Raw genomic sequence first — 115,343 nt, 5'->3', positions numbered from 1 at the left:
CGCTCTGTAGAACAGTTCTACGACCCAGTCAAAGAAATGTTTTTGCCCGACCGCTTCATCAAGGGCGAATGCCCAAAATGCGGCGCGAAAGACCAATACGGCGACTCCTGTGAAGTGTGCGGCGCCACCTACCAGCCCACGGAACTGAAAAACGCTTACTCCACAGTGTCGGGAGCGGCGCCCATTCGCAAAAGCTCCGACCACTATTTCTTCAAGCTGTCTGACCCGCGCTGTGAGAATTTTCTGCGTCAGTGGACTCAAACCCCGGGGCGATTGCAAGTAGAAGCCAGCCGCAAAATGCAGGAATGGCTGGGTGAAGAAGGCAGTGGCAAACTTGCAGACTGGGATATTTCACGCGATGCGCCCTACTTCGGCTTTGAGATTCCCGATGCACCGGGCAAATATTTCTATGTGTGGCTAGATGCGCCTGTCGGTTACTTTGCAAGCTTCCAGAATCTGTGCGAACGAATCGGCGTGGACTATCAGGAATTCCTGAAAGCCGACACCAAAACCGAGATGATTCACTTCATCGGCAAAGACATTCTTTACTTCCACGCCCTGTTCTGGCCAGCCATGCTTGAATTTGCAGGCCTGCGCACCCCAACCAAAGTGAATGCGCACGGTTTCCTGACTGTCGATGGCGCAAAAATGAGCAAAAGCCGAGGTACCTTTATTACCGCGGAAAGCTTTATCAAGCAGGGTTTGAACCCGGAATGGCTGCGCTATTACTTTGCTGCCAAGCTGAATTCAACCATGGAAGACCTGGACCTGAGTTTTGCGGACTTCACCGCCCGCGTAAACAGCGACCTGGTGGGCAAGTACATCAACATTGCCAGTCGCAGCGCAGGCTTTCTGGTGAAAAACTTTGAAGGTCGTGTTCTGGATTCAGCCATGCAGCACCCACTGCTTGTGGACATTCGTGCGCAAGCGGCCGCAATCGCCACCCATTACGACGAGCGGGAATACGGCAAAGCCATTCGCGAGGTGATGGCATGCGCCGACAAGGTGAATGCCTATGTGGATCAGGAAAAGCCTTGGGAATTGGCCAAGAACGCTGACAAACAAACAGAACTGCAAACCGCCTGCTCCATCTGCCTTGAAGCATTTCGCCTGCTGACCCTGTATTTAAAACCTGTGTTACCCGTGTTGGCCGGCAATGCCGAGAACATATTGGGCGTGGCCCCGATGACTTGGGCCAGCGTGAACACACCGTTGAACAGCACAATACCTGTACAGGCCTTCAAACACTTGATGCAACGTGTGGATCAAAAGCAAATTGACGCCTTGATTGAGGCCAACAAACAATCGTTGGCACCCGCCGCACCTGCTGCACCCGCCCAAGCGAAAACTGAGACAAAGACCATCTCAGGCGAATTCATCAGTATTGATGATTTCACCAAAATCGATCTGCGAATTGGATTGGTCAAAGAATGCAAGGCTGTTGAAGGCTCTACCAAGCTATTGCAACTCACTGTCGATTTGGGCGAGGAAAAGCCACGCAATATCTTTTCCGGTATTGCCGCGCACTACCAGCCCGAGCAACTCAACGGACAATACGTGGTCGTGGTCGCCAACCTGGCACCACGCAAAATGAAGTTTGGTGTGTCTGAAGGCATGGTTTTGTGTGCCGCATCAGATGACGACAGTGCATTAAGCACCCTGACGGCCCTGGGCAAGCTCACCCCGGGAATGAAAATCAGCTAAAAGGAAAACATGGCCGCACCCCAGTTTCTGAAAACGCTCAAACCATTCAAGCCACGAATCGGGGACAGCTTGAGGGGATACAACTCCCAACGTTTTCTGAAAGACCTGGGTGCCGGCATCACTGTGGGTGTGGTTGCCCTGCCCTTGGCCATGGCCTTTGCAATCGCCAGCGGGCTTGAACCACAAACAGGCCTGTTCACCGCGATCGTGGCAGGTTTCATCGTCTCGGCGTTTGGTGGTTCCAGCGTTCAAATCGGCGGCCCGGCGGGCGCCTTCATTGTGGTGGTGCTTGGCATCGTCAATCAATATGGCGTGGCCAATTTGATTGCCTGCACACTCATGGCTGGCGCGCTGCTGTTTCTCATGGGCTTAACCGGACTCGGAAGCCTTGTTCGACTAATTCCAGTCAGCATTGTGATTGGCTTCACCAACGGCATTGCCGTGCTTATCGCGCTGTCACAAATCAAAGACTTTTTTGGTTTGAACATTGATGTGACACAAGGCAATTTTTTTGAAAAAAACTGGGCGCTGTTACAAGCCATACCTGGCCTGAACTGGTCGGCATTCATCCTGGCCAGCTCAAGCCTCGTGTTTCTGTTTATGTGGCCCAAATTGTTTGCAATGCTTGGCAAAGGTCGCACACAGGGCACATTTCCCAAAATTCTTCAAAGTGTTCCTGGCTCAGTCATACTCTTGGTAGCGGGCACACTGATTTCATTCAGTCTTGGACTCGATATAGAAACCATCGGCAGCAAGTTTGGAGAAATCCCCCGGAGTCTTCCCACATTGGCCCTGCCCTCCATTGAACTGGCCAGCATTCAAACGTTAATTGGTCCCACATTGACTATTGCATTTTTGTGCGCCATCGAATCCCTGCTGTGCGCCCGCGTGGCCGATGGCATTACTCACGAAAAGCACGACCCCAACCAGGAATTAATGGCCCAGGGCTTGGCCAACATTGCCTCACCCTTGTTTGGCGGCATGCCCGCCACCGGCACCATTGCACGTACAGTCACCAATATCCGCTCGGGCGGTAACTCACCGGTCGCAGGCATTGTTCACGCATTCACCTTGCTGCTGATCATGTTGATTGCCGCCCCGCTTGCATTTCACATTCCGCTGGCCGTGCTGTCGGCCGTACTCATGTTCGTGGCTTACAACATGGGCGAATGGCGAGAATTCCCAAAGCTGAAGCAATACACCACCGTATACAAAGTGATCATGCTGGCCACCTTCTTGCTCACGGTGATTGTCGATCTGACCGTTGCGGTTCAGGTTGGACTTGTTTTGGCTGGCGTGTTCTTTATTTATCGAGTGTCTACACTGACCGAGTTCATCCCGGTTTACCTGAAAGACGAAGACCGGGCCAAAGGAATCACCGCTTATAAAATCTATGGTTCCCTGTTCTTCGCTGTGGTTGGGAAAATTGAAAACCTGATACTGCACACGGGCAAATCCACCAAGACCCTGATTCTGGACCTTCACCAGACCATTTCAATTGACACCACCGCCCTTGAATGCCTGGAAGAACTGAATGCCGAGTTGCAGCGTGCCGGGCATACCCTGATATTTTGTGGCCTGAACAGCCAGGCTTTGTCCCTATTCAAACGCAGCGGTTTTATGGCCCAATTGCAGGCCGGGCAAGTTCAAGACGACTTTTCTGCTGCCATGGCACATGCGCATGCAATTTCTTTCGAGGATCAGGCTGGCGCCTGATAAAATAAGAAAATCCTTTTAAACCATTTATTTGGCACACCAGCATGCAATACGAATCTGAAGCGACCCAATTTTTAAGCCAGCTTAAAAATGAACGCCCCCACCTGGAAAACGAACAGCAAAAAGGCCGGGCCCTGCTTTGGGACAAACAACTGGATCGCAAGCTTCAAGAAGGCTTCAAAGAAGCCAAAGTGGCTCAGAAACCCTACGTGTATCAAAGCAAATAAAGTGCAGCCACTTTGAGCAGCGAACTCGCCGACATCAGCGTACTGAACCCCAACGACAGCACACCGGACACGGTAGATGGTGTTGGACTTGCTCGCTTGTATGGTGCTCCGCTGTTCAACATGCCGAAGGACTTGTACATTCCGCCCGATGCGCTGGAGGTATTCCTCGAGGCATTTGAAGGCCCACTGGACTTGTTGCTGTACCTGATTCGCAAACAGAACTTCAATATTCTCGACATTCCCATGGCGGAACTGACCCGCCAGTACCTTACATACGTTGAAGAAATTCGCACGCGTAACCTGGAACTGGCTGCAGAGTATTTACTGATGGCTGCCATGCTGATTGAAATCAAATCGCGCATGCTATTGCCAGTCATACCCAAGGATGGTGAAGAAGAAGCCGAAGATCCGCGTGCCGAACTGGCCCGCCGCCTGATTGAATATGAACAAATGAAACTGGCGGCCCAAGACCTCGACAAAGTGCCGCTGGTTGGCCGAGATTTCTGGATTGCGCACGCCTTTCATGACCCCAACACGGTTGAGCGCTTTCCCGATGTAAACCCTGACGAATTGCGCGACGCCTGGCAAGCCATATTGCGCAGGGCCTCGCTGGTGAAAGCCCACACCATTTCACGTGAAGAATTGTCGGTGCGTGAGCACATGACCATGATTCTGCGTCGCCTTCAAACTCAAAAATTCGTTGAGTTCTTTGACATGTTTGATATCGAACGCGGCGTGCCCGTGGTGGTGGTCAACTTCATTGCGATGCTTGAATTGACCCGCGAGGGCTTGGTGAAGGTAACCCAAGCTGAGCCGTTTGCGCCCATCTATGTGCGGCTTGGCTATGAAGCCACGGGTGGCAGTGGGGCAGACAGCATCATTCCAGCCTAAAGCGCACACTTATTCGCAGCGCTTACTCAGTAGCATGCACAGCCAGATTACTGCGCGCGATGTTAGATTTGAGTGCTACACCGCCTTGCCGGCTTTGCAAGGCTTCCCGGCGGATTCACAGCGAGGGGCGGTTCCGCCAGGAATCGATGCGAAGACGCCAAAGCGTTTCGCATGCCCCGAGCAAGAAGCATCAAGCCGGATAAAGAAGCATTGCTTAGGCAAGGTGATGTGGCACTCGAAACTAGCGAGCAGCCACGCACTAACTGCAATGCTGCCAGTTAGCCGAAGAAGTCCTTCACCTTGTCCATCCAGCCCTTCGCCCGTGGTGAATGCTTATCACCATCAGCCGTACAGGATTGCTCAAACTCCTTGAGCAATTCTTTCTGACGTTCAGACAAACGCACCGGGGTTTCCACCACAATGTGGCAGAACAAATCGCCTGGATATGAAGAACGCACGCCCTTGATGCCCTTGCCACGCAAACGGAATGTTTTTCCGGTCTGTGTTCCTTCAGGAATATCAAATGACGCCTTGCCACCCAGGGTGGGCACTTCAATGGTGCCGCCCAGCGCAGCAGCGGCAAATGAAACCGGCATTTCGCAATGCAAGTCGTCACCATCACGCTGAAAAACAGCATGTTCTTTCAGGTGTACTTCCACATACAAATCACCCGCTGGGCCACCGTTCACACCAGGCTCACCCTTGCCGCTCAAACGGATTCGCATGCCATCGTCGATACCGGCAGGTACTTTCACTTCCAGTGTTTTGTTGGTTTTCTTGCGACCCAAACCTTCACAATCGTGACAGGGGTGAGGAATCATTTTGCCCGTGCCGTGGCACTTCGGGCAGGTTTGCTGAACACTGAAAAAGCCTTGCGTCATGCGCACCGCACCCGACCCACCGCAGGTGGAACAGGTTTCAGGCTTGGTACCGGGCTTTGCACCACTGCCGGAACAGGTACCGCAGTTGTCCCACACCGGCACACGAATTTGCGTATCGAAACCCTTGGCTGCCTGCTCCAGCGTAATTTCCATGTTGTACTTCAGGTCTGAACCGCGGTACATCTGCGACTGGCGAGATCCTCCTCCACCAGCACGGCCACCAAAAATATCACCAAAAATGTCGCCAAAAGCGTCTGAGAAATCCGAGAAACCTCCAGCACCAGCGCCACCCATGTTGGGGTCAACACCCGCATGGCCGTGGCGATCATAAGCCGCACGCTTCTTGGAATCAGTCAACATTTCATAGGCTTCTTTGGCTTCTTTGAATTTGGCCTCAGCATCCTTGCTATCGGGGTTGCGGTCAGGGTGATACTTCATGGCCATTTTCCGATAGGCTTTTTTCAGCTCATCGTCTGTGGCATTTTTTTGTACACCCAAAATCTCGTAGAAGTCCCGTTTTGCCATGTCAGTCTCAATTCATGCAGCGGTTTGTTAAACACTGCTTTTATTCGTACAAAAAGGGCTTCACTGAAAAACCGCAAAATTTGCAGCCAGCCAGTGTGCCCTTGGTTTCAAGCGAGGCCCCGCAAGGCGCCCCGCAACCCACATTACTTGTCTTTCACTTCCTTGAAGTCAGCATCCACTACATCGTCTGCATCATCTTTCTTGGAAGAAGACTGCTGCTCAGCATCACCTGGGTTGGCACCGGCAGCGGCACCTTCTGCAGCTTGCTGGGCTTGCATGTCGGCGTACATTTTCTCACCCAGTTTCTGGGCTGATTCGGCCAACTCTTTGGTACGGGCATCAATGGCGTCTTTGTCTTCGCCCTTGGCTGCCTCTTCCAAAGCCTTGCATGCAGCTTCAATTTTTTCCTTCTCGCCCGCTTCCAGCTTGTCGCCATACTCACCCAAGCTCTTGCGGGTGCTGTGCACCAGCGCATCGGCCTGGTTCTTGGCTTCAGCCAGTTCACGGCGCTTGGCATCGTCGGCCGCGTTGGCTTCGGCATCTTTCACCATTTTCTGGATTTCGTCCTCAGACAAACCCGAGTTGGCCTTGATCACAATCTTGTTTTCTTTGCCAGTGCCTTTGTCTTTTGCAGACACGTGCAAAATGCCGTTTGCATCAATGTCAAAGGTCACTTCAATTTGTGGCACGCCACGCGGTGCGGGTGGAATGCCTTCCAGGTTGAATTCACCCAGGCTCTTGTTGTCGTTCGCCATTTGGCGCTCACCCTGAAACACCTTGATGGTGACTGCAGGCTGATTGTCATCGGCAGTTGAAAACACTTGGCTGAACTTGGTCGGGATGGTCGTGTTTTTCTCGATCATCTTGGTCATCACACCGCCCATGGTTTCAATACCCAGAGACAACGGTGACACGTCAAGCAGCAATACATCTTTGCGATCGCCACTCAACACAGAACCTTGAATGGCGGCACCAGCAGCCACGGCTTCATCGGGGTTCACATCCTTGCGGGGGTCTTTACCGAAGAAGTTTTTCACGGCTTCTTGAACTTTGGGCATGCGGGTCATACCGCCAACCAAAATAATGTCATCGATTTGTGAAGTAGATAAACCGGCATCTTTCAAGGCCATTTTCATGGGCTCAACAGTGCGGGTAATCAGGTCTTCAACCAGCGCTTCCAGCTTGGAGCGGCTCAACTTGGTGGTCAGGTGCACAGGGGCGCCATTGGCCATCGCAATGTAGGGCTCGTTGATCTCGGTTTGCTGCGAAGAAGAAAGCTCGATCTTCGCACGCTCGGCCGCAGCCTTAATGCGCTGCAAAGCAATTGGATCTTTGGACAAATCAACGCCGTTGTTCTTTTTGAACTCGTCGATGATGTGGTCAATAATGCGTTGGTCGAAGTCTTCACCGCCCAGGAATGTGTCACCGTTGGTCGACAACACTTCAAATTGCTTTTCACCATCGATGTCAGCAATTTCGATAATGGACACGTCGAATGTACCGCCGCCCAAGTCATACACGGCAATCTTGCGATCGCCCTTCTCTGCCTTGTCCATACCGAAAGCCAAGGCTGCAGCAGTGGGCTCGTTGATAATGCGCTTCACATCCAGGCCAGCAATACGGCCCGCGTCTTTGGTGGCTTGGCGCTGGCTGTCGTTGAAGTAAGCAGGCACGGTAATTACCGCCTCGGTGACTTCTTCACCCAGGTAGTCTTCCGCAGTTTTCTTCATTTTGCGTAGCACTTCGGCAGACACTTGTGGGGGTGCCAGTTTTTGGTCGCGTACACCAACCCATGCATCGCCATTGTCGGCTTTCATGATGGTGAAAGGCATCATGTCAATGTCTTTCTGTACTTCAGCATCTTGAAACTTGCGGCCAATCAAACGCTTGACTGCATACAGGGTGTTCTTGGGGTTGGTCACAGCTTGACGCTTGGCAGGCGCACCCACCAAAATTTCGCCGTCTTCCATGTAAGCAATAATGGAAGGGGTTGTACGCGCACCTTCCGAGTTTTCGATGACTTTGTAGCCACCGCCTTCAAATACTGCTACGCAAGAATTGGTGGTACCCAAGTCAATGCCAATAATCTTTCCCATGAATTTCTCCGTGATTTCTAAATTCAGTAATGTTCTGTTAAGCCTGATATGGGGCTAAAGCCCTTCAGTTCAAGGGGTTTTTCAACCCACTTTGTAAAATTTATTGCGCAACTTATTGTGCAACCGAGACCAAGGCCGGGCGCAGCACGCGGTCATTAATCAAATAGCCCTTTTGCAACACCGCAACCACATGGTTAGGCTCCACTGCCGGCTCAACTGAACTGCCCGGAACCATGGCCACTGCCTGGTGCTGATTGGGGTTGAATTTTTCGCCGATTGGGTTCAACGCCACGATTTTGCCGCGCTCAAAAGCAGCCTCGAGTTGGCGCAAAGTTGCGGCCACGCCATCTTTCAGAGCTTCGGGGGTTTGATTTTCAACAGCCAAGGCCATTTCGAGACTGTCGCGAACTGGCACCAATGATTCTGCAAACGACTCGATAGCGTACTTGTGCGCTTTGGCGACGTCTTCTTGCGTGCGGCGACGAAGGTTTTCCATGTCAGCGGCCAAGCGAAGGTAAACCTCTTTGGACTTCTCAACTTCAAGGTGCGCATTCTCCAAAGCAGCCTTCAAAACTGATATTTCGTCTTGGGGCGCTTCTTGTTGTACCACCTGCTCGGTTTCATTTTGGGTCTGCGCGCCGTGCTGCTGACCTTCTGGGGCCTGGGCAGACGCTTGCTCGTCTGTGGTCGGCTTTCCAGTGGGCTCTGACATGTCTTTTCCTCCATTAAAATTCAAAAGAGGCGACAAGTCTTTACCTGTCACCCCTACTCTGTTCGATAAATGGGGACTTGAACGCGAATTTCAAGCCCCCAAGCAGCAATATTTACCATTTTCCCAATAGGGATTATTGAGCACCCATCTCCAAAGCCAGTTTGCGGCTCTCGGCAAGCTCTTGCGCCATGGATTCTTCGTAACCCATGTCCACGGGCCAGCCTTGCATGTGTTGCGCAGTGATTTCCGACAACATGGCTGCAGACAGATCACTGTCGTTCAGGCAGGCGATGTAATGAAACTCGCCACCACCAGCATGCTGAAAGTCTTCGCGGCCTTCCTGGTTAATTTCCTCAAGTGTTTCAAGGCAATCGGCCATGAAGCCGGGGCACATTACATCGATTCGCTTGGTACCGGCCTGCCCCAAGGCTTGCAAAGTTTTGTCGGTGTAGGGCTCAAGCCACTTGGCTTTGCCAAACCGGCTTTGAAAGGTAACCCGGTAATTGCCTTTTTCCAGCCCCAATTCTTCACCGAGCAACCGTGCGGTTTTATAACATTCGCAGTGATAGGGGTCGCCTTTCAGCAAAGTCATTTCTGGCACACCATGAAAGCTGAACAGCAACACATCGCCCTGATCAAAATTGGGTTTGCCATTGGCTAGCCAGTGTTTGCGCACGCTTTCAGCAAGGGCATGAATATAAGCGGGGTGGTCATGGTAGTGCTTTACCAATCGCAATTCGGGGATATTGCGCACGGGCTTGGCCCAATCGAATACGGCGTCGAATACCGAAGCTGTGGTGGCCGCCGCATACTGAGGATACAAAGGAAACACCAGCACCCGGTCGTAGCCGTCTTTGCGAAGCTGATCCATTCGGCTTGCCACAGAGGGATTGCCGTAACGCATGGCCAAATCAACCCGAACGTCCCAGCGTCGAGCCTTGAATGCCTCGCTCAGAACTTTCACTTGGCGCTTGCCGATCGCCAGCAGCGGCGAACCTTCATCGGTCCACACGGTGGCGTATTTGGCCGCTGATTTCTTGGGGCGAAGCTGCAAAATAATGCAGTTCAAAATAATCCACCAGATCAACCTGGGAATCTCAACCACGCGCGGGTCTGATAAAAACTCTTTCAAGTAGCGACGCAGGGACGGCGTGTCTGCGTTGTCCGGGGTGCCTAGGTTGACGAGTAAAACCGCGGTTTTCTGGGGCGTGCCGTGACGAAATGGGGCTTCGGTGCGCATGGGTACTACCTATTGAACATCAAGCCTGAAAGTATACCCAAAGCTGGCTGTCGGGGTGGCTCGCCCTACTCTGGATCCGACAAAGCCGATGACACCAGCTTCGATGTGATGTCCACAATCGGAATCAATCGTTCGTAGGCCATGCGTGTCGGGCCGATCACCCCCAAGGTGCCCACCACCTCACCATTGACATGGTAAGGCGCTGAAATCACACTCATTTCCTCCATCGGCACCAGGCTTGAATCGCCACCGATGAAAATTTGCACTCCCTCAGCGCGATTTGAACTTTCAAGTAGACGCAGCAAGGCTGTTCGCTGTTCAAACACACCGAACATCTTTTTCAGCCTTTCCATGTTGGTCGATAAATCCGACACGTCCAACAATTTGCGTTCGCCAGAAAGCAAGACCCCGTCAGACTGACTTTCCTCAGCTTCCGTGCCTGCATTCACCGCAGCCTGCATTAACTTGCTGATGTCCTGGCTAATTTGATGCAACTCTTCCGACAACCTTTGTTTGGCCTGCTGGAAACTCAAACCCGCGAAATGCTGGTTGAAAAAGTTCGCAGCCATGGTCAATTCGCTTTGGGTGTAAGGCTTTTCAACAATCAGGATACGGTTTTGCACATCCCCATCGGGCGTCACGATAATTAGCAACACCTTTCGATCAGACAAACTCAAAAATTCAACATGACGAAACAGTGCCGCTTTTCTCGGTGCGGTAATAACCCCGGCAAACGACGAAAGGCTGGACAGCAAATTCACCGCCTTGTTCAGAACGCGGTTGGGGTCCTCACGCTGGATACCACCACTCAAAGCGGTTTGAACATCGATCGCCAAGGGTTTTACCGTGAGTAAAGAATCCACAAACATACGGTAACCCTGCGGCGTGGGCATTCGGCCTGCCGAAGTGTGTGGCGAGACCACCAGGCGCAATTCCTCGAGATCCGCCATCACATTGCGAATGGTTGCAGGACTCAAATCCAGTGTGGAGTACTTGGACAATGCCCTTGAACCCACCGGGATGCCCTCTGTGATGTACCTTTCAACCAATGTTTTCAATATGGAACGGGCGCGTTCGTCTATCATCAATGTCACTTCAAATGCGTGTTGCGATACGATTGGGTCTCAGGCTTCACTTTACGACAAAAACAGGGAATCAAGAATGCCGAAACAGAAAGGGATGTGCATTGCTGTGTTTGCCAAACATGGCGCCTCCCCAAAACAGGCCATTTGGCGAAGCGTTGTTGACTTGCTGGCCGCCAATGCATTCCACGTACTGGTTTGCGATTCCATGTTAAGTGGAAGTTCGTCAAAAAACTCGAAGCCTGAATATGATCAAGCCAATTTCGAATTTGCGAATTTGTCCCTGATCAAGAAAAAAGCAAAAATTGCAGTCATTATTGGCGGTGACGGCACTTTTTTGGGCACGGCCCGAGAACTGGCCGATTCCAACATTCCCTTGATTGGAATTAATCAAGGACGCCTGGGTTTTCTCACTGACATTCGCCTGGACGATATCGACCCCACATTGATTGACACCATCAACGGGCAGTCTGTGTCAGAAAACCGCGCCTACCTTGAGGGTCAAATTTTAAGGCAAGGCAAAGTCGTTGAGAATCACATTGCCCTGAACGACATTGTGATCAGCCGTGGCATTGTGGGCGGCATGGTTGAGCTGCGTGTAGAGGTAGACGGCACGTTTATGTACGACTTGCGCGCAGACGGACTGATTATCTCGACGCCAACAGGCTCAACTGCGTATGCACTTTCAGCCGATGGCCCCATACTTCACCCTAGCCTCGCTGGCCTGCTGATTGTGCCGGTGGCTCCGCATGCGCTGACCAATCGCCCCATTGCCCTGCCCCAACACAGCACCATTAACATCATTGTGACGGGCGGCAAGCAAACCGGCGTGCACTTTGACATGCAGTTCAACGGTCGAGCAAAAGTAGGTGACCAAATTCGGATTAAGGTGTCACCACACCCCATCCGGCTTTTGCACCCGGCACGCTATGATTATTTTGCAATGTTGAGGCAAAAACTGCACTGGAGTGCAAGCCCCACAGAAGCCCCCCACAAAACTCGAGGACTTAGAGACAGCGGCCATGCTAAGTAGTTTGACCATTCAGGATTTCGTTATCGTCGACAAACTCGACTTGCACTTTGAACCAGGCATGTCTGTGCTGTCTGGTGAAACCGGCGCTGGCAAATCAATTTTGATTGATGCCCTGTCGCTTTGCCTGGGCGCGCGTGCTGATGCATCACAGGTTCGCGAAGGTTGTGAGCGCGCCAATATCACTGCGGTGTTCGAGATTAACCCCGCCGCCAAAGCCATTCTCGATGAGCAATCGATTGACTGCAGCGAGGGCGAAATGCACTTGCGACGTGCCATTGAATCGAATGGCCGATCCAAGGCTTATATCAATGGCACACCCGTGCCTGCCAGCACACTGAAAGAGTTGTCCGAAACCTTGATCGACATTCATGGTCAACATGCTTTTCAAACGCTGGCTAAGCCGGGTGAGCAACTTCGCCTGCTCGATGACTTCGGTCAGCACAGCGCCCTGGTTCAGGCCACCGCGCAAACTTATTCTGTGTTGAAAAATGCGGAAAAGGCGCTGAAGCAAGCTCAGAGTAGTCAGGAAGACAGGGCCGCACGCATCGAAAACCTGCAATGGAAACTAGACTCGTTAAGCAAAGTAGCCCCAAAAGCAGGCGAATGGGAAGTTCTAAGCAGCGATTTTGACCGTTTAAGCCATGGCGCAGAATTGATCGAGGGCACCCAACATGCAAGTGACGTGCTGTCACAAAATGAAAATGCCCTGCTCGACCAACTTACCCACATAATCGAAAAACTAAGCCACTTAAGTACCCGCGACCCGGCTCTTGAGGGCGTAGTGAAAACGCTATCCGAAGGCGAAATACTGGTTCGAGAGGCCAGCTACGATTTGGGCCACTACTTGAAACACAGCGATCTTGATCCAGACACCTTGGCCGAAGTCGAAGCACGCATGTCGCTTTGGCATGAAACGGCAAGGAAACTACGCATTCAACCGGAAACACTGCACACTGAAATGGAAAGTGTTCAAGCAGAGATCAAAGGACTCGAAGAAGGTTTCGATCTTGAAAAGCTTCAGAAAGAACTCAATGCAGCCCGCCAAGCCTATGAAAAACTGGCCAACGAATTAAATAAAGCACGCAAAAACGCAGCGCAAACCCTGTCCACACGGGTTACAGAATCGATGCAAACACTGAGTATGCAAGGGGGTGTTTTTGTGGTGGATGTCGCCAAGGGCGAACCCTCCCCCAAGGGCAGTGACCAAATCGAGTTCCGCGTGGCCGGGCACCCTGGCGTGACACCCCAAGCCATCCAAAAAGTCGCATCGGGTGGTGAACTGGCGCGAATCAGCCTGGCGATTACCGTCAACACTGTTGAAAGCACCCCCGTTCCTACTTTGATTTTTGATGAAGTGGACAGCGGCATTGGCGGTGCGGTGGCTGAAACCGTGGGGCGCTACCTGCGCCTTTTGGCCAAAAACAAACAGGTGCTGTGTGTTACCCATTTGCCCCAGGTGGCAGCACAAGGCCACAATCACTTCCAGGTCAGCAAAGACATTTCAGCGCAAACAACACGCTCGAAAATTGTGCAACTGGAAGCCAAGGCACGGGTAGAAGAAATTGCAAGAATGCTGGGTGGACAGATAATCACCGAGGCCACGCGCACTGCTGCGCATGAAATGATCGTCTCGGCCAACAATTGATTTGATTTGGGAAAACCTTACTTGCGTCGGTTCTCGCAGTCTTTTTTGGTGCAGGAGCCGTACAGGGAAAGTGCGTGGTCATGCAACTCGAACCCACGGTCCTTGGCAATCATATTTTGGCGACGCTCGATTTCTTCGTCAAAAAACTCAACCACCTTGCCGCATTGCACGCACACCAAATGGTCATGGTGAGCACCTTCATTGAGCTCAAACACCGACTTGCCAGTCTCAAAATGTTGGCGAGCCAGTAAACCGGCCTGTTCAAACTGCGTTAGAACACGGTAAACAGTGGCCAAGCCAATGTCCAGGTCTTCTTGTAGCAATAGCTTGTAAACGTCTTCAGCGCTCAGGTGGCGATGTTGCCCGCTCTGGAACAATTCCAGAATTTTCATCCGCGGCAGCGTTGCCTTTAAACCAATGCTTTTTAGATCCGTTGCTGTAGTCATGAGTTTGGTACCATTCTGAGGCTTAATCGAGTTCAAGTAGCTTATGATAACGCCTTTGCAGGACATGTTAGCGCACCGAATAAGGTACTCTGTTCCCACTTCACATGCGAATTCACAAAACAATGCGTATTTTACGACTGAATTTGATTCTTTGCTCGACCTTGGCCCTAGGGGTTTCCGCGTGTTCATTCATTCCGGACAACTACGTGCCCTCTTTTGTCAAACCCTACAAGTTTGATATTCAACAAGGCAACTTCGTTACCCAACAAGACGTTGCCAAGCTGCAAGTGGGAATGACCAAAGAGCAGGTACGCTTTATTCTCGGCACGCCTTTGTTGAATGACGCGTTTCATTCGAATCGATGGGACTATATTTACCGATTGTTGCGCGCCGACGGGCAGTCCACTCAATCCCGCTACACCGTGATTTTCGAGAACGAGCGCGTGGCACGCCACGGCGGTGAAAATCTGCCCGCAAGTCCAACTGACCTGTTGGGGCCCGACGCCAATACCAAAGTACCAACAGAACCCTTGCCCTCTGAAAAACCAGCCGAGGACATTAAAGATTCGGAATCCGCAGTGGGTGGCACAGACCGCGCACCCGTACTTAAATAAAAAGCCATGACCAAGCCAATTCAAATTGCAATTGCCGGCGCCAGCGGGCGCATGGGCAAAACACTGATCGAAGCCATTCTGAACCACCCCGGCTGCGAGCTCGCCGGCGCATTTGACCAGGCTGGCTCACCCGGCATTGGTCGTGATGCCGGTGACTTTATGGGTATTTCATCAGGCGTACTGGTGACCGACAATCCTGACACCGCTTTGTCGAATGCCGAGATCTTGATTGATTTCACACGCCCGGAAGGCACGCTTGAACACTTGGCACTGTGTGAAAAACACAATGTGAAAGCGGTCATCGGCACCACCGGGTTTGAACCCAAACAGCTGGAAGCACTTAAAAAGGCTGCAGAAAAAGTGGCCATGGTGTGGTCGCCCAACATGGCGGTTGGGGTAAACGCGACATTCAAACTTCTTGAAGTGGCTGCAAAAATATTGGCTCAAGGTTACGACATTGAGGTGATAGAAGCCCACCACAGCAAAAAAGTCGATGCGCCGTCCGGCACGGCACTGCGCATGGGTGAAGTTGTTGCCAAAGGCTTGGGCGTGGACCTGCAAGACGTGGGTGTGTTTGCCCGCGAAGGCATTACCGGTGAGCGCAAGACTGGCACCATAGGCTTTTCGACGATCCGTGGTGGTGACATTGTGGGCGATCACACTGTGCTGTTTGCCGGCATTGGTGAACGCATTGAAATTACCCACAAGTCATCAAGCCGCATGACCTATGCACAAGGCTCAATTCGTGCAGCCCAGTTTTTGATTGGGCATGAAAAAGGATTGTTTGACATGCAAGACGTGTTGGGCTTGAAAACTTTGTTTTAACCTAAAGCGAAACTGTAGTAGATTGCTGTAAGCAACTGTATAGTCAAGTTAAAATACCAATAACAGCAACCCTCGGGACTTATTACCCGAAGACGGAGCCAGCCAATGACGCAATCACTGCTTGCGAAACTCGACGAACTTCAAGTCAAAGTATCCAGCCTGGCCAAAGCTCTCGAGCAAAGCCGACATGAAGAAAAATCGGGCAAGGACCAAATTGAAGCCCTGCGCCGGGAAAATGAACAGCTCCAAAAGAAAGTGAATCACGCACAGGGTCAAATTAACCAAATGCTGAACCAATGGTTCCCTGAACTTGAATTGAATTCGGAGGAATAATTGGAAGCACTTGACGTCAAGATCATGGGCAGGGAATTTCGCATTGCCTGCAAACCCGAAGAGCGAGCTGCCTTGCAGCAAGCCGTAAATATTGTAGAAACCAAAATGTCGAGCATTCGCAACACCGGCAAGGTGGTGGGACTCGATAAAATCGCAGTCATGGCCGCTTTACAGATCGCGCATGAATCGCTCGTAGGAAGTAATCCTTCTAACCCGGTTTTAGGACTGGACATTGAGACGATTGAGCGTAAAATCGAGGCTATCGAGCAAGTGGTCGACGGCAGTTTGAACAGCACAAACCCAAACAAGCCGAAGAACGTTGATTTGTTCGAGTAGAGAATTTTGCTTTATCTCTGCCGTGTCTGTATTGGCCAGCATTCCGTGAACCAATATTTGTGATCCCGGTTGCGGATTTTTCAGGGTCGGTGTGATTCCCTCTTAGTCAGGGAAACCTAAAGACCCTAATACTGCGACCCACTTGAACCTTAGGTTCAGGGATCGGGCCAGTATGGCATCGGCAGAGACCCCACACCGGGGCGATTGAACCCACGTTCAATCGCCTCTTTTTTTATTCATTTCAGCTTAACAAAGTATTCCAATCACCATGTTCGATCCGGTTTTTATAGTTTCACTGCTTGTATTAGGGGTAGTCAGCGGCGTGCTGGCTGGCTTGCTGGGCATTGGTGGCGGCATGCTGCTGGTACCTTTTCTCACCTTCCTCATGGTTAGCCAAGGTGTACCCGTAGACCATGTGGTGCACTCCTCAATCGCCACATCGCTGGCCATTATCATGTTCACCAGCATTTCCAGCATGCGCGCGCACCACAAGGCAGGTGCGGTACGGTGGGACATCGTGAAATTCCTCACACCAGGCATTCTGGTTGGCGGATTCGTAGGTTCCAAGGTGGTGTCATATTTGCCCACCAAAGAACTGGCCCTGGTGTTTGGTGCGTTTGTCATTTTTTCCGCTTATCAAATGTACGCGGACAAGAAACCCAAACCCACACGCACTTTACCGGGCAAGCCCGGGCTGGCTGCTGTTGGTGGCGTTATTGGTGCGGCATCGGCCATCGTGGGTGCAGGTGGCGGTTTCTTGTCAGTGCCATTCATGGTGTGGAGCAACATCAACCTGCGCAATGCGGTTGCCACCTCTGCTGCATTGGGCTTTCCCATCGCAGTATTTTCAAGTATTGCCTATGTAATCAATGGTCAACATTTGCAAGACATGCCCGCCGGTTCGTTGGGGTATGTGTATTTGCCCGCGGTGGCCTGCGTAGCTGCCATGAGTGTGCTGTTTGCACCCTATGGTGCAAAACTGACACACACGCTGCCGGTTAAAAAGATCAAACGCATTTTCGCCTTGCTACTGGCCTTTATTGCCTTGTCCATGATTTACAAAGCCGTTACCGGCTTTTAAGCAGCCCCGCTCTTACTTGCTTCGCTTACTGCCCTTGCCCACCTTGGCTTGGGCAGCTTCAAGTGCAGTCATGGTCTCAAGCCCTGTCGGTTTGTTTCTTGACCAGGCCAACAAGGCAAAACCGCTCAAAATCATGGGTACACACAACCACTGCCCCATCGACAAGCCCAAGGACAAAATACCCAAAAAGCGGTCTGGCTCCCTGGCGTATTCAACAACAAAGCGGGCGGCGCCATAACCGATCAAGAACCAGGCTGATACAGCCGCACGCGGACGTGGCTTGCTTGCAAACCACCACAGCCCGATGAACAGGGCAATGCCCTCCAGGCTCATTTGGTACAACTGCGAAGGGTGGCGTGCAATGGCGTCGCCGGCTTGGGGAAACACCACACCCCACCAACCGTCTGTAGGGCGACCCCACAACTCACCATTAATAAAGTTGCCCAAGCGGCCAAGGGCCAAGCCAATGGGTACGGCTGGCGCAACGAAATCCATGACATCGAAAAACTTCCAGCCTTTGTAGGTGCCATACAAAAAACAAACCAGCAACACGCCTAGAAAGCCACCGTGAAACGACATGCCGCCTTCCCAAATTGCGAGAATTTCGCCTGGGTTGGCCATGTAATAGTCGGGCTTGTAGAAAAATACATAGCCCAACCGGCCACCCAAAATAACCCCCAACACTGCCCAGGTCAGCATATTGTCTACATCAGCCATTTTGATGGCTGGAAACAGGTGTAACCGTCGCTTGGCCAGCATGATGAAGGCCACAAAGGCCAATAAATACATCAAACCGTACCAGCGAATGGCCACAGGGCCGATCGAGAGCGCAATGGGATCGAATTCAGGATGTACAAACATGGAATGCCCGGAATGTAAAAAACCGTTCAATTGTACTGCCCTGGGGACTACCCTTTGATGAATGAGCACCTTCCTGTACCCAGCGGAGCATCATAAAATGGTAAATTCTCGTTTTGAATCCAAATCCACCTGCGAGCTTTTGCAATGAGCATCAATCGACGTTCCAAGAACATCACCCAGGGCGTGGCCCGTTCGCCCAACCGCGCCATGTACTTCGCCATGGGTTACAAAGACGAAGACTTCAACAACCCCATGATTGGCATTGCCAACGGCCACTCCACCATTACACCTTGTAATAGCGGATTGCAGCCCCTGGCCGATGCCGCGGTGAAAGCCGTCAAGGAAGCTGGTGGCAATCCACAAATTTTCGGTACCCCCACCATTTCCGATGGCATGAGCATGGGCACCGAGGGTATGAAGTATTCATTGGTCTCCCGCGAGGTGATTGCCGATTGCATTGAAACAGCCGTGCAGGGCCAGTGGATGGACGGTGTACTGGTCATTGGCGGCTGCGACAAAAACATGCCAGGCGGCATGATCGGCATGGCTCGCATGAACGTACCCGGCATTTACGTGTACGGCGGCACCATCAAGCCCGGGCGCTACAAGGGCAAAGATTTAACCATCGTGTCTGCATTTGAAGCAGTGGGCGAATTCACCGCTGGCCGAATGAGTGAAGAGGATTTCAAAGGCATCGAGAAAAACGCCTGCCCAAGCTCGGGTTCTTGTGGTGGCATGTACACCGCGAACACCATGAGCTCCGCCTTCGAGGCGCTGGGTATGAGCCTGCCCTACTCCTCAACCATGTCGAACATCGACGCTGAGAAGGTCACCTCAACCGAAGAATCGGCTCGCGTGCTGATTGAAGCGGTTCGCAACGACCTAAAGCCCCGCGACATCATCACAAAAAAATCCATTGAAAACGCTGTGGCGGTGTTGATGGCCACAGGTGGATCAACCAACGCCGTGTTGCACTTCTTGGCCATTGCGAAAGCCGCCGATGTCGCGTGGGATTACGAAGATTTCGAACGCGTTCGCCTTCGCACCCCAGTGATTTGTAACCTGAAGCCTTCTGGTCAATACGTGGCCACCGACCTGCACGATGCCGGCGGCATTCCGCAAGTCATGAAGGTGCTACTCGAGGCCGGTTTGTTGCACGGCGATTGCATCACAATCACTGGCAAAACCATCGCAGAAACATTGGCAGACATTCCTGCGGTGCCTCGCGCCGACCAAAATGTCATCATGCCAATCGAAAAAGCCTTGTACAAGCAAGGCCATTTGGCGATTTTGCGCGGTAACCTGGCACCCGAAGGTGCGGTATCCAAAATCACAGGCCTGAAAAACCCGGTAATTACTGGCCCAGCCAAAGTGTTCGACGACGAACAAAGCGCGATGGACGCAATTCTGGGTGACAAGATCAAAGACGGCGATGTGATTATTCTTCGCTACCTGGGCCCCAAAGGCGGTCCTGGCATGCCTGAAATGCTGGCACCCACATCGGCCATTATCGGCAAGGGTTTGGGCGAAACAGTGGGCTTGATCACCGACGGTCGTTTTTCAGGCGGCACATGGGGCATGGTGGTGGGTCACGTTGCACCCGAAGCCTATGTGGGCGGCCCAATTGCACTGATCCATGAAGGTGACTCCATTACCATGGATGCACACCAAAAGCTGCTACAAATCAATGTAAGCGATGAAGAATTGGCGAAGCGCCGCGAAAGCTGGGTGAAGCCGAAGCCACGCTACACAACCGGTGTACTGGCAAAGTTTGCAGCCTTGGCCAGCAGTGCCAGCAAGGGCGCCGTAACCGATGGCGACCTGGATTTGTAAAACTCTTCTGTGCTTTATCTAAACGGAAAACCCCGGCGCTGGCGTCGGGGTTTTTTGTTTTGAAAATGCCTTATTCTTGCCTCCAACTGGCGCATCCTGAATTGTTGTCGACGAACATCCAAACCAAGCCAGGGCTCAAAAAACTCAAACCAACAAATTGCCATGAGAAAAGGCACCGCAATGGAAAACCATTCCCAATTGCTAACAGGATGTACACCGCCAAGTTTCATTGTGAGCAAAAGGATGCCCAGAAGGATAAAAACCATGCTGTTTCACATGACAAACAACCGTGTTGTCTGCCAAAATGACGCCCGAGACGTTATTAATGTGATAACTGTAACAAAGTGAGGAGTTCAGTATGATCAAGCAAATGGGTGTCTTGGCAATTGCAGCCACCATGGTTGCTCTACCGTTGTCTGCCAGCGCCGATGAAGCATTGGCCAAGAGCAAAGCCTGCTTGGCCTGCCACCAAGTTCAGAAAAAAGTAGTTGGCCCAGCGTTTAAAGACGTGGCTGCCAAGTACAAAGGTCAAGCAGGTGCAGAAGCAATGCTGGCCGGTAAAATTAAAAATGGTACCAAGGGTGCCTGGGGTCCAGTTCCCATGCCCGCTCAAAACGTAACTGAAGAAGAAGCCAAGAAATTGGCGGCCTGGGTACTGACTCTGTAAGAAGTTCTCCGGTGTATCTTAAAAAAGCCAAGGTGTTGCGCCTTGGCTTTTTTTATTTGGCGTGCACGAATCAGTTCACCACTTTCACAGGAAACTTGCCTTGAGGACCATACGAATTCAAGGTGACCGCAGCGTTCAGCACATCGCCCACTTCGTCAAAGGCAATGGTACCAATTACACCGTCGTAACGTATGTCTTTCAGCTTCGGTAAATATTTTTTCGGATCTGCCGACTTTGCATTTTTCATGGCCATGCCCATGGTCATTACTGCATCGTAGACAAACGGCGCATACACCTGAATGTCAGTCTTGAATTGGGCCTTGAATCGCTTTTCAAATGCAGGGCCACCCGGCATTTTGCTCAAGGCCATACCGCCCTCGGCGCACAATACATTGGAGCCCACGTTGTCTCCGCCCAAACGCATCAATTCAGCCGTGCAAATACCGTCGCCACCAATTAACTTGGCCTTGATGGACAGTTGCTTCATTTGGCGCAGCATGGGCCCTGCCTGCGCATCCATACCACCATAAAAGATCACGTCAGGATTCACGCGTTTGACCGAAGTAAGAATGGCTGCAAAGTCAGTGGCCCTGTCATTGGTGTAATGCCGCTCAAGTACTTTGATGCCTTTGGCCTCCAGTTGCTTGGTGAAAATATCAGCCAAAGGTTGCCCGTAACCCGTGCGGTCATCGATCACCACCACGCGCTTTGCCTTCATCTCGTCGACCGCGTATTTCGCCAAGGCAACCCCCAATACGCCATCGTGCGCAATTACCCTGAATACAGACTCAAAACCCTGTTTTGTAATTTTTGGCGTGGTAGCCGAAGGAGTAATTTGCGGAATGCCGCAATCGTAGTAAATACGGGAAGCCGGAATTGTAGTGCCACTGTTTAAATGCCCGACAATTCCATTGACCTTCATGTCGCACAATTTTTGCGCCACAATTGCACTGGTTTTCGGGTCGGCGGCATCATCTTCTGCAATCAGCTGAAATTTGGCAGTACCGCCATCCAACTGAATTTTCATTTTGTTCAAATCGTCAATTGCCAACCTTGCGCCCGATTCGTTGTCTTTGCCATAGTGCGCCTGTGGACCGGAAAGCGGTGCAATGTGCCCAATTTTGACCAACACTTCCTTGGCGCTGGCCATACCACCTGTAAACGTCAGTAACAAGGGTGCAAGCAACACGGCATGTTTCAAATGCCGGGAACGGGAAAGGTTCATGACCACCTCCAACTTATTTTTATGATTGATTTATGCAATGTAGCATCTAAACCGGTAATTGGTTTGCCTGTCAATTAACTGACTTCTTTCTGAAAAATTTCGCAGTACTTTCGCGCGAATTGCTCTATTCTTTTTCCGACACACCTTATTTCAACTGCTTTGGCGTACATGGATATTTTTGCGCAACAACTGATCAACGGCTTGGTGCTGGGCAGTATTTATGCCTTGGTGGCACTCGGATACACCATGGTTTACGGCGTATTGGGCTTGATCAATTTTGCACATGGCGAAGTCGTCATGATCGGCGCCATGGTCGCTTTCAGCGCCATTACTGTGTTTGTCGGCATATTTCCAGAAACGCCTGGCTGGATACTTTTCCTGGTAGGCGTACTGTGCGCAGTGCCCGTGTGCATGTTGGTCAGCTTCTTAATTGAACGCTTTGCGTACCGTCCCTTAAGAAATGCACCACGCCTTGCCCCTTTAATTTCTGCAATCGGCGTATCAATTATTTTGCAAACTCTCGCCATGATTATTTGGGGGCGAAATTACCTGATATTTCCAGCCACCTTACCCACAGACCCCATCGTTTTACACACCTTTGCACCAATCGCAGAAAGCGATTATGAAAGGATTGTTTCCATCACCCCCGTGCAACTCCTTATCGTTGTGGTGTCGGCTGCGCTTATGTTTGGCCTTACCTACACAGTGAACAAAACCCGTCTGGGCAAGGCCATGCGTGCCACATCCGAGAATCCGCAACTGGCCGGGCTTATGGGAATCAACGCAAATTCAGTGATCGCCGCAACATTCGTCATTGGTGCAGCTTTGGCGGGTGTGGCCGGTGTCATGGTGGCAGCCAATTATTCAGTGGCCCATTTTTACATGGGCTTTTTACCTGGGCTAAAAGCCTTCACGGCTGCAGTACTTGGCGGCATTGGCAATATCTACGGCGCCATGTTGGGTGGTCTGCTTTTGGGAATTGTCGAAAGCCTTGGTGCTGGTTATTTGGGCCAATTAACGGGCGGCTTTCTGGGTTCTCACTATCAGGATATTTTTGCCTTTGCCGTGTTGATTTTGGTGCTTACCCTTCGACCATCCGGTCTGTTGGGCGAAAGGGTGTCGGATCGCGCATGAGCAAATTGTCCAACCGCCATCAACAAATCATCGGATTTTTGCTGGTTGCAATTGCACTGGCTGCTTTGCCCTGGGTGGCAGGTTTAATTGGTAACAGCTGGGTTCGCATCCTGAACATTGCATTGCTATATGTGATGCTGGCCTTGGGCCTGAATATCGTGGTTGGCTTTGCCGGGTTACTCGATCTGGGTTACATCGCTTTTTATGCAGTAGGCGCTTACGTTTACGGTTTGCTCGCCTCTCCCCATTTAACGGATAACTTCGAAACCGTTGCCGCGCTGTTTCCAGAAGGCCTGCATCTTTCGATCTGGCTGATGATTCCCTTGGGTGCATTGATCGCTGCAATTTTCGGTGTGCTGCTCGGTGCCCCCACGCTTCGACTGCGGGGCGACTACCTGGCAATTGTTACCTTGGGGTTTGGCGAAATCGTTCGACTCTTTTTGAACAACCTGAATGCACCTGTCAACATTACCAATGGTCCGCAGGGCATCAACATGATTGAGCCTGTTCAAATAGCAGGTGTTCGCTTTTCACGCACGGTCGATATTTTCGGCATCGATGTGCCAGCACTTCACCTTTACTACTACTTGTTTCTGGCACTCACGCTGATCATCATCGTGGTGTGCATGCGCCTGCAACACAGTCGAATTGGCCGCGCGTGGACAGCGATTCGAGACGACGAAACCGCAGCAAAATCCATGGGCATCAACACCCGCAACATGAAGCTGTTGGCCTTTGCGCTGGGGGCCTCGTTTGGTGGTGTTGCGGGTGCCATGTTCTCTGCCTTCCAGGGCTTTGTCAGCCCGGAATCTTTTGGCTTGATGGAATCGATCATTGTGCTTTGCATGGTGGTACTGGGTGGCATGGGCCACATTCCAGGCGTGGTTTTAGGCGCATTGTTGCTGGCTGGTTTCCCTGAAATTCTTCGGCAAGTGGTTACCCCTGTTCAAGAGTTTTTATTTGGCACCGTGCTGTTGGATGCAGAAATTCTGCGCTCTCTAATTTACGGCCTCACCATGGTCTTGGTAATGCTGTATCGCCCAGAGGGGCTTTGGCCACAACGCAAATGAGCACAACTTTGTTTAGCGCCACTCACCTTAAGAAAAGTTTCGGCGGCATTGCAGCTGTCGATGATGTCAGCTTGAGCATTCAGGCAGGGGAAGTTGTCGGACTGATCGGTCCGAACGGGGCTGGCAAAACCACCTGTTTTAACTTGATCACAGGGTTGTATATGCCCGATGGCGGCCAGCTGGCATTTAAGGGAAAAGTCTACAAACCAGCTTCACCCCATGTGATTGCGCGTATGGGGCTGGCACGGACCTTTCAAAACATCCGCTTGTTCAAAAGCATGACGGCGCTTGAAAATATAGCGGTAGGGATGCACGGCAAAACACGTCAAGGTGTATTGGGTGCGGTGCTTCGCACCCCGGCGCAGCGCCGTGAGGAACAACACATTCAACAACGGGCCGAGCATTGGTTAAATTACGTTGGCATTGGCGCTTACGGCAATCACCTTGCGGGGCAATTGTCCTACGGCGATCAGCGACGCCTGGAAATAGCACGGGCCTTGGCCAGCGAACCCGCACTGCTTGCTCTGGATGAACCAGCCGCGGGCATGAATGCAAGCGAGAAATTGAAACTGCGTGAGCTATTGCTTCAAATTCGAGAGGACGGGAAATCGATATTGCTGATCGAACACGATGTCAAACTGGTCATGGGCATTTGTGATCAGGTGACTGTGCTCGACTACGGCAAAGTCATCGCCCAAGGTACACCAGTACAAGTCCAGCAGAACCCTGCCGTGATTGAAGCCTATTTGGGAGGGCTTCACCATGGCTGAAGCCATGCTCCACATTCAAGGCCTTACAGTGGCCTATGGCGGTATTCAAGCGGTCAAAGGTTTAAGTTTTCAGGTACAGCAGGGGGAACTGGTGTGCCTGATCGGTTGCAATGGAGCAGGCAAAACCTCGACCATGAAAGCCATTGCAGGCCTTCTGCCATTTCAAGCCCTCACTGCCAGATTCAATGAAACGATAGACCTGACAACCCTGCCTGCGCACCAAAGGCTGCCCAACGGATTGGCCCTGGTACCCGAGGGTCGAGGAATTTTTACCCGAATGACAGTACTTGAGAATCTTGAACTGGGCGCCAACACACGCCTTCAGGCCGGTGTACCCAAGGCACAAATTCTTGCTGATCTCGAGAAAATGCTGACTCTGTTCCCACGCATCAAGGAACGACTGAAACAATCCGCGGGAACCTTGAGCGGCGGAGAGCAACAAATGCTGGCGGTGGCCCGCGCCTTAATTGGAAAACCCAAGTTACTGTTACTGGACGAGCCCAGCATGGGCCTGGCCCCCTTGATGGTCGAGAAAATTTTTGAAGTCATTGAACAGGTGCACCGTGAAGGCATGACAATTTTGCTGGTGGAGCAGAATGCGCACATTGCCTTGCAACTTGCCAACCGCGCTTACGTGATGGACTCAGGCTTGATCGAATACGAGGGCCTGGCCAGTGAGTTGATCAATGACCCCAGAATTCGTGAAACTTATCTGGGACAAGTGTCGCAATAAATCGAAGTGAATTTATTGTGCATCGGCCATGGACGTAAATGAGTCGGCGTAAAACTCATCGTCGGGCAAGCCACATTGCGCAGTGAAATCACGCTGGGCCGACTCGATCACAATGGGTGCGCCGCAGGCATACACCTGGTGCCCACTCAAATCAGGAAAGTCTTGAATCACTGCCTGGTGCACAAACCCGGTTCTTCCTGCCCAGTTGCAATCGGCAGTGGCATCGGAAAGCACAGGAACAAATTTGAAATTTGAATACTCGGCAGTCCATTGCATTGGCAAATCCAGCATGTACAAATCTGCCTTGGTTCGCGCCCCCCAATACAATACGAAGTCGCGCGTATTGTTTTTAAAGAAAGCCTGTTCAAGCAATGATTTAATGGGGGCAAAGCCAGTACCGCTGGCAAGCAGAACCACTGGTTTTGTAGAATCATCACGCAAGAAAAATGTACCGAATGGTCCTTCAAAACGCAAAATCTCTCGTTCTTTCATCGTGCTGAATACACGATCAGTGAACAAACCGCCTGGCATGTGTCGAATGTGCAGCTCGATACCACCTTCCTGATACGGCGCATTGGCCAAGGAATAGCTGCGGCGAGACCCGTCACGCAACATGAACTCAATGTACTGCCCCGCATTGAATTGCAGCACCTCATTGGCGGGCAATTGCAATTTGAGAACAGCCACATCGGTCGCGGGTTTCTCGATACTTTGCAAACGGCAAGGCATTTTTTTAATGGGTATATCACCCAAACCGGAAAGTTCTCGTACCTTCAACTTCACCGGGCTCAAGGGCTTTGCACAGCAGGTGAGTACTTTTCCGCGCACGCGCTCTTCTTCGCTTAACGCACGCGACTGGTAGGTGCCGTAATCCACCTGGCCTTCAATCAAATCAGCCTTGCACGATCCACATGCGCCGTCTTTGCAGCCATATGGCAAAATGACATTTGCGCGCAGTGCTGCCGACAACAAAGTGTCATCAGACTCGCATTCATACTGTTTTTGACTGGGAAGAATTTCTACGTTGTGAATCATCAAACTACTTTCCGTGACATCGACAAACCCGATGGGCTATTTTTCAAACGCAGTTTGCCCCGTCGCTTCAGGCAAAGCAATGTGAGCGTTGCAGGCTGCGGGCAAGTGGGCTTGGTCTTGTTGCAAACCTTTCCAGATCAACATTTTACAGCGACTTATCGCCCTGGGGCGGAGACTGAGGCAAAGCGTGCCGCCATCTTGGCACACAAGGCTCGCCCACTGGCCATTGACCTGAATTCAAAAAGCTCGCTGCTGCGTTTGATCGCGCTGGGGCACCGAATTATCTGGATGGCACCACCCAACTCGACTATACAAACAGACAACACACTGAAGAAACTGATTTTGTGGGCCGCCACGCGCGCAAAGGCGTACAACAAACCTGCACCGCGCATTAGCTATGTATCAACAACCGGCGTTTACGGTAATGCGCAAGGGCAATGGATCAACGAATACACACCGTTGAATGCACAATCGGACAGGGCCAAACGGCGAGTCCATGCCGAGCAACAACTGCGAATGGGTTTAAAACTTGGCGTACATGTTCACCTGCTTCGTGCCCCGGGTATTTATGGTGACAACCGCTTGCCAATCGATCGAATTAAAAATGGCACACCCGCCTTGCTGCCCGATGAAGACGCATGGTCCAACCACATTCACGAACTGGATTTGGGCCGTTTAAGCCGCTGGGTAAACTACAAGGGTGGTGTATTTGAGGTACTGAACGCTTGCGATTCCAAACCCAGCAAAATGGGAGACTACTTTGACTTGGTGGCCGACGCATTTCAACTGCCACGCCCACCCCGCTATTCAAGGGCAGAAGTGAAACAAATGGTCAGCCCCATGATGTGGAGCTTCATGTCGGAATCACGGCGTATTGAATCAATGAACCAGAGAAAACTGGGATTCCGCCTGCGCTATCCCAGCGTGGCCGACTTTCTCGCCGTGAAATCCTGAGTGAACGTCAACTGCTTTTTCAGGCAAACATTTTGTCGATATTTTTGTCGATTTCAGCCTGAATTTTCCCCTTGAATGCTTTCAACATAAAGCCCAGGGAAATATCAACGGTCACGTCTTTGTCAGTGACATCAAGCTTGCCCTTCACACCAGAGCGCGTGAAATTCAGGGTGTTGCCCTGCCATTGGCTATCCAGCTGGAATTCTTTTTGCAGTTGATCAGCCAATTTTTGGGCAGTTTGCCTGGCTTCTTCCAGGGTTAAATTGTGTGCTTTGCGGGCATGAATATCAGACATATCGGCTCACTCTTGAAGGTGTTATAGCCGCATATTAACCCAGCGCGAGTTCACACGGTAGAGAACCAAAAATCGAACGCCATTTTAGATGAAGGTGTCAGATCATTCTCAAAGCCCACAACTCGCTTGGCAAAGCGCATTTGAGAATCAATAATTCGTTTGAAAATTCGACTGTTGGCCGATTCCCTGGCGATAATTTTACGCCACGCGGTCAACTGCGCCTTCAAAATATCATCGGGTGTGACGTAATACCGAACACCCTGCTTGCGGCGCATTTCCTCGTAGTCAGTTGAAAACCGGTCGGAGGCCTTCCAGCTTAAATCGGCTGACGAGGCCTGCAAGGCGTACCGAATAATGGAACGCATGGCAAAGGGCAAACTGTCAAAACGCTGTTTATTGAAAATAACCTCAAACACTTCACTGCTTTGATGAAAGCTGCGAATCATGCACACCGAAGACACGCTGGGAAAACCCAGGGCGCGGTCTGAACTGGGGTTGTTGAACTCCGCAGCATCAATCAAACCTTTGTCCAGCCAGGGCACAATGTCTGCAGGTTGCAAGGCCGTGGTGATCAAGCCAAGTTCTTTGAATACCTCAGCTGCAAGCCCCACAGCCCGAAAACGCATTTTGTCGAGATCCTTGATGCTCTCGATGCGATTTTTAAACCACCCCAAAGGTTGTGGTGTCAAAGGCCCGTACATAAAGCCCTGAATGTTCAGGTTCATCTCTTTTTGAACCAACTCGTCGTAGAGCTGTTGACCGCCACCGTACTGAAACCAGGCCAGAATCTGGTTCGAACTCATACCGAAGCTCGGGCCACTTCCAAACAGGGAAAACGCCGCATGGCGATCGTGCCAATAGGTGGGGACTCCGTGACCGCCGTCGAGCTGCCCCTTGTGCACGGCATTTTGAATACCGAACGCTTTGACGATGCTGTTGGTGGGGTACACATCGATACGCAGCTCGCCGCCCGACATGTCGTTCACCTTTTTGGCAAAGTCTTGGGCAAACTCATTGAAAATGTCTTTGGTGGGCCAGGTGCTCTGAAACTTGAACACAATTGGCTTTGCTGTTTTGACCGAAGCAGCTGACTGGGCAAGCACAGGGGCCGCCATGGCTCCTGCAGCGCCTGCCACCAAAGCCTTTTGTACAAAACGTCGCCGGGAATCGTCGCGCATACTTATTTACCGACCAGAATAAGATGCACTCGATAGGGGCCATGGGCACCCAAAACAATTGTTTGCTCAATGTCTGCCGTGCGCGATGGGCCAGACACAAAATTCAGCGCACGTGGCATGACACGCCCTTCTTTTCGCAAAAGCTCAAATGCATCTTCCATGGTGTGCACCACTTGGTCATCACGAACAATTGCAATGTGTGTTTCAGGCAAAAGGTGTGTACTTGCGGGTTCATCTACTTTGCTGGCAAACACCAGTGTACCGGTTTCAGCCACCGCACAGGCCACTGCGCTGATGCCAATCAAGTCGTCACCGGTGGGTGCGCCAAGGCGCTTCTCATGCGGCAAAACCGACCAGTCAAGTTCATTCAATGCTGGCCAAATGGCAACGGTACCGGCTAATTCATTCTCGGCAAGGTAAGAAGCGCAAGCTTGAGTCACCTCGCCAAGAGACTTTACCCGTTGCACCGTACACAGCATCGCCCTGGATTTTTCCTCAAACAGGGCAACCACGTGTTCAACCGGGCTGGGTGCCGGGCCTCGGGTTTTTCGGGTCATATAACTCTTGGCCAGAGTCATTTCATTGTCGTGCATCGTTTCAGGCCGGGATTGAAGGCTGCGAATCCGATTCAGAATTTCTGACCGCGCCGCGGAGGTATCCAGATCATCGTCATTGAAAGATTGGCTCAAAGTACACCTTTAAGTGCGGCTCGAAGCCGCGAGTAGTTATTACCCAACACAGGTATTCGTGACAATCATTATAGAAAAAGCACGCCGCAATCGCCCCTAGGGTATGCCCCATGCCAATTGGTAAATTCGAGCGGAGGTTCAGGTGCAATGCAGCCCAATCGATTACAATGACTTGTTATCTTGCTTAACCAATCATTTTCACCATGACACACGTAGTTACCGAGTCTTGCATTAAATGCAAATACACCGATTGTGTGGATGTTTGCCCAGTCGACTGTTTCCGCGAAGGTCCCAATTTTTTGGTGATCGATCCCGACGAATGCATCGATTGTGCTGTTTGCATTCCTGAATGCCCTGTCAATGCAATTTATGCCGAAGAAGACGTACCCGCTGCTCAGGTCAAGTTCATTGACATGAACGTGGAGCTGGCCAAAGACTGGCCAAGTATCACGCGCATGAAAGCGCACCTGCCCGATGCCGATGACTGGAAAGACGTCCAAGACAAGTTGCAATACCTTGAGAAATAATCAACCTCGAGGCAGTTCCAATCGAGTAGTTCAATGAGTGAAGTTGAAGACAAATACACCCGGGAAACAATTACCAGCGTACGTGTCTGGGTGCCGGGCAAATTGTTTTCCTTCACTTGTAGCCGGCCAGCGGGCTTTCGCTTCACCGCGGGGCAATTCGCAAGGCTGGGCGTAGACAACACCCTGCAATTGCCGGGCGAACCTGAAATCATCTGGCGGGCCTACTCCATGGTGTCAGGCCCGTTTGATGAACATCTCGAGTTTTTCTCAATTGTCGTTCCCGACGGTGCTTTCACAAGCCACCTAAGCCAGCTTCAGGTGGGATCTCCCATCTACATCGACAAAACCAACTTTGGTTTCCTCACCACGGCACGATTCGAAACCGGCAACGACCTTTGGCTGTTGGGATCAGGTACTGGCCTGGCACCATTTCTTTCGATTCTTCACGACCCACACACTTGGGAACAGTTTGAAAACATTGTGCTGGTTCACAGCGCCCGCACAGCCGAAGAACTGGTCTATCAAGAGATGATCAATGGTTTTGTTGAACACCCAGTGCTCAGTGAACTGATTGACAACGTCAAAAAACGGTTTGTTTATGTGCCGGTGGTTACCCGTGAAAAAGTCCACAACTGTTTGGGCGAGCGAATTACCACGCTACTGGAACAAGGTGCCTTGACCGAATATACTGGTTTACCCATCAACATTGAACGCAGTCGTTTCATGATTTGTGGCAACCCCGAGATGGTCACCGATATTCGTAAAGTATTGAAATCAAAAGGCTATTCCCCTGCACGCCGAAACAGCCCTGGTGAAATTGCCGTTGAAAACTACTGGTAATCGAAGAATCACTCAAACATGTTGCAATGCAACAATGTTTGCACGATAATCTTTAGTACCCTGACACATCATTGTCAAACCATGACAATCGCCTAATAAAGCCGGAGGCACCCCATGCTGTATCAAATGCACGAATTCCAGCGCGCACTACTCAACCCAATGACCATCTGGGCCGAAGCTGGCTCCAAGCTGTACAGCAACCCGTTCAGCCCATTGGCCCATTTGCCGATGGCACGTCGAATTTCCGCTGGTTTCGAGCTGATGTACCGTTTGGGCAAAGAGTACGAAAAACCCGACTTCGGAATCACCACTGTCAAATGCGGCGACCGTGAAGTGTCGATTGCCCAGGAAATCGTTGAAACCAAACCTTTCTGCAAGCTGATCCATTTCCGGAAAATGATCCCTGCTGAATCCAGACCCCTCAAAGCCCAGCCCAAGGTTTTGGTGTTTGCGCCGTTGTCGGGCCACCACTCCACCTTGCTGCGCGACACAGTCAAAACCCTGTTGCAAGACCACGATGTATTCATCACCGATTGGGTAGATGCCCGCATGGTGCCCCTGTCCGAAGGTGAGTTCCACCTCGATGACTATGTACATTACTGCATCGAATTCATTCAGTTGCTGGGTCCCGATGTACATTTGATTTCAGTGTGCCAACCCACCGTGCCGGTTATGGCTGCGGTCTCGCTGATGGCGTCGAACAAAGACCCCAAACAAGCCAAAAGCATGACCATGATGGGCGGCCCGATTGACACCCGCGAAAGCCCCACGGAAGTGAACAACCTGGCCATGAAAAAACCCTACTCCTGGTTTGAAAACAATGTGATTTACAGCGTGCCACACACCTACCCTGGCTACCTGCGCCGCGTGTACCCCGGCTTTTTACAGCACTTGGGCTTTGTCAGCATGAACCCCGACAAACACACGCAAAGTCATTACGACTTTTACATGCACCTGGTTGAGGGTGATGGCGAAAGCGCTGAGAGCCACCGCCAGTTTTATGATGAATACAATGCCGTGCTGGATATGCCGGCTGAATACTACCTGGACACCATCAAAACCGTATTCCAAGACCATGCTTTGCCGCTGGGCACCTGGGAAGTTCGAGGTCACCACGTAAAACCGGAAGATGTGAAAACCGTTGCCCTGCTGACCATTGAAGGCGAGCTCGATGACATTTCAGGCCCAGGCCAAACCAAAGCCGCACTCAAGCTGTGTAAAAACCTGCCTGCGGACAAGAAAGAGCATTACGAAGCCATGGAGTGCGGACACTATGGTATCTTCAGCGGTCGCCGTTGGCGCGAAAAGGTTTACCCGAAAATCCGCGAATTCATAGCCAAGAATGCATGAGCAACTTGTACAACAGATAGACGATCTACTTCCTCAAACCCAATGCACACAATGCGGGTTTGAGGGCTGCTTGCCTTATGCAAATGCCTTGGCCCGACAAGAGGCTGACCTGAACCGTTGCCCCCCAGGCGGCGAGACCACCATTGCGGCATTGTCTGCACTTCTCAATCTTCCAGAAAAACCTGTAGACCCCAGCTGCGGCTCAACCATTGAGCGACACATTGCCAGCATCAACCCCCAGCATTGCATTGGCTGCACCTTGTGCATCAAGGCGTGCCCAGTTGATGCCATCGTTGGCAGCAGCAAACGCAGGCATGGGGTCTTGGCTGAACTCTGCACGGGCTGTGAGCTGTGCATTCCTCCCTGTCCGGTTGACTGCATCGACATGGTGTTCATACCGGAATTCAGCGCTTGGGATCAAACCCAGGCGCATGCGGCCCGTGCGCGAATGCAGACTAGGGAAATACGCTTGATGCGTCAAAAAGACGAGCAGTCGGAAAGACTCGAAGCCAAGGCAATTCACAAACTGGACGAACTCGATGACATCCCCAGCCCTGATGCTGCTGCGAAGAAAGCGGTAGTACAGGCCGCGCTGGCCAGGGCGCGGGCACGGCGACAGACACAATCATCATGAACAAAGAAAAACGCACCGAGATTTTTAAACGTTTTCAGCAGACCAACCCGGAACCAAAAACCGAGCTTGAATATTCAACCGCGTTTGAATTACTTGCTGCGGTTTTACTGAGTGCACAAGCCACGGACAAAGGTGTGAACATTGCTACGCGCAAGCTGTTTGCGGTCGCCAACACACCAGCGGCGATTGCAGCGTTGGGTGTTGCGGGCGTAGAGGATTACATTAAGACCATTGGTCTTTTTCGATCAAAAGCCAAGCACCTTGTGCAAACAGCCGAAATTTTGCGAGACGAGCACAATGGCGAGGTACCTGCGGACCGGGAAGCACTTGAAAGATTGCCTGGTGTGGGTCGAAAAACCGCCAACGTGGTGCTCAATACCGCATTTGGACAACCCACCATGGCGGTCGATACGCATATTTTCAGGATCAGCAACCGCACTGGAATTGCCCCCGGAAAAGACGTACTTGAAGTTGAAAAACGCCTGCTAAAGCTGGTGCCACAAGAATTCATGCTAAATGCACACCACTGGCTGATTTTGCATGGACGCTATGTGTGCAAAGCACGCAAACCGGAATGCACTCGTTGTAGTATCGTGGACTTGTGCGAATTCAAAAAGAAAACAACATGAGCCACGCAATTTGCGTTCAAGTGTTTACCGAGGTCAGGCTTGAGGACGCGGCTACGCTGATTGAAGACGCAGTGGAAAAGGCGGGCTTACGCCGGCACTCCGACTATATCAGCCGGGTTATTCTTTTGTGCACACCCCATTTCGCCCCTCTGTTACAAGATCTTGCACAACTGTGTGTCAGCAAAACCAACTGTATGAATGTTTGGGGTGGCTGTGCCTCCGGTTTGTTGGGTCAAGGCCGCGTATACAGCAACGAACCCACCGTTCTGGTTGCAGTGTTTGGGAAAGAATTTGAAACCCCGCAAGACAACATTCCGACCGGGCATGCGGCATTGAACCTGTGTATGGTTGAGCACGAGCAAGTGCTGACCGACCACTGGACACTGGCCGATTTCGAACCAGAATCAAGCGTAGTACAGGCCGACACCCTGGGTTTGTTGTCGTACGGCGCAAATTACGCGAAAATGCCGCGTGTTGAACATGGTCGCCTTAGCGGCGAAGCCATATGCGCAACGCAGTTATTGGTACAAAACCCCTTGGTTCTGAATTCAGAAGGACTCACCTTTCTGGGGCCCTATCAAACGGTGACGGAAAGCAATGGTCTTTTCCTGATTCGTGTGGGCAATGAAAAGGCTGCCACAGCGCTTCAATGCCCAAACGAACAACCCCGCCCCGTGGGTATGCGCTTGCAAGTAGTTCACGAAAAAGGCGAAAGCTGGATACCCGTGATGGAAATTCATGCTGACGGCACTTTGGGACTGGCTGCACCCGTACTAAAAGGGCAAAAAGTGCGCTTGGCCCACAGAACGCCCAAGGCGATTGACCGGGAAATTCACGAATGGATGCCCACGGTCAATGCGCATTTCGACAACCAGGCACCGCAGGTGGGTATTCTTTTCGCTGGTTTTGAGCGCAGCCAAATGTGCCACGCTGACGACAACGACATTGCCACAGTATTGACCCATTTCCCGATTACCGAATGGATTGGTGTTTTTGGTCAAGCAGCATGGCTAAACCAGGGTGGCACGGTAGTTACGCCCCCAAGAAACAATCGACTCAGTCTGTGCCTGTTTAATAGCCCACAGATGCAATAAAACGAGGTGCCCCTTTCATGTTCAACCCCACACGCGACCAAGCACGACTGTTTTTCTTGAACAGCTGGAAGAAATACCACAAGGAAGAACCATTGAGTGAGGCGGAAAGCCTGGCTTTGCAATGGATGACCAAACACCCCGAATACTTTGAAATTTTTGACACTGAGCCCGAGGCTATTCTTGCTGCGGACTTCTCGGTAGAGGCAGGCCAAAGCAATCCGTTTCTGCACCTGTCCATGCACCTGGCAGTGGCCGAGCAAGTCAGTATTGATCAACCGCCTGGTATTCGGGCAGCCTTCGTCAAATTGTGCGAGAAAATGGGCGATGACCACAAAGCGGCCCACCAGGTGTTTGAGTGTTTGGCTGAACAAATTTATCAGCAGCAAAAAAACGGCGTCGCATTCAGCAGCGAAAACTACATTCAGTGCATTCTTGAGCACAGCGGAGTTTAACCGCCCAATCGAACTACCCAATAAAAAACCCGCCTAAGCCGAGAAGCTTGAAGCGGGTTTCATGATGTTTCAGGTTTGGTGAAACCCGAAAGACCAATTTATTTTTTCAGGTACAAATCACCTTCAACTGAGGCAAAGAAAGCTGACAGATCATTGATGTCTTGCTGGCTCAGACCAGCAGCCATACCCACCATAATTGCATTATTGCGTCCGCCCTTCTGATACTGCTTCAAGGTGTTTGCAATGTAGTCCGCGTGCTGACCAGCAAGCTTGGGGTAAGAAGGATCCATGGTTTTGTTCCAATTGCCTTCAACAGCGTGACAAGCCGCGCACTGGGCTTCGGCCTTGGCTTTGCCAGCGGCAATGTCTGCCGCCTGAACTGAAAATGATGCTGCAAACAAGGCTGCAGCGATAGCGAATGTAGTTTTCATATTGAGTGGTCCTTGTTGCAAATCACTTGGCTTGTGCGTAGTACGCAGCCAGGTCAGCGATGTCTTGTTCGGTCAACGTTTCAGCAATTCCGCGCATGGTGGGGTGCTTGCGGTCGCCTTTTTTGTAGGCGATCAACGCGGCTTCAATGTACTTTGCGTTCTGGCCTGCAATATAGGGCACGCTGTACACCTCGGGGAAGCTGGCTTTGTAACCGGGAATACCATGGCAGCCAATGCACATGGACTTCTTCGATGCCGCTGCCTCGGCGTTGCCTTCGACAGCCATTGCGGGGGTAGCAAAAGCCACCGCAGCCAACAGGCCGGTTGCGCCGATTGCGCTCATTGCGCGCATTGCGCGAACAGTCAAACCGATACGTTTCATCTCGCTCTCTCGTCAACAAATGTAATTGGTGGTCAGCCGCGCCATATTGTGTAATGGGTGGCGCTGGGCAAAAACCTTGCCATTTTACGGTTGATCGGGCACTTAGTCTACGAACAGCGAGTCGAAAGCACCAAATTGGATGAAAAATTCAGCAAATAAGCCCCAAAAAGCACTTACACTGGCGATATTGAATTACAAGGAATTACAAAAATGCGTTTTGAAGGTAGCAAAACCTACGTCGCAACCGACGATTTGAAACTGGCAGTCAATGCGGCAATTACTTTGCAGCGCCCCTTGCTGATCAAGGGTGAGCCCGGCACTGGCAAAACCCTGTTGGCCGAGGAAGTGGCCGAATCACTGGGCCTGGAGTTGATGCAGTGGCACATTAAATCCACCACGAAAGCACAACAAGGCTTGTATGAATACGACGCAGTTAGTCGCCTGCGCGATTCGCAACTGGGCGAAGAACGCGTCAAAGACATCGCAAACTACATTGTGAAAGGCGTGTTGTGGCAAGCCTTCGAGAGTGACAAACCTGTGGTGCTGCTGATTGATGAAATCGACAAGGCCGACATTGAGTTTCCAAACGACTTGCTGCGTGAAATTGACCGCATGGAATTCTTTTGCTACGAAACCAAACAGTTGATCAAGGCCAAGCACCGCCCCATCGTGATCATCACATCGAACAACGAAAAAGAGTTGCCAGACGCTTTCCTGCGCCGCTGCTTTTTCCATTACATTCAGTTTCCGGACAAAGCCACCATGGAAAGCATTGTGGCGGTTCACTTCAAGAATTTGAAGAAAGAGTTGCTGGATGCGGCCATGGCCAGCTTCTTTGGCATTCGTGCCCTGCCCGGCTTGAAGAAAAAGCCCACCACATCCGAGTTGATTGATTGGCTGCGCCTTCTACTGGCCGAAGACATTCCTGCCAGTGCCTTGCAAGCCAAAGACGGCAAAGAAGCCATACCCCCCATGCACGGCGCATTGTTGAAAAACGAGCAAGACGTTGAACTGTTCAACCGCTTGGTATTCATGGCCCGCCAGGGTCGCTAATTAAGGCTTTTGCTGTGTTACTGGATTTTTTCTTTCAACTTCGCGACGCCAAGATTCCCGTCACCGTGCGGGAATACCTAACCCTGCTTGAAGGGATGAAGGCGCAGTTCATGACGCCCAGCCTGGACAACTTCTACCATTTGTCCCGCCTCACGCTAGTAAAAGATGAACGCTTTTTCGATCGGTTTGATCAAGTGTTTGGCAGCTATTTCAAAGGGCTTGAAAAGAACATGGATTTGTTCGCTCAATTGCCCAAGGACTGGCTTGAAAAGCGGTTCAATCGCGAGTTCACGCCCGAAGAAATGGCAGCCATTGAAGCCATGGGCGGGCTGGACAAGCTGATGGAGCGCTTGAAAGAGCTGCTGAAAGAGCAAAAGGAACGCCATGAAGGCGGTAGCAAGTGGATTGGTTCTGGCGGCACCTCGCCTTTCGGCAACAACGGCTTTAATCCTGAGGGTGTTCGAATTGGACAAGATGAGAGCCGCAACCGCCGTGCCGTGAAAGTTTGGGATCAGCGCCTGTACCAGGATTACGACGATGAACTGGAAATTGGCACCCGCAATATCAAAATAGCGCTTCGCCGACTGCGCAGATTTGCGCGTGAAGGTGCACAAGAAGAACTGGATCTGGACAACACCATTGAATCCACTGCGCGAAACGCGGGCTGGCTGGATTTAAAAATGCGCCCCGAGCGACACAATTCTGTGAAAGTACTGATGCTGCTCGACGTGGGCGGATCGATGGACGACCACATTCGACGCACAGAAGAATTATTCAGCGCAGCAAAAAGCGAATTCAAGCACCTGGAATTTTATTACTTCCACAACTGTGTCTATGACTTTTTGTGGAAAAAGAACCACCGCCGCCACAGCGAACGCTTTCAGACCCACGACATACTGCGCACCTACAACAGCGATTACCGCCTGATATTCGTGGGCGACGCCACAATGAGCCCATACGAAATCCTGCAACCGGGGGGCTCGGTGGAGTACAATAACAAGGAAGCTGGCGCAGTGTGGTTGCGTCGTTTTCTTGATCGATTTCCGAAAGCCGTCTGGCTTAATCCGGAACCCGAAGGGCTTTGGCAATATCGCCAAAGCGTTGAAATCATTCAAAATATCATGGAACACCGCATGCACCCCCTCACGGTCGGTGGGCTTGAAACTGCAATGCGATACCTTAGTAAGTAATCCTTGTATTCTTTTTTCTGACCCTCCCCGTTATTAGCAGCACATACACATTTCGTGTGGAGAAAGAAAATGGAAATCAAACGTACTCACCCCCTGATCATTACTGCCGCCGTTGCCATTATTTTGGCCGCCGGTATCGCAATTGCCTCCATGACCGGCCTGCTCCCCAGCAGCAACGCCAACATGAGCGATCAGGAAATAGCCCAGATGGAAGAAAAAGCACGTCTGGAAGAAGAAGCGAAAGCCAAGCAAGAGGCGGCTGCCAAGAAAGCAGCATCCAAACCAGCCCCAACAAAAGCAGCCGCCACTTGTAACACGTGTGGTCGGGTTGTTGAAATTCGCCAGCGTACCGTTCAAGGTGAAGGCTCCGGTATCGGTGCTGTAGCAGGCGGTGTGGTGGGCGGCCTGCTGGGCAATCAAATTGGCGGCGGTAGCGGCAAAAAAGTGGCGACAGCGGCTGGTGTAGTCGGCGGTGCTGTGCTGGGCAACAAAATTGAAAAAGACCGTAATTCGACTACGCAATACGATGTAGTGGTTCAGTACGACGCTGGCGGTTCAGACGTATTCAGCTTTAGCAGCGCTCCCAACTGGCAGTCTGGTGACCGTGTGAAAGTTGTGAACGGTCAGATCACCTCTAGCCTGTAAACCCGCTCATCTGTTTACAGGATTTGTTTGGTCACCCAGCGATGGGTGACCTTTTTCGTTTCAATAGTCTGTTGTGGAACCAGTTGAAACTCTGAGGCACTCAATTCAAATTCCCCCTTGAATGGAACCTCTACATGACAGCACTGCATGACCCCGATTTAATCAAGGCCCTGGCCGCCTGGGTGGGACAACTTAAAAGCCCCTATCATGAGGACAAGCAAGTGAACAACTACCCCGTGAAGCTCATGTCAAGTTCGCCCAATGCCTGGCTTGAAATCAAGCAGATCGAACAAGGCATGATGGAAATTACCTGTATTCACAGAGTGATGGAACAGGATGAACACTGCGATCTGGAGGGGATCCGAAAGGAATGCAGCCAGTTCAATGCGCTGATGGAACGTGTCCGCCTTCCCGCTTACATGTGGGAAGACCGGCACAAGGCTGAATTTCAGTTAAGGTGGCAAGAAACTTTGGTCACACAGGCTGATTTGAAGTATGTTCAGCAATTTTTTGAACAATCACTGTACCTGGCCAATGCCCTGCAAAGCAGGCTGGGCTGGGCACTGAATAGTCAGCCCCAGCCACTGAGCCATTAAAGCAGAATCAAGCAGCCAAACCTGTCAGGCTTTAACCGTCAACAACAGCATGTTCAAGCGGCGAACAAAACCTGCAGGGTCTTCCAACTGGCCACCCTCAGCCAGCACCGCTTGGTCAAACAACACATTCACCCATTCATCGAAATGATTATTCTCAATTTTCAAGCGCTGAATGAACGGATGCTCGGGGTTTAGCTCCAGAATTGGCTTGGTATCAGGCGCGTTTTGACCTGCCTGCTTCAACATGCGTTTTAAATGCTCGCTCATACCAGCCTCGTCTGCCACGATACAGGCAGGGCTGTCGGTGAGGCGCAAGGTAACACGGGCTTCCTTGATGCGATCTTTCAGCAGGTCTTCAACCTTCTTCAGCACATCCTTGAACTCATCTTCAACTTTCTTTTTGGTTTCCTTGTCTTTTTCATCTTCAAGGGCACCCAAGTCCAAGCCACCTTTGGCACAGCTTTGCAATTCCTTGCCTTCAAATTCCTGCAAATAGGAAAGCATCCATTCATCAACCCGGTCACTCAACAACAACACCTCAACACCCTTCTTCTTGAACACTTCCAGGTGCGGGCTGTACTTGGCGGCAGCATAGGTGTCAGCGGTCACGTAGTAGATTTTGTCCTGCCCTTCCTTCATGCGGCCCACATAGTCAGCCAGGGAAACTGTTTGCGCGTCGCCCTCACTTTGCGTAGTGGCAAAACGCAGCAGCTTGGCAATGCGCTCCTTGTTGGCTGGGTCGTCGCCCATGCCCTCTTTCAGAACCTGGCCGAATTCTTTCCAGAATGTGGTGTACTTTTCCGCTTCGTTAGCGGCCATGTCCTCAAGCAAGCCCAGCACCTTTTTCACTGAACCTTCGCGAATGGCTTTTACATCGCGGCTTTCCTGCAAAATTTCGCGTGATACGTTCAAGGGCAAGTCGGAAGAATCGATCACACCCTTTACAAAACGCATGTAGGGTGGCATCAGTTGCTCAGCATCGTCCATGATGAACACACGCTTCACGTACAACTTGATGCCCTTTTGCTGATTGCGATCCCACAAGTCATAAGGCGCCTTGGCGGGAATGTACAGCAGCGAGGTGTATTCCGAACGGCCACCTTCCACGCGGTTGTGCGTATGCGCCAAGGGGTCGGCAAAATCGAAGCTGATTGTTTTGTAAAACTCGTTGTACTGTTCAGCCGAAATATCTGATTTGGACCGCGCCCACAAGGCATTGGCCTTGTTTACATTTTCCCATTCAGCCGTGCCTTTCATGCCTCCGGCTTCTTCGTCCCATTCCTCTTTCAGCATTTGAATGGGCAAGGAAATGTGGTCTGAGTACTTGGTCAGAATGCTCTTCAATTTCCAGCCGGAAAGCAATTCATCTTCATCCGCTTTCAAGTGCAAAATGATTTGTGTGCCGCGGTCCGCTTTTTCGATGGCTTCCACGCTGAATTCGCCATCGCCTTTGGATTCCCATTCAACGCCTTCAGCGGCCGGCAAACCTGCCCTGCGGGAGCGCACGGTGACTTTGTCGGCCACGATAAACGCGGAATAAAAACCCACACCAAACTGGCCAATCAGGGCGGCGTCTTTTTGCTGGTCGCCACTTAATTTCCCGAAAAATTCTTTGGTTCCGCTTTTTGCAATGGTGCCCAAGTGTTCAATGGCGTCCTCGCGACTTAAGCCAATGCCGTTGTCGTCGATCGAGATGGTGCGGGCCTCTTTGTCAAAGGTCACCCGAATTTTCAACTCGCTGTCATTTTCAAACAGACCGGCATTGTTGATGGCTTCAAAGCGCAGTTTGTCGCAAGCGTCGGAGGCGTTGGAGACCAGCTCGCGAAGAAAAATTTCCTTGTTGGAATACAGGGAATGGATCATCAAATGCAGAAGTTGCTTGACCTCTGTTTGAAAACCCATTGTTTCCTTCATTGCACCCATGTTGTTTGCTCCCTTCATGTTCTGTTTTCGGATGACGATATATGGGGATTCCACAAGAGATTTCAAGGCGAAAAAAAAGCCCCGAAGGGCTTTTTTTAACCAGCTTTGCGCAGCGTATCGGCTTTGAACTTGATGTCGAGTTCTTTGCCCTTGCGCCCACGTTTACCCAGGCGTTCAGCCAGCAAAGCAGGCTTTAGCACTTCCTCTCGATCTTTGCCGCCACGGCCCACACCGGCAACCACCAGGCTATCCGCAGATCCAAAGGCAATTGCAGCCACCAAGGAGTCTTTGTCATCAAGCGGCAACAACTGCACACCGCGCCCGCCACCAGAAAGCTGCTTCAACTCCTCCAGCATGAACACATGAAAACGCCCGGCCTCAGAAAGCACCGCCACACGGTCGTCTGTAGGCATCAACAACACAGGTGGCAAAAGCTTTTCACCAGGGTTCAGGCTGATGAACTGCTTTCCCGCCTTCATGCGGCTTTCCATGTTGCCAGCAGTGGCCAAGAAGCCGTAGGCTGCACTGCAAGCAAGAAACACTGGCTGGGTAGCCTGTGCAGCCAACGCGTGGCTGAGAGTGCCTCCATTAAGCTCAACAAGGCTTTGCGCCGGTATGCCATCGCCCCTGCCACCCGGCCAGGCTGCAACCGGCACACTGAACACCTTGCCCAGCGCGTTGCCTGCGCCAAACAAGTAGGTGTTGTCGGTGGTTTTGCATTCAAAGGCTGCGTACAGGGCGTCGCCCACCTTGAAGGTGAATTGGGCGGCGTCGTGACCGTGACCCTGGCGGTTTCGAATCCAGAATTTCTGGGAAACAATCACCGTAGTGGGTTCTTCAACCACTTTCACCTCAATGCTGGCTTTGGTGGCCTCTTCAATCAAGGTTCGGCGGTCATCGCCATAGGTGTCCGTGTCTTTGCGAATTTCACCAATAATTCGGGTTTTCAGTTTGCCATCATCGGCCAGCAAGGCTTCCAGGTCGGCTTTTTCTTCGCCCAGCTTGGCCAGTTCCTGCTCAATCTTGATTTTTTCAAGACGAGCCAATTGGCGCAGTCGAATTTCAAGAATGTCTTCGGCCTGGCGATCGCTCAGCTTGAACGCCTCGATCAGCGCGGGCTTGGGTTCATCGCTTTCACGAATCACCTTGATCACTGCATCAATGTTCAGCCACGCGATCAGGCGACCTTCCAGCACGTGGATTCGGTCATTTACCTGTGCCAAGCGGTGCTGGCTGCGGCGGGTCACGCACACTTTTCGGAATTCAATCCAGTCCAGCAGCATGGCGATCAGGCCGCGCTGACCGGGGCGACCGGCATTGTCGATACTCACCAGGTTGATCGATGTATTGGTTTCCAGGCTGGTGTGGCTCAACAGCAGGTTTGAAAACTCTTCAACAGACACATTCCGGCTTTTCGGCTCGAACACCAAACGCACCGCATTTTCCTTGCCTGATTCATCCCGCACAGCATCCAGCATGGCCAATACCTGTGCTTTCAGGTTTTGCTGCTCGGTGCTCAGGCCTTTTTTTCCAGCCTTCACTTTGGGGTTGGTCAGTTCTTCAATTTCTTCAAGCACTTTGGCCGTGCTGGTGTTCGGTGGCAGTTCCTTGACCACCAACTGCCATTGGCCACGGGCCATTTCTTCAATGTCCCAACGGGCACGCACCTTGATTGAACCCCGGCCGCCCGCATAAATTTCTTTCATCGCACTGGCAGGCGAAATAATTTGCGCACCACCCGGAAAGTCGGGGGCAGGCAAATGGCCCATGATGGTATCCAGGTCGGCATTCGGGTGCTTGATCAAGTGGATCGTGGCTGCGGCCACTTCCCGAATGTTATGCGGTGCAATGTCAGTGGCCATACCCACTGCAATGCCAGACGCGCCATTCAACAACACAAACGGCAGGCGCGCAGGCAACAACTTGGGCTCTTGAAAGCTGCCATCGTAGTTGGAAATAAAATCGACAGTGCCCATGTCCACTTCGTCAAGCAGCAGCTTGGCGATGGGTGTCAAACGGGCTTCGGTGTATCGCATGGCGGCAGCACCGTCGCCATCGCGGCTACCAAAGTTGCCCTGGCCATCGATTAACGGGTAGCGCAAGGTGAAGTTTTGCGCCATGCGCACCAGTGCATCGTAGGCAGCCTGGTCGCCATGCGGGTGATATTTACCCAATACGTCACCGACCACGCGGGCCGACTTCACAGGCTTGGCATTGTTGGCCAAACCCATTTCATTCATGGCATACAAAATTCGCCGTTGCACGGGTTTTTGGCCATCAGCACACTCGGGCAACGCCCTACCCTTGACCACGGAAATGGCATAGTCCAGGTAGGCACGTTCGGCGTAAAGGCCCAGCGTAATCGTTTCAGAGTCGTCGCCAGAAGGTGGCGTTGCATCCAGGGTTAGTTGTTCCATGCGGTGCTTCGAGGTTTCTTATTTTGAAAATTGACGTTGACGAAGGGTTTCAAACAGGCAGACCGAGCTGGCCACCGACACATTCAGGCTTTCAACACTGCCGATCATCGGAATTTGCACCAGTTGGTCGCATTTTTCACGGGTCAGGCGGCGCATGCCATCGCCTTCTGCACCAAGCACCCAGGCAATGGGGCCGTTCAAATCAGCATCGTAAAGTGTATCTGTGGCCTCACCCGCCGTGCCGATACACCAAACGCCCGCATCCTGAATTTCTTCCAGCGTGCGAGCCAGGTTGGTCACGGTGATCACAGGGATTGTTTCTGCTGCGCCACAAGCCACCTTCGAGACCACCGGGGTAATACCCACCGATTTGTCTTTGGGCAACACCACAGCATGCACACCGGCGGCATCAGCACTGCGAAGGCAAGCACCCAGGTTGTGCGGATCGGTCACGCCATCTAGCACCAGCAGCAAGGTGTTCTTGCCGTGGGTATCAATGATTTCAAACAGGTCGTTGCTTTTCACCAATTCTTTGGCAAATGCCACCACACCTTGGTGCTGTTTGTGACCTGCTGCTTTTTCCAAACGATCAGAATCAGCTGCACTGACCTTCACGCCTGCGGCCTTCACCTTGTCGATGAACTGCTGCATGCGCTTGTCTTTGCGGTGTTGGTCAACCAACACCTCGTCTACGCTGGCCGGGGCTGTTTTAACCCGGGCCGACACGGCATGAAAACCATACAAAATGGCCAATTGATACGCTCCGCTTATCTAGGTTTTTTCGCTGCAGTGCGCATTTTAGACCCAGTGGCGGGCTTGGGACGAGCAACACGCTTGGCTTTTTGAATTTCTTCCTTGCGTTTTTTCTCGGCAGCCGCTTTGCTGCGCGATTCATCGGCCGCGCGTTTTTTATTAACACCCCGTGAACTAGTGCTTTCCTCGGGGGGCAACACAGGCGCTGTTTTGCCCGCATCTTGCACCGCATTCTGTAGCTGAGTCGGGTTGGTACGGCGACCCTGCTGCCGCTGGGGCCGGTTGCCAGACTTGCCATTCGGCTTGGCTGAACCGGGATCTCGCATCAGGCTCTCGAACTTCACGCCCTGAACCAGACGGAATTCAATTCGGCGGGCATCCAGATCAACCCGCGAAACCTGAACGTTGATTGGGTCGGTCAGGCGGTAACGAATTCCACTGCGCTCGCCGCGCAATTCATGCAGGCTGTCGCTGTACTGAAAGTACTCGGTACCCAGTTCAGACACGTGCACCAGGCCCTCAACATAAAGGGCATCAAGCGTAATAAACAAGCCAAAGCTTGTTACGCCCGATACATGGCCCTGGAAGGTATCGCCCACACGTTCTTTCATGAAGAAACACTTCAGCCAGGACATCACATCGCGAGAAGCTTCGTCTGCGCGTCGTTCTGTGGAGGAAAACCAGTTACCGGATTGATCCCAGCGAGCCAGTTCCTCGGCCTTGTCCACACGGCGCTTGGGGTCGAAATCTTCGAACTCGCGCTCGTCCAGTGGCAGCGGCACGTAACGCTTGCCAGCCAACAGGGCTTTAATGCTTCGATGAACCATTAAATCAGGATAGCGGCGAATGGGCGATGTAAAGTGCGCATAAGCCGGATAAGCCAAGCCAAAGTGACCACTGTTGTGCGGTGTGTAAATGGCCTGCTGCATGGAACGCAACATCATGGTTTGCAACAAAGCTTGATCGGGGCGACCCTGAATTTTCTTCATCAGGTTCGCATAGTCCATGCTGGTGGGGTCGTCGTCACCGTCCAGCGTCAAACCCACCGAGCGCAAAAAGGCGCGCAGGTTTTGCAATTTTTCAACGGTTGGCCCTTCGTGCACGCGGTACAAACTGGGGTGTTTGCTGCGTTCCAGGAAATCCGCCGCACACACGTTGGCCGCCAACATGCATTCTTCAATCAAGCGGTGCGCATCGTTGCGACGCTTGGGCACAATCTTGTCAATTTTGCCATCGGGATCGAGCATCACCTGCGTTTCAACCGTGTCAATTTCCATTGCACCACGGCGCTGACGCGATTCAAACAGCACCTTGAAAAGCGTGTACAGGTTTTCAATGTCGCCATACCCTGAGCCCATGGCCTTGGCAGCCATGCTTTGCGGATCGGTTAGTGCATCCCAAACCTGGTTGTAGGTTAAGCGGGCTGAGGAATGGATCACGGCGTTGTAAAACTGATAGGCCTTGATCGCACCCTTGGGGCCAATGATCATGTCGCACACCAGCACCAGGCGGTCCACGCCAGGGTTTAGCGAACACAGTCCGTTGGAGAGCTTTTCGGGCAGCATGGGAATAACCCGCCGCGGAAAATAAACGGAAGTACCGCGCTTGGTGGCCTCTTGGTCAATCGGTGTGCCAGGCAACACATAATGGCTTACATCGGCGATGGCCACCAGCAAACGCCAGCCGCCCTTGGTGTCGTTCGATGGGGTGCAATACACTGCATCGTCAAAATCTCGTGCGTCTTCGCCGTCGATGGTGACAAAAGGCACATCGCGCAAATCCACGCGGCCTTTCAGGTCTTTGTGCTCCACCTCATTCGGAATGCTTTCCGCCTGATTCATGGTGAGCAAATTGAATTCATGCGGCACGTCGAATTTGCGCACAGCAATCTCGATCTCCATGCCGGGGTCGTCTAACTCACCCAGTACTTCAGCCACCTTGCCAATGGGCTGTGAATGACGTGTGGGCTGCTCGATGATTTCAACCGTGACCACCTTGCCAGGCGTGGCATTGCCCACGTCTTTGGGCGACACCAGAATGTCGTGTTTAATGCGTTGGTCTTCGGGTATGACCAGCAAAATACCGCGCTCGGAAACAAGGCGCCCAACCAAGCGGTTGGTTTTGCGTTCGGTCACTTCAACAATGGTGCCCTCGGGCTTGCCGCGGTGATCAGTGCCGGTAATTCGCACCAGCACACGGTCGCCATGCAACACTTTTTGCATTTCACGCGGGGAAAGGAATGCGTCGGGCCCGCGATCGTCCCGAACCAGAAAACCGAAACCATCACGATGCCCCGCCACGCGGCCAGCCACAAAATCCAGTTTGGTAGAAAGCAACAACATGCCTTTTCTGTTGGGCATTAATTGGCCATCACGCTCCATGGCATTCAGGCGTTTTTCAATAATGGGGATTTGATCTTCGGTGAGTTTAAGGTGCTCGTAAACCTGTTCGCGGGTTAAGGGGGCTTGCGCTTGGCGCAATACAGCCAGGATGTCTTCACGACTTGGGATTTTTATTTCTGTTTTATGCATTGACAAATTTATTTATTTCATTAGAATTCACGGCTCGCACCTGTGCCCAGGTGGCGGAATTGGTAGACGCGCTAGGTTCAGGTCCTAGTGGTGGTAACACTGTGGAGGTTCGAGTCCTCTCCTGGGCACCAGCAATTTTCTTCCCTATGCGTTTCAACGCAGTGTACAGCACTTTCCCAGCTTTAATTCTGAATTTCCAAAGCGCTTTGCGAATTTGCATTGCCGCTGGTGCCTGCAACACAAATTCGCTAATAATTTCACTTAGAAACCATAGCCCACGCTGAAAATCAGGCTGCTGTCGGTTTTCTTAACCCCAGGCGGCGGCATGTTGTCGTAGTCCACATTCAGCTGCGTGGCCACGTTCACGTTTTCAACAATGGGAACCCGCAAACCGATTTTTGTTTTGAAAAGTGCATCAGCCGTGTCTTCCAGGCTGATCGACAAATCATTGTTGTTGAAAAACACCAAGCGCTTGTCCCAAAATTTGCGCTCGTAATTCAAACCGAGGCTTAGCGAGGGAAAAGACTCATCGGATGCAACAATGTAATCTTCATTGATGTAAGCCAAACCATATTCAGTGGACAACTTCGCACGTTCGGTTTCAAAAAACTGGTAACCATAACCTGCACCAAGTGAGGTTCTCAAATTCAAATCAGCCAGCTTGTCTTGCTCTCCCTTTGCATTCACAAACAAGTAATCTTTCTCGCTTAAAAACGCATCGTACTGGGTCAACAAATAACGGTTCGACGTCGTGGTCACGCCGGCAGACTCAGCCTCGTTGACTTCGGCAGCCAGGGTGTATCTGTTCTCAGGTGTGCGGGCGATAAATTCCGCATCAAAGTTCAAGGCCTCATCTTCGGAATTGCCTCGGTTAAACACACCCCCCAAATTGGCCCGTCCACTGTATTTCACAGAGTTATCAACTACAGGTGGGTTAAACATGGCAACGTCAGCCTTCTGTAGCGGCTTGGAGCGTCCCAAATCGCCTTGATCAATGATCAACTCGCCTTGCTGGCTTAAGGTCACCTTGCCCTTCGCAGCGCTACCATTTTTGAGCTTTACAGTTACACCTTCGTCGGACTGCAACTCCAGCACCTGCTTCCAGGGCAATTCAACGACGCCAATCATGGGCGACTTGAAGGTGAGAATGTTGTCGCTGAGCTTGATGACTTCGCCGGTCAGGCGATCACCATTCGTCAACACCACATTTGCGGCATTAACCGGACTACTGAATAGGGAAATTGCGAGTGCGCAAGCTGGCGCTAATTTGAAAAAACAGGGGGAATTTTTCACGGCTACTTCTTGTAAAACAGACATTGTCCCGAGGTCTCCTTGGCAGGTAATTGGACCCATAGGATAACACATCGGATTTTAGGCCTTTTTAGGCCATAAATAAGGCATTGTTGACGGGAGTTAATATCAGATATTCAGTGGAAATCGCGAGTTTCAAATGGCTGCACGATCCAGATATCGGAATCGAGATACTCGGCTGCAAAATCAGGCTTGAAAACCGACCCGGGCTTTACCCAAACCACCGCGGTTTTAAGCTCATCAATGCCGGGGCAATGTGTACGCAAATGCCCACACAAGGCCTGCAAAGTGTGCCCGGTGTCAGCAAGATCGTCGACCAAAAGCACCTTGCCACTTACTGGTGAAACAGACGCAATACTGGCTGAAAGACGCAACTCGCCCTGCGCGGTTCCATCTTCATCACGGTAAGAGGATGCAGCAATCACAGCCATGGGTTTACGCAGTGAACGGGACAAGCCGTCAGCCAGAAACAGACCCCCACGGGAAACACCCAAAATACAATCTGGGCGAAAGCCTGAATTTTGAACAGCGTTCACCACCTGATCAATCAGGTGGTGGTACTGCGCATAATCAATGTGCAGCTTGCCGCTCATTCTCGTGAGTGGCCGGCTTAAGCTTTGTAAGGGTGGCGCAACACGATGGTTTCGTCGCGGTCGGGGCCAGTAGAAATCATATCGACTGGTACACCACACACCGCTTCCATGCGCTTTAGGTAGACCTTTGCCTCTTCCGGCAAATCGTCAAACTTCTTCACGCCAAAGGTGGTGCCCTTCCAACCCGGGAAGGTTTCGAATATCGGCTTGCAACCTTCAACCTTGTCGCTGCCGAACGGCAGAATATCGGTTGTGGTGCCATCGGCCAATTCATAGCCCACACACATTTGAATGGTTTCCATGCCATCAAGCACATCAAGCTTGGTAATACACAGGCCAGAAACACCATTCAATTGAATGGTACGGCGCAAGGCTGCTGCATCGAACCAGCCGCAGCGACGCGGGCGACCTGTCACTGAACCAAATTCGTTGCCTTTTTTGGCCAGGTACATGCCTTTTTCGCAAAACAGCTCGGTGGGAAACGGACCTGAGCCCACACGCGTGGCGTAGGCCTTGGTAATACCCAACACATACTGCAAGCGCTGTGGACCCACCCCGGCGCCAGGAGAGGCTGCTCCGGCGATACAGTTGGAACTGGTTACGAACGGGAAAGTACCGTGATCGATGTCCAGCAATGCACCTTGCGCGCCCTCAAACAAGAGGTTTTGACCTTCGTCATTGGCCTTTTGCAGCAAGGTAGGTACATCAGCCACCATGTTCTTGATGCGGGGCGCCAGGGCCATCGCTTTGTCGAACACCACTTGGGCATCCACGGGCTCAGCGCCCAGGTACTGCGTCAGCACAAAGTTATGGTAGTGAAGCACTTCATCCAGCTTGGCCCGGAATTTTTCGGGATTGAACAAATCCTGAACGCGCAGGGCACGACGTGCAGCCTTGTCTTCATAAGCTGGGCCAATGCCGCGGCCGGTGGTGCCAATTTTCGCATCGCCACGCTTGGCTTCGCGGGCTTTGTCCAGCGCCACGTGGTGATCCAGAATCAAGGGACAGGTTTCGCTGATTTTCAGGCGACTTTCAACTGAAATGCCACCAGCTTGCAACTCATCAATCTCGCTTAACAAGGCCTCGGGTGACAGCACAACGCCGTTACCAATGTAAACCTGCACTTCTGGGCGCAAAATGCCGGAAGGAATCAGGCGCAAAATGGTTTTCTTGCCACCAATCACCAGCGTGTGGCCAGCATTGTGGCCACCCTGAAAACGGACAACGCCTTGGGCATGGTCTGTCAACCAGTCCACAACCTTACCCTTGCCTTCGTCACCCCACTGGGTACCAATCACAACCACGTTTCGAAAACTCATTTCCTATTTCTCCTGATTCATGCCAATCGGCACCACTTTCCACACGGCGTTGGCCTGTACAAGCTGCCGATCACATACAAACTCTTCTTCCTCTTGGGCGGTGTTGGGCAGCGACTGCAGCACCACCTCGCCCTGACTGCGCAATTCACGAATGACAGCCATCAAATCAGTGTCATACACCCAGGGCGCACGAATGGCGGTTTTGGGCTTGGAATGCACTGCCTGCAACGACACCAGTTCACGCAGATCCACTGAAAAACCAGTGGCTGGACGAGCACGGCCATACACCGCACCCACATCGTCATAACGACCACCACGCAAAATCGCGTTGGGACACCCTTCTACGTAAGCAGAAAAAATAAGGCCGCTGTGGTAATCAAAACTGGCCAAATCTGCCAGATCAAGAATTAACGCAGGCATGGCCGACACAGTTTCCTGCAAACGGGCAATCAGGGTGCGCAGTTCATTCAATACCGCACCCACTTTCGGGTTCCGTGGCAGCGTATCGGCAGCCCGATTCAATACACAATTGCCGCCACCCACCGAACCATACAGGTTAAGCAAAGCCAGCACATTGGCTTTACAAGTCGCGGACACGCCATTCAACAAAGCCTCTAGTGCCGGGCGATCTTTCTGAGCCAGGCAATCATGCAAACTGTGAATCAAGTTGTCGCTTAAACCTTCTCCATCCACCACTGCGGCCAATAAACCGGCGTGTGACAAGGCAAGGCGATAACCCTTCAACCCGGACAAATTCAGGGTATCAACAGCCAAATTCAATATTTCCAGGTCGGCCTCAATGCCGCCGCAACCATAGAGCTCAGCACCGCATTGAAGCGGCTCACGGGTGTTGTGCAAGCCCAAAGCCTGCGTGTGCAACACGGGCCCGCAGTAGCACAGGCGGGTAACGCCCTTGCGATTCAAAATATGAGCGTCGATACGGGCAACTTGCGGTGTTGTGTCGGCCCGCAAGCCCAACATGCGCCCACTGGCCTGGTCCAGCAACTTGAAAGTTTGCAGGTTCAGCGAGGCATCCGCATTGCCGAGCAAAGACTCGGTGTACTCCAGCATGGGAGGCATCACCAGCTCATAGCCGTATACGCGAAAACGGTCCAGCAAGGACCGACGCAATTCTTCAATACGCCGAGCCTCGGAAGGCAAAACATCGGCGACAGACTCTGGCAGAAGCCAAGCAGACATGACTATTCCAACTCTTAAACGAGTGTTTTAAAACAAAAAAAGCGTGATACCGATGAGAATCGCCACCAGCCCCACAAACCGTATTTGTCCTTCTGTGAGCGAGGCAATCTTGAGAAAGGTCTCTTTCCATTGTTTCGGAAAAAGAAAAGGCATGAAACCCTCGAGAATAAACACGAGGGCCAAAGCCAGCCAAAAGGTCTCGCTCATATCAGTTTTCCCTGAGCCAGACCTTTCAAGCGAAGGTGATTAACCCACGCAAGCGCACGAAAGCCCAAGTTACTGCGTTTTTTGCAAAAACTTGAAGAAATCGGACTGCGGATCAACCACCATTACATCAGACTTGGACGTCAAAGACTGCTTGTAGGCATCCAGGCTGCGGTAAAAGGAATAGAACTCGGGATTGCGACCAAAAGCGGCATTATAAATCGAACCGGCCTTTGCATCACCCTCCCCCTTGATTGTTTGTGCTTCTCTGTATGCTTCGGCCAAAATTACGACCACCTGGCGATCGGCATCGGCACGAATTTGCTCGGCTTCTGCAGCACCAGTCGCTCGCAGATCGTTGGCAACCCGCTTGCGTTCAGCTTCCATACGACGGAAAACAGATTCACTGACTTCCGGCAACAGATCGACCCGCTTTAAGCGCACGTCAACGATTTCCACACCAATCTCGGTGGCTTCGTCTTTCACTTTTTCCACCACGGTGTCCATCACGGTGGTGCGCTCACCAGAAACCATTTGAGGTACTGTGCGCTTGGTGATTTCCTCGTTCAAGGCCGACTTGACCACCTGCGACATGCGGCTTTGTGCCAAACGAGAATCTCCGCTCAAACGAACGAAGTACAAGCGGGGATCAACAATACGCCACTTGATGTAAGAGTCGATCAACAGATTTTTCTTTTCAGACGTAATAAAACGCTCTGGCTCTGGTGTATCAATGGTTTGAAGCCGTTTGTCGAGAAAAATCACGTTCTGGAAGGGGGCTGGCAGCTTGAAATACAAGCCAGGCTCCTGGCGCACTTCCTCGACCTGACCCAAAGCAAACACAATGGCGTACTGGCGCTGGTCTACAACATAAAGGCAGGTGTTGGCCACAAAAAAGCCAATCAGCGCAGCCGCTACAACAACAAATATTTTAGGCATGATTAGCGAGCTCCCCGGTCACGATTGCGCATGGCATCGCGAATACTAGTATCAAATCCATCGTTTGCACCGCGAGGTGCGGATGGACTGGTCTCAGCGGCCTTGGCTGCAGCTGCAGCAGATGCTGCGCTATTGCCTTCCGACCCTGATGCGCCAGTTTTTTCGATCAATTTATCCAAAGGCAGGTACAGCAACTGGCTGTTCCCCTTGGAGTCAACAATGACCTTCGTTACATTGGTGTAAATTTCTTGCATTGCATCAATGTACAGGCGGTCTTTTGTGACTTTGGGTGCTTTTTCGTACTCAGTCAGAATGGCTTTAAAGCGAGCTGAATCACCTTCGGATTGAGCAACCACGCGTGCACGGTAACCATCGGCCTCTTCCCGCAGACGGGCTGCATTGCCTCGCGCACGTGGAATGACATCGTTGGCATATGCTTCACCGTCGTTTTTCAAGCGCTCACGGTCTTGCCCGGCTTTCACTGCGTCGTCAAATGCCGCCTGAACCTGCTCTGGTGGTTGAACACCCTGAACGGTCACGCTAGAGACCAAAATACCCGTGCCGTACTTGTCGAGAATTTCCTGTATTACCTCGGCTGTATTCAGGGCAATTTGCTCTCGGCCCTCGTACAACACAAAGTCCATCTTGCTTCGGCCAACCACCTCGCGAATGGCTGTTTCAGCAGCCATTTTCACGGACTCATCCGGATCAATGGTGTTGAACAGATAATCGCCAGCATCCTTAAGGCGATACTGAACCGCGAACTGAATGTCGATAATGTTTTCGTCTTCAGTCAGCATCAGGGCTTCACGCAATACCTTGCTTTTCACGTCGTTGCGATACCCGACTTCAACAATGCGCACCTGAGAGGAGTTCACCACCTCATGCGACTGAATTGGATAGGGCAAACGCCATTGAAAACCGGGCATTGAGGTGTGGTGATATTTGCCGAACTGCAGCACCACGCCTTCGCGACCTTCTTGCACGATGTAAAAGCCGCTGGCTAGCCAAACGAGCACAGCAACCACAACAACGGCTGTGAACCCTTTGCCGGCATTTTCCATGCTGGGGCCACCGTTGCCGCCACCAACCGGGCCACGCGGGCCACCACCATTGCCACCCTTCTTGCCGAACAGGCGATTCAGCCTGCTGTTGAAGTCGCGCCACAGCTCATCCAGGTCAGGTGGGCCGTCTTGACGGCCTCCGGGACGGCGGTTGTCTTGATCTTGAGGCTTTGTGGGTTCATCGTTATTTTGATTACCCGATGAATTTCTGCCCCAATCCGGATCATTCATTGACATGCTTGTTCCTACTGCTGAAAAAATAATTGTTGACGTTCAGGCCCACTGCAATTGATCTGACTGCGTGTCTGCACCCCTGCTTTGAGCATAGAAGTTGGCTGCAAGTTCAGTCAAACATTCCCTCAATTCAGGAATGCCAAGCCCATAGCGTGCACTCACCGCCACGGACAAAATCTTACCATTGCCGTCGCGCTCGACTTCCACAGAACGCTCGCAGGCGTCTATTTTGTTCCAGATGATCACCTGCGGAACATCTCCTGCTTCGATCTCGTGCAACACTTTGTTGACTTCATCGATTTGACTGTGCCGAACCTGCGAACTCACATCGACAACATGCAGCAGCACATCGGCGTGTACTGCACTTTCAAGCGTCGCCTTGAACGCATCGACAAGAGAATGTGACAGATCGCGAATAAACCCGACGGTATCGGAAAGTGCCATGTCTATCTTGGGCGCCAGCCAAACGCGACGTGTGGTGGTGTCCAAAGTGGCAAAGAGCTGATCGGCGGCATAGGCTTTGTCGCTTGTAATTGAATTGAACAGCGTACTTTTTCCCGCATTGGTGTAGCCCACAATTGCGACCGTGAACTGCCCTCTGCGTTCACGCTGCCTGCGTTGGGTTTGGCGCTGCTTCTGCAGCTTTTCAAGACGGGTTTTCAACTGTTTGACCTTCACCCCGATCAGGCGACGGTCTGTTTCAAGTTGGGTTTCACCCGGCCCGCGCATGCCGATACCACCTTGCTGACCATACAAATTGGCGTTGCCGCGAACCAGTCGCGAAGCCATGTACTGCAGTTGGGCCAGTTCGACCTGCAACTTGCCTTCGAAACTGCGCGCGCGAATGGCAAAAATATCGAGAATCAGCCCGGTGCGGTCGATCACGCGACGCCCTAGGGCATTTTCAAGATTTCGTTGCTGGGCAGGACTCAAGCTGTGATTGAATATCACCAGCTCGACCTCTTCTGCATCGCAATGCGCAAGTATTTCCTGCACCTTGCCAGAGCCAATGAATGTTGCGGAGTCGGGGGAACGCCGTTTGGACACGAAAACGCCGATCACCTCTGCACCAGCAGAGGTGGCCAGTAGAGCCAGCTCATCGACACTTTCGCGGAACTCGTGTTGACCAAGGTCAAGTGCAACCAGGGAACTACGCGTCATTGCAAACCGCGGAAAAATTGGAAAGTGAAGATAAGTTTACTCCTTCACCTCGGGGGTGAATGTAACTGAACGGCCAGGCACAACCGTTGAAATTGCGTGCTTGTAGACCATTTGGGTTACCGTATTACGCAGCAAAACCACGTATTGATCAAAAGACTCGATTTGGCCCTGAAGCTTGATACCGTTGACCAGGTAAATGGACACGGGTACATGCTCTTTGCGCAGCAAATTGAGGAAGGGGTCTTGTAGTAATTGCCCTTTGTTACTCATAACAGCTCCAGACTGTGTTGATATTATTAAATGTCAGAGCTTTTGGCTCGTCACGCTTAGTTTACAGAAAGCACCTATGGGTGCCAAACGTAAGCTCTTCTTTTGTAGATATGGACACTCTTTTTTCACAATAAGTTCAAATCCAACGCCGAAGAGTGATTCCCGTTGACATCACCCACCTAGCAAGGCGCGAGTTCAAGCCATTGAGACAGGCGGGGCCGACGAATAAATTCTTCCTGAAACTCGGAAAGTCTCGCCGTAGATTGTGGCAATCGGGCTGCCCATTCCGCCGTCAAGGAAGGGTCGTACCACAATGCTTTTGCCACCACTTCTGCACTGATATTGGCCGGGTCGCAGATCAAGGCAAATCGATCATCACCCCTTACAATCGCCAAGAGTCCAATCACTCCATGGTCTATCAGCAAGCTCAGGATCTCGTCCAGTTGATCAGGTGGCACTTTGGCAAACACCCTCAACTCTTCCATGGTCATGCCGGGTTTTTCCTGTTGGCGCGATTTTTCCAGTTCAACCAACACGCTCAAACCTTGCAACCACCGTTCACCGGGGCGGTTGCTGGGGTTCCAGTAGCCGGTTCGGGCCACTGGCAACGCCGCCACGGTGCTAGCACCCAGCAGCACAATAATCCAGCTCACATAAATCCAAAGCAAAAAGATTGGAAACGCCGCCAAAGCGCCATATAAAGCGGTGTAACTTGGGAAATGCGTGATGTAGGCCGCGAAGGCCCGCTTTGAAATTTCAAACAGAATGGCTGCCAGCGCACCGCCCACCAAGGCATCTTTCCAATGTACGGCGCGATTGGGCACTGCGCGATAGATGAATGCAAACGCCAACACGGTCAGGGTAAGGGGTATCAGATTCAGCGCCGGGAACATACCACCAAGAACTGGATTGATGCCACTCATGGACTCGCCAATCAAGGCAGTCGATACGCTGATACTCAAAGCGATCAATACTGGCGCCAAAGACAGAACAGCCCAGTACAACAGCACTTTGTTGATAGTCGAGCGTTGACGCTTCACGTTCCAGATCTGATTGAACACCCGATCCACAGTGAACATGGTGGTCAATGCGGTAATAACCAAGAACACGATACCAATGGCAGTCAGCCCCTTCGCCTTGTCAGAAAACTGTGTGACATAGGTCAGAATGGTTTCTGACAAGGTTTCCGGAAAAAAACTCTCGATCAGATAACCCTGCAACGACGACTGCAAACGGTCAAACATTGGAAATGCAGTGAATATGGCCAATACCACAGTGGCCAGGGGTACCAGCGAAAGCACAGTGGTGAAGGTTAAGCTGGCCGCCACTTGGGGCAAACGTTGCTCGCTAATGCGCTGACTGACCAGGCGGGTAAATGCAATCCACCAGCGCAAATTCAGCGGGGACAATTCCACATCGGCCACACTGAATGCACGACGGGCACCCCGCATAAAACGGGCCCGGCGGGTTTGGCTTTCCTCAACGGGTTTGCCGACGGTTTTGAAACTCTTGGTCTCAGTTGTTTCGGAAGGTGCGGCTGAACTCATGCGCTTCGATACAATAGGGGTTCCAACAGCCCCCATGATAACCCTTAAGCATGATTGAAGTATTGGTCTTGTATTACACCCGCCACGGTACCACCGCACAATTGGCACGTGAAATTGCTTTGGGCGTCGATTCAGTCAAGGGCGTTTCAGCGCGGCTTCGCACAGTACCCGGGGTGTCTGCCAACAGCGAGTCCACAGAGCCAGACATCCCCGCGGATGGCCCACCTTACGCAGAACCGGCAGACTTGAAAGAATGCGCAGGCCTGGCACTTGGCTCCCCGACCCGGTTTGGCAATATGGCGGCCGCGATGAAGTATTTTATCGATGGCACAGTGGGAAACTGGCTTGCAGGTGACCTGATCAACAAACCGTTTTGCGTATTCACCAGCACCAGCAGTTTGCATGGCGGCCAGGAAACCACGTTAACCAGCATGGCCTTGCCCCTGATTCACCATGGCATGTTGTGGCTGGGTATTCCCTATTCCGAACAGGCCTTGCACGACACCACCACCGGCGGCACACCCTACGGCGTGACCCATTGGGCCGGGACAAAAGGACACAACCCACTTTCCGAACACGAAAAAGCACTGGCCAGGGCGCAAGGCGTGCGTTTGGCAAAAGCAGCACTGGCACTACAACACATGGATAAACCCTGATGAGCAGCACCCCCGACATGAATTCAACCCGCAGCAAAGCCTACTGGGCGACCGTAACCAGCCTGTTGGCCCTGATCGCCTTGTGCGTGGCCTGGGAACTGTTTATTGCGCCGATTCGCCCGGGTGGCAGCTGGCTGGTGCTGAAGGTATTGCCCTTGCTATTGGTGGTGCCCGGCATATTCAAACAACGCGTACGCACCTATCAGGCTACTTCTCTGTTGGTGTGGTTGTACTTTGCAGAAGGCGCAACACGGGCCAGTTCCGACCCCGCCCTTGCCTCTCAGTTAATGGCCGGGCTCGAGGTGTTTCTGACCATCGCACTTTTTGCCAGCGTCAGCGTGTTTGCGCGCACTTACAAAGTGCCAAAAACCAAGGTAGCCTGAAGGCATGAACGAATTTCTTGACCAGTTGCGCAAACAGGTGCCGGGCTTGACGGTCAAGACCGACACCACGGACATTGCCCACGCATGCACCGATTGGCGCAAACGCTACCAAACCACCGCACTGGCCCTGCTTGAACCCCTGAACGCTGCGCAGATTCAGGGCATTGTGAAGGTGTGCGACCAATTCGACGTCGCCATTTCCACCCAAGGCGGCAACACGGGGTTGGTGGGTGGCGCCGTACCCACAGCAGAGGGCGACGCATCAAAGCGCCCGCATGTGGTGCTTAAAACTGGTCGAATTCGCGAGGTGTTGAAGCTGGATGAAAGCAACCTGACACTGACCGCCAGCGCGGGCTACACCTTGTATGAAATTCAGGAATATGCAAGTGCCCACGGATTCCTGTTCCCCTTGAGTTTGGCCTCGGAAGGCACTTGCACCTTAGGTGGCAACTTGGCCAGCAACGCCGGTGGTGTGGCTGTGCTGCGCTATGGCAATACCCGAGAATTGTGCCTGGGTCTTGAATATGTGAATGCACAGGGCGAGTTGTGTGGTGACTTGCGAGGACTTCGCAAAAACAACACCGGCTACGACTTGCGCCATTTGTTGATTGGCTCAGAGGGCACACTGGGCATAGTGACCACGGCGTGCATGAAGGTGTACCCTGCCCCCAAAAGCCGTTGTGTGGCCTGGCTGAATGTGGACAACATTCAAGTTGCAGTCGATGCGCTGGGGTTTGTTCAAAGCCATCTGTTTGGCGAACTCAGCAGCTACGAGTGGATGAACGCCAATGCAATTGAGGTGGTTCAAACCCATTTTCCAGGCCGTGCACCCACTGGCCCGGGCGCGGAGGACCATGTACTGGCGGAATTTACCTCTTTGGGCCCCGAAACCGCATTGCGCGAGCAGGTCACCAAAACGCTGGAAGCCTTGCTCGAGGAACTCCCAGGCGTGCGCAACATTGCAATTGCGCAAAGCGGGCGGGAAATTGATACCTTTTGGGCCTTGAGAGAAAACATATCCGAAGCACAGGCCAAAGAGGGCTTGAACGTGAAACACGATGTGGCGTGTGCGGTGTCACAATTGCCTGTATTTCACGATATTGCATTAAATGAAATCGCAGAACATGGGGTTGATGTTCGGCCGGTGTTGTTTGGCCACCTTGGCGATGGCAACCTGCATTTCAACTTGTCTGCACCCAAAGGCAGTGACTCTGCGGAATTTCTGAAACAACACCAAAGTTTGTTAAACACCTTGGTGCATAACGCGATTTTGCAGTGCGGTGGCACCGTATCGGCCGAACACGGCATTGGTCAACTCAAGGCTGAACTGTTGCGGGACATTACCAGCAAAAGCAACTACGCGGCATTCAAAGCAATTAAACAGGCTTTGGATCCAAAGAATCTTCTGAACCCTGGCAAGTTGGTGTTGCTTTAGTGCCTACTCAAGCAGCATGCTTGAGCATTTTCGCCAAAGCGTCTTCAACCACCTGCCAATTGTTGGCTTTCAGCAAGGTTGAATCTGACAACACCTGGCGGTAAAGCCTGCCGCCCGGCTGCCCGTGAAACAAGCCCAGCCAGGATTTCGTAATATTCCGAATGCTCTCGCCTTTGCGCAATTCCTGGTCAGCGTAGGCGCGTAATTCATCAATCACGTTGAAACGAGTTCTTGTATCCGTGGGTTGGCCAATGACTTCATCAAACTGGGCCAGTAGCCAGGGATTGGAATACGCCTCTCGACCAATCATGCAGCCGTCTGCCCAATCCAAGTGGCTTTTGATAGCGTCCACGGTAGTGATTCCGCCATTCAAAATAATTTGAAGATGCGGAAAATGCTGCTTCAAGCGCTTTACAACCTCATAACGCAAGGGTGGAATGTCACGGTTTTCTTTTGGCGACAAACCCTTCAACACCGCATTGCGTGCATGCACAATGAAAGTGTTGCAACCGGCTTCACTCACCTTGCCGACAAATTCGTACAGCATGGTTTCGCTTTCATCGTAATCGAGCCCGATTCGATGCTTCACCGTTACGTCGATTGAGCAAGCATCCCGCATGGCTTTGACGCAGTCGGCTACCAAATCAGGCTCAGCCATCAGGCAGGCACCAAAAGACCCCTTTTGCACGCGCTCCGATGGACAGCCCACATTCAGGTTCAATTCGTCGTAACCCGCTTGTTCGATCCACTTTGCGCACGCTGCCAGATGTTCCGGGTCGCTACCTCCAATTTGAAAGGCGACAGGATGCTCTTCCTCGTTGAATGCCAAAAAACGATTGCGATCGCCGTACACCAAGGCACCTGTGGTGATCATCTCGGTATACAACCAGGTGTGCCGGCTAATGGCTCGATGGAACCTGCGGCAATGCCGGTCGGTCCAGTCGATCATTGGGGCAACAGAAAGTGTTCTGGGTTTGAAAGTCATGGTTTGAATTTTACAAATAAAAAGGGCGAGGCCAAAGCCACGCCCCCTTTAAGATTCAACCTTGCGGCTTACGCTGCGTCGCGGCTGGCGCGCTTGCGCTCGTGTTCCTTCAGGAAACGCTTGCGAATGCGAATATTCTTCGGCGTAATTTCCACCAATTCGTCTTCAGCAATAAATTCAACTGCGTATTCCAGATTCATTTGAATTGGAGGAACCAGGCGAACGGCTTCGTCAGTGCCCGATGAACGAACGTTGGTCAGCTGCTTGCCCTTGATGGGGTTTACAACCAGGTCGTTGTCACGGCTGTGAATACCAATCACCATGCCTTCGTACAAGGCTTCACCTGGTGACACAAACATGCGACCACGGTCTTGCAACTTCCACAAGGCGTAAGCAACTGCATCGCCATCGTCTTGAGAAATCAGCACGCCATTGTGACGCTCGGCAGAACCACCTTCGCGAATCGGTGCGTATTGATCAAATACGTGACTGATCAAGCCAGTACCGCGTGTCAGGGTCATGAAATCACCCTGGAAACCAATCAAACCACGTGCTGGAATTTTGTATTCCAGACGAACACGGCCTTTGCCATCGGGTGACATATCAAGCAAGTCACCTTTGCGGCGACCCAATTCTTCCATCACGCCACCCTGGTGTGAGTCTTCCACATCCACGGTCAACATTTCGTAGGGCTCGCACTTCACGCCGTCAACTTCCTTGAACACCACGCGTGGGCGTGACACGGCCAATTCATAGCCTTCACGACGCATGTTTTCCAGCAAGATGGTCAGGTGCAATTCACCACGGCCTGACACTTCAAATACGGTGTCGTCGTCGGTGTCTTTAACGCGCAGGGCCACGTTGGCTTTCAATTCACGCTGCAAACGGTCACGCAACTGGCGACTGGTTACAAACTTGCCTTCACGGCCAGCCAGTGGAGATGTGTTGACCATGAAGTTCATGGTCAATGTTGGCTCATCAATCGCTGGAATTTCCAGACCTTCTACTGCTTCAGGTGAGCAGATGGTGGTTCCAATGCCGATTTCCTCAATACCATTGATCAGGCAAATGTCGCCAGCTTGGGCTTCTTCTTCCTGAATACGCTCCAGACCACGGAACTTCAGCACCTGGTTGATTCGACCATTAAATGGAGTGCCGTCTGGACCGTTGATACAGGTTACCTGCTGGCCAACCCGCACCGTACCGCGCTTGATACGGCCAATACCGATCTTGCCCACGTAGCTGTTGTAATCGAGCGATGTGATCTGGAATTGCAGGGGACCATTGGGGTCATCATCACGCACAGGCACATACTTCAAAATGGCTTCAAACAAGGGGCGCATGGTGCCTTCGCGCACATCGGGTGTATCGCCAGCAAAACCGTTCAAACCAGAAGCATAAACAATCGGGAAGTCCAGCTGTTCATCGGTTGCACCCAACTTGTCGAACAAGTCAAAGGTTTGATCGATTACCCAGTCAATGCGGGCGCCAGGACGGTCTACTTTGTTCACTACCACGATGGGCTTCAAACCCAAGGCCAATGCCTTGCGGGTTACAAAACGTGTTTGTGGCATTGGGCCTTCTACGGCGTCTACCAACAACAAAACCGAATCAACCATCGACAACACGCGCTCCACTTCACCGCCAAAGTCGGCGTGTCCTGGGGTGTCAACGATGTTGATGTGGGTGCCTTCATATTCAACTGCGCAGTTCTTGGAAAGAATCGTGATACCACGTTCTTTTTCAATGTCGTTGCTGTCCATCACACGTTCTTCGAGCTTTTCGTTCTCGCGGAAGGTGCCAGACTGGCGAAGGAGTTGGTCAACCAGCGTGGTTTTGCCGTGGTCCACGTGGGCGATAATTGCAACGTTACGTAATGCGCGTGTCATAAATTTACCTGAATCAATCTGTCGGGTCGAAGCAAGGCGCCCTTCCCATCCGTTTCTAAAATGCCTGTTCCCATAAACAGGGAATTGCCTTTGAAGGCCGTATTGCTTACATCGGTGTTCACATCCTGCGCGGGGGCTTCTCCGTACACCCGCACTCGCCCTGGTTTGGCGTTGACCAAGTCCAGTGGCAACCGTTGCCCGTGCGAAAACCGCCGCGCAAACTCATTGTTCAATTCAACTTTCCCCAGGCTGCCCAAAAGCGAATCCACCGGGAAAAGCACAGCATCCAAAGCGTCAAAGGGGGTTTCCGATTCACCGAGCACTTTGAGTGCATCCAGGGTGTACGCGCGTTCCACTTTCAAGTCACCAATCGCGGTTCTCCGCAGTTCGGTGAGGTAGCCTGCCGTGCCCAATGCCTTGGCGATGTCTTCGCCCAGGGTGCGCACGTAGGTGCCTTTGCTGCAATTTACTTCCAGCTCAATGGTGCAACCAAGTTCACCATCTTGCTGATTGTGCTCGACTTTAATGACATCCAATTGATGGATCAAAAGGGTTCGAGCAGGTCTGTCCAATTCAATGCCTTCGCGAGCATACTCGTACAAAGGCTTGCCGTCTTTCTTTAATGCAGAAAACATCGGTGGCGTCTGTTGAATTTCCCCAACAAACTGCGCACACACCTGTTTTACCTCAATCTCGGTGATGCTTTCAAGCGCGCGGGTACTGACTTTCGTCAATTCACCCTCTGCATCGCCGGTGTTGCTTGAAAAACCCAGCCGCACTTTGGTTCGGTAGGATTTGCTTGCGTCGATCAAATCTGCCGCAAACTTGGTCGCCTCACCGAACATCAATGGTAACAAGCCGCTTGCCAATGGGTCCAGCGTACCTGTGTGGCCGGTTTTTTCAGCACGGTACAGGCGCTTGACGATTTGCAGGGCTTGATTGGACGAATAACCAGTCGATTTGTCGAACAACAACACACCAGACAAGGCACGTTTTTGCTTTTTAGTCACCGCCACCGTCGCCACCACCATCCGAATCCGTGGCACCACCACCCTCGCCTTTCAGCGCCCGGTCAATGATCTGGGACATTTCAGCCCCACGCTCTACCGATTGGTCGTGTTTGAAACGCAAGGTAGGCACAGTGTGAATGTGCAACTTTTTAAAAATCAAATTGCGCAAATAACCTGAGGAGTCATTCAATGCCTCTTCAGTGGTCTCCGCCGAACCAGTCAATACCGAGAAATACACGGTTGCATAGGCGTAGTCGGGTGTCAGTTCCACATCTGTGATTGTGACAAACCCAAGCCGTGGGTCTCTCAACTCACGGGGGATCAGCTCAGCCAGGTCTTTCTGGATTTGCTCGGCAACCCGAATTCCTCTGGCTGGTGCTTTTTTCTTGTGACGCATACTTTCCTTTTCAAACCCACGCAGCAATTACAGCTGCGTACGGGCCACTTCCTTCACTTCAAATGCTTCCAGAATGTCGCCAACCTGGATGTCGTCGTAGTTGTGCAGCTGCAAGCCACACTCAAAGTTCTGGCGCACTTCTTTGGCGTCGTCTTTGAAGCGCTTGAGCGAGGCCAGCTGGCCAGTCCACACCACCACGTTGTCACGCAGCAAGCGCACACCTGCACCACGACGAATCAAGCCGTCGGTCACCATACAACCTGCAACAGAACCCACTTTGGAGATCTTGTACACTTCGCGGATTTCAACGTTGCCGATGATTTCCTCTTTCTTGTCAGGCGTCAGCATGCCGGTCATCGCGGCTTTGATCTCGTCTACGGCATCGTAAATGATGTTGTAGTAGCGAATATCCACGCCGTTGTTCTCGGCTGTTTTACGGGCGCCTTGGTCAGCACGCACGTTAAAGCCGATGATCACCGCTTTGGAGGCCACCGCCAAGTTGACATCAGATTCACTGATACCACCCACAGCAGCGTGCACAACCTGCACTTTCACTTCGTCGGTAGACAACTTCTGCAAAGCATGTGACAAGGCTTCTTGTGAACCCTGTACATCGGCTTTCAGAATAACTGGCAGGTGTTTAACTTCGCCTTCAGCCATTTGTTCAAACATGTTCTCCAGCTTGGCGGCCTGTTGCTTGGCCAGCTTCACGTCGCGGAACTTGCCTTGACGGAACAAGGCAATTTCACGGGCTTTGCGCTCATCTGGCAACACAATTACTTCTTCACCAGCGGCCGGCACATCGCTCAAACCCTGAATTTCAACAGGAATTGAAGGACCAGCGGATTCAATTGAACGACCGTTTTCGTCCACCATGGCGCGTACGCGACCAAATGCAGAACCAGCCAACACCACATCGCCTTTCTTCAAGGTACCGCTTTGTACCAGCACGGTGGCCACTGGGCCACGGCCTTTGTCCAGGCGGGACTCAACAACCAGGCCTTTGGCTGGGGCTTCGATCTGAGCCTTCAGCTCGAGCACTTCCGCCTGCAGCAGCACTTGCTCCAGAAGGTCGTCAATGCCCAGGCCTGTTTTCGCAGACACAGGAACCATGGGCGAATCACCGCCGTATTCCTCTGGTACAACCGAGTGAGAAATCAATTCTTGCTTGACTCGCTCAGGATTTGCATCAGGCTTGTCAATCTTGTTGATCGCCACCACCAAAGGTACGTTGGCTGCCTTGGCATGGTGAATGGCTTCAATGGTTTGTGGCATCACGCCGTCATCGGCCGATACCACCAGAATAACGATGTCGGTTGCCTTGGCACCGCGTGCACGCATGGCAGTAAACGCCTCGTGACCCGGGGTATCCAGGAAGGTGATCATGCCGCGTTCGGTTTCTACGTGGTAAGCACCAATGTGCTGTGTAATGCCACCGGCTTCGCCAGACGCCACTTTTGCGCTACGAATGTAATCAAGCAGCGATGTTTTACCGTGGTCAACGTGACCCATCACGGTAACCACCGGTGCGCGAGCCACTGACGGCGCTTCAGAATGCGCCACACCAGCTTGTTCGATCATGGCTTCTGGATCATCGAGCTTGGCAGCAATTGCCTTGTGGCCCAATTCCTCGGTCACAATCATGGCCGTGTCTTGATCGAGCACCTGGTTAATGGTGACCATTTGGCCCATTTTCATCAGGCACTTGATCACCTCTGCGGCCTTCACGGACATTTTGTGCGCAAGTTCAGCCACCGTGATGGTTTCCGGCACATGAACGTCACGGATCACTGGTTCGGTGGGTTGATTGAAGTTGCTTTGTTCCTGGTTGTGGCGACTGTTTTTGCCCTTCGGGCCTTTCCAGCCACCCGCACCAGTGCGGCCAACTCCAGTTTCGCCTCGGGTTTTCAAACCACCACGACGGCGGCCCGGCTCTTCCTTGGCACCCGGTGCGCGAACACCTTTGCGAGCACGCCCTGCAGAGTCATCCTCTGCAGCAGTGGCCAACTTCTCAGGCTTTTTAATGGTTGCCGCAGCCTTGGGAGGCTCAACAGGCTCTTCAGCCTTCATGACCTTGGCGGGCTGGGACATCATGCGGTTAATTGCTGCAACTTCAGCTTCCGCGGCCTTGCGAGCGCGTTCTTGGTTCGCACTGGCCTTGGCCGCATCTTCGGCTGCTTTCTTGGCTTTTTGCTCTGCTTTCAGCGCATCGGCTGCGCGTTGTTCGCGGGCCTTGGCTTCCTCGGCACGCGCTGCCTGGGCTGCTTCGTCTTTGGTATCAGTTTCTTCTTCGGCTTTGGCAGGTTTGGCGTTTTCAGCCTTGGCCTGTTCAACCGCTTCATGGGCAAGGCGCTCTTCTTCGGCGCGCTGGCGTGCTTCTTCCTGAAGCTTCAGTTCGCGCTCACGCTCTTGCTCAAGCTTGGCTTGTTTTTCTTTCAGCTCCGCTTCCTGACGCGCTTTCAATTCAGCCTGGCGTTGTGTTTCAGCATCACGGCGGGCCTGTTCAGCCGGATCCAGTTGAGCTTCCATAACGGGCTCGCTTTCACCTGCTTTTTCAGCGCGCTGCACGAATACGCGCTTTTTACGCACTTCAACCTGAACTGTGCGTGCACGGCCACCAGGGCCTGCTTGCTTGATTTCACTGGTCTGCTTGCGGGTGAGGGTAATTTTCTTTTGACCGCTTTCAGATCCGTGCGCCTTTCTCAGGCTTTCCAAAAGCTTTCCCTTGTCCGCTTCAGTAACTGCATCTGCCTCAGAAGTTTTGCTTACGCCAGCAGACTTCAGCTGCTCCAAAAGAACATCGGCGGGCATTTTCAACTCTGCTGCAAACTGTGCGACTGTGGTACTGGTCATCTACTATTCCTTCAAATTCCCTTACTGACCGGACCGAGTGGCCCGATTCGACTCTACTCAATACGGTTTGGATTACTCAAACCAGTGTGCGCGCGCTTTCATAATGATGTCGCGAGCACGGTCTTCTTCAATTCCTGCAATTTCAACCAATTCATCGACGGCCAACTCGGCCAAACCTTCGCGGTCTGAAATATCAGCAGCAGCCAGCTTGCCAACCAAGTCGCCATCAACGCCTTCGATGGACATCAGGTCGCCTGCACCTTCTACTATTTCCTCGCGCGCAATGGCCTCGGTCAACAAAGCATTGCGGGCGCGGGTGCGAAGTGCTTCGACAGTATCGGCGTCAAATGCTTCAATTTCCTGCATTTCAGCGATTGGCACGTAGGCTACTTCTTCAAGGCCTGTGAAACCTTCCTCGATCAGAATGTTGGCCACTTCTTCGTCCACATCCAGCTTGCTGGTGAACAACTCACGCAACTTGCCGATTTCTTCTTCGGAACGCTTGGCCGATTCTTCGGGGGTCATGATATTGATTTGCCAACCGGTGAGATCAGAGGCCAAACGCACGTTTTGACCGCTGCGGCCGATGGCTTGCGCCAGCTCGGCTTCGTCAACCACCACTTCCATCACGTGCTGGTCTTCATCAACAACAATAGATTGAACGGTTGCTGGCGACAAAGCACCAATCACAAACTGGGCTGGGTCTTCGGACCACAATACGATGTCTACGCGTTCACCGCCCAACTCTTGGGTAACAGCCTGAACACGAGAGCCACGAACACCCACGCAAGTACCGATGGGGTCGATGCGACGGTCATGGGCCAATACTGCAATTTTGGCTCGCATGCCGGGGTCGCGTGCAGCACCTTTAATTTCCAGGTGACCTTGCTCGATTTCCGGGACTTCCATGGCGAACAATGCTTTGATGAACTCAGGTGATGTGCGCGACAAAATAACTTGTTGACCGCGCGCCAAGCGATCTACCTTCCAGAGGTAGGCACGTACACGGTCGCCTGGACGCAGGCTTTCACGGGGAATCATTTGATCGCGCGGCAAACGGGCTTCGATACGACCGCTTTCAACGATGGCATCGCCGCGTTCCATGCGCTTGACCTGACCAATGACAATTTTGTCGCCACGATCAAGGAAGTCTTGCAGGATTTGCTCACGCTCAGCGTCGCGAACGCGCTGCAGAATTACCTGCTTGGCGGCTTGGGCGCCAATTCGACCAAATTCAACGGGCTCAAGTTCTTCTTCGATGAAGTCGCCCATTTCGGCTTCTTCGTCATGCTTCAAGGCTTGGTCTAACACCATTTGATAGGCGGGGTCGTAGAAGTCTTCTTCTGTGACCACTTCCCAGCGACGGAAAGTGTCGTAGTCGCCTGTGTCGCGATCGATGGACACGCGAACATCCACTTCTTCATCGAAGCGCTTCTTGGTTGCGGAAGCCAATGCCAATTCGAGCGCACCAAAGACGATGTCTTTGTCCACATTTTTTTCGCGCGCCAACGCATCAACTAATAAAAGCAACTCACGGCTCATTCCAGGGCTCCTAAAACTTTAGATGGGGGACCAGACGGGCACCCGCCAAATCAGTTATTTCAAAATCAAGCAAGTACGGCTCGGCATTTTTTCCGTCGGGAGTGACCAACACTCCCCAGGTTTGCTCTTTGCCTTTTTGCAATACGCCTTTGAACTGTTTTTGATTGTTGATGGCCCGCTTAAACTTCAGGGACACCTCTTGATCCAAAAACCGTTCGAAATCTTTTTTGCGACGTAACACGCGATCCACGCCCGGCGAGGAGATCTCGAGCCGCTCGTAGTTGACATTTTCGACGGTAAACAGGTGGGTGAGTTGGTGACTGACTTTTTCGCAGTCTTCAACAGTGACACCTGCTGGCGAATCAATCATGATACGCAACAGGCCATTGCCCTCACGCTCGATATCCGCAACCTCTAAACCCAGCGAGACAATCACGGCGTCGGCTTCCGTTACCCAGGACTCTGACCACACGCCAGACCATGAATTGCCAACAAACTCTTCAGGATTGATCACTTCGCTTCTTCGCCTTTACTAATTCGCTTGCTTCGTCTTTTAATTTGCTTCAAAACCGCCTTACCAAAAAAAAATGGGCCTGTAAGCCCACTTCATTTGAGACACCCTTTTTGGAGTGGGCGCTCAGGCAGCCTCAGAGAATAACCGAAACTGCCTTTATTTTCAAGTAATTTCCAGCTTGGGGAACTACATGGTGGGGGCTTTCCTGCGTCTGCGCTGCTGCGGTTTCTGGGGCGCGCCGTTTCCGGCTTCGTTGCCTCGACCTGGACCACGCCCTGCTGAAGGCCCACCAGTGCGGGCACCTGCGCCACGTGGCCCGGCGGGTCGCTTTCCCGCACCTGCAAATTTACCGGCAGGCGCACTGGCGTTGCCATTGGCACCCGCCCTGTTGCCATTGCGGTCACCACCATTTCCACGGCGGGCGGAGCCGCCGGCAGATGACAAATTGTTCTGATTGCTCAAAGCCGCCGCCGCTGTCGCACCGGAAACCGTGAGGTAGGTTTGCGTGGGTGTGGTGAAGGCAAGGCCTGGATCAATCAAGGGCTGACCATTGCGGCGTTTGTTGTTTTTCGAGCCAATGTTCTTTTTGTCACGGCGAATGGCCCCTTCTTGGGCGGACTCATCCACCTTCAAGCCCAGGGACTGCATGTACGACATGGCTTCAAGCGCTTCCATTTCCATGTGACGACCACGCTTGAGCGTGGAAGGCATCAAAATGTCACCAAACCGGGTGCGGATCAGACGGCTCACGGTAAGTTTGCAGGCCTCGAACATTCGGCGAACCTCTCGGTTGCGCCCTTCTTTCAAACCGACCTTGTACCAGCGATTGGCGCCCTCGCCGCCTGCGGCATCGACGTAGAGAAACTTGGCAGGGCCATCGTCAAGTTGAATACCTGTCAGCAATTGCTGGCGTTGTTCTTCGGTCAATTCGCCAAGAATACGCACTGCATATTCACGCTGAACTTCATAGCGGGGGTGCATTAAACGGTTGGCCAACTCGCCCGAGGACGTGAACAACAACAGGCCTTCGGTGTTGAAGTCGAGACGGCCTACCGCAATCCACTTGCCATTGGATATTTTGGGTAACTTCTGAAATACGGTGGCTCGACCCTGGGGATCGTCCATTGAGACAATTTCGCCTGCGGGCTTGTGATAAATGAGCACGCGTGGAGGCTTGGATTTGTTTTTACGCTGGATCAGCTTGCCGTTCACACGGACCTGATCGGTGGGCAACACCCGCTGACCCAAATGGGCAGGCTCAGCATTGACCGAAACCCGGCCAGCAACAATCAGTTCTTCCATTTCACGGCGGGAACCCATGCCGGAATCGGCCAGCACCTTGTGCAACTTGGGCGCCAACTCGGGATCGAGCCGCACATTCAATTTGCTGCGATTCTTGCCTGCGCCACCATTTTCTTCAGACTTCAGCCCTTCAACCTGATTCAGTACTTCGCCCCACTCCATGTCGTGGCTCTCGCTGTCGACACTGACAATGACTTGCTCAGGAATCGGGTTGGTATCGAGTGTTTCAGTTGCTTTGCGCTTGTTGGTTCTCATCGTTTTCCGCTGTATCACTGTCATCCACATCAAATGGAATGACTTTTTGTAACTCATCAGCCAGCTGCTGGTCTTTTTCATCGTCCAGTGCAGGCAAATCGCTTAGGCTGACCAAATTAAGGTCGGCTAAAAACTGGGGCGTTGTGGCCCAAAGTGCTGGGCGCCCCGGTGCATCGCGGTGACCGATTGACTCGATCCAGCCGCGATCTTCAAGTGCTTTCATGACCTGGGTAGACACAGTGACACCACGAATGGATTCGATGTCGCCCCGGGTAACCGGCTGCTTGTAGGCAATAATTGCCAAGGTTTCCATGGTAGCCCTTGAGTATTTCGGGGGCTTTTCAGGATTCATTTGCTCAAGGTAACGTTTAACGTCATCTCGGGTTTGAAAGCGCCATCCGGTTTTAACCTGCACCAGCTCCAAACCCTTGTGGGTCCAGTCGCGGCGGATGTCTTCCAATAGCGTTGTAACCACTGAGGCGTCGATGGCATCGTCGAACAGACGCATCAATTCTTTGACCGCAATGGGCTCAACCGAACACAGCAGAGCTGCTTCTAATATGTTTTTAGCGCGCTGGGGATCCATCCAGGCGGACTCACTTTAAGAAATTCAGGTGTTGATAGGGAAATAGTGCCGATTGGTCCTGCAGGCCGAGGTGGCTGTTGCCAGCGGGGTGCAGGGGCGCAGCGTGAAACGAGTTGCGCGACGGGCATTTTATAAACCGATGGCGCATTGTAACCACGTTATCCACCGATCAGCAACCACTTGATCACACAATTAATTTCAAAAAAAACGGCTCACCTGGGCGAGCCGTATCTGAAAGTAACCCATGGAGGGTCGGAGACATTTACAGTGTGCCCCGATTCGGTGCGCTGAACATCCCCACTGTGGCTTACCCCGAGGCTTGTGGAACTTATCCACACTGGGCGGGGAAAACCTTCCCGATTCGCTGTGGATAAAATTTTCAGCCCGTTGATTTTGTGCAGTTTTTGGTTGTTTGATTAAAAACTGAGCATGCGCTCTAGAGACCAACCGCGCTTGCTATTTCAGCTTTCCCAACGATAGCCAACACCCGCTTGGCGGATGCGCTTCCAGACGGCCTCTTTTTCCTCATCGCTTTTGAACAACCACCCATCAACCTCGTCGAGCGTACGACCACAACCCATGCAAACGTCGTCGCCAAGGTTGGTTGAACAAAATCCCACACAGGGGGTATCGGCTTCGGGCCACACGGGCAGGTTGGCGTATTCAGGTTTTGACATGTTGCTACTTTAGTTGGAGTTGGGACGGTGTTGCTTCTTCAGGCGAATATAGAGCACTTTGGTGACGTGTGCGACAACCGAGCCATCGGCGTGGGTAATGTCGACCTCGAATGTGTGCAATACCTTTTCGCCCGTGGCTGCTTTGGACTTGATTTCACTGAGCGTTTGATCATTGACTTGATACACGCCCTTGACCAGTGAATTGCCTGGCGCAATAAAACGAATGTTCGCCTCTTGGTCCCACACATGGTAGTGACTGCCCAAACGCTTCATGAGCACAAGCATGAAGAAGGGGTCGGCCATGGCATACAGTGAGCCGCCGAACTGAGTTCCCATGATGTTTTTATTGCGGCGCGTGAGCGGCATGTGCACTTCAACTTCGTCGAAATTGGCGCTGATGTGATGAACATGAATGCCCGCACCGCGCAATGGTGCATAAAAATTCATGGCCCTGCGCATGAACTCGGGCTTGTTTGAAAGGTCTTTCAGAAATTTTTTAAACATTTTTTGCTGCGAATTTTTCTTGTGGTTTCAGTAGGATAAAGGTTTTTGAGGGGATGTTTGTGGGTTGAACTGCGTTTGTGCACTTGCACACAAGGCGGAAACCCGCTATAGTTTCGTTCTTACCAGACGCGGGGTGGAGCAGTCTGGCAGCTCGTCGGGCTCATAACCCGAAGGTCGTAGGTTCAAATCCTGCCCCCGCAACCAAATACTCAGAAAGGTCAATCACTTAGCGGTGATTGACCTTTTTGTTTTGTGACATTAAATGCCGGTTTCGGGCGGGGTGTTTGTCACCTAGTGTGAAATTTCAGCTTGAGCGAGTGCCAAAACAAATTCGGGCAATCGATACAAATAACCTTCCATCGACTAATCGAAGGCAGGCTAATAAATCATACACCGCCCCAAATCTGAGCGAGAAAATACAACAAGCAAACCCTTCCGATACGGGCTCGGTCTGTAATCAATCAAAAAGCATCGGAATGGTGTGCCCTTTCTTTGGAAAGGCCCTATCCAACATATCAATAAACTGCTCCCAAGTTGAACAAGCCCTCATGAAACCAATTACCGCATGTAAATGTTGGGCAAGCGCGGTATGACCCACATCTGTTGATAACCACTGGTGATGACGCGACTTCCGCCCACCATCTTCTTTGGGGTTCAGTCTTTCTAGCTCATCGACCAAACCCGGCGCGAGCCTCTCGTAAATAACATCAACAGTGTATTTACCCACCACACCAGGCCGAGCAACGGAAGTTGGGTCAAAAGGCCACCCTTTCAACCTAAACATTTGCTTATAGAATTCATCAGGAAAGCGTTTCGCCCAAGCTGCCAGCTCTTTGGCAAGATAGCGATCGAGAATCGCCTGAAGCGCCTGCTTATCTCTGACTTCTTGATACCCCGTTGCTTCGTCAACTAAAGCAACTACGCCGATATGAGCGAGACCTCGCATAAGGATTTCCGCTCTTTGAGCTTTATCTCGTTGTTGCTCCTGAAGAACTCCGGCGTCACGAGCACTCAACCAAATTTCACATGCTGTGGGCAAAATGGTCGCATCGAACCCGACAACCGTTTTTTTACCATCGATGTAAGTCACTGGCTGAAGGGGCCCATCTAACATTTCTTTTGAAATGAACGGCTTGAGCCTCTCGGGAGCCAAAAATATTGGTGTTAGGGCACCGTTAGCGGACGACACCTTTTTCAGTCGTTTTGAAGCACCACTTCTAGAACCGAGGAGTGCGTTGGTAATCCCATTTTCCGTCAAAACTCTACGACCATCCTCAAGCACTGCGCAGGGAATCGACACATCACCAATCGTAACGTCCCCACGATGCGTAGCTTTTGGAGCACCCCATCTCGCAGATGCAGCAACTTTTGCGATTTGACTTCGCTCCTCCGCTGAAAGTTTTTCAGATCTAGCTAACCCGCCGACAACCTTTGATTCATCTTTCATCATGCTTGCATTTTCCTTTTATCTATACTTGCATTTGCAAGCATACCAAAATTGTAAATGCAAGCAAGCATTTTATTTACTCAAGGGTAAATCAGAGGTTGCTTTAGCCACAACCACCGACGGCGTATCAAGTTGGTTAATCCAACTTTTTAAGGAGGTCATCCCTTCTTAAGTGCGTGTAACGCTCAACAATCGTGGTTGTGAGTTGCCCCGTGATTTCTTTGACCTCGAACACAGAAAGGCCACGTTCAATCAAGCGTGAAACCGCCTCATGCCGCAGATCATGCAAACGGAAGTCAACAATGCGAGCTCGCTTCACCGCAGTGCCGAACGCACCCGTGATCGCGTCAATTTGCACGGGGAAGACACGCTCCCCAAACGACAACCCTTTCAGGTAATCGAGTTGTTCCAGCGCCTTTCTCGACAACGGCACAAAACGCCGCTTCCCATTCTTGGTTGCATCCAGGCGTGCCCACCGCTGCTCAAAATCAACATCAACCCACTTCAGGTTACCCAGCTCACCACGACGCATGGCAGTTTCAACGGCAAGAACAACATACGGGCGCAACCAGTAGCTTGGATGCTCATCACATGAGGCCAACAAGACCTGAAACTCTTGTGGGGTTAATCGACGAGACCTGGCGTTTTGAATGCTGGGCATTCGCACACCTTCGGTTGGGTCGAGCAGCTTGCGGAAGCCCCACTCATACTTCGCGGTTTTGAACACTGCTTTGATCACTTCCATGTATCGCTTCACGGTGGCGGGCGCATAACCACTTCCTACCAAAGCATCGCGAAAATCAGCAATGTGCATACCCTCAATGTCTTCAAGGTTGCGGTTAACGAGTGTGGGATAGAACCTGATGATCAAATCGATCCTGCTACGCTCGGTAACGTGCCCCTTCTTGGTTGGAGTCACTACCTCCCGATAACGGAGCATCGCAGCCTTCAGGGTAGCAACTTCCAGCAAGCGCTGACGTTCGGGCGTAGCTCGCCTGAACTCAGCTTCCATTTGCAAACCCCATTTCAGGGCTTCATGGTATGAGTCAAAGGTAGATGAGATTCCTTTGTGCCCTGCGATGCGGACACGTGACAAATAACGGTTGTTTTTTTGAACGATAGTGGGCATGAGGCCTCCTTAAAAGTTGTCAGTCACATATGTGATGATTGCCTTATTGGAGAGGCTCTTAAGCTGCTAAATCACCGGGAGACAAGCCACGGCCATTGCTCGCGGCGGCTCATAACCCGAAGGTCGTAGGTTCAAATCCTGCCCCCGCAACCAAATTTTTATCATCAAAACCAATCACTTAGCGGTGGTTGGTTTTTTTGTTTTCTGAGCCAACAAGGGCCATAAAAAGAAAAATGAAGTATCAAACGAAAGTGTCTAGGTAAAACGAGACGATTCACTTGGTAATAATCTCTAAAACCGGTGCGTTCGAGACGACCTTTATATCGCCCCCCCACGTTTTCAACCACCACGCGAACTGAGGGGTCATGGCTACTTTGGCATTCAAAATAATCTTTCCGTCAGCTTGTTCAAATGACTGATCTTCCGATAACTTCGATTCCAGAAGATATTTATGCAGCAAAGGGCTGATCTCCGCACGAACATTGATAATCTGTCCGCGACCAAAATCGGCAAATCCGTCCTCGACATATTTTGCCAAACTGAAATCCGTGGGTTTAGCGGTTTGAACAAACGTACGCTCTGCTTCTTTAATGCGATTCAGTGCGATCAACCTTAAATCGTGATGCCCTGAAAACGTCACCACGAGATATGACATCCAACCCCGTTGAATCATGCCAAGAGGGTTGATTACGTGTTCGGCTGGCGTGTCGCTTTTGATATTTAAATAGCTTATTTTGATCTGCTCATCGAATAACAAAGCCTCGTAACAAATCGTTTTAACCGCATCGTCTACCTTGGGTGGAATCAGGTGCTGAGAGGGACTTTTGATCGCGACTTTTTCGCGCCAACTTACGAGTTGGTTGGAAGATTGAGCTGCGTTAAGTGTATGTTCAGCTTCCACTCTTAAGCTCATTAGTGATTCGGAAACGACATTGGGCAGCAGGTCGATCAGGGTGTCTGCTGCCATCACTGTTAACAGAGCGTCGCTTATGCTCATTCTTGGAGCATGGAATCCGTTGGACTGCTTTGACCAACTCCAAAGGTGCGGGTGCTCAGAATCGTCGACAACCAGAGGGAAGCCAGCCTCGACCATACTGTTCACATCACGCTCTACGGTACGCTTGGTGACTGTGTATCCACATTCCTTAAGTTTGGTACACAAGCCTTTGGTGGAGATTGCGGCTGGCTCTTTGGGAATGAGTTTTAACATCTCCCAATGTCTAAGCAATGTACCGCGAGATTTCTTGGGCATGGTCAAGTTTCCATTCCGAGTATCACTTGCCCCGATCGCACCAGGTTCAGCGCGATGCCATATTCAGGCAATAATTTTTGATAAACCTCAAGCTGCGATCGATGGGCTGCCCAAACATCATCCAAGACTTCTATTTTTGAATCGGTTTTGTGATCAATGATGAATTTGACCTTCTCTCCCGTCGCAAGCAAATCGATCGAACCAACCGCTATTGTTGAATCAGTTAACTGACCAATTACTGGCACTTCAACGGAAATTGAGCGGTCGATTCCTGCCGATTTAAGGTTATCTTTCAGATAATGTGCGTGTAGCCAAATCTGTTCGATCTGTTGTGAAGAAAGAAACTCACTCAAAGCACCTTCTAACCGGCTTTTGTAAGATTTAACAGAATTTTTGCCCGACATCACTAGCTCAATTGCCCGATGTATCAGGGTTCCGAGCTCGTTCGCCCGTTTGTGATACCCAAGATCAATAGGCTCGCTCACCTGCACCGCGGTAACCTGAGCTTTGTTATTCGTCTGGGTGTTTTGCTGCCTCTCATGAGCAACCACGGATGGATTTTGCTGAGCTGAAATCCTTGGAGTTGAGTAGGTATTGAAATCCAATGCGCGACGCCCTATTGCGAGTTTTGCGTGCAGAACCAAATCAAGATCATTTTCCTTAGGTTCGCACTGATATTTGACGCGGTCGATTTCAGCATCAAAGGAACTCCCCAATATTTGAACCGAGTTTTCAGCAACCTGAACATCACACAGATCTTGCAATATCTGAATTCGTTTTTTTATTTTCGCCTTTGAATCCAAATGACTTGGCAGCCACTCCAAAACCAGCTGCTCCCGCGGCCGCGACAAGGCTACGTAGAGTTCACGCATTGCGACTTTTTCAGCTTGACGGCGCAATGGTTCAGCCATCAATTCTCGCTTTGACTCAAGCGCTACTTTGGGGGTGAATTCAATTCGGCTATTTTGAATTAGTTGAGAGAAGTCCGCAAAGTCAGAATATCCAATACCTGCTGAAGGAAGGTCCGCTTTAGGACTTTTATCCATGCCACACACAACCACGATGGGCCATTCACGACCTTTGGACTTGTGCCAGGTCGTCAGCTCTATCGCATCCGTGTCGCTGTAACTTGCCTTGGGGCAGGAGTCCTCATTTCTATTTGCTTTGAGAAAATGAAGCCAACCAATGAAGGTACCAATTCCCTGTCCGTGAAAACCAGCCGAGGCAAGTGTCTCTGCGGGCGCAGACGAAAACTCTTTGGCCAATCCGATCAATTTGATCAAATTGGCACGTGCTTGAGAAGCGTCAGGCCAAGTCGCTGCCAGATCAAATAAACCCGTTTCCTCAAGCATCAACTCAACAATGGTTTTAATCGGTAGCGTGCGGTGGCTATCCCTTAAATTTTCCAAAGTATCAAAAACAGGTAGATGGATGCCCTCACCCAGCAGCTCCAATTCCAACGCTTGCTGCAGATCCATTTGTCCGAAATCTGAACAGGCCAAAAACAATCGTGCGTGCTTGTCTTCGGGATTGGATAATAATTTCAGGAGTTGCAAGCAAATTTGAATTTCAGCGCTCTCAAACCACTCCTGCCTTTCGACATTCACTGAAACACCCAGCTTCTCGAGCTCTCTTGCGTAGACCCCCAACATACCGTTGGTTGGACAAAGTATGGCGATGTCAGAACCTCGGATCGCACGTGCATTAACCGATTTTCGGTCGATCACTTCAATACCGGAATTCAACTTACGCTTGAGAATTTTTGCCAACTGGTAGGCGTTCCACTCGCGCTCAGAGGGATGAACTTGAACCTCATCGTCTACCTCTTGATCACTCGAGCGTCGATTGGACTTCGGTTTATCTTCCATCACAACCATGTGAAACGGAATTAGCGAAGATGTAGTGCCTTTAGGCCCAAGTGGCTCATAAGAGGTATTCATACCCTCAGCAGAACACAGCCCCTGGGTAAAACTATTGATGATGTCTAAAAGTGCAGGTTGAGAGCGCCAATTGCTCTCAAGGCTACTGACCTTTGCGGCTGGATTCACCAACAACGCTTCAAACAGCCGAGGGTCGGCACCCTGGAAGCCCATAATGCTTTGCTTGGCATCGCCCACTAAGATTGACGGAATACCGGCTCCGATTAGGTGCCAAAGAAATGCGAACTGGATCGGGTTGGTGTCCTGGAACTCGTCAACCACAACCATGCGAATCGTATCCGCAAGTCGGGTTTGAAGTTCGTGCTGGCGTAAAGCAATCTCCGCTGAAGCCACCATGTCGGTGTAATCCATGAGCTTTGCTTCTTGCTTTCGCTTTGCATAACCATCTAAAGTTTGGCCAGCCCCATTGATCAATCCCGCAAGCTGTTCCCTACTTTGCCTTAACGGACCGGGGTGAATGACCAAAAGCTCGTTTGCCGCACTAACTACCGCATCAGCCAATTCTTTGTATCTACTGTAGTTTGGAGCTTTGGCTGAACCCTTAAAAGTAACTTTTAACTTGCACAGCTGTCCCCAAAGAGCCCAATCTGTCAGAAGTGGTTCAAATTTAGCGGCCGATTCCAGTGCTCTATACGACTCTCGAAAATCAGCCACAGGTCCAGCACCCGTTACTCCAAATGACTCAACAGGGCAAATTGGAAATTGATCGAGCAAAGCCTTAACGTGACAGTGCATGATCTTGGCTAGGTCATTTTCTGTGCGATTGGTCTCTGTTGGACCATAACAATTCTCAAGCCACGATAAGCTTCGAGTCAGAAAATTTGGGTCCGCTTGCTGACGCCCAGTACTTCTAAGTAAATCAATAAAAGACTTTAATTGAGATCTGAAGGCGTCCTCAGCAGAAACGAACTTGCTCCCCCTTCTAGTAATTTTGTAGCCGAACTGATCCAAATTTTCAGTCATTTGAATGAGCGCGTCTGAATCAATCATTGAGGCACGAATAAGTTGTGTTTGTTCGTCCTCATTGAGCATTCGGGTACTCAATGGAGTACCAAGATCAAAAGCAAGCTCTTTGAGCAACCGGTTTCCAAAAGCGTGAATGGTCGAAATGTATGCATTTTCAACCTGTTGTGCAGCTTCATACAAGCCTGCACTCAAAAGCGCAGCCCTGATCCTGGTCTTGAGCTCTGAAGCGCCTGCTTCAGTGAAGGTTACAGCGACTAATTCTGTTGCGCTTAGCTCGCCAGAGCTAATTTTACCGAGCAGAGTTTCGGTCAGCGTGTGGGTTTTACCACTGCCAGCAGAGGCCGAAATAATGTTGAGTGACTGATCCATTATTCTTCCTCCTCGTTGCTTTCATCGCCCAGATCGTTCACGATCCCGAGCTTGATGAGCGGTGAGGATTCATACACATAACCTCCGAACCCCTGCTTTTGAAAATTACGCATTTCTGAAACCTTGATAGCGGGAATAACCCCTTGCCGGAGTTCGTCAAAGCGCGTTTTAAGAAGTGTCATGGCAGCAGATGAAACATCTTGGCTCCACGGCATGGCTTCGCCGTCTTCAGAAACAGGCTCGATGGAATGCCATCCATTGATGGCTTGCTGTGGCACGAAATTCGAAGTGGCGAGACGATCTTTTAATGTGAAGTAGACAACCCCATTGAGCTTCTTAAGATTGGCATGCTTGGCCTTTCCCACATCTTTAGGATTCTTTGGTCCCCCGGAATGCAGCATTTGCTCATACAAACTGGCCTGTAAATCCAGACGTGCTTTCATGCGCTTTTCGTATTTGTCGGCTTTTGCAGTTTTAAAGTCCACCACAAGTACCCCAGAGTCGGGCAAAGCGATGACACTGTCTGTTTGACCATGTATCGGGTGACCATCAAAAGTGCCCTGAAGCCACAATTCAGGGGCTACAACACGCGCATTCAAGCGCTTGAGTAGCTCAGCCCAATCAAGTGCAGCTCGCCGAATAATACTTAAGAGATTCTTGCGTTCCACTTGCCAAATCGCAGTGGTGAGGAATGGGGCTTTCTTCTTGATCGCCTGTTCAAATAAACCTGAAACCTTGAACTCAATTATGGCCTGAGATGGAATAACGCCTTGTTCAACAGCGAATAATTGTTCCATCACGTCATGAGCGATTAGCCCGCTTGTCAATGGAGTAAAGCCGTCAGGCTCCCACACTCGATTTTCTGCCCCAATTTGCTTGAGTAGCCAGCCGAGAGGGCAGATCAGTAGATCATCCAATGCGCTGGGAGATTGTGATTTCAATGAAGTGACAGTCTCTCCAGTCACCTCATCAATCGATGATTTGGTCCACATTGACAGAAGATCAGTGTCCAAACGAATATCTTTAGAAGTGGCAACAAAGCGCTCGACAGGTAGAACTGGTAAAGGGCTGTATTTCAGTTGCTCAATTTGCTGTTGATCGATCTCGTCAGTGATATCGAGAATCAGTTTTTCTGGTGATCCGGTCTCCCCTGCAAGGAGCGAGAAATCAACTAGGCTGTCTGAAGGTTTTAACCCCTTGCCCATTTCATCAAAGGCAGGGCAAAAGAAGGTAACCTTCTTCTCCACACAGTTGAGCTGTGTGATGAACAAGCTACGTGCTTGAGCGCGCGTATCCATCGATAACGCTAGAGTTGTCCAATTCTCCTTGAGTTTGTTCCATTGCGCGTCGGACAGCACGGCCGGATTATTAAAATCTGGGGGAAAGGATCCTTCCGAAAAATCCACAACAAACAAGAATTTAACGGGTCTCCAAGCGTGCTTTTCTTCGTACAGAACAGTCACGCCATCGACAAAGGGGCCAATCTGTTTCTCAACTTGCAGTGGCGCTATTGGGATTAAACTGCGAATTGCATCAAAACCAAGGGCCAGGTTCCCCGCTGCTTGAATCGTTGTATCAAACAAATTTTTCGTATTTTGTTGTTGAACTTCGTTGATCCCATCAAGCTTAAGGATGGCAAATATCTGCTTCAGAGCACTTGCAAGCTCAGATCTCTCAATACCTTTAAACAAATCTGTGACAGCTCGCCAATTCCCTGGAAACTCTTTTGGGACTTTGACGGAGAAACCATATTGATCCAAACCATCGGCCAAAGAGCTACCGATTTTTGCGCTCCATGGCAAAAGTGGATTGGTAAGCAGAGATTTTAGTGACAACTTCGGACTTGCCCCTTCGAGAGCCAAGAGGATGCTCGAAAGCAATTCACCAGCCAGGTTTCTCTCAAAATCAGTCCACTGCAGGTTTGCCAGCGGCACGCCAAACTTATCGAATAGCCGAGCAAGATGATTATGCGATTCGAATTTATGAGGAAGCAACAACGCAAAATCAGCGTAACGCAAAGATGAATCCAAAACTATTTGCTTTTGAATCATGCCGAGGATGATCTCAATCGATTCGAGCCGATCCCTACAGCGAAGCCATTGAAGTGTGTTATCCCTCTGATTCCAAGGAGGGCTGATGTTTTGATTGGGCCTAAATAAATGGCACGCTGCGGTTCTCAGATTACTTCCGCTTTCCGCCCTGGGTTTGTTATAGCCTTGAACAAACTCCTCAAATGCCTTTTGATATTCACCATGTAACGCTTGGGTTTCTTCGTTAAAGAGACAATTCGTGGAGAGTCTGTTCAGAAGACGATCGATCAAATTGCTTCTTAATGGATAAAGTGACGATGTGATAACTTGGATGGGTGTTACGGGTGGATCAGCGCATTCAATGATGCTGCTTATTTTTTGCAGCTTGGGGGGTAAGGCTTTGGCTTTCTCTGATCTTTCGAATAGTAATTGAAGATCAACCAAACGCTGTTTTGTGATCAAATCTTTGGCCTCATTGCCCCAAACACAGCTCCCTGCCCCTTTCTCTGTATCCAAAATTTTAAAAATTGACTCAGCTAGTGCATTCTTCACACCTACAGGATCGACATTGAAAGACTTTTGCCAAAAATACTTCGAATCATCTGAGGTATTTAATGAACTCAAAAGCTCAAAAAATCGATCTATTGGCCCGGAATTTAATTCAGGATCTAAATTCAGGAAATGTTTTTGATATGCACATTCAATCAATTGATCGACAGTGCCTACTTCTGCAAGGACAGTTCCGAAACTAATAGCAAGGTGGCGTCTGAGAGCCCGAGTAAACTCGGAATCGGGACAAAGGAAGAAAAAGTGTGGGGCGGAATAGTTTGTCTCAAATGTCATTTTTGGCAATTTTTAGAGTTATGAATTGATCTTGACACACTAATGAGTTCAGGAACAACTCGTATTACTGGGCTATAGGTCTTGTCATCAAAGCTGCGGTGGACCTTCATTGATGTGTGCTACTGGGATCATTAGATCAAGACTGCTGGCAAAGACAAATCTTCCGGAAAGGCTAAAAACAAAGCGTGTATCGATAGTCGTGAAATAAACAAATTGCCCAATAATTTGGCTGGCTGGTTCTTCTGTAAGTTCGACCGGTAGACGAAATTCCTTTACTATTTGCCCGTCGGCCGGTTGATAAACGATCGTTGTAGGGTCCTTCAGTTTGAACATGATTTGTCAACACAGTGAGCCGGAACCATAATCATGGCTTGACGTGCGACGTAATGTGTCGCACGCAATAATTAAGAAGGATAGAAAACAAATACACTAGGTGGGAGAGCCAGCATCTTGTGGTAAAAATTATTTGGGGTAGCCCACGCAACTTTTAATCTAGGTCACTTCACATGGGCATCAAACTCCCCACCTCCAGAATCGCAAACGCTCAGCCAAGCGATTTAATTCTTCAATACATCTCGATTGGAAAGAAAATTATTGAACTATGGAGCCAGGCGGAATTTAACAAAGGCAGAAAAGTGAATGACACAGTTGCGACTATCATCCGGGATTGCAATGGGCTCTTGGGATGTGCGGGTAATTTCAAGAATGGATGCTTGTACCGGGAAAAAAAGCTAGAAGAAAAGTGGACACCAAAGAAGGGGCAACCGCCAGTAATCTGTGACCACGCTATTCCTGTATCTGAATTAGTAAAACTGTACTCACAGAAAAACATTCCACTCCAAGAGCTCATTTTTTACCCGGTTGTGCGGATCAGTAAAGAAGCGAATGACAAGCTCACCATGGCTGGATTGGCAAAAAAGGGTAATAAACCAGATCTTCCTCTTAGTAGGTATTCAAAAATTGATTTAAAAATTTTGACCCATTTCGGAGAGGAGATCGATCCAAAAACGTGGACTTTTGAACAGCACATGAATTTGGTCAGGAGTACACCAGAATTGAAGACAATCATTGACGCACTTCGAGGCGAGTCGCCCACGTGAGGGTAAAAAGTGCCTAGTGAAAGCTAGGGGATTCAAGCAGCAGCAGTGCAGAACTCTGGGAATAGTTATATCTAAGATATAGAGCGTTAACAGTTAAACGCTTGGATTTTAAGAGCCATCTCATTGGATAAGACTTAATTTGTGGGGACAGAAAGATCCAATTTTCCAGCTTTTTTCTGCCTCAGTTCCAGTGTCTTTGATTCAATCTGAAGATCCTGAATTGCCATGAGGCCATCTGTATTGAATTGAAAGCTCTCTGGGCACGGGCCAGCGCAGTCGTACACATAATCGATGTTCAACTCAAACCGCTCAAATTTTGGCTCACCTTGATACGCCTCATAGTGTTGATAGATGTCAGCACGAGAAAATCGACCCTCAGCCTTCTGCGAACGCACAATCAGCTTGGGGCGGTCTTTTCCATAGAAATTACCGATATCCTTTAACACCCTAGTGGTGAAGTCTTTGCCATGCATTTCGTCTGACCAAACATATGCCTTTGCAGACACCTCCGCCATCTTTGGACATAAGGTTCTCTGATTGTCGAGTTTGAAACAGGGGTTCCCGGCGAACGAAAAGTCGAGATCTTTTTTTAGGGACATGACTATGTTGAGCCTGAGTTCGTTCTTGTCTTTTGAATCCAGATACATGGGCACCACTGGAACACCCAACATGCCAACTGAGGAAAATCGAAGAGTCGGAGCAAGAGAAACTTTCAAATCAACAGCATCGGTTTTTACAGAGTGAAAGACTTCCGTGTTTGAACCTGAGGTCGAATAAATGTCGTTGACCGCATAGGTGGAGCATCCGCCGATGAGCAACACCAAGGGGACCCAACAGAACTTTAAACGACCTTTCATGAGTTTTTTCTCTCTTCCTTTATGTTCATCTAAACCTATAGTGGTTAGATTTCTGATCTGTCCACATGACCCCACCTAGGAGCATCTTATTGATTAGGCCCAATGGGCACCACTCAAATCTCAGTTCAATGCTGATGGGGCGCTCTGATTCTGAACACGGATTTTCTATTTTATCTATGTTGCATGAGAACTCTACAGAGCATTCAGAAAGTTCGTTTGGTTAGCACAGGGAACGACTCAAGTGCTATCTAAGGCGCAACGGTGCAGTCTCCTTCACTGCCAGTAAAACGCCAACTAACAATGATCCGTGTTTGAGGATCAAACTCAAAAAAATACTTACAAGTACCTCTCCATTTATATTCATTCTCAATATTGCCGTTCGATAGATTTCTGACAGTTGTTGGTTTTATGTAGAGCTTTGACCAAATGGCTGAATCTAAACTTTCCCCCAAGCTAGATGCCATATGTTCTTTAAAATTCTCATGCGGTGTGAGCGTAGTGCAAGACGACAACATAAGCAGAAATGTATAAACAAAGAATTTCCAGTTTTTATTTTTCATCTCTTTAATTTTTAACCCTCACTGCATCACCCCTTTCTCTATACAAATTTTTTATTTCCCAACATGGCTCGAATCAAAGTTTAGTAATAGCCGAAGGCACCATCAGAGTTAAAAATTCGGGACTTTGCATCCATTCAGGGCTTTTCATGGATTCCGATGGACTGATTCACAGTTGGCTACTGAAAATTGCCGTGGCGAATGGCTGCTAACAAATCCGCTACTACCCCTTGACCCACAACGGTGTCGAAATAATCTGCCGGACGCACTCCACCAAGCGCGTCATTTGGACTGAAAGCCCAATCGCCAAGCCATCTAGCAGCATCAAATCCAACAGGATCACCACACTCTTCCACCAAGTTTTGTACCTGGCCAATCAACAGGTGAATTCCAATAATCTGGTTAGATAGGCTCTTTTTCTGGTTGGTCGAACCTTTGGATTTGATCGAATAGACCAACGATAGGGGCACACCCAAACTTCGAGCCAAATCAGCCAAGCTGACTCCCATAGCCTGGGCTGTGTCATAAAAGTACCCACATGGAACTCCCGCTCTGATCAAGCCAACCCGCTCGAACAGAGTGGATTTATAAACAGAGCTGAGGTAACTGGAAAAGCTAACCGTTTGAAATGATGATTCGGGCAACTGTGACTCCATAAAATGGGGGTTCGCCCGATTCAATTTATCTGATCTGGATGAAAAAGACAGCCCCCAAAACGTGGCCTGAAAAAGTCGCGCAACTATAGGCAGACGGCCTCCCAAGAATTGCAGAAATTCATTGGTGATGATGCAGTCGATTTTTAAAGCCTGAAGGTCAATTCAATCCCTTAAAAATTACCAAAGCGGAGAAATTGAGTGCGTGTGCCCAGGGGGGCACCTTAATACAATAGGACTAAAGCGATCTAAATTGGCACCCCAGAGAATTGCTGGAAAGCCAGCACTGGCGTAGCAAACGCCTCGATTTATCCCGATACTTATCGAATTTCACCGCTTGTGATCGCTAAAAGAGAAAATACTCATAACCAAGGTCGTAGGTTCAAATCCTGCCCCCGCAACCAAATACTCAGAAAGGTCGATCACTTAACGGTGATCGGCCTTTTTGTTTTGTGACAAAAAATGTCAGTTTTTTAGATTGACATGGCATGTAATTAAATTTGAAATCACTGCACCCTCTTACCAAATATTTCCGGGAGTGCAGCCCTTGAACAAGCAAATTGATCTGTACTTTGACTTCTCTAGTCCATACTCATACCTGGCTGTCGCAAGGATCCATAGTCTCGTATCAAGCAATGACATCAAGGTTCAGCTAATTCCTGTGGTGCTTGGCGCAATTTTTAACAGGCTAGGTTGGCAATCCAGCCCCTTTCTGGCTCAACCCAGAAAACTTGCCTACATGTGGCAAGACGTGAAACGCCAAGCCAACAAATATTCAATTGAATTCCAGCAACCAACCCAGTTCCCGATCGGAAGTATCTTGTCAGCGCGGATTGCCACAGCGTTTTCGGATGCCCCATGGCTTCATTTGTTCTGCCTAAATGTATTCAAAACCTACTTCGTATTCAACAAAGATATTTCCATTCAGGAAACTATCCAGGGAATTCTCGTGCAAATGGGCCTCGACCCTCAGGAAATACTTTCACTTGCAAGTAGCCAAGAAACCAAAGACCGACTGAAACAGATCACTGAGCAGGCCGATCGACTTCAGATTTTTGGTGCTCCAACTTTGATTGTTCGTGATCAACTTTTTTGGGGGGATGATCGACTGGAAGACGCAATCTCATTTTGCTTGAGCGCGGAAAAAGCGGATTAAAGTCCAAGCACCCCAAAGATTTGCTGAACCACACCTTGATTGCTCCAGTGCAGCTCAATCCTGTGCAGGAATGGCGGTTTGGCGGGGAGGATGGAAATGTGGCTGTAAGGCTTGAACCCAAACTAATCACTTCGACCAATGATTCAGCGATTGAAGCTGCGGCAATGGGTTTGGGTTTGACGTGCGTGTTGTTTTAACCCAGATTGTGGGGTTATTGAACCGCCCCCTCAAACCCCAAAAGCTCCATAAAAACTCCGGGCTTTTTGTAACCCATGATCTTCTTGCTTACCTCGGGTTTGGGCCCCAGCACCAGCACAGCCGGGGTGGCAAACACACCCAGCTTTCTGGCCAACTGTTTTTCAGAATAGACCGTGCCGTCAATCCAGTTCACTGGCAAGTCGCCACGAACATTAATCGCCACAACATCAAACTTGCTTTCGATCAATTCCCGGTTTGCACCTTGCGTAAAGTTTTCCTGAAGCAGATAAGCACAATAAGGGCAGTCGTCAAGATGAAAGAAAATCAACAGCTTTTTTCCCCGTGACTTTGCATCTTGAATATCAACAGGAATTTCAAGAAAAGTTTGTTTGAACCAATTGGGCAACTCGTAATGCATGGGCTTGGGTTCGATTTCGCGAGCCAAGGCTTGCGACGAAAACACCAAACAAAATGCAACCAACAAAACGCGGCAAATGGGGTGACTTGCAATCAATTTCATAAGTGAAGTGAGTAGGCAATCAGTTCAATCAAACTCAAAACAATTGTTTAGAAAATCCCGTCAATCGCATCCACCACAATGGCTGTACCCACCGCAATTAACAACAGGTCTGTGCCCAATTGAACATATTTGTGGTTCAAGGGTGGTACGGGCAAGCGAATACGCAATTCATTGGGAATGTCGTAATAGCGAACACCGCTGCCCAAGGCGCGGCCTTTTTGCCACTGTTTGGCTTGCCCTGGGGGCTGGCAACCATTGCCTTTCTTGGCCAGCCCGGGTGGGCACTTGCCTTTGGCGACCTGGCCACCGTAGTAATCCCGCACAATGCGGGTTTCAGTGCTGCCAAAGTTAAACGACACCGACACACCACCGTCTCGGCCAGAATCTCGGCCTTCAGCACGCTGGCCTTTCTCGTTACCACCGCCTTTGCGGTTTTCCTTTTGCCCGCGTTGTTCATTTTGTTCTTTGTTCTTGCCTTGGTTGCCGTTTCCTTTCTCAGGCTTTTCGGCATAGGCACTGCCGCTGGCGATCAAGAGTGCGGTGGATGCAACAGTCAAGGTGCGCAATATCGATTTAATGGGCATGGGTAACCTATAATTATGTGTAACCCATTAGTAGTACCACCACGATGAATAACAAGCAATCCTTACTCGCTTCTTTACAACAAAGCCGCGAGCGCGTGCTCGAATTACTCAATAGCTTGAATGCAGACCAGGTCAAGGTGCCTTATTTGCCGGGAATCAACCCGCCCATTTGGGAAGTTGGGCACGCTGCTTTTTTCTTCGAACGGTTCATTCTGCAAAACCTGGACAAGCTACCCGCGTACAACCCCGCCTTGGACGATATTTGGGATTCCTTCGAGCTGGAGCACGAAGACCGCTGGCAGGAAGGACTTTTTCCGGATAAACCCGACACCCTGCGCTACTTTGACGACACCTTCAACAAGGTAAGGCAGCGAATTGAAAGCAAGCCGCTGACAGACCGTGATTTGTATCTGTACAAGTACGCCATTTTTCACCTGAACATGCACATTGAGTCGATGGTGTGGGCGCGCCAAAGCCTGGGCTATGCGCCGCCCCCCTACTCCACCAGTGAAACGGGCGAATTGGCCGCGCAGGCAGTTGTTACGCAAGACATTGAAATTCCCGCAGGCCGCTACCGCATTGGTATGCCGCCCGATTCTGAACATTTCGCAACAGAAGACTTCTGTTTCGACAATGAAAAGCCCGGCTTTGTGATTGACATGAAAGCATTCAGAATCTCGAAAAACCTGCTGAGCAATGCCGAGTACCTTTCCTTTATTCAGGCTGGTGGATACGAGAACGACCAATACTGGAGCATGGCGGGCCTGAAGTGGCGCAACGGCAGCGGTGCCAGGCACCCCTTGTTCTGGAAACATGAAAACGGTGTTTGGTTTGAACGCTGCTTCGACCAATGGTTGCCTGTTCAGGGCGAGCTACCGGTTAAACACATCAGTTATTGGGAAGCGCAAGCCTATTGCAAGTTCGCCGGGCGACGCCTGCCCACTGAGTTTGAATGGGAAGTTGCGGCGTTGGGTAACCGTGAACAGGGTACGTTCAACAAGTTTCCGTGGGGCAACACCATGGAAGCACACTGGGTCGACATGGACAGCACCAACCTGGCCAGGCTGCCAGTAAACGCCCTGCCCAAGGGTGACAGCCCGTTTGGCTGCCGACAAATGATTGGCACCGTGTGGGAGTGGACCAACAGCCTGTTTTTCCCATACGACGGATTCACCATGGACATGTACCCCTTCATGTCGACTTTGCAATTCGGCGACCACAAAGTGGTGCGCGGTGGCTCGTGTGCTACTTCGTCCATACTCATTCGCGGCACCTACCGCCAAGCCTATACACCCGACCGCAACGATGTGTTTGTCGGCTTTAGAACCTGCGCCCAATAAGGCTATATGTACAACCCTTACGAAACCGACGAGTTATTAAACCAGTACCTGGCTTTTCACTACGGCATTGATTATTTTGATGTTCCCAACTATCCGGTGCGCTGTGCGCAACTTTGCCTGGAATTCATGGGGAATCGGCCTCGCCGCAAAGCGCTCGACCTGGGTTGCGCCGTTGGCCGAAGCACTTTCGAGCTGGCCTTGGGGTTCGATGCCACCGTTGGTGTCGATCTTTCCGCCCGTTTTATTCATGCCGCACAACAACTGCAACAAGGCAACACGCTGAATTACTTTCTGCACGATGAAGGCGATTTGGGTAGAGCCATGCAAGTGTCGCTTGGCGATTTTGATTATGGTGGTTGTGACCAACGCGTGGCGTTCTCGCAAGGCGACGCCTGCAAACTGGGGCCAGAACACACCGGCTACGACCTGATATTTGCGGGCAACCTGATTGACCGGGTAAACAACCCCACCGAATTTTTAAACGACATGCCCCACCGCGTAGTGCCCGGCGGCCTGTTAGTGATCAGCTCACCCTACACGCTGCTGACAGAGTACACCCCGAAAGAAAACTGGCTCGGCGGAATTGAAGAAAACGGAAACCCCAAAACCATGTTGCAGGGTATGCAAGCCGTGCTTGCACCCCATTTCACACAGGTTCGGGAACCAATGAATGTTCCGTTTGTGATTCGCGAAACTGCCCGCAAATACCAGCACAGCCTTGCAGAAATGACCGTGTGGGAAAGAAAGCCTGGCTAATATCCAATGGCTAAGGCACTGGAATCAGAGTGACCGGTACACCGTTCACCGCTGCATTGCCACTGGGCTCGTCCAGCCATTGTTCGTCAGTTAAATCGTTGCAGCTCACGCCTGCATGCGCAGCAGCCACCTGCAAGCGAATCCCCGATTTGTCGTGTCCCCAGCCGTGGGGAATACTGACCACGCTGGGCATTACATCCTCTGAAATCTCCACGGACAATGTAATTTCGCCCACGCGGCTGCGCACCCGCACGCTGTGGCCTTCCTGCAAATTCAAGCGTGCTGCATCGGCTGGGTTTACCATGGCGGTGCAGCGGTTTTTGCCTTTCACCAAGCGTTCTGAATTGTGCATCCAGGAATTGTTGCTGCGAATGTGACGCCTTCCAATCAGCATCATTTCTGTGCCTGCGCGCTTGCTGGCATCCAGCAAATCATCCACATAATTTGCTGCAGCCTGAAGTACCTCGGCGGGTGCCAATTGAATCTTCTTGTCGGCAGTTTGCAAGCGGTCCGGGAAACTGGGGCGAAGTGGCCCCAGGTCAATTCCTTCAGGTCGCTGCCTCAATTGTTCGAAACTCAGTTTGTGCTCACTGGCCATGCCATAAGGCCCCATTTGCAAACCCATGTCGAGGATCATTTGCGGCGGCATGGAAGGCCGGGCTGGTTTTCCAAGTTTGGCGCTGTAGCAGGCAGCCAGCTTATCCATCAGTTCCCAGTCATCCAGACTGCCTTCAGGTTTGGGCAAGGTGGCTGCGCTGTACTTGGCCTGATTGCGCACGCCAAAAATATTGAAGATCAAATCATAGTGATCATGTTCTAGGGGCGAAGTCGTGGGCAAAATAACATCGGCATGGCGATTGGTTTCATTGATGTACAAATCCACTGACACCATGAAATCAAGCCCGGTTATGGCCTTGTCAAGCTGCTGACCATTGGGCGTGGACAACACCGGGTTGCCTGCAATGGTCACCATCGCTTTGATTTGCCCTTCCCCTTCTGTTTGAATTTCCTCGGCCATGATGGCGCTGGGAAACTCGCCCAAGGCCTCAGGCTTTTGACTGACCCGGCTGTGCCAGCGGCCATAACTGCCTGGCTTGCTGTTGGGTGCAGCGATCAAGTCAAGCGCGGGGTTGGCCACCAGGCTTCCACCCACCCGGTCTGTGTTGCCTGTTACAAAATTCAGCAACTGAATTCCCCACTGCGCCAAGGTGCCATGGCGCTGCGTGCATGCACCCATGCGTCCATAAGCAACTGCCTTGCCCGCATTGGCAAAATCACGGGCAATTTGGCGAATGGTTTCAGCATCAATGCCGCATTCAGCTTGCGCCACTTCCGGTGTTACCTTTGAAATGGCACCCAAGGCGGCATACAAGCCTTCACTGTGGTGAGCCAAACGATCCATGCGGGTCAGGCCTTCGCCCACAATTGTGTTGATCAGTGCAAACACAAAGGCAGCGTCGCTGGCCGGTTTTATGAAATGATGGCTGTCAGCGATCTGCGCGGTTTCAGTTTTTCTGGGGTCGATCAACACCAGTTTTCCACCCCGCGCCTGCAAGGCTTTAATTCGCTTTGCCACATCGGGCACGGTCATCAGGCTGCCATTGGAGGCAATCGGATTGGCGCCCAACATGAGGAAATAGTTGGTGTGGTCAATGTCGGGAATGGTGATGAGCAACTGGTGCCCGAACATCCAGTAACCCAACAACTGCATGGGCAACTGGTCGACCGAAGTTGCAGAGAAACGATTGCGGGTTTTCAGCAAACCCAGAAAATTGGCGCTGTGGGTCATCAGGCCCCAGTTGTGTACATTGGGGTTGCCTTGATAAACCCCCACAGCGTTCGCACCATATTTTTGTTGCACCTGGAACAAGCCTTCACAGGCCAGCTCGATTGCATCTTCCCAGGTGGTTTCTACCCACTGGCCATCGACCTTCTTCATCGGCTTGGTCAATCGATCCGGATCTTCCTGAATGTCTTTCAATGCCACAGCCTTGGGGCAAATGTGTCCGCGGCTGAACGGGTCTTGTTCATCGCCCTTGATGGAAACAACCTGATTGTTTTCGACTTCAATTTTCAGGCCACAAATGGCCTCGCACAAATGGCATGCACGGCGATAGGTTTGCAATCGATGTCTCCCGAATGTTCTGTTTATTACTTATATCCCCATACTACTGGCGAAGGTGTAATACCATCAAGTGATCTAAAGGAGACAACATGATCAATGCACACGCAGCTTTCGAGGCCAAAGGCCCGTTGAAACCCTTTCAATACGACCCTGGCGAATTAAGCGCATTCGACATTGAGATCGATGTGGACCACTGCGGTATTTGTCACAGTGATATCAGCATGCTGGACAACGACTGGGGCCGAGCCAAATACCCCATGGTGGCGGGCCACGAAATTATCGGTCGCGTGAGCAAGGTGGGTAGTCATGTAAGCCACTTGGCCATTGGCGATGTGGTGGGTCTGGGTTGGCACGCAGGTTATTGCGAAAGCTGCAAAATGTGTATGGGCGGCGACCACAACCTGTGCAGCACAGCCAAAGGCACCATTGTTGGTCGGCATGGCGGCTTTGCCGACAAAGTGCGCGCACAAGCGATCAGTGCTGTCAAAATTCCTGCGAGTGTCAACCCTGCCACGGCTGGCCCGCTGTTGTGCGGTGGCATTACGGTGTACAACCCCTTGGTGCAATTCAATATTTCGCCGCAAAGCAAAGTGGCTGTAATTGGCGTGGGTGGTTTGGGCCACATGGCCGTGATGTTTTTAAAGGCTTGGGGGTGCGAGGTCACTGCTTTTAGCAGCAATCCATCCAAAACCGACGAGCTATTGGGTATGGGCGCACACCATGTGTTGAACAGCAAAGATCCCGACGCACTCAAAAAAGCCGCAGGATCTTTCGACCTGATCTTGTCGACGGTGAATGTGAAGCTTGACTGGAACGCTTACATTTCCACCCTGGCCCCCAAGGGGCGGCTGCACTTTCTGGGTGCTGTGCTGGAACCACTGGACATTGGCGTGTTTGGATTGATGGGCCAACAGCGAACCATTTCTTCGTCGCCAGTGGGCAGCCCACGGGTGATCGCCGACATGTTGAAGTTTGCGGGTCTTCACAAAATCGAGCCGATTGTTGAATCGTACTCATTTGATCAAATTAATGAGGCCTTGGACAAAGTACGCCATGGAAGCCCCCGCTTTAGAGTGGTGCTGTCCCGTTAATCCCCCTCTTTTTACCCCCCCACCCCCACCCTTTGATGTGATTGTTTCAAGACCACATTGAGGGGACCCTAGGTGGGAGGGTTCTGAATACATCAAAAAACGGCCAAAGACCGAAAATAGCTCAGAGAGGACTGCAAGAATTTGCAACGAATTTATCACCTGAATGAAATATAGAGGGAAATTAAACCCTTTATAAATCAGGAACCTTGGGGAATCACCTCAAGTTGATACTCAGAATTTGTCGCATTTTCTGTAGGTACTGTTACATGAAATGACAAAAAATGTGATTTTTTTCAAACATTTGTTCAGTCAACACTTGTTCGCAAAATAAATTCGGGCAAGTATTCATTAACTCAACGAGTGAATAAGAAAAATATGGTCGCACACACAAAGCCATTCGAGAGAACAGCAGCAATGCTCACGGGCCTTTCTGCCCGCAACCCGGTCGCCACCGGCATGGCATATTTCAGGGCGCATCATCCAGTAGATCCCGACGACTGTGAATACAGTGAACTGGCAGCACACATTGAAGACACGGGCCTGCTGAATTTGAGCCTGCCCTTTATTCTCCGAGGCTTGGCCGAAACTGAAGGCAGCACCTGGCACTATTTCCGTGGCCTGATGAAAGCGTATTCCGAACTGCGCCCCAAGGTTAAAACCATCGAATCCACGCCTCGCCTGATTGGCGAACTATTGAAAGTTTGCATTCATGAATATGACGCGATCAATCATGAAGCTTTCGATGAGGCACAAGCCTGCAGCCTGGCCGTGCTTGAAACAGCGGCCTACCTTCTGGTCCACTACAGCCCACATGAAGGCAAGCAATGGTTGGAAGCAATCTATCAAGATTGATTTGAGCCAGCCAACAAGCCCCTGAAGCAGTTGAATAATTTGGGGATTGCTGCATGTGAAAATATTTCGTATATTGATGTATATTCGAATTAATAAAAAATGCAAACCTGCTGAAACACCGATCCAAACGAGAAAGGTAAAACGAATATGGAATTTGCTCTTGGTCTTGCCATCGTACTGATGGCATGGAACACAACCGGAGAAACAAGTGGGGAGACAAGCGCCACTGTAGCAATGGCGGCACCCACTTACTCAGCGGTGGTCGATAAACGTGAGGAGAACCTCCCGTATTTCGCCGATGAGCTGCTGTCACGCAATGTTGAACTGGCCAGGCACAACGCTCCCGACCCCATGCCGCAAGCCAGGCACATCGCTGTAGTGGCGCAACCTGCTCTTGAACCCAAATCACCAAGTGCACTCTCCAGCAAAACCAGCAACATTCAGCTGGCCATGCAAACGCCTTCCTCCGACGTGTTCATTGTTGACCTGCCACCGAAAGTTATTCGGGAAGCCGAACAGCTGGCTGCTCTGCCTGTAAAGCAGGAAAGTGCAAGGCTGGTGGTGACACCACGCGCCATTCAATGGGAATTGCGTGTTGAAGATGGTCGACTGGACAAAGCCATTCGCCGCTGGGCGAAAGAGGCTGGTTACACATTTCGTTGGGATGCCGATCGCTACGTGATGATTGCAGCGGGCACGACCTTCTCTGGCACTTTTGAGTATGCAGTAGAGCAAGTACTTGAAACACCAGGAATCAAGAACAGTGAATACCCACTGGAGGCTTGTGTGTACAACAACGAGCCACCACTGCTACGCATTACCCGCCTGGGCGACCAAAAAGAAGAGTGCCGATAAAACATGAAGACACCACTGAACAGAACATTGGTTAGTACGGCAATTGCGGCACTGCTGTGCCTTGCAACAGCAGCGTGTACTGGCCCACAGATCCGTGCAGAAGTACAAGCGGACAACGACAATGGAGTCCGCAAAGTTGATCAGGTCAACAGCACCTTGCCAACCAACGGTTCATTTCGTGGCAGCAGTCAGTATGCCGAGGAACAGGCCAGGCAACAGCAAAACGCCAAGGTTCTGAAGCGTGCCAGCAAAAGCTGGATTGGCAGCACGTTTGTGCATGTGAATGACGATGACAAACTGCCGGCAGTTTTCCACGAAACCTACAAAATGAATTTCGCGGACAAAGGTCGCCCTGTGGATTTGAACATGGTGGCTGCGCGCTTGACTCAAATGGTCGGCATTCCCGTACGGATTCAACAAGATGTTTTCAGTGCGCCCGTAAGCGCAGAGCCACGCAGGGGTGCACGCCAGTTGCCACCGGTCAATGCACCGGCTGAAGCGGCACCGCCCCCCTCCACCCCGACAGTGACGGACAGCGTTGCGCTGGCTCCGCAAACCACAGTGGGTGCCGTGTTCATGAATTGGGACGGCACACTGATTGATTTCCTCAACAACACCGCCGACAAGTTGGGCTTGTCCTGGGAATACCGGGACAACTCGATTGTCATCATGCGTTACACCACCGCCATGTACGAGTTGGCATCATTTCCCAACGGCTATGAATACGCCATGAGCAGCGGCACGCAAGGTCGTGTTCGCGGGAACGAAGTACAAAGCAATTCAAATTTGAGCGTGTCCGAGAAAGGAAAAATCAACGGCCAGGCCAGCATTCTGGAAGTGATCAATCGCATGGTAGCCTCGGTACCCGGGTCGGAAGTGATTGTGGCCGAAGGCACGGGCCGTGTGATGGTGAAAACAAGCCGTGACATGCAAACCCAAGTGCGAAATCTGATCCGCGCCGAGAATGCAAACATGCTGAAACAGGTGCATGTACAACTCGATATTTACTCGGTGATGTCCAAAAAAGATGATCAACAGGGTGTGAATTGGGATGTTTTTTTCAGAAGCCTGTCTCAGCGCTACGGTATTGGTGTGTTGTCACCCGATTCGCTGGTGGCCCCCGAAGCCGGTCTTATAGCACTGACCATTCCCGAGGCGTTGCAGGGTTTTATTCCTGGCCAAGGATTGCCAAATAGCCCCACCAATCAGCGATTCGGCGCCAGTTCAGCCATTGTGCAAGCGCTAAACGAAATTGGCGACAATGTGCAGCATCGCCCTATTTCGCTGGTGGCGCTTAACAGGCAATGGGCGCGCAAGGCACGCCTGACCACCACGGGCTATTTGTCAGAAACCAAACCAGCCTCCTCGGGCGCATTGGGTGGCGGTACAGGTGTTCCCGGTTTGACGACCGATGAAATCACGACTGGTGACCAGTTTGCGGCCATGCCGTTTATTCTGGAGAACAACACCATCATGCTGAAAATGGGCATCAGCTTGTCCGACCTTACAAGCCTGCTGGAAATTACCACAGGCTCTGGCGAAACCTTGCAACGCGTTCAAACACCCAACACCAGCAGTATTTCCGACCAGTACACCATTGCACTTCGCCCCGGCGAAGTCATGGCCATTACCGGTTTGTCGCGCGATGTTTCCGGCTTTAAGGAACGCAAGCTGACTGAACAGGCGCCGCTGCTGGCTGGTGGTTCCCGCAACCTGTCGACCATGCGCGAGAACTTTATTGTTCTTGTACGCGCGGTGGTGCTGTAAATAGCGGGGCAACACCATGGCTGAGCAGTCTGCAGTAGTTCATCAGGTAGGCAAGAAAGCCTACATTGCTGGCCTGAACTGGCAGCCTTTGGCTCATTCCGGCTACAGCAAACGAATTGCCGATATTCGGGAATTTGCAGACCGCATCGACGCCACCAAGCATATTCTGCTCAAAGGCAATCAGAACGAATACCTGGGTCTGTACAACTTTGACCCTGACATTTCAGACGAAGAACGCACGAGCCAGGTGTACAGCCTGGCTGCCATGCTGGTCACACGAAATGAGCAAGAGCACGCCATCTATGCCATTCGCATAGAAGAAGGAATCAAGAAAGGCCAATTGGCACTGGTGGTGATTGAACAAGGCGCGCCGACGATGGACATCATCGGCAGCGATTCCGAGGTGCTCAGCACTGTCAACACCTACACCAATGGGTCGATTGAAAGCTCGGAATACCATGTGTACAGCAATGCCTCCGAGCTGTTTCCCAGTGCCCTGCCCCTTGAAATCGCAACCCAGCTGGGTAGCTTCAACAAGAAACACGCACTGACTGGCTTGCCAACAGACCTGATCAAGACATCGGGAATGCTTGCTGTTGTTTTGTTGCTGGCAGGGGGCGTGTATGGCGGCAATGAGTACCTGGAAGCCAGCGCACGCGAGGCACGCCTGAAACAGGCGCAGTCCAATATACAAACACCGCAGTATCTGAAAAAGTTGACGACCGACCAACGCAATGTGGGCTTGGCCAATACCGATGTCGTCGAGATGCTGAACCTGTTGAGCGAGCAACCTTTTATGGCGCGCGGCTGGTTGCTGGAGAGTATTCAGTGCAACCTGGGCAAGTGCACCAGCCAATGGCAATCGCAAGGGGGTTACACGCAAGAGCTGGTGAGTTTTTTAAACAATCAGCAAAGTAGCCCAGACCCCAAAGACGTCAACAAGTTGAAATTCTCGTTCTCGTACGAGATGGCCCCCGAGGGAATTCAGCAATTACAAGACTTGCCAAAAAAACAGGAAGCCAGTGAGCTGCTTTACCTGGAACAACAAGCCTGGCAAAAAGCCGGCATTCAGTTCAAGGTGGATACGCAAGGCCAAACCTGGCCCACCGGCTTCAAGAGCATTCCACCGAACGTGTCGGTGAATCGCCATGCCACAGAGGTGACAGGCAGCCTGACATTAATGAAAGACTTTCTGGATCGTTACCAATCCGGAATTTACTGGAATCAGATTTCGATGAAAATTGAACCCAAAAACCTGGATGCTGCCGTGATGGTGACATTGAAGGGAGCACTTTATGCGTACTAATTATTTGACTCGGGCCCTTCTGGCCACGGCTGGTCTGCTGGTTTTAAGCGGAGTACATGCGCAAGAAAACACACCGGTCAAAGTAGAAGCCAAAGCTGAAAATAAAACTGCGGTAACACCCGTTGAAAATATCAAACTCAATGGAGTTTATGTACCACTGAATATAAAAACACTGGCTGAAATTCAAAGGCTGCAGGAAGAACAGGCCCTGCGTGAAGAGCTTCAAACCGCGTTGAAGGCAGGCGGTAGCGTAAGCACCAGTGTAAGCACCAAACCCCAACCCGCCCCGGTTGCGGCTACACCGGCCAGGCAAGAGCCTGCACCCGTGCGCACTGCAAGAAAACCGGCGAGTACATTTTCAGCCAATACGCTATTGGGCGTATACGGCACAGCAGGCGCGATGACAGCGGAAGTACAAACAGCCAGCCGAAGTGTACGCACGCTTCGTGAAGGCGAACAACTGGGAAAATTCAATATCAAACGAATTACTCAAAATGGACTTGAACTGATCGCAAGCAACGGCAACACGCAGCATGTCTCCGTGGGTGCGCAAGTGAGGTTTTGATCATGAACAGAGATCCTGCACTGAATGTGTTGGCCACGCAGGCGGACAAATCACTGAAAGTTGAAAAACTCAGCGAGTTGCCCGCGTTTTCACGCGTACTGACGGACGGCAGTGCGGGGGCTTTGTTGAAGCTGCCAGCGGCGGTAGAAAAACATGTGTGCGCCATTGAAACCGGCGTAAAACGCGCAATCATTTTGTACGACGCCGAAAAAGTTGCGCTGGTCCGCCCTTTCATATCCCACCTGCGCGGCAAACTGATCGCTGAAAAATTTACGTTCGAACGGCCGGAAATTGGCTGCGGCGGCGGTGTTATTGAACACCTGATCGAAAACTCAAGAACCAAAACAGACAACACCGACGGGGAAGAAGACCCCGCCTTGGCACAGTCCAAAGCCAAGGAAATTTTTGAATCCTGGGTCGCATTGGCCGTGCAGGAAAGAGCCACCGACATTCACGTGCAGGTGGTCAACAATATTGCTGAAGTCAAACTTCGTGTAGACGGCGAACTGGAATTTCTGCGCGACCAGCAAGGCGGCGTGTACACCCCCCTTCAAGCTGAGCGTGCCGTGGCCTGGGCCTACAACAACGCATCGGGCAAGGGCTCCAACAGCAACAGCCAGTTTTCTGTCGGCGAAAACCTGTACTGCATGATCGCCGCACGGGAAGTGGGTGGCAAACGCGTGGCCATGCGTTATCAATCCATTCGCGGCTGGGCGGGCATCAAGGTGGTGTGCCGTTTGCTGTACGTGGACATCGATGCGCCAACCCTTAGCTATGAACAGTTGGGCTATGCGCTCTCGCACATGAAGCAGTTAAAGAGCGCATCCAACACCCCTTCCGGCACTATCATTTTTGCGGGGGTTACGGGCTCCGGCAAAACCACCACGCTAAAAACTTTTATTGAAACCCATCCGGGCAATGGCACCGATGCTTTTTATTCCATTGAAGACCCCGTGGAATATCCGCTTCGGGGTGTACACCAAATTCCGATTCAGCGCGATTTGCTGGACCGCAAAGGTTCAGCCGCGAAATATGCGGAGGTGGTTGCCGGCCTGATGCGTGCCGACCCTGGCTGTGTGTTGATGGGTGAAATTCGTGACCCGGCCACTGCGATATCAGCCCAGCAAATTGTTGAAACGGGCCACATGGCCTGCGGTACAGTGCATGCGCATTTGATCTCGGGCATTGTGCCCCGCCTGACCAATGAGGAAATCGGGATGAGTCGCGATGTGCTGACCAACCCGAATATTTTGACCTTGCTGGTTTACCAGGCCTTGGTGCCCAAACTGTGCCCCCACTGCAAAATAGGTGGTCGACTTTATCAACAAGGCATGTCCGACGCCGAGCATGTGTTTGAACTGCTCGACACGCTGGAAAACCGGTTTCAACTGGAACGCGATCTGTTTTACTTCAAGAAACAGGGTGGCTGCCCACATTGCAAACACCGGGGAACTGCGGGCCTAAGCGTGGTGGCTGAAATTTTAACGCCCGACCGAAAGTGGCTGAACCTGATACGCCAAGGCAAGGACTACGAGGCCATGATGTATTACCGTTCCAAATCGGACGGCAATTTCCGATCGGAAAACATGGACGGCAAAACCGTGTTTGAACACACCCTGTACAAAGCACTGCTGGGCGAAGTGGATCCACGTCATTGCGAACGTTTTGACAGCTTTGACCGATTCGAAATCATGAACGACGCTGACCGCGCCGAAACCGCCTGCTACACCTGAACATGACATTCAAAAAGAAACTGACCAACCTGTTCAATGCCATCAACTTGATGGATTTTCGCGGCAAGCGTGAGGCGTTCTATGAGCAACTCGCCAAGTCGATTGAGAACAAAGAACAGTTCAAAACCTTCCTTGAAGAAGAACTGAAAATTGCGCGCCACAAGCGAACACGCAACAGCAGCCGGGAAGCGGCGTTGAAGCTGATGGTTCGCAAACTCAGCCTAGGCGATGATTTTTTGATCAGTCAAATTCTGGGCGCGGTTATGCCCCAGAACGACCGCATGATGCTTGCCGCCGTGGATGAAGCCAAAGACAAACCAGGCACGCTGCGTGCCTTGGCCGCCGCAATTAAATCGCAAAAAGATGCAAAAAGCGTGATCTGGAAAGCGATATTTCCCCCCATGGTACTGATACCGGGCGTAGCGGGCTTTAGCTATGTACTTGCCACGCAATCCATTCCAATTATTGTGAAAGTGGCACCGCCTGAGGTGTGGACACCGTTCAACATGTCAGTCCGAATCGTGTCGGAAATTGTTGCCTCTCATGGCGGTTTGATTGTGCTGTGTATCATTGGCACTATCGCCGCATTTACTTACGCGCTGCCCCGCTGGAAAGGCAATTTGCGAAGCCAGTTAGAGCAAGTACCGCAAGGCTGGGGTTTCTTGCTGTTTCCGGTTGCGCCGTTTTTGTTGCCACTGTCGATTTACCGCGACTTTCAGGTCAGCTTGTTGGTCACCTCACTGGCGGTGTTGTTGAAAAGTGGTGCCACCCTGTCTTCAGCACTCGACACACTGAAACGCAACGCCGACCCGTGGATGCGTTGGCATTTGAAAAAGATCATGAACCACTTGAACGTGGCCCCCACCGATTACATTCCTGCGTTCAGCAAGGGGTTGATGAGCCCGAAACTGCTGGCTCGCCTGGCCACCACCATACGCAACAACCCGCAATTCGACAAAATTCTGATTCAGCTTGGCACTGAGGGTGGTGAGGACATTCGCAATGAAATTGGCAACACCGCCAAGGGTTTGAATGCTGTTTTACTGAGCGTTGCAGCAGCTGTGGTGGTGTTTTTGTACGTGGGGCAACTGTCGATCAGCCAAAGCATGACCGAAGAACTGGACCCTGTGAAAAGAATGCAACGCATGCGTTGAAATAAGTGCTTGACACAGCACGCATTTAATCTACAATTAATTCGTCTGTTGGTATATATACGGAATGCTTGGGCCAACACGTACTACACAATTTCCCTTCGGAGAGAAATCAAAAATGATGACATCACACACACTGAATGCCCGCCGCAAACAAAGCGGTATTACCCTGATTGAAGTTTCAATCGGCCTGATCATTGCAGCGATTGTTGCTGCTGCAGCCTTTATCGCATTCCAGAACAATGCGCGCCGTACTGAAGTGCAGGACAACATTAAGCAGATTACAGAAGTGATCAGCGAAACCAAACAGAAGGTCGGTTCTACTTCTGGTTACACTGGTTTTGATCACACAGTTGCCGCACAGCTAGCCATCTTGAAAGTTGACGGTTCTGGCGCACCATTACCCAACAGCTACAACGGTGCTATCACTATGGATGGAGACGATGTCACGGGCAATACAACAACGCTAGTTTGGAACAGCGTTGAAGGTGACCAGTGCTCAGACATCGTTTTGGCAGTGGCAAACGGTGTCACGAATATTTCCAGCGCAGGCGCAACGGTAACTGGTGACGTAACGATTACCAACGGTCAAATTACTTTGGCTGATGCCACCACACTTTGCGGTGCCGGTGATGAAGATATTGCCCTGACATTCACCTTCGGTCGTCGTTAATCACATCAATTGAAATACTCAAGGGGGCAGCATTGCCCCCTTGTTCATTTGAATCAAGGCGGCTTGCACATGCTTGACTCACTGAAACAGAGCAACAAAAACCACACCGGCTTTCTCAGCATTGAGTTGGCACTGGTGCTGATCATCAGTGCAATCATTGCTTTTGCAGTGGTTCAACAACAAGCACGTTCTGCAAAATCCTCTGTCGCAAAAATACAAGCCGACCAGCTTAACCAGGTTGGCAACGCACTGAATTCTTACACTGATCTTTACCGGCGTGGCCTGTCCGCCCCAGGCGATTTGCGAGTCGACCTGAACAACGACGGCATTACCGACGTGACCATTCCCGAGAACCCGGTCAGTGGTAACGAAGGCAGCAAATTGACTCCCACAATGCAAAACCTGATTGATGTAGGTCTGCTGCCTGCAAGTTTTGTGAACCGCCCTGCTGCATCGAATGGTCAATTTATTACCCGTCTGTCTGTGCTTCCGGCCAACTGTTCGGTCGCAGCAGACAACTGCCGCATTGAGGGCTACATTACGCTGAGCCAGGCAGTCACCATTGGCGCGCAAGATCCCACTGCGGGCGAATTCGACAACGACATCGCAGGTGACATGCTGAGCTTCATGGGCGGCAATGGTTTTGTCACATTGCAAGCTGATACTCCTGCAGTGAGTGCTGGCGGCAACTTTACAGTGGCACTGGACATTGATGGTGACCGAGTAACCGACTCAACAACACCGGCAGGTTTGCCCGGAGTTCGAGTGGGCGCACTGGCCTCCCGGTACGATGTACGTAATCCCATTGCCGATGTTGACTTTTGCCGGGGCAACCGCACTTTGAACTGGGTACAAAGCGGAGTTGCGTGCACAACAATCATTTTCAATGACACCCCTGTTGGCTATCGCTTTGTAGCAGTGGACGCCGACACAGGCGGTGGCGCAGGCGCTGGCGGCAGCGCCTTTATTCGCTGTGTGTACAACCCCAATGCCAATCCGCCAGCGCAATTGTCCATTCTTAGCAGTTGCTGTCAGAACGGTAACCAGGCCTGCACACCACCCGCAGTGCCTTAATCATGAACAGGCGACAGTTTCTTGCTGCAGCAAGTTCGGTTTCGCTGGCAGTACACCTGGACAAACTGGCGTGGGCCACACAATCCCCAAGCTACACGCTGCTGGATGTTCAGCGTGGTTCTGAGCGCTTTCAAATCGATTTCAGCACACAAGAGGGTTTTCGCACCGCGGCCTGGTTGTTAAGGGACATTCGAGCAAATCGTGTTGGAATACCCAACATTGAAATGTTGCAACTGGCAGCATGGGCCCAGGTAGTTTTGGCTGAACACCATGCCTACACCGTGTTCGAAGTTACCTCGGGTTTGCGAACCCAACAGACCAATTCCGTAGTGGAAGGCGCCGCCAGAAACTCCCGACATCTGCCCGATGCCGGTGGGCAGTTTTTTGCCATGGACATTAAACCAATTGGTGTGAATATTGATCAATTGGCTAAAATCCTACAGTACCCCGCATTCGGGGGGGTTGGGATTTATCGCAGCCATGTACATTTTGACATTCGAGAAAAAGTGGTGCACTGGAACTCAAAAAAGTGATTTATTTCATCCACTTGAACGATTTTTAGTCAACAACGAAGCGACATGATGCATTGTCTATTTGTGTTAAATATTCTTTTTTAACTCAAATTACAATTTCAGTGCCCGAGTTCCGTATCATTACTAACCAACGAGATTGCTTTATCACGCGTCATGCCTCAAATTAACAATAAAAACAAACCACGTACAGGTGCCTATCTCAACCTGTTCAAACAGAAATACGGTTTAACCGTATCCAAAATGTGTGCCTTGTTCGGCATTAGTACTCAGGCGAAATTCAATTCGATTGTTCGCCCTGCGGTGGGAAGTTCAAGCGATGAATTGCTAGATCCAACCGTTGCATTAATTTTACGGCTGTACGAAACCCACGAGTCTCTGGTGCCTTTGAACAATGAACTCAGCCTGGAAGACACCTACAAAATGTTTCAAAGGGTGTTCGGAAAAACCAAAGTGACTGAAAGTACATTTGGTCAATTGTTGGGTCGCAGCGCGGGTTCAGGTTACAGGTGGCTAAACGGGTCTGGAAATGCCACACCGCAAGTCGGCATTGTGCTGGAAAGGCTGCATCACATGTTGTCCAGCGGAATGGAAGAACCCGAGGTGTGTTACTTGTGGCTGGATATTGTTCATCAAGAGTACAGAGCACGCAATCAGGTGCCACCGCTTAGTGATACAGACGCAGTGAAGTTATTGATTCAGAAGTATCCACTCAAATACAAACACATGGCGTCATGAACACAACATGGAATACACCGAGGTCAAACTGATTGCAGTGTGGAGCGGCCCCCAAGCCCCACCCAGCCAGTTGAAACTTTCTGATTACAAGTTGCCGGTTGCAGGCCGCATGCCGAAGAATTACTTCAATGCGCTGTATGGCAACCGCAATGCCTACATGGCCTTGGGCGAGCTATTGGCACAGGCTCAAAAATCGGGACATTATTTTTCAACAGCCACAATCACCGTGGGCATAGAAACGCCTCGCAAACCCGGTGTGGTTCATCTTGAAGACATTGGAGAGGAAACCGGCGCCCAGTTTGTCAATTTGTCGCGCGTGTCCAAAGAGGTGGTGTCTGAGGTTGCCGACATTTACAGAACGTGCAGCGCTTTTAAAAACCTGCCCGATGACGAAGTGGACTGGCGCAAACCCTTCCGCTTCATGCCGGAATGTCCCGAACATTTGCCAGTGGTATTCGACTTGCTTCAGTGCTCGGTACTGGTGCACCCGGTTGCCTTTACGACCACGCCGGAAGGCAAGCACCACTTTATCGCCAGCTTTGATCCTGAACGGATCACGATTCTGGACGCTCAACCCAATCGGCATGAAATCGGCCCGCACCCGGACAAAATCATCCTCTAAATTTGGTACTGGGGCTTCGAACGCCCGGGCACGTCAGGACCCGGTTGCTGTGACGGAATAATAGTAATCACGGGTTGCGAGAGCTGGTTGCTAAGCGAAAACGCCTTGGGAACCATGCCATTTTCATCGGCATGCATGTAAATAATCGACATGACTGCCGCGCAAAAGCTAATCACCAATACAGCGACCATGGTAAAAATCACCGCCAGTATCCGTGTTGAACGCCGTGGCCTTGTCGGGTTGAGTCCGTTCATGCTGCAATCCTCCGCACCTTGGCATTTAACATTACAACTTCTGTAAAAAATTACAAGGCATTCCTTTGCTCAAGGAAATGCCATTGTTTGATGATTTCATGCAGGGCGGCCAAGCCGTCTGTAAGTGCCGCAGGCCCGGGCTGCAAAATCAAAGGCGATTTCACCTCGACAATCTGCCTGTTTTTCACGGCATTCACATCGCCCCACCCTGCCCGTGCAGCCACGGTTTCCGGGCGAAACTTCTTTCCACACCATGAACCAATGATGATGTCGGGATTTCGACGAACAATTTCTGCGCTGTCGGCAATAATTCGGTTTTTACCCAAACTTTGCGTGGCCAGTTCGGGAAAGCAATCATCACCCCCGGCAATTCCAACCAACTCGCTGACCCATCGAATCGCACTAATGGGCGGCTCATCCCATTCTTCAAAATAAACCTTGGGGCGAACTGCCCATTGGCGGGTTTCCGCCCGGATGCCCTCTACTTTCGCCTGAATGTCGGCGATCAACTGCAAGCCCTTCTCGGCAGCACCCACCATGGCTGCGACCTGATACATCATGCTGAAAATTTCAGGCACAGACCGTTGATTGAACACCGTGACTTGAACGCCATGACGAATCAAGGCGCTGGCAATGTCAGCCTGAAGATCAGAAAAGCCGAATACACAATCGGGTTTCAAGGCCAGAATTTGATCAATTTTGGCGGTAAGGAATGCGCTAACCTTGGGTTTTTCAAGGCGTGCCTTGCGCGGGCGCACCGTGTAACCGGAAATACCAACAATTCGGTGTTCTTCACCCAACAGGTAAAGCCATTCGGTGGTTTCCTCGGTGAGGCAAACAATGCGTTGGGGGCCGTAGCCAGAACTGGGCAACAAGGAATCTCCGCAAATGAAGGTTAGAAATCGCCCTTATAGTACTGGAATTGAAATCACCCGCAACTTTGTTTTGCGTTACACTGCGTGCCCCAATCTTTACTCTACGGATCCTAAGCATGTGGTTTAAAAACCTGTTCATCTTTCGCCTTACCAAATGGGAAGAAACACCCGAGTCGCTGGAAGACAAACTGGCCAAACAAGCGCTGCAAGCCTGCGGCGGCATGGATTTACAAACACGCGGCTGGGTTTCTCCCAAAACCGAAGGCGAGCCTTTTGTACACAAAAGTGGCAAGCAGTTATTGATTTCTTTGGGTCTGGAAAAAAAGCTGCTGCCCAGCACGGTGATCAACCAGTTCACCAAGGCACGTGCCGCTGAAATTGAAGAACGCGAGGGTTACAAGCCCGGCCGCAAGCAAATGAAAGAAATCAAGGAAGGCGTGACGGATGAGTTGCTACCCCGTGCCTTCGCAATTCGCAGCCGGATCAATGCCTGGATCGACACTGAGGGCAAATGGCTGGTGATTGATGCAGCCAGCCCCGCCAAAGCCGATGAACTGGTGGGCATGCTGATGAAAAGCGTAGAAGGTGTGGCCATGGCCTTGGTGAAAACCAAAACATCGCCCACGGTGGCCATGACCGCCTGGCTGGCCGAAAATGACAACCCCCCACCCTTTACCATTGACCAGGACTGCGAACTGAAAAGCCGTGGCGAACAGGCTGCCACCGTGCGCTACGTGAAGCATTCACTGGAAGCCGAGGAAATTGCCAAACACATCAAGGGTGGCAAGGATGTAACCAAACTGGCCATGACCTGGGCCGACAAGGTTTCTTTTGTACTGCATGAGAACCTGCAGGTAAAACGGGTTGCGCCTTTGGATGTGATCAAGGAGCAAGCCGCCCTGAGCGCTGATGACGACGCCTTCGATTCGGACTTTGCCTTGATGACCGGCGAATTGCGCAAGTTGATCCCCGGTTTGATCGACATTCTGGGCGGTGAACTGACTGGCGCGAATTAACAAGTACCCCGGTAATCTTCCGACATTCAGTGTACAAGTGTTACTTTTTGCCGCATCGAAATTTACGATTTCGTTGCGGCAGAACCTCAACAAATAAGAACAATTATTAAATATTTAAATTGGGGTTCATCAGAAGGCCAAGAATCAGTATGATTCATCATCCTTTGAACCAACTGGTAAAAACCAACCTTCAATGACCACTCGAGTTGACCCCAATAGCCCGATCCACTGGCCCGGCGCAATTACCCTGTTTGGAACCACCATCGCTGCACTCATTCTTGTACCGGCCTACGCCTGGTTCAATGACTACAGCACGGCTGCCTGGGTGTCGTTCGTTGTATTGGCAATTCTGAATGGCATTTCAATTACTGCCGGTTACCACCGCCTTTGGGCGCACCGCACTTACGAGGCGCATTGGTCGGTTCGCTTCGTGCTGATGTTCTTTGGCACCATGGCCGTTCAAAACAGCGTTCTGGTTTGGGCTTCGGGCCACCGCACGCACCACCGCCATGTGGACGACACGGAAAATGATCCCTACTCGGCCAAGCGTGGTTTCTGGTTCTCGCACATGGGCTGGATGATCCGCAAATATGAATCTGGCAAAGAAGATTTCAGCAATTCACCCGACCTGTTGAAAGACCCGCTGGTGATGTTCCAGCACAAGCACTACACCGTATTGGCCTTGGGCATCAACTTCGTCTTGCCAGTGTTGCTTGGCCTGTTGGTGGGCGATTTGTGGGGTGTTGTGCTGCTGGGTGGCCTGGCCCGCCTGGTGTGGTCCCACCAAACCACGTTTTTCATCAATTCGCTGGCGCACATTTGGGGTCGCCGCCCTTACACCGATGAAAACACAGCCCGCGACAACGATTTCCTGGCGATTTTCACCTACGGTGAGGGCTATCACAACTACCACCACCTGTTTCAGTACGACTACCGCAACGGCATTAAGTGGTTTCACATTGACCCCACGAAATGGCTGATCGCCGGTTTGTCGTATGTGGGTTTGACCAAAAACCTGAAGCGCTGCGACAAATTCGCCATTGAAAAAGCACGCATTGCGATGCAATTCAAGCGTGCCGAAGAAAAAATGCTGGCCCACCCTTCTACCATGCAAGCACACGTGGATGCCATGAAAGCCCGCTTGGCGCTGGAATATGAGCACTACAGCAAAGCCTTGCAAGAATGGGCCAAGCTGAAAGAAGCCTGGTACCAGGACACCAAAAACGCCATTAAGAACGGCGACACATTGGCAGCGTACAAAGCGAAATTCAAGGCCATGGAAGTTGAAATGCGCCTGCAGCGCAAGCGCTTGCAAGCCTTGGTACGCCAGGTTCAAAAACCGGCGCTGGCCGCTTGATCGGCTAGACCTTTCAGATAAAGCGGGCCAAGGTCACCGCGACCCTGGAGCCTGTACCAATGGCACCCACCCAAAGCCTGGCGAATAAACCGCCGGGCTTTGTTGTTTTTGCGGCGGCTTCGTCGCGGTGCGCGCATTCGTCCATTTGAAACTCAATCAACTGCGCCTTGAGCGCTTGGTGAGTACCTAATGCGTTCAGCTTCTCGATTTGTTCCTGGTAGTGCAGGTTCACAAAAGTTTCCACTGCGGCAATGGTTCGGTACACCGCAGCTTGCCCAAACAACACTGGCAAAGCGCCTGTGATGAATCCTGCAATGCGCCAAGGCACCAATAACCAGCTACGCCTGAACACGGGCAGCAGTTCATTCATTGCATTTAAATGGCGCAGTTCAGTTTGCAAGTGTTCACTGGAAAAAGCGCGAATTTCCGGGTCTTTGGACACCGCCAAAATGCCTTTGTAAATCCACACTGCACCGGTTTCACCAGCGTGGTCGGTGCGAATATCGGCCACCAATGCTGGCGGCAAATGGCTGGTGTCGAATTTCAAAATGAACCGCTGAATTTTCGGGCGCACAGGCAAAAAACCGTTGTAGGCCTTTTCCATCACCCACAACATGCCAGGCACTTTGGCAAGCCAAGCCAACACCCGCCAGCCCGGCAATTGCGCCCACACATGCACGAAGGCAGCCGCGCCACTGAGCAACTCACCTTGCGCCGTTTGCGTGTGAAACCGCGCCATGAGCATTTCTTTGGACTGGCCTTGGGGAAGTGGTGTGTCGGGCTTGGACACATCAACCCAAGCAATGGGCTGATCGGGGGTCATGTTTTGGTACACCGCAATTTCGCGGCGGCACATGGGGCATGAGCCGTCGAAATACACTTCAACACACCGGGATTGATTTGAAACTGCCTGGTCTTTTACTGCCATGACCGTACTGCCTTACTGTTGAGAACGCGTAGAACTTAAACGCTTAACCCAGTTTAACTGTGTACTTCACCCCGTCAAACTCGATCACATCGCCACCCACAATTTTCTTGCGCTTCTGGGTTTCAATTTGACCGTTGACCAGCACGTGGCCGTCGGCAATCACGTTCTTGGCTTCGCCACCGCTGGACAACCAACCCTGAAACTTCAGGATTTTGTATAGCTCAACGGGTTCTTTGTTGATGATGACTTCGTTCATGGCGAAATGTTCCTTGCGATCAATGCCCGAAGTGTATCAGCCTTCGAGTATCCACCTAGCCGCCTTCTCTGCAATCATCAACGTGGGGCTGTTGGTGTTGCCACTGGTAATGGTCGGCATTACGCTGGCATCGGCAATTCGCAAATGCTTCACACCAATGACGCGCAAGCGCGAATCAACCACCGCAGCGGGGTCGTTGGCTGCACCCATTTTTGCCGTGCCCACCGGGTGGAAAATGGTGGTGGCAATGTCGCCGGCCAGCCTTACCAGTTCCTCATCAGTTTGAAACTCCACACCAGGCTTGAACTCCTCGGGCTGGTACTTGGCCAAGGCGGGTTGTTGCGCAATGTTGCGCGTTACGCGCAGGGAATCGGCCGCCACCTTTTGGTCTTCTGTTGTGCTGAGGTAATTCGGAGAAATGGCAGGTGCATCGGAGAAATTGCCATTCTTGATGTGCACAGCACCACGGCTTGTGGGGTTCAAATTGCACACACTGGCCGTGAAGGCATTGAAGTTGTGCAAAGGCTGGCCAAACGCGGGCAAGCTAAGCGGTTGTACATGGTATTGAATGTTCGGGTATGGCCGGTCAGCACTGCTTTTGGTGAAAGCACCCAGTTGCGAGGGTGCCATGCTCATGGGCCCGCTGCGCTTGAACACATACTCCATGCCAATTTGAGCCTTGCCCCACAAGCTGTTGGCCAGCGTGTTCAGGGTTTTAACACCTTGCACCTTGAACACCGCGCGAATTTGAAGGTGGTCTTGCAGGTTGGCGCCCACACCAGGTTTGTCGAGCTTCACGTCGATGCCGTGTTGTTGCAGCAAACTGCCCTGCCCTATACCCGACAGTTCAAGAATTTGCGGCGTACCAATGGCGCCTGCGCACAGCACGGTTTCGCGCACGGCCTTCACCACCACTTCTTCGCCAGCCTTGATCACAACTGCGCCGTTGCACACCAGCTCGCCACTTGGGTTTCGCTCGATGGACAAGTTTTTAACCTGCGCATGGGTCCACACCGTAAGGTTCGGGCGTTTCATGATGGGGCGCAAGAAGGCTTTGGCCGTGTTCCACCGCCAGCCGCTGCGCTGGTTCACTTCAAAGTAACCCACACCAAAATTGTTGCCACGGTTAAAGTCTTCATTGGCCGGAATGCCCGCTTGCTGCGCCGCCTGTGAGAAGGCTTCCAGAACTTCCCAACGCAAACGCTGCTTTTCCACGCGCCATTCGCCCTGGCCGCTGTGAAACTTGCGCAATTCAGTGTCGGCCAATTCGGCATGCGGGTTGTCGTAACGCCAGTTGCTTTCATGGGCCAGAAAATCTTTCAAACAATTATCCCAGTTCCATGCGGTGTCGCCAGTTTGCGCGGCCCAGCTTTCGTAATCACGGGCCTGACCACGCATGTAGATCATGCCGTTGATGCTGGAACAACCGCCCAGCGTTTTGCCGCGCGGGTAAATCAGGGAACGGCCATTCAGGCCTGCATCGGGCTCGGTTCTAAAACGCCAATCGGTGCGTGGGTTGTCGATGCAATACAGGTACCCCACCGGAATGTGGATCCAGTGGTAGTTGTCTTTGCCGCCCGCTTCCAGCAGCAACACCGAATTGTTTGGGTTGGCGCTCAGCCTGTTGGCCATCAAAGCACCTGCCGTGCCCGCACCCACCACAATGTAATCAAAAGTCCGCATGTCTACCCCGAGTTGATTTCTAGATAGTAACCAGCATCGAAATGGCGTGGAGCGCTACGCTGCAATGATTGGATTGGGGTTTTCCAGAGTTTTGCAAAAAAGTTAAAGATGAAATGACTAATCATCCGCGCTTGTGACGATTCCAAGCATGTCAGAATGATACCCAATTCCTTTACAATCACAGGCTAATCACCTATTCCAACAGCTCGAGGTTTCAAAATGACAGAACGCACCACCGTGCATGGCTTGAAAGTAGCCACCCCACTGTACAACTTCATCAACAATGAAGTGCTGCCCGGCACCGGCATTGATCAGGCTGGTTTCTGGAAAGGCTTCGACGCCATCGTGAGCGAATTGGCGCCCAAGAACGCCGCCCTGCTGGCCGAACGCGACCGCATTCAGCTGGAAATGGACGCGTGGCACAAAGCCAACCCCGGCCCCATTGCCGACATGGCCGCTTACCAGGAATTCCTGAAGAAGATTGGTTATTTGGTTGAACAGCCTGCCAAAGTGCAAGCCACAACCGCCAATGTAGACAGCGAACTGGCCACACAAGCTGGCCCCCAGTTGGTTGTACCCATTTTGAACGCACGCTATGCACTGAACGCTGCGAACGCACGTTGGGGCAGCCTGTACGACGCACTGTACGGCACCGATGTAATTTCCGAGGAAGGCGGTGCAGAACGCGCAGGTGGCTACAACCCCGTGCGCGGCGCGAAAGTAATTGAGTTTGCACGCAACTTCCTGGACCAGTCCTTCCCACTGGAAGGTGCTTCACACAAAGACGCAGCTGGCTACGCAGTGGCTGGTGGCAAGTTGCAGGTTAAATTGCAAAACGGCAACACTGCTGGCCTGAAGAATGCCGCGCAACTGGTTGGCTTCCAAGGCGACGCAGCAGCGCCCTCTTCTGTATTGCTGGTGAACAACGGCATTCACGCCGACATCATCATTAACCGCTCAACACCGATTGGTTCTAGCGATGCAGCCGGTGTGGCCGACGTGGTGCTGGAAGCAGCGTTGTCGACCATTCTGGACTTGGAAGATTCTGTTGCAGCCGTAGACGCTGAAGACAAAATTGTGGCCTACAAAAACTGGCTGGGCATTTTGAAAGGCACGCTGACAGAAAGCGTGAGCAAGGGCGGTAAAACCTTCACCCGTGGCTTGAATGCCGACCGTGTTTACACTGGCGTGAATGGCGAGAAAGTGACCATGCATGGCCGCTCCATGTTGTTCTTGCGCAATGTGGGCCACTTGATGACCAACCCTGCCATTTTGTGGGGCGACAACAAAGAAATTCCCGAAGGCATTCTGGATGCAGTGGTGACCACCACCATCGCTTTGCACGACCTGAAAGGCAATGGCGTGAACGGCATTCGCAACAGCCGCAAGGGTTCTGTTTACATCGTGAAGCCCAAGATGCACGGCCCTGTTGAAGTGGGCTTTGCTGCCGAGTTGTTCACCCATGTAGAAAAGCTGCTGGGCCTGCCCGACAGCACCGTGAAGCTGGGCATTATGGACGAAGAGCGCCGCACATCGGTTAACCTGAAGGCCTGTATTGCTGCTGCGGCCAGCCGCGTGGCATTTATCAACACTGGTTTCTTGGACCGCACTGGCGACGAAATGCACACTGCCATGCACGCAGGCGCAATGATTCGCAAAGCCGACATGAAGAGCAGCGCGTGGATTGCCGCTTACGAGCGCAGCAACGTGCTGGTTGGTTTGAGCTGTGGCCTGAAAGGCCGTGCGCAAATTGGCAAGGGCATGTGGGCCATGCCCGACCTGATGAAGGCGATGCTGGAACAGAAAATTGGCCACCCCAAAGCCGGTGCGAATACCGCTTGGGTACCTAGCCCAACGGCTGCAACCCTGCACGCCATGCACTACCACCAAGTTAGCGTAGCGGCTGTTCAAGCCGAGCTGGAAAAGATTGATGCCGACGCAGAACGCCCAGGCATTTTGGCCAACTTGTTGCAAGTGCCAGTGGCCACCAACACCAACTGGAGCGATGCAGAAAAGCAGCAGGAACTGGACAACAACGCCCAAGGTATTTTGGGTTATGTGGTTCGCTGGGTTGACCAAGGTGTGGGTTGCTCGAAGGTGCCCGACATCAACAACGTGGGCCTGATGGAAGACCGCGCCACACTGCGTATTTCCAGCCAGCACATTGCCAACTGGATTCTTCACGGCATTGTGACTGAAGCCCAGGCCATGGAAACCATGAAGCGCATGGCCGCCGTGGTTGACCAGCAAAACGCCGGTGACCCCGCTTACAAGCCCATGGCTGGCAACTTTGAAACATCAGCCGCGTTCAAGGCTGCATGTGATTTGGTGTTCAAAGGCATGGAACAACCTGCCGGTTACACCGAGCCACTGCTGCACGCATGGCGCTTGAAGGTGAAAGCTGCTTAAGTTGATTTAGCGGTTGGAAGTAAAAAAGCCAGGTGCTGAAAAGTGCCTGGCTTTTTTGTTGTGTGAGTTGGATATTTTGTATTGTCGATTAGCGATTTACTCAGACGCTATTCACTCCCCTAAAGCATCCTCATATTCCTTTAACTGAAGCGCGCGGGCTCGAACCAATTCCATGCCTTCGTTGGTGGCTGTGACTTGCCACATGGTGCCTTCTTTCGATGCGATGATTTTTGAAATTACTTTGCCCTCGGCATCGCGAAACTTCAACCAAGCCCGTTGCGCTTCCTTTAACGAGACTCGCTGCTCTTTATTCAATCGAGACATCAGCCGAGTGTAGATTTGGTTCATTTCCTGATCCCACTTTTCCCTGGCTGTGTTCATAGCAGCCCGCATGCCCATGGTGGTGTAATCTTTTTCAAGGGTTTGCTGCAACCAAGTGTCGATTGGGTGCGCGGTGGGCGCTTGTGCAAAAGCGCTGTTAGCAATACACAGCAGCAATGGAATTAATATTTTTCGCATGTGCTTGCTCGCAAAGTTAAGTGTTAAATGCAGACTGCAACACGGCAACTGAAACCAAATGGGCAGTTGCATGCGCAAGCATGGCGGCTTCCAGGCCCAGGCGCCAGTACAGCACTCCAAACAAAATTCCGGGCAAGGTGTTTCCAAGCATGACATACGCAACAACTGGTGCGCTCAGCCCACCGCCCATGGCCACCACAGCAGGCAAATGCCCCGCCGCGAACAACAGGGCTGCGGTAACAATACCGAACACAATAAATGCTGTTAGCGGGGGCCCCGAGCGCTGCTGCAGAAAGCGCCAAGGCAGCCAGATCAGCAAGGTCATCAACCCCCAACGCATCAAGATTTCTTCAGTGATACCGCCGTAGAGAACCTTGGCGACAAGGGGAATTTGGAACTGGGTACCCAAGGATTGAATTTCGGGAGGAGCCGCCCCATTCAAGTAGACGAGCAAGGCTGCCACAAGCAAACCAACAAGCAATGCAGGGAGCAGTTGGCGCCTTAGGGGATCGGTACAATTTCGACCGAGGACGAAAGCCTCAAACACAGGTGAACCAAGACCAAGTGGCTTGGATAGCGCAACGCCAACCCACACAGCCAATGCCAGTAAAGCCCCACTTTGCAACAAACTTGCGGCGATTGCCAGGCCGGCAGGTACCTGTTCAGGTGCAGAAAGCAACAGCTGAGGAATTACCGCGAATGATATGGCAGCAACACCTGCCATTCCGGCCAACCAAAGGGCTACGCCGAGGCGTAACCGGGGATTCTTAAACACTCAAATTTCCTTGAAAGCAAAAAAACATTTAAATCGCCCTGCTTTGCATTGGGCCGTATTTAATGTTGACACACCATGCCGGGAAAATTTGAAAGTCGGAAGCTGCTCGTAACTAACTTTTGAATCCAGTTCATTGTTCAATCCACTGAAAAATGTATGTGGAATTGGAAGACGCCTAATGTTGAACTAAAAGGTCGTCTGGATACAGTACGTTGGAAAATCAAATCCCTTAACCTTGGGCAAAACACTATCAGAAGATTTCCATTAATACCCACCCAAGAAGGGACAGAGAGCAGGCCTCGGAAATTCGGACAGGTGGATAAAAGATGACAGCTCTGCTTTTTGGGCCAACAATATTGGCCAGAAAAGGAGAAATCATGAGTC

General features: G+C 51.4%; 110 protein-coding genes, 2 tRNA genes and 1 other RNA gene (1 of these 113 running past the window's edge). 55 read left to right on the top strand and 58 right to left on the bottom strand.

Annotation, left to right across the window (positions count from 1 at the left end; genetic code table 11):
• The 4 genes in view from metG to ACVL1J_RS03755 are tightly spaced (at most 44 nt apart) and all read left to right on the top strand, a layout consistent with a single transcriptional unit that may run on beyond the window.
• A protein-coding gene (gene metG, locus ACVL1J_RS03770; protein WP_341237266.1) for a methionine--tRNA ligase crosses the window boundary here: on the top strand, positions 1-1,704 show its 3' portion. The gene continues 357 nt to the left of window position 1, outside the view; only the last 1,704 of its 2,061 coding nucleotides appear in the window; its start codon lies beyond the left edge, outside the window; its stop codon occupies positions 1,702-1,704.
• A gap of 9 nt (positions 1,705-1,713) precedes the next feature.
• Positions 1,714-3,420 (top strand): SulP family inorganic anion transporter, encoded by a 1,707-nt coding sequence (locus ACVL1J_RS03765; RefSeq protein ID WP_159568691.1) that lies wholly within the window; start codon positions 1,714-1,716, stop codon positions 3,418-3,420.
• Between the two features lie 44 nt (positions 3,421-3,464).
• On the top strand, positions 3,465-3,647 hold the full coding sequence (locus tag ACVL1J_RS03760) for a DUF3460 family protein (protein WP_159568692.1): 183 nt from the start codon (positions 3,465-3,467) through the stop codon (positions 3,645-3,647).
• Between the two features lie 12 nt (positions 3,648-3,659).
• Positions 3,660-4,538, top strand: a complete 879-nt coding sequence (locus ACVL1J_RS03755) for a segregation and condensation protein A (protein ID WP_159568693.1) — start codon at positions 3,660-3,662, stop codon at positions 4,536-4,538.
• Between the two features lie 278 nt (positions 4,539-4,816).
• Here ACVL1J_RS03755 and dnaJ read toward each other — a convergent pair whose 3' ends face one another.
• The 5 genes from dnaJ to hrcA form a co-directional block, all read right to left on the bottom strand.
• On the bottom strand, positions 4,817-5,944 hold the full coding sequence (gene dnaJ, locus ACVL1J_RS03750; RefSeq protein WP_159568694.1) for a molecular chaperone DnaJ: 1,128 nt from the start codon (positions 5,942-5,944) through the stop codon (positions 4,817-4,819).
• A 143-nt stretch (positions 5,945-6,087) separates the two neighbouring features.
• A complete protein-coding gene (dnaK, locus tag ACVL1J_RS03745; RefSeq protein ID WP_159568695.1) occupies positions 6,088-8,040 on the bottom strand; it encodes a molecular chaperone DnaK in 1,953 nt (650 codons plus the stop codon).
• Between the two features lie 112 nt (positions 8,041-8,152).
• Entirely contained in the window at positions 8,153-8,752 is a 600-nt protein-coding gene (gene grpE, locus ACVL1J_RS03740) for a nucleotide exchange factor GrpE (RefSeq protein ID WP_159568696.1), read from the bottom strand.
• A 133-nt stretch (positions 8,753-8,885) separates the two neighbouring features.
• Positions 8,886-9,992, bottom strand: coding sequence for a ferrochelatase (hemH, locus tag ACVL1J_RS03735; RefSeq protein WP_341237267.1), 1,107 nt, complete (start codon positions 9,990-9,992; stop codon positions 8,886-8,888).
• Positions 9,993-10,057: 65 nt separating this feature from the next.
• Positions 10,058-11,074 (bottom strand): heat-inducible transcriptional repressor HrcA, encoded by a 1,017-nt coding sequence (gene hrcA / locus ACVL1J_RS03730; protein WP_159569636.1) that lies wholly within the window; start codon positions 11,072-11,074, stop codon positions 10,058-10,060.
• Between the two features lie 79 nt (positions 11,075-11,153).
• Here hrcA and ACVL1J_RS03725 point away from each other — a divergent pair, with 79 nt between their 5' ends.
• Together ACVL1J_RS03725 and recN are read left to right on the top strand one after the other, a co-directional pair.
• Positions 11,154-12,107: an NAD(+)/NADH kinase gene (locus tag ACVL1J_RS03725; RefSeq protein ID WP_341237268.1), complete on the top strand. Its 954-nt coding sequence runs from the start codon at positions 11,154-11,156 to the stop codon at positions 12,105-12,107.
• Positions 12,097-13,752 carry a DNA repair protein RecN gene (gene recN, locus ACVL1J_RS03720; protein WP_341237269.1) on the top strand — a complete coding sequence of 552 codons (1,656 nt, stop codon included), beginning with the start codon at positions 12,097-12,099 and terminating at the stop codon, positions 13,750-13,752. Before ACVL1J_RS03725 ends, recN begins: the two co-directional genes overlap by 11 nt.
• 17 nt (positions 13,753-13,769) lie before the next feature.
• Here recN and fur read toward each other — a convergent pair whose 3' ends face one another.
• Complete coding sequence (fur, locus tag ACVL1J_RS03715) at positions 13,770-14,198, bottom strand: ferric iron uptake transcriptional regulator (protein ID WP_159568700.1); 429 nt, start codon at positions 14,196-14,198, stop codon at positions 13,770-13,772.
• Positions 14,199-14,320: 122 nt separating this feature from the next.
• Between fur and ACVL1J_RS03710 the strand changes: the two genes are divergently transcribed.
• The 6 genes from ACVL1J_RS03710 to ACVL1J_RS03685 all read left to right on the top strand — a co-directional run bounded on the left by ACVL1J_RS03710 (position 14,321) and on the right by ACVL1J_RS03685 (position 17,387).
• Positions 14,321-14,812: an outer membrane protein assembly factor BamE domain-containing protein gene (locus ACVL1J_RS03710; RefSeq protein WP_159568701.1), complete on the top strand. Its 492-nt coding sequence runs from the start codon at positions 14,321-14,323 to the stop codon at positions 14,810-14,812.
• An 18-nt stretch (positions 14,813-14,830) separates the two neighbouring features.
• Entirely contained in the window at positions 14,831-15,637 is an 807-nt protein-coding gene (dapB, locus tag ACVL1J_RS03705; protein WP_341237283.1) for a 4-hydroxy-tetrahydrodipicolinate reductase, read from the top strand.
• 105 nt (positions 15,638-15,742) lie between these two features.
• Complete coding sequence (locus tag ACVL1J_RS03700) at positions 15,743-15,970, top strand: hypothetical protein (protein WP_159568702.1); 228 nt, start codon at positions 15,743-15,745, stop codon at positions 15,968-15,970.
• Positions 15,971-16,306, top strand: a complete 336-nt coding sequence (locus tag ACVL1J_RS03695) for a cell division protein ZapA (RefSeq protein WP_159568703.1) — start codon at positions 15,971-15,973, stop codon at positions 16,304-16,306.
• An 11-nt stretch (positions 16,307-16,317) separates the two neighbouring features.
• Positions 16,318-16,498, top strand: a non-coding RNA gene (ssrS, locus tag ACVL1J_RS03690) — 6S RNA.
• Positions 16,499-16,574: 76 nt separating this feature from the next.
• Entirely contained in the window at positions 16,575-17,387 is an 813-nt protein-coding gene (locus ACVL1J_RS03685; RefSeq protein WP_159568704.1) for a sulfite exporter TauE/SafE family protein, read from the top strand.
• A 12-nt stretch (positions 17,388-17,399) separates the two neighbouring features.
• On the opposite strand, the gene lgt is transcribed toward ACVL1J_RS03685, so the two are convergent.
• The gene (lgt, locus tag ACVL1J_RS03680) at positions 17,400-18,248 is read right to left on the bottom strand and encodes a prolipoprotein diacylglyceryl transferase (protein ID WP_159569640.1); all 849 of its coding nucleotides are present in this window, start codon (positions 18,246-18,248) and stop codon (positions 17,400-17,402) included.
• 144 nt (positions 18,249-18,392) lie between these two features.
• Here lgt and ilvD point away from each other — a divergent pair, with 144 nt between their 5' ends.
• Positions 18,393-20,081 (top strand): dihydroxy-acid dehydratase, encoded by a 1,689-nt coding sequence (ilvD, locus tag ACVL1J_RS03675; protein WP_341237270.1) that lies wholly within the window; start codon positions 18,393-18,395, stop codon positions 20,079-20,081.
• 14 nt (positions 20,082-20,095) lie between these two features.
• Here ilvD and ACVL1J_RS03670 read toward each other — a convergent pair whose 3' ends face one another.
• The gene (locus ACVL1J_RS03670; RefSeq protein ID WP_159568706.1) at positions 20,096-20,347 is read right to left on the bottom strand and encodes a TIGR04438 family Trp-rich protein; all 252 of its coding nucleotides are present in this window, start codon (positions 20,345-20,347) and stop codon (positions 20,096-20,098) included.
• 92 nt (positions 20,348-20,439) lie between these two features.
• Between ACVL1J_RS03670 and ACVL1J_RS03665 the strand changes: the two genes are divergently transcribed.
• Positions 20,440-20,748 carry a c-type cytochrome gene (locus tag ACVL1J_RS03665; RefSeq protein ID WP_159568707.1) on the top strand — a complete coding sequence of 103 codons (309 nt, stop codon included), beginning with the start codon at positions 20,440-20,442 and terminating at the stop codon, positions 20,746-20,748.
• Between the two features lie 70 nt (positions 20,749-20,818).
• On the opposite strand, the gene ACVL1J_RS03660 is transcribed toward ACVL1J_RS03665, so the two are convergent.
• The gene (locus tag ACVL1J_RS03660) at positions 20,819-21,898 is read right to left on the bottom strand and encodes a branched-chain amino acid ABC transporter substrate-binding protein (protein ID WP_341237284.1); all 1,080 of its coding nucleotides are present in this window, start codon (positions 21,896-21,898) and stop codon (positions 20,819-20,821) included.
• 243 nt (positions 21,899-22,141) lie between these two features.
• Between ACVL1J_RS03660 and ACVL1J_RS03655 the strand changes: the two genes are divergently transcribed.
• Genes ACVL1J_RS03655 through ACVL1J_RS03640 form a run of 4 tightly spaced genes read left to right on the top strand, consistent with a single transcriptional unit; the run spans position 22,142 to position 25,680 of the window.
• Positions 22,142-23,107, top strand: coding sequence for a branched-chain amino acid ABC transporter permease (locus ACVL1J_RS03655; protein ID WP_341237271.1), 966 nt, complete (start codon positions 22,142-22,144; stop codon positions 23,105-23,107).
• Positions 23,104-24,177, top strand: coding sequence for an ABC transporter permease subunit (locus ACVL1J_RS03650; protein WP_159568709.1), 1,074 nt, complete (start codon positions 23,104-23,106; stop codon positions 24,175-24,177). Before ACVL1J_RS03655 ends, ACVL1J_RS03650 begins: the two co-directional genes overlap by 4 nt.
• Positions 24,174-24,947, top strand: a complete 774-nt coding sequence (locus tag ACVL1J_RS03645) for an ABC transporter ATP-binding protein (protein ID WP_159568710.1) — start codon at positions 24,174-24,176, stop codon at positions 24,945-24,947. The genes ACVL1J_RS03650 and ACVL1J_RS03645 overlap by 4 nt, the downstream gene beginning before the upstream one ends.
• On the top strand, positions 24,940-25,680 hold the full coding sequence (locus ACVL1J_RS03640) for an ABC transporter ATP-binding protein (protein WP_394672254.1): 741 nt from the start codon (positions 24,940-24,942) through the stop codon (positions 25,678-25,680). The genes ACVL1J_RS03645 and ACVL1J_RS03640 overlap by 8 nt, the downstream gene beginning before the upstream one ends.
• Positions 25,681-25,692: 12 nt before the next feature.
• Here ACVL1J_RS03640 and ACVL1J_RS03635 read toward each other — a convergent pair whose 3' ends face one another.
• Positions 25,693-26,715 carry a CDP-6-deoxy-delta-3,4-glucoseen reductase gene (locus ACVL1J_RS03635; protein WP_341237274.1) on the bottom strand — a complete coding sequence of 341 codons (1,023 nt, stop codon included), beginning with the start codon at positions 26,713-26,715 and terminating at the stop codon, positions 25,693-25,695.
• Between ACVL1J_RS03635 and ACVL1J_RS03630 the strand changes: the two genes are divergently transcribed.
• Positions 26,707-27,669, top strand: a complete 963-nt coding sequence (locus tag ACVL1J_RS03630; RefSeq protein WP_341237275.1) for a Rossmann-fold NAD(P)-binding domain-containing protein — start codon at positions 26,707-26,709, stop codon at positions 27,667-27,669. The genes ACVL1J_RS03635 and ACVL1J_RS03630 overlap by 9 nt on opposite strands.
• A gap of 19 nt (positions 27,670-27,688) precedes the next feature.
• Here ACVL1J_RS03630 and ACVL1J_RS03625 read toward each other — a convergent pair whose 3' ends face one another.
• From ACVL1J_RS03625 to ACVL1J_RS03615, 3 genes are read right to left on the bottom strand one after another with little or no spacing between them, the layout of a single operon-like run.
• Positions 27,689-27,964 (bottom strand): polyhydroxyalkanoic acid system family protein, encoded by a 276-nt coding sequence (locus ACVL1J_RS03625; RefSeq protein WP_159568714.1) that lies wholly within the window; start codon positions 27,962-27,964, stop codon positions 27,689-27,691.
• Between the two features lie 50 nt (positions 27,965-28,014).
• On the bottom strand, positions 28,015-29,142 hold the full coding sequence (locus ACVL1J_RS03620) for a TRAP transporter substrate-binding protein (protein WP_159568715.1): 1,128 nt from the start codon (positions 29,140-29,142) through the stop codon (positions 28,015-28,017).
• 2 nt (positions 29,143-29,144) lie between these two features.
• Positions 29,145-29,831 (bottom strand): LutC/YkgG family protein, encoded by a 687-nt coding sequence (locus tag ACVL1J_RS03615; protein ID WP_236550800.1) that lies wholly within the window; start codon positions 29,829-29,831, stop codon positions 29,145-29,147.
• A 203-nt stretch (positions 29,832-30,034) separates the two neighbouring features.
• Here ACVL1J_RS03615 and fdxA point away from each other — a divergent pair, with 203 nt between their 5' ends.
• The 7 genes from fdxA (at position 30,035) to ACVL1J_RS03580 (ending at position 35,357) form a co-directional block, all read left to right on the top strand.
• Positions 30,035-30,358 carry a ferredoxin FdxA gene (gene fdxA / locus ACVL1J_RS03610; RefSeq protein WP_159568716.1) on the top strand — a complete coding sequence of 108 codons (324 nt, stop codon included), beginning with the start codon at positions 30,035-30,037 and terminating at the stop codon, positions 30,356-30,358.
• A gap of 33 nt (positions 30,359-30,391) precedes the next feature.
• Complete coding sequence (locus ACVL1J_RS03605; protein WP_341237276.1) at positions 30,392-31,198, top strand: ferredoxin--NADP reductase; 807 nt, start codon at positions 30,392-30,394, stop codon at positions 31,196-31,198.
• A 114-nt stretch (positions 31,199-31,312) separates the two neighbouring features.
• A complete protein-coding gene (locus ACVL1J_RS03600; protein ID WP_341237277.1) occupies positions 31,313-32,548 on the top strand; it encodes a polyhydroxyalkanoate depolymerase in 1,236 nt (411 codons plus the stop codon).
• Positions 32,541-33,182 carry an RnfABCDGE type electron transport complex subunit B gene (locus tag ACVL1J_RS03595; RefSeq protein ID WP_341237278.1) on the top strand — a complete coding sequence of 214 codons (642 nt, stop codon included), beginning with the start codon at positions 32,541-32,543 and terminating at the stop codon, positions 33,180-33,182. The genes ACVL1J_RS03600 and ACVL1J_RS03595 overlap by 8 nt, the downstream gene beginning before the upstream one ends.
• Positions 33,179-33,811, top strand: a complete 633-nt coding sequence (nth, locus tag ACVL1J_RS03590) for an endonuclease III (RefSeq protein WP_159568720.1) — start codon at positions 33,179-33,181, stop codon at positions 33,809-33,811. Before ACVL1J_RS03595 ends, nth begins: the two co-directional genes overlap by 4 nt.
• Positions 33,808-34,905 carry a hypothetical protein gene (locus ACVL1J_RS03585; protein ID WP_159568721.1) on the top strand — a complete coding sequence of 366 codons (1,098 nt, stop codon included), beginning with the start codon at positions 33,808-33,810 and terminating at the stop codon, positions 34,903-34,905. The genes nth and ACVL1J_RS03585 overlap by 4 nt, the downstream gene beginning before the upstream one ends.
• A gap of 17 nt (positions 34,906-34,922) precedes the next feature.
• Complete coding sequence (locus tag ACVL1J_RS03580) at positions 34,923-35,357, top strand: DUF1841 family protein (RefSeq protein WP_159568722.1); 435 nt, start codon at positions 34,923-34,925, stop codon at positions 35,355-35,357.
• A 98-nt stretch (positions 35,358-35,455) separates the two neighbouring features.
• On the opposite strand, the gene ACVL1J_RS03575 is transcribed toward ACVL1J_RS03580, so the two are convergent.
• Together ACVL1J_RS03575 and ACVL1J_RS03570 are read right to left on the bottom strand one after the other, a co-directional pair.
• On the bottom strand, positions 35,456-35,788 hold the full coding sequence (locus tag ACVL1J_RS03575; protein ID WP_159568723.1) for a c-type cytochrome: 333 nt from the start codon (positions 35,786-35,788) through the stop codon (positions 35,456-35,458).
• Between the two features lie 22 nt (positions 35,789-35,810).
• Positions 35,811-36,074, bottom strand: a complete 264-nt coding sequence (locus ACVL1J_RS03570) for a c-type cytochrome (RefSeq protein ID WP_236550839.1) — start codon at positions 36,072-36,074, stop codon at positions 35,811-35,813.
• Positions 36,075-36,380: 306 nt separating this feature from the next.
• Between ACVL1J_RS03570 and ACVL1J_RS03565 the strand changes: the two genes are divergently transcribed.
• From ACVL1J_RS03565 to ACVL1J_RS03550, 4 genes are all read left to right on the top strand, one after another.
• On the top strand, positions 36,381-37,223 hold the full coding sequence (locus ACVL1J_RS03565; RefSeq protein WP_159568724.1) for an AAA family ATPase: 843 nt from the start codon (positions 36,381-36,383) through the stop codon (positions 37,221-37,223).
• 14 nt (positions 37,224-37,237) lie between these two features.
• Complete coding sequence (locus ACVL1J_RS03560; RefSeq protein ID WP_341237279.1) at positions 37,238-38,413, top strand: vWA domain-containing protein; 1,176 nt, start codon at positions 37,238-37,240, stop codon at positions 38,411-38,413.
• Between the two features lie 69 nt (positions 38,414-38,482).
• The gene (locus ACVL1J_RS03555) at positions 38,483-39,058 is read left to right on the top strand and encodes an outer membrane lipoprotein (RefSeq protein WP_341237280.1); all 576 of its coding nucleotides are present in this window, start codon (positions 38,483-38,485) and stop codon (positions 39,056-39,058) included.
• 134 nt (positions 39,059-39,192) lie between these two features.
• Positions 39,193-39,654 carry a hypothetical protein gene (locus ACVL1J_RS03550; RefSeq protein ID WP_341237281.1) on the top strand — a complete coding sequence of 154 codons (462 nt, stop codon included), beginning with the start codon at positions 39,193-39,195 and terminating at the stop codon, positions 39,652-39,654.
• Between the two features lie 24 nt (positions 39,655-39,678).
• Here ACVL1J_RS03550 and htpG read toward each other — a convergent pair whose 3' ends face one another.
• From htpG to rnr, 4 genes are all read right to left on the bottom strand, one after another.
• Positions 39,679-41,577 carry a molecular chaperone HtpG gene (htpG, locus tag ACVL1J_RS03545; RefSeq protein ID WP_341237286.1) on the bottom strand — a complete coding sequence of 633 codons (1,899 nt, stop codon included), beginning with the start codon at positions 41,575-41,577 and terminating at the stop codon, positions 39,679-39,681.
• A 95-nt stretch (positions 41,578-41,672) separates the two neighbouring features.
• Positions 41,673-43,994: a DNA topoisomerase IV subunit A gene (gene parC, locus ACVL1J_RS03540; RefSeq protein ID WP_341237282.1), complete on the bottom strand. Its 2,322-nt coding sequence runs from the start codon at positions 43,992-43,994 to the stop codon at positions 41,673-41,675.
• Positions 43,995-44,012: 18 nt separating this feature from the next.
• Positions 44,013-44,747: a 23S rRNA (guanosine(2251)-2'-O)-methyltransferase RlmB gene (gene rlmB / locus ACVL1J_RS03535; RefSeq protein WP_159568729.1), complete on the bottom strand. Its 735-nt coding sequence runs from the start codon at positions 44,745-44,747 to the stop codon at positions 44,013-44,015.
• 14 nt (positions 44,748-44,761) lie between these two features.
• Positions 44,762-47,278 (bottom strand): ribonuclease R, encoded by a 2,517-nt coding sequence (gene rnr / locus ACVL1J_RS03530; RefSeq protein ID WP_491665124.1) that lies wholly within the window; start codon positions 47,276-47,278, stop codon positions 44,762-44,764.
• Between the two features lie 44 nt (positions 47,279-47,322).
• Between rnr and ACVL1J_RS03525 the strand changes: the two genes are divergently transcribed.
• Positions 47,323-47,409: transfer RNA gene (locus tag ACVL1J_RS03525), tRNA-Leu, on the top strand.
• Between the two features lie 130 nt (positions 47,410-47,539).
• Here ACVL1J_RS03525 and ACVL1J_RS03520 read toward each other — a convergent pair.
• The 10 genes from ACVL1J_RS03520 to ACVL1J_RS03475 all read right to left on the bottom strand — a co-directional run bounded on the left by ACVL1J_RS03520 (position 47,540) and on the right by ACVL1J_RS03475 (position 57,120).
• The gene (locus ACVL1J_RS03520) at positions 47,540-48,595 is read right to left on the bottom strand and encodes a DUF481 domain-containing protein (RefSeq protein ID WP_341237674.1); all 1,056 of its coding nucleotides are present in this window, start codon (positions 48,593-48,595) and stop codon (positions 47,540-47,542) included.
• A gap of 110 nt (positions 48,596-48,705) precedes the next feature.
• Complete coding sequence (locus ACVL1J_RS03515) at positions 48,706-49,182, bottom strand: phosphoribosyltransferase (protein WP_159568732.1); 477 nt, start codon at positions 49,180-49,182, stop codon at positions 48,706-48,708.
• A 17-nt stretch (positions 49,183-49,199) separates the two neighbouring features.
• Complete coding sequence (locus tag ACVL1J_RS03510) at positions 49,200-50,501, bottom strand: adenylosuccinate synthase (protein WP_341237673.1); 1,302 nt, start codon at positions 50,499-50,501, stop codon at positions 49,200-49,202.
• A gap of 3 nt (positions 50,502-50,504) precedes the next feature.
• Positions 50,505-51,701, bottom strand: coding sequence for an ATP phosphoribosyltransferase regulatory subunit (locus ACVL1J_RS03505; protein WP_341237672.1), 1,197 nt, complete (start codon positions 51,699-51,701; stop codon positions 50,505-50,507).
• A 27-nt stretch (positions 51,702-51,728) separates the two neighbouring features.
• Positions 51,729-51,908, bottom strand: coding sequence for a DUF2065 domain-containing protein (locus ACVL1J_RS03500; RefSeq protein ID WP_008248713.1), 180 nt, complete (start codon positions 51,906-51,908; stop codon positions 51,729-51,731).
• A gap of 69 nt (positions 51,909-51,977) precedes the next feature.
• Positions 51,978-52,844, bottom strand: a complete 867-nt coding sequence (hflC, locus tag ACVL1J_RS03495) for a protease modulator HflC (RefSeq protein WP_341237671.1) — start codon at positions 52,842-52,844, stop codon at positions 51,978-51,980.
• Positions 52,845-52,846: 2 nt separating this feature from the next.
• On the bottom strand, positions 52,847-54,145 hold the full coding sequence (gene hflK / locus ACVL1J_RS03490) for an FtsH protease activity modulator HflK (RefSeq protein WP_159568735.1): 1,299 nt from the start codon (positions 54,143-54,145) through the stop codon (positions 52,847-52,849).
• Between the two features lie 36 nt (positions 54,146-54,181).
• Positions 54,182-55,303 (bottom strand): GTPase HflX, encoded by a 1,122-nt coding sequence (gene hflX, locus ACVL1J_RS03485; protein ID WP_341237670.1) that lies wholly within the window; start codon positions 55,301-55,303, stop codon positions 54,182-54,184.
• Between the two features lie 36 nt (positions 55,304-55,339).
• On the bottom strand, positions 55,340-55,573 hold the full coding sequence (gene hfq, locus ACVL1J_RS03480) for an RNA chaperone Hfq (protein ID WP_008248719.1): 234 nt from the start codon (positions 55,571-55,573) through the stop codon (positions 55,340-55,342).
• 179 nt (positions 55,574-55,752) lie between these two features.
• Positions 55,753-57,120, bottom strand: coding sequence for a YihY family inner membrane protein (locus ACVL1J_RS03475; RefSeq protein WP_159568737.1), 1,368 nt, complete (start codon positions 57,118-57,120; stop codon positions 55,753-55,755).
• Positions 57,121-57,170: 50 nt separating this feature from the next.
• Between ACVL1J_RS03475 and wrbA the strand changes: the two genes are divergently transcribed.
• Genes wrbA through ACVL1J_RS03460 form a run of 3 tightly spaced genes read left to right on the top strand, consistent with a single transcriptional unit; the run spans position 57,171 to position 59,594 of the window.
• Entirely contained in the window at positions 57,171-57,776 is a 606-nt protein-coding gene (gene wrbA, locus ACVL1J_RS03470; RefSeq protein WP_159568738.1) for an NAD(P)H:quinone oxidoreductase, read from the top strand.
• Positions 57,776-58,159 carry a DUF2069 domain-containing protein gene (locus ACVL1J_RS03465; protein ID WP_159568739.1) on the top strand — a complete coding sequence of 128 codons (384 nt, stop codon included), beginning with the start codon at positions 57,776-57,778 and terminating at the stop codon, positions 58,157-58,159. The genes wrbA and ACVL1J_RS03465 overlap by 1 nt, the downstream gene beginning before the upstream one ends.
• Before the next feature lie 4 nt (positions 58,160-58,163).
• The gene (locus ACVL1J_RS03460) at positions 58,164-59,594 is read left to right on the top strand and encodes an FAD-binding oxidoreductase (RefSeq protein WP_341237669.1); all 1,431 of its coding nucleotides are present in this window, start codon (positions 58,164-58,166) and stop codon (positions 59,592-59,594) included.
• A gap of 7 nt (positions 59,595-59,601) precedes the next feature.
• On the opposite strand, the gene dusA is transcribed toward ACVL1J_RS03460, so the two are convergent.
• The 11 genes from dusA to ACVL1J_RS03405 all read right to left on the bottom strand — a co-directional run bounded on the left by dusA (position 59,602) and on the right by ACVL1J_RS03405 (position 72,108).
• Positions 59,602-60,579 (bottom strand): tRNA dihydrouridine(20/20a) synthase DusA, encoded by a 978-nt coding sequence (gene dusA, locus ACVL1J_RS03455; RefSeq protein WP_341237668.1) that lies wholly within the window; start codon positions 60,577-60,579, stop codon positions 59,602-59,604.
• Between the two features lie 68 nt (positions 60,580-60,647).
• The gene (gene typA, locus ACVL1J_RS03450) at positions 60,648-62,468 is read right to left on the bottom strand and encodes a translational GTPase TypA (RefSeq protein ID WP_159568742.1); all 1,821 of its coding nucleotides are present in this window, start codon (positions 62,466-62,468) and stop codon (positions 60,648-60,650) included.
• Positions 62,465-63,499 (bottom strand): tRNA pseudouridine(55) synthase TruB, encoded by a 1,035-nt coding sequence (gene truB, locus ACVL1J_RS03445; RefSeq protein WP_159569653.1) that lies wholly within the window; start codon positions 63,497-63,499, stop codon positions 62,465-62,467. Before truB ends, typA begins: the two co-directional genes overlap by 4 nt.
• Positions 63,471-63,875 carry a 30S ribosome-binding factor RbfA gene (gene rbfA, locus ACVL1J_RS03440; RefSeq protein ID WP_341237667.1) on the bottom strand — a complete coding sequence of 135 codons (405 nt, stop codon included), beginning with the start codon at positions 63,873-63,875 and terminating at the stop codon, positions 63,471-63,473. Before rbfA ends, truB begins: the two co-directional genes overlap by 29 nt.
• Before the next feature lie 27 nt (positions 63,876-63,902).
• Positions 63,903-66,728: a translation initiation factor IF-2 gene (gene infB, locus ACVL1J_RS03435; RefSeq protein ID WP_159568744.1), complete on the bottom strand. Its 2,826-nt coding sequence runs from the start codon at positions 66,726-66,728 to the stop codon at positions 63,903-63,905.
• A gap of 72 nt (positions 66,729-66,800) precedes the next feature.
• The gene (gene nusA, locus ACVL1J_RS03430) at positions 66,801-68,270 is read right to left on the bottom strand and encodes a transcription termination factor NusA (RefSeq protein WP_341237666.1); all 1,470 of its coding nucleotides are present in this window, start codon (positions 68,268-68,270) and stop codon (positions 66,801-66,803) included.
• A gap of 10 nt (positions 68,271-68,280) precedes the next feature.
• Complete coding sequence (rimP, locus tag ACVL1J_RS03425) at positions 68,281-68,784, bottom strand: ribosome maturation factor RimP (protein WP_236550802.1); 504 nt, start codon at positions 68,782-68,784, stop codon at positions 68,281-68,283.
• 186 nt (positions 68,785-68,970) lie between these two features.
• On the bottom strand, positions 68,971-70,341 hold the full coding sequence (gene rluB / locus ACVL1J_RS03420; protein WP_341237665.1) for a 23S rRNA pseudouridine(2605) synthase RluB: 1,371 nt from the start codon (positions 70,339-70,341) through the stop codon (positions 68,971-68,973).
• Positions 70,313-70,927, bottom strand: a complete 615-nt coding sequence (gene scpB, locus ACVL1J_RS03415) for an SMC-Scp complex subunit ScpB (RefSeq protein WP_159568747.1) — start codon at positions 70,925-70,927, stop codon at positions 70,313-70,315. Before scpB ends, rluB begins: the two co-directional genes overlap by 29 nt.
• 461 nt (positions 70,928-71,388) lie before the next feature.
• Positions 71,389-71,604, bottom strand: a complete 216-nt coding sequence (locus tag ACVL1J_RS03410) for a DUF1289 domain-containing protein (RefSeq protein WP_159568748.1) — start codon at positions 71,602-71,604, stop codon at positions 71,389-71,391.
• Positions 71,605-71,613: 9 nt separating this feature from the next.
• Entirely contained in the window at positions 71,614-72,108 is a 495-nt protein-coding gene (locus tag ACVL1J_RS03405) for a YiiD C-terminal domain-containing protein (protein ID WP_394672240.1), read from the bottom strand.
• Between the two features lie 127 nt (positions 72,109-72,235).
• Here ACVL1J_RS03405 and ACVL1J_RS03400 point away from each other — a divergent pair.
• Positions 72,236-72,312: transfer RNA gene (locus ACVL1J_RS03400), tRNA-Met, on the top strand.
• A 253-nt stretch (positions 72,313-72,565) separates the two neighbouring features.
• Here ACVL1J_RS03400 and ACVL1J_RS03395 read toward each other — a convergent pair.
• The 6 genes from ACVL1J_RS03395 to ACVL1J_RS03370 all read right to left on the bottom strand — a co-directional run bounded on the left by ACVL1J_RS03395 (position 72,566) and on the right by ACVL1J_RS03370 (position 82,417).
• Positions 72,566-73,558, bottom strand: coding sequence for a P63C domain-containing protein (locus ACVL1J_RS03395; RefSeq protein ID WP_491665123.1), 993 nt, complete (start codon positions 73,556-73,558; stop codon positions 72,566-72,568).
• Positions 73,559-73,691: 133 nt separating this feature from the next.
• Positions 73,692-74,684 (bottom strand): tyrosine-type recombinase/integrase, encoded by a 993-nt coding sequence (locus ACVL1J_RS03390; RefSeq protein WP_491665122.1) that lies wholly within the window; start codon positions 74,682-74,684, stop codon positions 73,692-73,694.
• A 274-nt stretch (positions 74,685-74,958) separates the two neighbouring features.
• A complete protein-coding gene (locus ACVL1J_RS03385) occupies positions 74,959-75,936 on the bottom strand; it encodes a helix-turn-helix transcriptional regulator (protein ID WP_491665121.1) in 978 nt (325 codons plus the stop codon).
• 2 nt (positions 75,937-75,938) lie between these two features.
• The gene (locus ACVL1J_RS03380; RefSeq protein WP_491665120.1) at positions 75,939-79,211 is read right to left on the bottom strand and encodes a UvrD-helicase domain-containing protein; all 3,273 of its coding nucleotides are present in this window, start codon (positions 79,209-79,211) and stop codon (positions 75,939-75,941) included.
• Positions 79,211-82,084, bottom strand: coding sequence for a PD-(D/E)XK nuclease family protein (locus ACVL1J_RS03375; protein WP_491665119.1), 2,874 nt, complete (start codon positions 82,082-82,084; stop codon positions 79,211-79,213). The genes ACVL1J_RS03380 and ACVL1J_RS03375 overlap by 1 nt, the downstream gene beginning before the upstream one ends.
• A gap of 87 nt (positions 82,085-82,171) precedes the next feature.
• A complete protein-coding gene (locus tag ACVL1J_RS03370; RefSeq protein WP_491665118.1) occupies positions 82,172-82,417 on the bottom strand; it encodes a hypothetical protein in 246 nt (81 codons plus the stop codon).
• Positions 82,418-82,590: 173 nt separating this feature from the next.
• On the opposite strand from ACVL1J_RS03370, the gene ACVL1J_RS03365 reads away from it, so the two are divergent.
• On the top strand, positions 82,591-83,184 hold the full coding sequence (locus ACVL1J_RS03365; protein ID WP_491665117.1) for a hypothetical protein: 594 nt from the start codon (positions 82,591-82,593) through the stop codon (positions 83,182-83,184).
• 134 nt (positions 83,185-83,318) lie between these two features.
• Here ACVL1J_RS03365 and ACVL1J_RS03360 read toward each other — a convergent pair whose 3' ends face one another.
• Both ACVL1J_RS03360 and ACVL1J_RS03355 read right to left on the bottom strand, forming a co-directional pair.
• Positions 83,319-84,041, bottom strand: a complete 723-nt coding sequence (locus ACVL1J_RS03360; protein ID WP_491665116.1) for a hypothetical protein — start codon at positions 84,039-84,041, stop codon at positions 83,319-83,321.
• Between the two features lie 736 nt (positions 84,042-84,777).
• Positions 84,778-85,242: an antitoxin Xre/MbcA/ParS toxin-binding domain-containing protein gene (locus ACVL1J_RS03355; RefSeq protein WP_491665115.1), complete on the bottom strand. Its 465-nt coding sequence runs from the start codon at positions 85,240-85,242 to the stop codon at positions 84,778-84,780.
• Positions 85,243-85,798: 556 nt separating this feature from the next.
• On the opposite strand from ACVL1J_RS03355, the gene ACVL1J_RS03350 reads away from it, so the two are divergent.
• Complete coding sequence (locus ACVL1J_RS03350; protein ID WP_491665114.1) at positions 85,799-86,407, top strand: 2-hydroxychromene-2-carboxylate isomerase; 609 nt, start codon at positions 85,799-85,801, stop codon at positions 86,405-86,407.
• Positions 86,408-86,618: 211 nt separating this feature from the next.
• On the opposite strand, the gene ACVL1J_RS03345 is transcribed toward ACVL1J_RS03350, so the two are convergent.
• Together ACVL1J_RS03345 and ACVL1J_RS03340 are read right to left on the bottom strand one after the other, a co-directional pair.
• Positions 86,619-87,125, bottom strand: coding sequence for a thioredoxin family protein (locus ACVL1J_RS03345; protein WP_341238191.1), 507 nt, complete (start codon positions 87,123-87,125; stop codon positions 86,619-86,621).
• Between the two features lie 47 nt (positions 87,126-87,172).
• The gene (locus ACVL1J_RS03340; protein ID WP_341238192.1) at positions 87,173-87,709 is read right to left on the bottom strand and encodes a hypothetical protein; all 537 of its coding nucleotides are present in this window, start codon (positions 87,707-87,709) and stop codon (positions 87,173-87,175) included.
• Between the two features lie 44 nt (positions 87,710-87,753).
• Here ACVL1J_RS03340 and senA point away from each other — a divergent pair, with 44 nt between their 5' ends.
• Positions 87,754-89,049 (top strand): selenoneine synthase SenA, encoded by a 1,296-nt coding sequence (gene senA, locus ACVL1J_RS03335; RefSeq protein ID WP_341238193.1) that lies wholly within the window; start codon positions 87,754-87,756, stop codon positions 89,047-89,049.
• 6 nt (positions 89,050-89,055) lie between these two features.
• Entirely contained in the window at positions 89,056-89,805 is a 750-nt protein-coding gene (locus tag ACVL1J_RS03330) for a putative 4-mercaptohistidine N1-methyltransferase (protein WP_341238194.1), read from the top strand.
• A 10-nt stretch (positions 89,806-89,815) separates the two neighbouring features.
• Here the strand turns inward: ACVL1J_RS03330 and ACVL1J_RS03325 are convergent, their stop codons facing one another.
• Positions 89,816-91,930 (bottom strand): molybdopterin oxidoreductase family protein, encoded by a 2,115-nt coding sequence (locus ACVL1J_RS03325; protein ID WP_491665113.1) that lies wholly within the window; start codon positions 91,928-91,930, stop codon positions 89,816-89,818.
• An 89-nt stretch (positions 91,931-92,019) separates the two neighbouring features.
• On the opposite strand from ACVL1J_RS03325, the gene ahr reads away from it, so the two are divergent.
• From ahr to ACVL1J_RS03260, 13 genes are all read left to right on the top strand, one after another.
• Positions 92,020-93,021 (top strand): NADPH-dependent aldehyde reductase Ahr, encoded by a 1,002-nt coding sequence (gene ahr, locus ACVL1J_RS03320; protein ID WP_236550794.1) that lies wholly within the window; start codon positions 92,020-92,022, stop codon positions 93,019-93,021.
• Between the two features lie 375 nt (positions 93,022-93,396).
• On the top strand, positions 93,397-93,873 hold the full coding sequence (locus ACVL1J_RS03315; protein ID WP_341237858.1) for a hypothetical protein: 477 nt from the start codon (positions 93,397-93,399) through the stop codon (positions 93,871-93,873).
• Positions 93,874-94,020: 147 nt separating this feature from the next.
• The gene (locus ACVL1J_RS03310) at positions 94,021-94,728 is read left to right on the top strand and encodes a TcpQ domain-containing protein (protein ID WP_341237857.1); all 708 of its coding nucleotides are present in this window, start codon (positions 94,021-94,023) and stop codon (positions 94,726-94,728) included.
• A 3-nt stretch (positions 94,729-94,731) separates the two neighbouring features.
• On the top strand, positions 94,732-96,495 hold the full coding sequence (locus ACVL1J_RS03305) for a type II secretion system protein GspD (RefSeq protein ID WP_341237856.1): 1,764 nt from the start codon (positions 94,732-94,734) through the stop codon (positions 96,493-96,495).
• 16 nt (positions 96,496-96,511) lie between these two features.
• Complete coding sequence (pilO2, locus tag ACVL1J_RS03300; RefSeq protein WP_341237855.1) at positions 96,512-97,801, top strand: type 4b pilus protein PilO2; 1,290 nt, start codon at positions 96,512-96,514, stop codon at positions 97,799-97,801.
• Positions 97,791-98,366: a hypothetical protein gene (locus ACVL1J_RS03295; protein WP_341237854.1), complete on the top strand. Its 576-nt coding sequence runs from the start codon at positions 97,791-97,793 to the stop codon at positions 98,364-98,366. Before pilO2 ends, ACVL1J_RS03295 begins: the two co-directional genes overlap by 11 nt.
• A gap of 2 nt (positions 98,367-98,368) precedes the next feature.
• On the top strand, positions 98,369-100,099 hold the full coding sequence (locus ACVL1J_RS03290; protein ID WP_159568560.1) for a GspE/PulE family protein: 1,731 nt from the start codon (positions 98,369-98,371) through the stop codon (positions 100,097-100,099).
• 2 nt (positions 100,100-100,101) lie between these two features.
• On the top strand, positions 100,102-101,253 hold the full coding sequence (locus tag ACVL1J_RS03285; protein ID WP_159568559.1) for a type II secretion system F family protein: 1,152 nt from the start codon (positions 100,102-100,104) through the stop codon (positions 101,251-101,253).
• Positions 101,254-101,368: 115 nt separating this feature from the next.
• Positions 101,369-101,923 (top strand): type 4 pilus major pilin, encoded by a 555-nt coding sequence (locus tag ACVL1J_RS03280; protein WP_341237853.1) that lies wholly within the window; start codon positions 101,369-101,371, stop codon positions 101,921-101,923.
• 69 nt (positions 101,924-101,992) lie between these two features.
• Positions 101,993-102,997, top strand: coding sequence for a hypothetical protein (locus ACVL1J_RS03275; RefSeq protein ID WP_341237852.1), 1,005 nt, complete (start codon positions 101,993-101,995; stop codon positions 102,995-102,997).
• Positions 102,998-102,999: 2 nt separating this feature from the next.
• Entirely contained in the window at positions 103,000-103,530 is a 531-nt protein-coding gene (locus ACVL1J_RS03270; RefSeq protein WP_341237851.1) for a YcbK family protein, read from the top strand.
• Positions 103,531-103,683: 153 nt separating this feature from the next.
• The gene (locus ACVL1J_RS03265; protein ID WP_159568556.1) at positions 103,684-104,265 is read left to right on the top strand and encodes a hypothetical protein; all 582 of its coding nucleotides are present in this window, start codon (positions 103,684-103,686) and stop codon (positions 104,263-104,265) included.
• 7 nt (positions 104,266-104,272) lie between these two features.
• Positions 104,273-104,887 carry a hypothetical protein gene (locus ACVL1J_RS03260; protein WP_341237850.1) on the top strand — a complete coding sequence of 205 codons (615 nt, stop codon included), beginning with the start codon at positions 104,273-104,275 and terminating at the stop codon, positions 104,885-104,887.
• Here ACVL1J_RS03260 and ACVL1J_RS03255 read toward each other — a convergent pair.
• Both ACVL1J_RS03255 and ACVL1J_RS03250 read right to left on the bottom strand, forming a co-directional pair.
• Positions 104,884-105,141 carry a hypothetical protein gene (locus ACVL1J_RS03255; RefSeq protein WP_159568554.1) on the bottom strand — a complete coding sequence of 86 codons (258 nt, stop codon included), beginning with the start codon at positions 105,139-105,141 and terminating at the stop codon, positions 104,884-104,886. The two genes, ACVL1J_RS03260 and ACVL1J_RS03255, sit on opposite strands and share 4 nt — an antisense overlap.
• A gap of 50 nt (positions 105,142-105,191) precedes the next feature.
• Positions 105,192-106,016 carry a cobalamin-binding protein gene (locus tag ACVL1J_RS03250; RefSeq protein WP_236550793.1) on the bottom strand — a complete coding sequence of 275 codons (825 nt, stop codon included), beginning with the start codon at positions 106,014-106,016 and terminating at the stop codon, positions 105,192-105,194.
• A 116-nt stretch (positions 106,017-106,132) separates the two neighbouring features.
• On the opposite strand from ACVL1J_RS03250, the gene ACVL1J_RS03245 reads away from it, so the two are divergent.
• A complete protein-coding gene (locus ACVL1J_RS03245; protein ID WP_159568552.1) occupies positions 106,133-107,032 on the top strand; it encodes a recombination-associated protein RdgC in 900 nt (299 codons plus the stop codon).
• A 193-nt stretch (positions 107,033-107,225) separates the two neighbouring features.
• A complete protein-coding gene (locus ACVL1J_RS03240; RefSeq protein WP_341237848.1) occupies positions 107,226-108,389 on the top strand; it encodes an acyl-CoA desaturase in 1,164 nt (387 codons plus the stop codon).
• A 13-nt stretch (positions 108,390-108,402) separates the two neighbouring features.
• Here the strand turns inward: ACVL1J_RS03240 and ACVL1J_RS03235 are convergent, their stop codons facing one another.
• From ACVL1J_RS03235 to ACVL1J_RS03225, 3 genes are read right to left on the bottom strand one after another with little or no spacing between them, the layout of a single operon-like run.
• The gene (locus tag ACVL1J_RS03235; protein WP_341237847.1) at positions 108,403-109,317 is read right to left on the bottom strand and encodes a demethoxyubiquinone hydroxylase family protein; all 915 of its coding nucleotides are present in this window, start codon (positions 109,315-109,317) and stop codon (positions 108,403-108,405) included.
• 43 nt (positions 109,318-109,360) lie between these two features.
• Complete coding sequence (locus tag ACVL1J_RS03230) at positions 109,361-109,573, bottom strand: RNA-binding S4 domain-containing protein (protein ID WP_040513673.1); 213 nt, start codon at positions 109,571-109,573, stop codon at positions 109,361-109,363.
• A 36-nt stretch (positions 109,574-109,609) separates the two neighbouring features.
• Positions 109,610-111,256 (bottom strand): GMC family oxidoreductase, encoded by a 1,647-nt coding sequence (locus ACVL1J_RS03225; RefSeq protein WP_491665112.1) that lies wholly within the window; start codon positions 111,254-111,256, stop codon positions 109,610-109,612.
• A gap of 219 nt (positions 111,257-111,475) precedes the next feature.
• On the opposite strand from ACVL1J_RS03225, the gene ACVL1J_RS03220 reads away from it, so the two are divergent.
• On the top strand, positions 111,476-113,665 hold the full coding sequence (locus tag ACVL1J_RS03220) for a malate synthase G (protein ID WP_341238232.1): 2,190 nt from the start codon (positions 111,476-111,478) through the stop codon (positions 113,663-113,665).
• A gap of 111 nt (positions 113,666-113,776) precedes the next feature.
• On the opposite strand, the gene ACVL1J_RS03215 is transcribed toward ACVL1J_RS03220, so the two are convergent.
• On the bottom strand, positions 113,777-114,184 hold the full coding sequence (locus tag ACVL1J_RS03215; protein ID WP_341238233.1) for a lysozyme inhibitor LprI family protein: 408 nt from the start codon (positions 114,182-114,184) through the stop codon (positions 113,777-113,779).
• A 16-nt stretch (positions 114,185-114,200) separates the two neighbouring features.
• Positions 114,201-114,959: a CPBP family intramembrane glutamic endopeptidase gene (locus tag ACVL1J_RS03210; protein ID WP_341238234.1), complete on the bottom strand. Its 759-nt coding sequence runs from the start codon at positions 114,957-114,959 to the stop codon at positions 114,201-114,203.
• Positions 114,960-115,343 lie beyond the last annotated feature (384 nt).

Source organism: Limnobacter sp. G6BE5S (genome assembly GCF_058448965.1).
Note: the sequence above shows the minus strand (reverse complement) of the source record. Positions and strands in the feature narration are given on the sequence as shown.

Bases quoted from the DNA above. Each gene is read 5' to 3' on its own strand.
- fur (WP_159568700.1), bottom strand. From the start codon at position 14,198: ATGACTACAGCAACGGATCTAAAAAGCATTGGTTTAAAGGCAACGCTG.
- ACVL1J_RS03315 (WP_341237858.1), top strand. From the start codon at position 93,397: ATGGTCGCACACACAAAGCCATTCGAGAGAACAGCAGCAATGCTCACG.
- ACVL1J_RS03565 (WP_159568724.1), top strand. From the start codon at position 36,381: ATGCGTTTTGAAGGTAGCAAAACCTACGTCGCAACCGACGATTTGAAA.
- ACVL1J_RS03570 (WP_236550839.1), bottom strand. From the start codon at position 36,074: ATGGCTGTCGAAGGCAACGCCGAGGCAGCGGCATCGAAGAAGTCCATG.
- ACVL1J_RS03375 (WP_491665119.1), bottom strand. From the start codon at position 82,084: ATGACATTTGAGACAAACTATTCCGCCCCACACTTTTTCTTCCTTTGT.
- ilvD (WP_341237270.1), top strand. From the start codon at position 18,393: ATGAGCATCAATCGACGTTCCAAGAACATCACCCAGGGCGTGGCCCGT.
- ACVL1J_RS03380 (WP_491665120.1), bottom strand. From the start codon at position 79,211: ATGGATCAGTCACTCAACATTATTTCGGCCTCTGCTGGCAGTGGTAAA.
- ACVL1J_RS03655 (WP_341237271.1), top strand. From the start codon at position 22,142: ATGGATATTTTTGCGCAACAACTGATCAACGGCTTGGTGCTGGGCAGT.
- ACVL1J_RS03685 (WP_159568704.1), top strand. From the start codon at position 16,575: ATGTTCGATCCGGTTTTTATAGTTTCACTGCTTGTATTAGGGGTAGTC.
- ACVL1J_RS03260 (WP_341237850.1), top strand. From the start codon at position 104,273: ATGGAATACACCGAGGTCAAACTGATTGCAGTGTGGAGCGGCCCCCAA.
- ACVL1J_RS03580 (WP_159568722.1), top strand. From the start codon at position 34,923: ATGTTCAACCCCACACGCGACCAAGCACGACTGTTTTTCTTGAACAGC.
- ACVL1J_RS03405 (WP_394672240.1), bottom strand. From the start codon at position 72,108: ATGTTTAAAAAATTTCTGAAAGACCTTTCAAACAAGCCCGAGTTCATG.
- ACVL1J_RS03760 (WP_159568692.1), top strand. From the start codon at position 3,465: ATGCAATACGAATCTGAAGCGACCCAATTTTTAAGCCAGCTTAAAAAT.
- ACVL1J_RS03620 (WP_159568715.1), bottom strand. From the start codon at position 29,142: ATGCGCGACGATTCCCGGCGACGTTTTGTACAAAAGGCTTTGGTGGCA.
- pilO2 (WP_341237855.1), top strand. From the start codon at position 96,512: ATGGCTGAGCAGTCTGCAGTAGTTCATCAGGTAGGCAAGAAAGCCTAC.
- rluB (WP_341237665.1), bottom strand. From the start codon at position 70,341: ATGAGAACCAACAAGCGCAAAGCAACTGAAACACTCGATACCAACCCG.
- ACVL1J_RS03585 (WP_159568721.1), top strand. From the start codon at position 33,808: ATGAGCCACGCAATTTGCGTTCAAGTGTTTACCGAGGTCAGGCTTGAG.
- ACVL1J_RS03345 (WP_341238191.1), bottom strand. From the start codon at position 87,125: ATGAAATTGATTGCAAGTCACCCCATTTGCCGCGTTTTGTTGGTTGCA.
- ACVL1J_RS03605 (WP_341237276.1), top strand. From the start codon at position 30,392: ATGAGTGAAGTTGAAGACAAATACACCCGGGAAACAATTACCAGCGTA.
- senA (WP_341238193.1), top strand. From the start codon at position 87,754: ATGAATAACAAGCAATCCTTACTCGCTTCTTTACAACAAAGCCGCGAG.
- nusA (WP_341237666.1), bottom strand. From the start codon at position 68,270: ATGAGCCGTGAGTTGCTTTTATTAGTTGATGCGTTGGCGCGCGAAAAA.
- recN (WP_341237269.1), top strand. From the start codon at position 12,097: ATGCTAAGTAGTTTGACCATTCAGGATTTCGTTATCGTCGACAAACTC.
- infB (WP_159568744.1), bottom strand. From the start codon at position 66,728: ATGACCAGTACCACAGTCGCACAGTTTGCAGCAGAGTTGAAAATGCCC.
- ACVL1J_RS03395 (WP_491665123.1), bottom strand. From the start codon at position 73,558: ATGATGAAAGATGAATCAAAGGTTGTCGGCGGGTTAGCTAGATCTGAA.
- truB (WP_159569653.1), bottom strand. From the start codon at position 63,499: ATGGTGGTGGCGACGGTGGCGGTGACTAAAAAGCAAAAACGTGCCTTG.
- ACVL1J_RS03245 (WP_159568552.1), top strand. From the start codon at position 106,133: ATGTGGTTTAAAAACCTGTTCATCTTTCGCCTTACCAAATGGGAAGAA.
- ACVL1J_RS03270 (WP_341237851.1), top strand. From the start codon at position 103,000: ATGAACAGGCGACAGTTTCTTGCTGCAGCAAGTTCGGTTTCGCTGGCA.
- ACVL1J_RS03410 (WP_159568748.1), bottom strand. From the start codon at position 71,604: ATGTCAAAACCTGAATACGCCAACCTGCCCGTGTGGCCCGAAGCCGAT.
- hflX (WP_341237670.1), bottom strand. From the start codon at position 55,303: ATGACGCGTAGTTCCCTGGTTGCACTTGACCTTGGTCAACACGAGTTC.
- ACVL1J_RS03520 (WP_341237674.1), bottom strand. From the start codon at position 48,595: ATGTCTGTTTTACAAGAAGTAGCCGTGAAAAATTCCCCCTGTTTTTTC.
- ACVL1J_RS03645 (WP_159568710.1), top strand. From the start codon at position 24,174: ATGAGCACAACTTTGTTTAGCGCCACTCACCTTAAGAAAAGTTTCGGC.
- ACVL1J_RS03230 (WP_040513673.1), bottom strand. From the start codon at position 109,573: ATGAACGAAGTCATCATCAACAAAGAACCCGTTGAGCTATACAAAATC.
- nth (WP_159568720.1), top strand. From the start codon at position 33,179: ATGAACAAAGAAAAACGCACCGAGATTTTTAAACGTTTTCAGCAGACC.
- ACVL1J_RS03285 (WP_159568559.1), top strand. From the start codon at position 100,102: ATGACATTCAAAAAGAAACTGACCAACCTGTTCAATGCCATCAACTTG.
- ACVL1J_RS03310 (WP_341237857.1), top strand. From the start codon at position 94,021: ATGGAATTTGCTCTTGGTCTTGCCATCGTACTGATGGCATGGAACACA.
- ACVL1J_RS03305 (WP_341237856.1), top strand. From the start codon at position 94,732: ATGAAGACACCACTGAACAGAACATTGGTTAGTACGGCAATTGCGGCA.
- ACVL1J_RS03225 (WP_491665112.1), bottom strand. From the start codon at position 111,256: ATGCGGACTTTTGATTACATTGTGGTGGGTGCGGGCACGGCAGGTGCT.
- ahr (WP_236550794.1), top strand. From the start codon at position 92,020: ATGATCAATGCACACGCAGCTTTCGAGGCCAAAGGCCCGTTGAAACCC.
- ACVL1J_RS03220 (WP_341238232.1), top strand. From the start codon at position 111,476: ATGACAGAACGCACCACCGTGCATGGCTTGAAAGTAGCCACCCCACTG.
- ACVL1J_RS03660 (WP_341237284.1), bottom strand. From the start codon at position 21,898: ATGGCCAGCGCCAAGGAAGTGTTGGTCAAAATTGGGCACATTGCACCG.
- parC (WP_341237282.1), bottom strand. From the start codon at position 43,994: ATGGAACAACTAACCCTGGATGCAACGCCACCTTCTGGCGACGACTCT.
- scpB (WP_159568747.1), bottom strand. From the start codon at position 70,927: ATGGATCCCCAGCGCGCTAAAAACATATTAGAAGCAGCTCTGCTGTGT.
- ACVL1J_RS03360 (WP_491665116.1), bottom strand. From the start codon at position 84,041: ATGAAAGGTCGTTTAAAGTTCTGTTGGGTCCCCTTGGTGTTGCTCATC.
- ACVL1J_RS03460 (WP_341237669.1), top strand. From the start codon at position 58,164: ATGAACGAATTTCTTGACCAGTTGCGCAAACAGGTGCCGGGCTTGACG.
- ACVL1J_RS03665 (WP_159568707.1), top strand. From the start codon at position 20,440: ATGATCAAGCAAATGGGTGTCTTGGCAATTGCAGCCACCATGGTTGCT.
- ACVL1J_RS03505 (WP_341237672.1), bottom strand. From the start codon at position 51,701: ATGTCTGCTTGGCTTCTGCCAGAGTCTGTCGCCGATGTTTTGCCTTCC.
- ACVL1J_RS03725 (WP_341237268.1), top strand. From the start codon at position 11,154: ATGCCGAAACAGAAAGGGATGTGCATTGCTGTGTTTGCCAAACATGGC.
- hfq (WP_008248719.1), bottom strand. From the start codon at position 55,573: ATGAGTAACAAAGGGCAATTACTACAAGACCCCTTCCTCAATTTGCTG.
- ACVL1J_RS03710 (WP_159568701.1), top strand. From the start codon at position 14,321: ATGCGTATTTTACGACTGAATTTGATTCTTTGCTCGACCTTGGCCCTA.
- hemH (WP_341237267.1), bottom strand. From the start codon at position 9,992: ATGCGCACCGAAGCCCCATTTCGTCACGGCACGCCCCAGAAAACCGCG.
- ACVL1J_RS03290 (WP_159568560.1), top strand. From the start codon at position 98,369: ATGAACAGAGATCCTGCACTGAATGTGTTGGCCACGCAGGCGGACAAA.
- ACVL1J_RS03475 (WP_159568737.1), bottom strand. From the start codon at position 57,120: ATGAGTTCAGCCGCACCTTCCGAAACAACTGAGACCAAGAGTTTCAAA.
- ACVL1J_RS03340 (WP_341238192.1), bottom strand. From the start codon at position 87,709: ATGCCCATTAAATCGATATTGCGCACCTTGACTGTTGCATCCACCGCA.
- ACVL1J_RS03370 (WP_491665118.1), bottom strand. From the start codon at position 82,417: ATGTTCAAACTGAAGGACCCTACAACGATCGTTTATCAACCGGCCGAC.
- ACVL1J_RS03635 (WP_341237274.1), bottom strand. From the start codon at position 26,715: ATGATTCACAACGTAGAAATTCTTCCCAGTCAAAAACAGTATGAATGC.
- dnaJ (WP_159568694.1), bottom strand. From the start codon at position 5,944: ATGGCAAAACGGGACTTCTACGAGATTTTGGGTGTACAAAAAAATGCC.
- grpE (WP_159568696.1), bottom strand. From the start codon at position 8,752: ATGTCAGAGCCCACTGGAAAGCCGACCACAGACGAGCAAGCGTCTGCC.
- ACVL1J_RS03555 (WP_341237280.1), top strand. From the start codon at position 38,483: ATGGAAATCAAACGTACTCACCCCCTGATCATTACTGCCGCCGTTGCC.
- dusA (WP_341237668.1), bottom strand. From the start codon at position 60,579: ATGACTTTCAAACCCAGAACACTTTCTGTTGCCCCAATGATCGACTGG.
- ACVL1J_RS03650 (WP_159568709.1), top strand. From the start codon at position 23,104: ATGAGCAAATTGTCCAACCGCCATCAACAAATCATCGGATTTTTGCTG.
- fdxA (WP_159568716.1), top strand. From the start codon at position 30,035: ATGACACACGTAGTTACCGAGTCTTGCATTAAATGCAAATACACCGAT.
- ACVL1J_RS03600 (WP_341237277.1), top strand. From the start codon at position 31,313: ATGCTGTATCAAATGCACGAATTCCAGCGCGCACTACTCAACCCAATG.
- ACVL1J_RS03670 (WP_159568706.1), bottom strand. From the start codon at position 20,347: ATGGTTTTTATCCTTCTGGGCATCCTTTTGCTCACAATGAAACTTGGC.
- ACVL1J_RS03595 (WP_341237278.1), top strand. From the start codon at position 32,541: ATGCATGAGCAACTTGTACAACAGATAGACGATCTACTTCCTCAAACC.
- ACVL1J_RS03330 (WP_341238194.1), top strand. From the start codon at position 89,056: ATGTACAACCCTTACGAAACCGACGAGTTATTAAACCAGTACCTGGCT.
- ACVL1J_RS03515 (WP_159568732.1), bottom strand. From the start codon at position 49,182: ATGAGCGGCAAGCTGCACATTGATTATGCGCAGTACCACCACCTGATT.
- ACVL1J_RS03255 (WP_159568554.1), bottom strand. From the start codon at position 105,141: ATGAACGGACTCAACCCGACAAGGCCACGGCGTTCAACACGGATACTG.
- ACVL1J_RS03500 (WP_008248713.1), bottom strand. From the start codon at position 51,908: ATGAGCGAGACCTTTTGGCTGGCTTTGGCCCTCGTGTTTATTCTCGAG.
- ACVL1J_RS03295 (WP_341237854.1), top strand. From the start codon at position 97,791: ATGCGTACTAATTATTTGACTCGGGCCCTTCTGGCCACGGCTGGTCTG.
- ACVL1J_RS03240 (WP_341237848.1), top strand. From the start codon at position 107,226: ATGACCACTCGAGTTGACCCCAATAGCCCGATCCACTGGCCCGGCGCA.
- ACVL1J_RS03365 (WP_491665117.1), top strand. From the start codon at position 82,591: ATGGGCATCAAACTCCCCACCTCCAGAATCGCAAACGCTCAGCCAAGC.
- ACVL1J_RS03235 (WP_341237847.1), bottom strand. From the start codon at position 109,317: ATGGCAGTAAAAGACCAGGCAGTTTCAAATCAATCCCGGTGTGTTGAA.
- ACVL1J_RS03265 (WP_159568556.1), top strand. From the start codon at position 103,684: ATGCCTCAAATTAACAATAAAAACAAACCACGTACAGGTGCCTATCTC.
- ACVL1J_RS03625 (WP_159568714.1), bottom strand. From the start codon at position 27,964: ATGTCTGATATTCATGCCCGCAAAGCACACAATTTAACCCTGGAAGAA.
- htpG (WP_341237286.1), bottom strand. From the start codon at position 41,577: ATGGGTGCAATGAAGGAAACAATGGGTTTTCAAACAGAGGTCAAGCAA.
- rbfA (WP_341237667.1), bottom strand. From the start codon at position 63,875: ATGCGTCACAAGAAAAAAGCACCAGCCAGAGGAATTCGGGTTGCCGAG.
- wrbA (WP_159568738.1), top strand. From the start codon at position 57,171: ATGATTGAAGTATTGGTCTTGTATTACACCCGCCACGGTACCACCGCA.
- ACVL1J_RS03765 (WP_159568691.1), top strand. From the start codon at position 1,714: ATGGCCGCACCCCAGTTTCTGAAAACGCTCAAACCATTCAAGCCACGA.
- dnaK (WP_159568695.1), bottom strand. From the start codon at position 8,040: ATGGGAAAGATTATTGGCATTGACTTGGGTACCACCAATTCTTGCGTA.
- ACVL1J_RS03700 (WP_159568702.1), top strand. From the start codon at position 15,743: ATGACGCAATCACTGCTTGCGAAACTCGACGAACTTCAAGTCAAAGTA.
- ACVL1J_RS03275 (WP_341237852.1), top strand. From the start codon at position 101,993: ATGCTTGACTCACTGAAACAGAGCAACAAAAACCACACCGGCTTTCTC.
- hflK (WP_159568735.1), bottom strand. From the start codon at position 54,145: ATGTCAATGAATGATCCGGATTGGGGCAGAAATTCATCGGGTAATCAA.
- typA (WP_159568742.1), bottom strand. From the start codon at position 62,468: ATGACACGCGCATTACGTAACGTTGCAATTATCGCCCACGTGGACCAC.
- ACVL1J_RS03465 (WP_159568739.1), top strand. From the start codon at position 57,776: ATGAGCAGCACCCCCGACATGAATTCAACCCGCAGCAAAGCCTACTGG.
- ACVL1J_RS03575 (WP_159568723.1), bottom strand. From the start codon at position 35,788: ATGAAAACTACATTCGCTATCGCTGCAGCCTTGTTTGCAGCATCATTT.
- ACVL1J_RS03385 (WP_491665121.1), bottom strand. From the start codon at position 75,936: ATGCCCAAGAAATCTCGCGGTACATTGCTTAGACATTGGGAGATGTTA.
- ACVL1J_RS03550 (WP_341237281.1), top strand. From the start codon at position 39,193: ATGACAGCACTGCATGACCCCGATTTAATCAAGGCCCTGGCCGCCTGG.
- ACVL1J_RS03390 (WP_491665122.1), bottom strand. From the start codon at position 74,684: ATGCCCACTATCGTTCAAAAAAACAACCGTTATTTGTCACGTGTCCGC.
- ACVL1J_RS03510 (WP_341237673.1), bottom strand. From the start codon at position 50,501: ATGAGTTTTCGAAACGTGGTTGTGATTGGTACCCAGTGGGGTGACGAA.
- hflC (WP_341237671.1), bottom strand. From the start codon at position 52,844: ATGCCTAAAATATTTGTTGTTGTAGCGGCTGCGCTGATTGGCTTTTTT.
- ACVL1J_RS03215 (WP_341238233.1), bottom strand. From the start codon at position 114,184: ATGCGAAAAATATTAATTCCATTGCTGCTGTGTATTGCTAACAGCGCT.
- lgt (WP_159569640.1), bottom strand. From the start codon at position 18,248: ATGTTTGTACATCCTGAATTCGATCCCATTGCGCTCTCGATCGGCCCT.
- ACVL1J_RS03640 (WP_394672254.1), top strand. From the start codon at position 24,940: ATGGCTGAAGCCATGCTCCACATTCAAGGCCTTACAGTGGCCTATGGC.
- ACVL1J_RS03280 (WP_341237853.1), top strand. From the start codon at position 101,369: ATGATGACATCACACACACTGAATGCCCGCCGCAAACAAAGCGGTATT.
- rnr (WP_491665124.1), bottom strand. From the start codon at position 47,278: ATGCATAAAACAGAAATAAAAATCCCAAGTCGTGAAGACATCCTGGCT.